The 115,343-nt window shown below is 71.5% G+C and carries 90 protein-coding genes and 9 pseudogenes (2 of these 99 running past the window's edge); 45 read left to right on the top strand and 54 right to left on the bottom strand.

Annotated features, from left to right (window positions below; all coding sequences use genetic code 11):
- The 3 genes from rutA to OG422_RS27660 form a co-directional block, all read right to left on the bottom strand.
- Nucleotides 1-636, bottom strand: partial view of a pyrimidine utilization protein A gene (rutA, locus tag OG422_RS27670; protein ID WP_405746798.1) — the 5' portion only. 450 nt of this gene lie to the left of the window's left edge; 636 of the gene's 1,086 nt are visible here — the first part of the coding sequence; the start codon lies at nt 634-636; its stop codon lies off the left edge, out of view.
- Between the two features lie 127 nt (nt 637-763).
- Complete coding sequence (locus OG422_RS27665) at nt 764-2,188, bottom strand: sensor histidine kinase (protein WP_405746796.1); 1,425 nt, start codon at nt 2,186-2,188, stop codon at nt 764-766.
- A complete protein-coding gene (locus OG422_RS27660) occupies nt 2,185-2,919 on the bottom strand; it encodes a response regulator transcription factor (protein ID WP_405746794.1) in 735 nt (244 codons plus the stop codon). Before OG422_RS27660 ends, OG422_RS27665 begins: the two co-directional genes overlap by 4 nt.
- Nucleotides 2,920-3,122: 203 nt before the next feature.
- Here OG422_RS27660 and OG422_RS27655 point away from each other — a divergent pair, with 203 nt between their 5' ends.
- Nucleotides 3,123-3,638: a DUF2231 domain-containing protein gene (locus OG422_RS27655; protein WP_405746792.1), complete on the top strand. Its 516-nt coding sequence runs from the start codon at nt 3,123-3,125 to the stop codon at nt 3,636-3,638.
- A gap of 43 nt (nt 3,639-3,681) precedes the next feature.
- Here the strand turns inward: OG422_RS27655 and OG422_RS27650 are convergent, their stop codons facing one another.
- Nucleotides 3,682-5,469, bottom strand: a complete 1,788-nt coding sequence (locus tag OG422_RS27650; protein WP_405746790.1) for a sensor histidine kinase — start codon at nt 5,467-5,469, stop codon at nt 3,682-3,684.
- Nucleotides 5,470-5,536: 67 nt separating this feature from the next.
- Nucleotides 5,537-6,319: a response regulator transcription factor gene (locus OG422_RS27645; RefSeq protein WP_405746788.1), complete on the bottom strand. Its 783-nt coding sequence runs from the start codon at nt 6,317-6,319 to the stop codon at nt 5,537-5,539.
- Nucleotides 6,320-6,430: 111 nt separating this feature from the next.
- On the opposite strand from OG422_RS27645, the gene OG422_RS27640 reads away from it, so the two are divergent.
- The 5 genes and pseudogenes from OG422_RS27640 to OG422_RS27620 form a co-directional block, all read left to right on the top strand.
- Nucleotides 6,431-7,072: a hypothetical protein gene (locus OG422_RS27640; protein ID WP_405746787.1), complete on the top strand. Its 642-nt coding sequence runs from the start codon at nt 6,431-6,433 to the stop codon at nt 7,070-7,072.
- Entirely contained in the window at nt 7,059-8,189 is a 1,131-nt protein-coding gene (locus OG422_RS27635; protein ID WP_405746786.1) for a hypothetical protein, read from the top strand. Before OG422_RS27640 ends, OG422_RS27635 begins: the two co-directional genes overlap by 14 nt.
- A gap of 59 nt (nt 8,190-8,248) precedes the next feature.
- Nucleotides 8,249-8,947: an ABC transporter ATP-binding protein gene (locus OG422_RS27630; protein ID WP_405746784.1), complete on the top strand. Its 699-nt coding sequence runs from the start codon at nt 8,249-8,251 to the stop codon at nt 8,945-8,947.
- Entirely contained in the window at nt 8,944-10,188 is a 1,245-nt protein-coding gene (locus OG422_RS27625) for an ABC transporter permease (RefSeq protein ID WP_251076378.1), read from the top strand. Before OG422_RS27630 ends, OG422_RS27625 begins: the two co-directional genes overlap by 4 nt.
- A 202-nt stretch (nt 10,189-10,390) precedes the next feature.
- Nucleotides 10,391-11,407 (top strand): annotated as a pseudogene (locus OG422_RS27620) (alpha/beta hydrolase family esterase); the annotation flags it as partial.
- Nucleotides 11,408-11,540: 133 nt separating this feature from the next.
- Here the strand turns inward: OG422_RS27620 and OG422_RS27615 are convergent.
- From OG422_RS27615 to OG422_RS27585, 7 genes are all read right to left on the bottom strand, one after another.
- Complete coding sequence (locus OG422_RS27615; protein WP_405746782.1) at nt 11,541-12,356, bottom strand: 3-hydroxybutyrate dehydrogenase; 816 nt, start codon at nt 12,354-12,356, stop codon at nt 11,541-11,543.
- Between the two features lie 216 nt (nt 12,357-12,572).
- On the bottom strand, nt 12,573-13,499 hold the full coding sequence (locus OG422_RS27610; RefSeq protein ID WP_143939658.1) for a LysR family transcriptional regulator: 927 nt from the start codon (nt 13,497-13,499) through the stop codon (nt 12,573-12,575).
- A gap of 38 nt (nt 13,500-13,537) precedes the next feature.
- Complete coding sequence (locus OG422_RS27605; protein ID WP_405746779.1) at nt 13,538-14,911, bottom strand: MFS transporter; 1,374 nt, start codon at nt 14,909-14,911, stop codon at nt 13,538-13,540.
- A 262-nt stretch (nt 14,912-15,173) separates the two neighbouring features.
- Nucleotides 15,174-16,322: a M20 family metallopeptidase gene (locus tag OG422_RS27600; protein ID WP_405746778.1), complete on the bottom strand. Its 1,149-nt coding sequence runs from the start codon at nt 16,320-16,322 to the stop codon at nt 15,174-15,176.
- Nucleotides 16,319-16,993 carry a DUF1028 domain-containing protein gene (locus OG422_RS27595; protein WP_405746776.1) on the bottom strand — a complete coding sequence of 225 codons (675 nt, stop codon included), beginning with the start codon at nt 16,991-16,993 and terminating at the stop codon, nt 16,319-16,321. The genes OG422_RS27600 and OG422_RS27595 overlap by 4 nt, the downstream gene beginning before the upstream one ends.
- Complete coding sequence (locus tag OG422_RS27590; protein WP_221938089.1) at nt 16,990-17,469, bottom strand: RidA family protein; 480 nt, start codon at nt 17,467-17,469, stop codon at nt 16,990-16,992. Before OG422_RS27590 ends, OG422_RS27595 begins: the two co-directional genes overlap by 4 nt.
- 10 nt (nt 17,470-17,479) lie before the next feature.
- Nucleotides 17,480-18,766 carry an NAD(P)/FAD-dependent oxidoreductase gene (locus OG422_RS27585; protein ID WP_143939660.1) on the bottom strand — a complete coding sequence of 429 codons (1,287 nt, stop codon included), beginning with the start codon at nt 18,764-18,766 and terminating at the stop codon, nt 17,480-17,482.
- Nucleotides 18,767-19,064: 298 nt separating this feature from the next.
- Between OG422_RS27585 and OG422_RS27580 the strand changes: the two genes are divergently transcribed.
- From OG422_RS27580 to OG422_RS27570, 3 genes and pseudogenes are all read left to right on the top strand, one after another.
- Nucleotides 19,065-20,681 carry a PucR family transcriptional regulator gene (locus tag OG422_RS27580; RefSeq protein ID WP_405746773.1) on the top strand — a complete coding sequence of 539 codons (1,617 nt, stop codon included), beginning with the start codon at nt 19,065-19,067 and terminating at the stop codon, nt 20,679-20,681.
- A gap of 175 nt (nt 20,682-20,856) precedes the next feature.
- Nucleotides 20,857-22,056 carry an alanine racemase gene (gene alr, locus OG422_RS27575; protein WP_405746771.1) on the top strand — a complete coding sequence of 400 codons (1,200 nt, stop codon included), beginning with the start codon at nt 20,857-20,859 and terminating at the stop codon, nt 22,054-22,056.
- 369 nt (nt 22,057-22,425) lie between these two features.
- Nucleotides 22,426-22,643 (top strand): annotated as a pseudogene (locus tag OG422_RS27570) (IS1380 family transposase); the annotation flags it as partial.
- A 179-nt stretch (nt 22,644-22,822) separates the two neighbouring features.
- Here the strand turns inward: OG422_RS27570 and OG422_RS27565 are convergent.
- The 7 genes from OG422_RS27565 to OG422_RS27535 all read right to left on the bottom strand — a co-directional run bounded on the left by OG422_RS27565 (nt 22,823) and on the right by OG422_RS27535 (nt 29,670).
- Complete coding sequence (locus OG422_RS27565; protein ID WP_405748021.1) at nt 22,823-23,296, bottom strand: DUF1348 family protein; 474 nt, start codon at nt 23,294-23,296, stop codon at nt 22,823-22,825.
- Between the two features lie 398 nt (nt 23,297-23,694).
- The gene (locus tag OG422_RS27560) at nt 23,695-24,264 is read right to left on the bottom strand and encodes a TetR/AcrR family transcriptional regulator (protein ID WP_405746769.1); all 570 of its coding nucleotides are present in this window, start codon (nt 24,262-24,264) and stop codon (nt 23,695-23,697) included.
- A gap of 443 nt (nt 24,265-24,707) precedes the next feature.
- The gene (locus OG422_RS27555; protein ID WP_143939664.1) at nt 24,708-25,568 is read right to left on the bottom strand and encodes a MurR/RpiR family transcriptional regulator; all 861 of its coding nucleotides are present in this window, start codon (nt 25,566-25,568) and stop codon (nt 24,708-24,710) included.
- 161 nt (nt 25,569-25,729) lie between these two features.
- Nucleotides 25,730-26,968 carry a M20 family metallopeptidase gene (locus OG422_RS27550; RefSeq protein ID WP_405746766.1) on the bottom strand — a complete coding sequence of 413 codons (1,239 nt, stop codon included), beginning with the start codon at nt 26,966-26,968 and terminating at the stop codon, nt 25,730-25,732.
- Nucleotides 26,965-27,717, bottom strand: a complete 753-nt coding sequence (locus tag OG422_RS27545) for an amino acid ABC transporter ATP-binding protein (RefSeq protein ID WP_143939690.1) — start codon at nt 27,715-27,717, stop codon at nt 26,965-26,967. Before OG422_RS27545 ends, OG422_RS27550 begins: the two co-directional genes overlap by 4 nt.
- Before the next feature lie 14 nt (nt 27,718-27,731).
- The gene (locus tag OG422_RS27540) at nt 27,732-28,715 is read right to left on the bottom strand and encodes an amino acid ABC transporter permease (RefSeq protein WP_405746763.1); all 984 of its coding nucleotides are present in this window, start codon (nt 28,713-28,715) and stop codon (nt 27,732-27,734) included.
- Nucleotide 28,716: 1 nt separating this feature from the next.
- Nucleotides 28,717-29,670, bottom strand: a complete 954-nt coding sequence (locus OG422_RS27535; protein WP_405746760.1) for an ABC transporter substrate-binding protein — start codon at nt 29,668-29,670, stop codon at nt 28,717-28,719.
- A gap of 724 nt (nt 29,671-30,394) precedes the next feature.
- Here OG422_RS27535 and OG422_RS27530 point away from each other — a divergent pair.
- Nucleotides 30,395-30,613, top strand: a pseudogene (locus OG422_RS27530) (SAM-dependent methyltransferase); the annotation flags it as partial.
- Between the two features lie 510 nt (nt 30,614-31,123).
- Here the strand turns inward: OG422_RS27530 and OG422_RS27525 are convergent.
- The 9 genes from OG422_RS27525 to OG422_RS27485 all read right to left on the bottom strand — a co-directional run bounded on the left by OG422_RS27525 (nt 31,124) and on the right by OG422_RS27485 (nt 40,964).
- Nucleotides 31,124-32,611, bottom strand: a complete 1,488-nt coding sequence (locus OG422_RS27525) for a HEPN domain-containing protein (RefSeq protein WP_405746757.1) — start codon at nt 32,609-32,611, stop codon at nt 31,124-31,126.
- Nucleotides 32,612-33,027: 416 nt separating this feature from the next.
- Nucleotides 33,028-33,165 carry a hypothetical protein gene (locus OG422_RS27520; protein WP_405746755.1) on the bottom strand — a complete coding sequence of 46 codons (138 nt, stop codon included), beginning with the start codon at nt 33,163-33,165 and terminating at the stop codon, nt 33,028-33,030.
- Nucleotides 33,166-33,587: 422 nt separating this feature from the next.
- The gene (locus OG422_RS27515) at nt 33,588-34,544 is read right to left on the bottom strand and encodes a M48 family metalloprotease (protein WP_405746753.1); all 957 of its coding nucleotides are present in this window, start codon (nt 34,542-34,544) and stop codon (nt 33,588-33,590) included.
- 306 nt (nt 34,545-34,850) lie between these two features.
- The gene (locus OG422_RS27510) at nt 34,851-35,327 is read right to left on the bottom strand and encodes a Pycsar system effector family protein (RefSeq protein ID WP_405746750.1); all 477 of its coding nucleotides are present in this window, start codon (nt 35,325-35,327) and stop codon (nt 34,851-34,853) included.
- Nucleotides 35,328-35,353: 26 nt separating this feature from the next.
- Nucleotides 35,354-36,475: a PE-PGRS family protein gene (locus OG422_RS27505; protein ID WP_405746748.1), complete on the bottom strand. Its 1,122-nt coding sequence runs from the start codon at nt 36,473-36,475 to the stop codon at nt 35,354-35,356.
- Nucleotides 36,476-36,545: 70 nt separating this feature from the next.
- The gene (locus OG422_RS27500; RefSeq protein ID WP_405746746.1) at nt 36,546-38,657 is read right to left on the bottom strand and encodes a hypothetical protein; all 2,112 of its coding nucleotides are present in this window, start codon (nt 38,655-38,657) and stop codon (nt 36,546-36,548) included.
- Nucleotides 38,654-39,511, bottom strand: coding sequence for a hypothetical protein (locus OG422_RS27495; RefSeq protein ID WP_405746743.1), 858 nt, complete (start codon nt 39,509-39,511; stop codon nt 38,654-38,656). Before OG422_RS27495 ends, OG422_RS27500 begins: the two co-directional genes overlap by 4 nt.
- Before the next feature lie 130 nt (nt 39,512-39,641).
- Complete coding sequence (locus OG422_RS27490; protein ID WP_405748020.1) at nt 39,642-40,337, bottom strand: Crp/Fnr family transcriptional regulator; 696 nt, start codon at nt 40,335-40,337, stop codon at nt 39,642-39,644.
- Nucleotides 40,338-40,541: 204 nt separating this feature from the next.
- Nucleotides 40,542-40,964: a secondary thiamine-phosphate synthase enzyme YjbQ gene (locus tag OG422_RS27485; RefSeq protein ID WP_405746740.1), complete on the bottom strand. Its 423-nt coding sequence runs from the start codon at nt 40,962-40,964 to the stop codon at nt 40,542-40,544.
- Nucleotides 40,965-41,683: 719 nt separating this feature from the next.
- Between OG422_RS27485 and OG422_RS27480 the strand changes: the two genes are divergently transcribed.
- The 5 genes from OG422_RS27480 to OG422_RS27460 all read left to right on the top strand — a co-directional run bounded on the left by OG422_RS27480 (nt 41,684) and on the right by OG422_RS27460 (nt 47,000).
- Nucleotides 41,684-42,577 carry an ABC transporter permease gene (locus tag OG422_RS27480; protein WP_405746737.1) on the top strand — a complete coding sequence of 298 codons (894 nt, stop codon included), beginning with the start codon at nt 41,684-41,686 and terminating at the stop codon, nt 42,575-42,577.
- Nucleotides 42,550-43,383 (top strand): ABC transporter ATP-binding protein, encoded by an 834-nt coding sequence (locus OG422_RS27475; protein WP_143940940.1) that lies wholly within the window; start codon nt 42,550-42,552, stop codon nt 43,381-43,383. The genes OG422_RS27480 and OG422_RS27475 overlap by 28 nt, the downstream gene beginning before the upstream one ends.
- 41 nt (nt 43,384-43,424) lie before the next feature.
- The gene (locus OG422_RS27470) at nt 43,425-44,465 is read left to right on the top strand and encodes an ABC transporter substrate-binding protein (RefSeq protein WP_405748019.1); all 1,041 of its coding nucleotides are present in this window, start codon (nt 43,425-43,427) and stop codon (nt 44,463-44,465) included.
- 1 nt (nt 44,466) lies between these two features.
- Nucleotides 44,467-45,672 carry an LLM class flavin-dependent oxidoreductase gene (locus tag OG422_RS27465; RefSeq protein WP_405746734.1) on the top strand — a complete coding sequence of 402 codons (1,206 nt, stop codon included), beginning with the start codon at nt 44,467-44,469 and terminating at the stop codon, nt 45,670-45,672.
- A gap of 89 nt (nt 45,673-45,761) precedes the next feature.
- Nucleotides 45,762-47,000: an NAD(P)-binding domain-containing protein gene (locus tag OG422_RS27460; RefSeq protein WP_405746731.1), complete on the top strand. Its 1,239-nt coding sequence runs from the start codon at nt 45,762-45,764 to the stop codon at nt 46,998-47,000.
- Between the two features lie 241 nt (nt 47,001-47,241).
- On the opposite strand, the pseudogene OG422_RS27455 reads toward OG422_RS27460, so the two are convergent.
- Nucleotides 47,242-48,459 (bottom strand): annotated as a pseudogene (locus OG422_RS27455) (MFS transporter); the annotation flags it as partial.
- A 94-nt stretch (nt 48,460-48,553) separates the two neighbouring features.
- Between OG422_RS27455 and OG422_RS27450 the strand changes: the two are divergent.
- Together OG422_RS27450 and OG422_RS27445 are read left to right on the top strand one after the other, a co-directional pair.
- Nucleotides 48,554-49,404, top strand: a protein-coding gene (locus OG422_RS27450; protein ID WP_405748017.1) for an IS5 family transposase whose coding sequence is annotated in 2 segments (ribosomal slippage) — nt 48,554-48,899 and nt 48,899-49,404 — 852 coding nt in all. Because the reading frame shifts where the segments join, the coding sequence is not laid out codon by codon here.
- Between the two features lie 105 nt (nt 49,405-49,509).
- Complete coding sequence (locus OG422_RS27445; protein WP_405746728.1) at nt 49,510-50,151, top strand: hypothetical protein; 642 nt, start codon at nt 49,510-49,512, stop codon at nt 50,149-50,151.
- Between the two features lie 17 nt (nt 50,152-50,168).
- Here the strand turns inward: OG422_RS27445 and OG422_RS27440 are convergent, their stop codons facing one another.
- The 4 genes and pseudogenes from OG422_RS27440 to OG422_RS27425 all read right to left on the bottom strand — a co-directional run.
- Nucleotides 50,169-50,948, bottom strand: a complete 780-nt coding sequence (locus OG422_RS27440) for an ISAs1 family transposase (protein WP_405748015.1) — start codon at nt 50,946-50,948, stop codon at nt 50,169-50,171.
- A gap of 608 nt (nt 50,949-51,556) precedes the next feature.
- Entirely contained in the window at nt 51,557-51,955 is a 399-nt protein-coding gene (locus OG422_RS27435) for a DUF4440 domain-containing protein (RefSeq protein ID WP_405746725.1), read from the bottom strand.
- 247 nt (nt 51,956-52,202) lie between these two features.
- Nucleotides 52,203-53,288 (bottom strand): annotated as a pseudogene (locus OG422_RS27430) (IS701 family transposase); the annotation flags it as partial.
- A pseudogene (locus OG422_RS27425) lies at nt 53,281-53,475 on the bottom strand (transposase); the annotation flags it as partial. The pseudogenes OG422_RS27430 and OG422_RS27425, both read right to left, overlap by 8 nt.
- Here OG422_RS27425 and OG422_RS27420 point away from each other — a divergent pair.
- The gene (locus OG422_RS27420) at nt 53,469-53,909 is read left to right on the top strand and encodes a transposase (protein WP_405746723.1); all 441 of its coding nucleotides are present in this window, start codon (nt 53,469-53,471) and stop codon (nt 53,907-53,909) included. The pseudogene OG422_RS27425 and the gene OG422_RS27420 overlap by 7 nt on opposite strands.
- Before the next feature lie 41 nt (nt 53,910-53,950).
- Here OG422_RS27420 and OG422_RS27415 read toward each other — a convergent pair whose 3' ends face one another.
- Nucleotides 53,951-54,718 (bottom strand): GNAT family N-acetyltransferase, encoded by a 768-nt coding sequence (locus OG422_RS27415; protein ID WP_405748014.1) that lies wholly within the window; start codon nt 54,716-54,718, stop codon nt 53,951-53,953.
- Between the two features lie 151 nt (nt 54,719-54,869).
- On the opposite strand from OG422_RS27415, the gene OG422_RS27410 reads away from it, so the two are divergent.
- From OG422_RS27410 to OG422_RS27400, 3 genes are all read left to right on the top strand, one after another.
- Complete coding sequence (locus OG422_RS27410; protein ID WP_405746720.1) at nt 54,870-56,390, top strand: PLP-dependent aminotransferase family protein; 1,521 nt, start codon at nt 54,870-54,872, stop codon at nt 56,388-56,390.
- Nucleotides 56,391-56,523: 133 nt separating this feature from the next.
- A complete protein-coding gene (locus OG422_RS27405) occupies nt 56,524-57,609 on the top strand; it encodes a sugar phosphate isomerase/epimerase family protein (RefSeq protein WP_405746718.1) in 1,086 nt (361 codons plus the stop codon).
- Nucleotides 57,606-58,904, top strand: coding sequence for a nitrate/nitrite transporter (locus OG422_RS27400; RefSeq protein WP_221938117.1), 1,299 nt, complete (start codon nt 57,606-57,608; stop codon nt 58,902-58,904). The genes OG422_RS27405 and OG422_RS27400 overlap by 4 nt, the downstream gene beginning before the upstream one ends.
- 1,001 nt (nt 58,905-59,905) lie before the next feature.
- Here OG422_RS27400 and OG422_RS27395 read toward each other — a convergent pair.
- From OG422_RS27395 to OG422_RS27380, 4 genes are all read right to left on the bottom strand, one after another.
- Nucleotides 59,906-60,448: a recombinase family protein gene (locus OG422_RS27395; RefSeq protein ID WP_405746716.1), complete on the bottom strand. Its 543-nt coding sequence runs from the start codon at nt 60,446-60,448 to the stop codon at nt 59,906-59,908.
- A gap of 126 nt (nt 60,449-60,574) precedes the next feature.
- Nucleotides 60,575-61,765 (bottom strand): radical SAM protein, encoded by a 1,191-nt coding sequence (locus OG422_RS27390; RefSeq protein ID WP_405746714.1) that lies wholly within the window; start codon nt 61,763-61,765, stop codon nt 60,575-60,577.
- A gap of 1,002 nt (nt 61,766-62,767) precedes the next feature.
- Nucleotides 62,768-64,105: an MFS transporter gene (locus OG422_RS27385; RefSeq protein WP_405746711.1), complete on the bottom strand. Its 1,338-nt coding sequence runs from the start codon at nt 64,103-64,105 to the stop codon at nt 62,768-62,770.
- A gap of 198 nt (nt 64,106-64,303) precedes the next feature.
- A complete protein-coding gene (locus OG422_RS27380; protein ID WP_405748093.1) occupies nt 64,304-64,489 on the bottom strand; it encodes a hypothetical protein in 186 nt (61 codons plus the stop codon).
- Nucleotides 64,490-64,792: 303 nt separating this feature from the next.
- On the opposite strand from OG422_RS27380, the gene OG422_RS27375 reads away from it, so the two are divergent.
- Nucleotides 64,793-67,984 (top strand): glycoside hydrolase family 2 TIM barrel-domain containing protein, encoded by a 3,192-nt coding sequence (locus OG422_RS27375; protein WP_405746708.1) that lies wholly within the window; start codon nt 64,793-64,795, stop codon nt 67,982-67,984.
- 77 nt (nt 67,985-68,061) lie between these two features.
- Here the strand turns inward: OG422_RS27375 and OG422_RS27370 are convergent, their stop codons facing one another.
- A complete protein-coding gene (locus tag OG422_RS27370) occupies nt 68,062-69,936 on the bottom strand; it encodes an ABC transporter ATP-binding protein (RefSeq protein WP_405746705.1) in 1,875 nt (624 codons plus the stop codon).
- 96 nt (nt 69,937-70,032) lie between these two features.
- Here OG422_RS27370 and OG422_RS27365 point away from each other — a divergent pair, with 96 nt between their 5' ends.
- From OG422_RS27365 to OG422_RS27355, 3 genes are all read left to right on the top strand, one after another.
- Nucleotides 70,033-70,527: a MarR family winged helix-turn-helix transcriptional regulator gene (locus tag OG422_RS27365; protein ID WP_405746702.1), complete on the top strand. Its 495-nt coding sequence runs from the start codon at nt 70,033-70,035 to the stop codon at nt 70,525-70,527.
- A gap of 43 nt (nt 70,528-70,570) precedes the next feature.
- Nucleotides 70,571-71,662: an IS630 family transposase gene (locus tag OG422_RS27360; RefSeq protein WP_405746698.1), complete on the top strand. Its 1,092-nt coding sequence runs from the start codon at nt 70,571-70,573 to the stop codon at nt 71,660-71,662.
- A gap of 63 nt (nt 71,663-71,725) precedes the next feature.
- Complete coding sequence (locus tag OG422_RS27355) at nt 71,726-74,662, top strand: FAD-binding and (Fe-S)-binding domain-containing protein (protein WP_405746695.1); 2,937 nt, start codon at nt 71,726-71,728, stop codon at nt 74,660-74,662.
- A gap of 43 nt (nt 74,663-74,705) precedes the next feature.
- Here the strand turns inward: OG422_RS27355 and OG422_RS27350 are convergent, their stop codons facing one another.
- Nucleotides 74,706-76,112, bottom strand: coding sequence for an alpha-amylase family protein (locus OG422_RS27350; protein ID WP_405746692.1), 1,407 nt, complete (start codon nt 76,110-76,112; stop codon nt 74,706-74,708).
- 349 nt (nt 76,113-76,461) lie between these two features.
- On the opposite strand from OG422_RS27350, the gene OG422_RS27345 reads away from it, so the two are divergent.
- Nucleotides 76,462-77,931, top strand: a complete 1,470-nt coding sequence (locus OG422_RS27345) for a Gfo/Idh/MocA family protein (protein ID WP_143940816.1) — start codon at nt 76,462-76,464, stop codon at nt 77,929-77,931.
- A gap of 39 nt (nt 77,932-77,970) precedes the next feature.
- On the opposite strand, the gene OG422_RS27340 is transcribed toward OG422_RS27345, so the two are convergent.
- Complete coding sequence (locus OG422_RS27340; RefSeq protein ID WP_405746690.1) at nt 77,971-78,729, bottom strand: L,D-transpeptidase family protein; 759 nt, start codon at nt 78,727-78,729, stop codon at nt 77,971-77,973.
- A 433-nt stretch (nt 78,730-79,162) separates the two neighbouring features.
- Between OG422_RS27340 and OG422_RS27335 the strand changes: the two genes are divergently transcribed.
- Genes OG422_RS27335 through OG422_RS27325 form a run of 3 tightly spaced genes read left to right on the top strand, consistent with a single transcriptional unit; the run spans nt 79,163 to nt 83,067 of the window.
- Complete coding sequence (locus OG422_RS27335; RefSeq protein WP_405746687.1) at nt 79,163-81,019, top strand: ABC transporter transmembrane domain-containing protein; 1,857 nt, start codon at nt 79,163-79,165, stop codon at nt 81,017-81,019.
- Nucleotides 81,016-82,797 (top strand): ABC transporter ATP-binding protein, encoded by a 1,782-nt coding sequence (locus OG422_RS27330; protein WP_143940819.1) that lies wholly within the window; start codon nt 81,016-81,018, stop codon nt 82,795-82,797. Before OG422_RS27335 ends, OG422_RS27330 begins: the two co-directional genes overlap by 4 nt.
- 45 nt (nt 82,798-82,842) lie before the next feature.
- Nucleotides 82,843-83,067, top strand: a complete 225-nt coding sequence (locus OG422_RS27325; RefSeq protein ID WP_405746684.1) for a hypothetical protein — start codon at nt 82,843-82,845, stop codon at nt 83,065-83,067.
- Here OG422_RS27325 and OG422_RS27320 read toward each other — a convergent pair.
- On the bottom strand, nt 83,058-83,849 hold the full coding sequence (locus OG422_RS27320) for a metal-dependent hydrolase (RefSeq protein WP_405746682.1): 792 nt from the start codon (nt 83,847-83,849) through the stop codon (nt 83,058-83,060). The genes OG422_RS27325 and OG422_RS27320 overlap by 10 nt on opposite strands.
- Before the next feature lie 133 nt (nt 83,850-83,982).
- On the opposite strand from OG422_RS27320, the gene OG422_RS27315 reads away from it, so the two are divergent.
- Nucleotides 83,983-86,490 carry a DEAD/DEAH box helicase gene (locus OG422_RS27315; protein ID WP_405746680.1) on the top strand — a complete coding sequence of 836 codons (2,508 nt, stop codon included), beginning with the start codon at nt 83,983-83,985 and terminating at the stop codon, nt 86,488-86,490.
- Nucleotides 86,491-86,527: 37 nt separating this feature from the next.
- Entirely contained in the window at nt 86,528-87,388 is an 861-nt protein-coding gene (locus OG422_RS27310; protein WP_143940823.1) for an acyl-CoA thioesterase II, read from the top strand.
- Here the strand turns inward: OG422_RS27310 and OG422_RS27305 are convergent.
- Complete coding sequence (locus OG422_RS27305) at nt 87,325-88,260, bottom strand: DUF6397 family protein (protein WP_143940824.1); 936 nt, start codon at nt 88,258-88,260, stop codon at nt 87,325-87,327. The two genes, OG422_RS27310 and OG422_RS27305, sit on opposite strands and share 64 nt — an antisense overlap.
- 67 nt (nt 88,261-88,327) lie before the next feature.
- Complete coding sequence (locus OG422_RS27300) at nt 88,328-88,747, bottom strand: roadblock/LC7 domain-containing protein (RefSeq protein WP_143940825.1); 420 nt, start codon at nt 88,745-88,747, stop codon at nt 88,328-88,330.
- 148 nt (nt 88,748-88,895) lie between these two features.
- Here OG422_RS27300 and OG422_RS27295 point away from each other — a divergent pair, with 148 nt between their 5' ends.
- Together OG422_RS27295 and OG422_RS27290 are read left to right on the top strand one after the other, a co-directional pair.
- Entirely contained in the window at nt 88,896-89,324 is a 429-nt protein-coding gene (locus OG422_RS27295; protein WP_405746677.1) for a PPOX class F420-dependent oxidoreductase, read from the top strand.
- A gap of 170 nt (nt 89,325-89,494) precedes the next feature.
- Complete coding sequence (locus OG422_RS27290) at nt 89,495-90,106, top strand: class I SAM-dependent methyltransferase (protein ID WP_405746675.1); 612 nt, start codon at nt 89,495-89,497, stop codon at nt 90,104-90,106.
- 4 nt (nt 90,107-90,110) lie between these two features.
- On the opposite strand, the pseudogene OG422_RS27285 reads toward OG422_RS27290, so the two are convergent.
- Nucleotides 90,111-90,704: pseudogene (locus OG422_RS27285) on the bottom strand (oxygenase MpaB family protein).
- Nucleotides 90,705-90,918: 214 nt separating this feature from the next.
- On the opposite strand from OG422_RS27285, the gene OG422_RS27280 reads away from it, so the two are divergent.
- Nucleotides 90,919-91,701, top strand: coding sequence for a hypothetical protein (locus OG422_RS27280; RefSeq protein ID WP_405746672.1), 783 nt, complete (start codon nt 90,919-90,921; stop codon nt 91,699-91,701).
- A gap of 593 nt (nt 91,702-92,294) precedes the next feature.
- Here OG422_RS27280 and OG422_RS27275 read toward each other — a convergent pair.
- Both OG422_RS27275 and OG422_RS27270 read right to left on the bottom strand, forming a co-directional pair.
- Nucleotides 92,295-92,699, bottom strand: a complete 405-nt coding sequence (locus OG422_RS27275) for a VOC family protein (RefSeq protein WP_405746670.1) — start codon at nt 92,697-92,699, stop codon at nt 92,295-92,297.
- Between the two features lie 500 nt (nt 92,700-93,199).
- Nucleotides 93,200-93,382: a hypothetical protein gene (locus tag OG422_RS27270; protein WP_143940830.1), complete on the bottom strand. Its 183-nt coding sequence runs from the start codon at nt 93,380-93,382 to the stop codon at nt 93,200-93,202.
- A 419-nt stretch (nt 93,383-93,801) separates the two neighbouring features.
- Between OG422_RS27270 and OG422_RS27265 the strand changes: the two genes are divergently transcribed.
- From OG422_RS27265 to OG422_RS27250, 4 genes and pseudogenes are all read left to right on the top strand, one after another.
- Nucleotides 93,802-96,810, top strand: coding sequence for a DEAD/DEAH box helicase (locus OG422_RS27265; RefSeq protein WP_405748012.1), 3,009 nt, complete (start codon nt 93,802-93,804; stop codon nt 96,808-96,810).
- 83 nt (nt 96,811-96,893) lie between these two features.
- Nucleotides 96,894-98,249 carry an SWF or SNF family helicase gene (locus tag OG422_RS27260; protein WP_405748011.1) on the top strand — a complete coding sequence of 452 codons (1,356 nt, stop codon included), beginning with the start codon at nt 96,894-96,896 and terminating at the stop codon, nt 98,247-98,249.
- A 232-nt stretch (nt 98,250-98,481) separates the two neighbouring features.
- A pseudogene (locus OG422_RS27255) lies at nt 98,482-98,532 on the top strand (hypothetical protein); the annotation flags it as partial.
- A 58-nt stretch (nt 98,533-98,590) separates the two neighbouring features.
- Nucleotides 98,591-99,040: pseudogene (locus OG422_RS27250) on the top strand (beta-galactosidase); the annotation flags it as partial.
- Between the two features lie 57 nt (nt 99,041-99,097).
- On the opposite strand, the gene OG422_RS27245 reads toward OG422_RS27250, so the two are convergent.
- Nucleotides 99,098-99,715 carry a maleylpyruvate isomerase family mycothiol-dependent enzyme gene (locus OG422_RS27245; protein ID WP_405746668.1) on the bottom strand — a complete coding sequence of 206 codons (618 nt, stop codon included), beginning with the start codon at nt 99,713-99,715 and terminating at the stop codon, nt 99,098-99,100.
- Between the two features lie 116 nt (nt 99,716-99,831).
- On the opposite strand from OG422_RS27245, the gene OG422_RS27240 reads away from it, so the two are divergent.
- Complete coding sequence (locus OG422_RS27240) at nt 99,832-100,764, top strand: LysR family transcriptional regulator (protein WP_405746665.1); 933 nt, start codon at nt 99,832-99,834, stop codon at nt 100,762-100,764.
- Between the two features lie 104 nt (nt 100,765-100,868).
- Complete coding sequence (gene mmuM, locus OG422_RS27235) at nt 100,869-101,789, top strand: homocysteine S-methyltransferase (RefSeq protein ID WP_405746663.1); 921 nt, start codon at nt 100,869-100,871, stop codon at nt 101,787-101,789.
- 218 nt (nt 101,790-102,007) lie between these two features.
- Here the strand turns inward: mmuM and OG422_RS27230 are convergent, their stop codons facing one another.
- Nucleotides 102,008-102,838: a hypothetical protein gene (locus OG422_RS27230; RefSeq protein ID WP_185994005.1), complete on the bottom strand. Its 831-nt coding sequence runs from the start codon at nt 102,836-102,838 to the stop codon at nt 102,008-102,010.
- A gap of 138 nt (nt 102,839-102,976) precedes the next feature.
- On the opposite strand from OG422_RS27230, the gene OG422_RS27225 reads away from it, so the two are divergent.
- The 3 genes from OG422_RS27225 to OG422_RS27215 all read left to right on the top strand — a co-directional run bounded on the left by OG422_RS27225 (nt 102,977) and on the right by OG422_RS27215 (nt 106,525).
- Entirely contained in the window at nt 102,977-103,942 is a 966-nt protein-coding gene (locus OG422_RS27225) for an acetylxylan esterase (RefSeq protein WP_405746659.1), read from the top strand.
- Nucleotides 103,943-104,096: 154 nt separating this feature from the next.
- Nucleotides 104,097-105,527: a xylulokinase gene (gene xylB, locus OG422_RS27220; protein ID WP_405746656.1), complete on the top strand. Its 1,431-nt coding sequence runs from the start codon at nt 104,097-104,099 to the stop codon at nt 105,525-105,527.
- A 380-nt stretch (nt 105,528-105,907) separates the two neighbouring features.
- Nucleotides 105,908-106,525, top strand: coding sequence for an N-acetylmuramoyl-L-alanine amidase (locus tag OG422_RS27215; RefSeq protein ID WP_405746653.1), 618 nt, complete (start codon nt 105,908-105,910; stop codon nt 106,523-106,525).
- A gap of 261 nt (nt 106,526-106,786) precedes the next feature.
- On the opposite strand, the gene OG422_RS27210 is transcribed toward OG422_RS27215, so the two are convergent.
- Entirely contained in the window at nt 106,787-106,981 is a 195-nt protein-coding gene (locus OG422_RS27210) for a hypothetical protein (RefSeq protein WP_143943268.1), read from the bottom strand.
- Between the two features lie 389 nt (nt 106,982-107,370).
- On the opposite strand from OG422_RS27210, the gene lysX reads away from it, so the two are divergent.
- On the top strand, nt 107,371-110,685 hold the full coding sequence (gene lysX / locus OG422_RS27205; RefSeq protein ID WP_405746650.1) for a bifunctional lysylphosphatidylglycerol synthetase/lysine--tRNA ligase LysX: 3,315 nt from the start codon (nt 107,371-107,373) through the stop codon (nt 110,683-110,685).
- A gap of 106 nt (nt 110,686-110,791) precedes the next feature.
- Nucleotides 110,792-111,592 (top strand): aminotransferase class IV, encoded by an 801-nt coding sequence (locus OG422_RS27200; RefSeq protein ID WP_405746648.1) that lies wholly within the window; start codon nt 110,792-110,794, stop codon nt 111,590-111,592.
- Nucleotides 111,593-111,866: 274 nt separating this feature from the next.
- On the opposite strand, the gene OG422_RS27195 is transcribed toward OG422_RS27200, so the two are convergent.
- The 4 genes in view from OG422_RS27195 to OG422_RS27180 are tightly spaced (each overlapping or abutting the next) and all read right to left on the bottom strand, a layout consistent with a single transcriptional unit that may run on beyond the window.
- Complete coding sequence (locus OG422_RS27195) at nt 111,867-112,562, bottom strand: ABC transporter ATP-binding protein (protein WP_405746645.1); 696 nt, start codon at nt 112,560-112,562, stop codon at nt 111,867-111,869.
- Entirely contained in the window at nt 112,546-113,670 is a 1,125-nt protein-coding gene (locus OG422_RS27190) for an ABC transporter ATP-binding protein (protein ID WP_405746642.1), read from the bottom strand. Before OG422_RS27190 ends, OG422_RS27195 begins: the two co-directional genes overlap by 17 nt.
- Complete coding sequence (locus tag OG422_RS27185) at nt 113,667-114,605, bottom strand: ABC transporter permease (RefSeq protein WP_405746639.1); 939 nt, start codon at nt 114,603-114,605, stop codon at nt 113,667-113,669. The genes OG422_RS27190 and OG422_RS27185 overlap by 4 nt, the downstream gene beginning before the upstream one ends.
- A protein-coding gene (locus OG422_RS27180; RefSeq protein ID WP_405746635.1) for an ABC transporter permease crosses the window boundary here: on the bottom strand, nt 114,598-115,343 show its 3' portion. Its footprint extends 250 nt past the window's final position; only the last 746 of its 996 coding nucleotides appear in the window; the start codon falls outside the window, past its right edge; it ends in the stop codon at nt 114,598-114,600. The genes OG422_RS27185 and OG422_RS27180 overlap by 8 nt, the downstream gene beginning before the upstream one ends.

The raw sequence follows: 115,343 nt of genomic DNA, 5'->3' as shown, positions 1-115,343 counted from the left end.
GACACCGCTCCCCAGGACGAAGTTGTCATCGGCGTGCTCGGCGGCGAACCGCCTGCCGCTGCTGCTCTGACCTGCTGCGACGATATCGATATGGCCGTCCGCCGGTCGCGGGGACAGCACGCAGCCGTCCATCTCGTAGAACTCCCCCTTGAAGTCGCTGGTGCCCTCGCTCCACAGCTCCTTCAGCACGGTGACGTACTCGACGGCCCGGTCGTAGCGGTTGCCGAAATGCTCGTCCCCGGGCCACAGGCCCATCTGTGTGTACTCACCGGGCGCCCAGCCGGTGACGATGTTGACCCCGAACCGCCCGGGAGCGATGGCGTCGACCGTGACCGCCATCCGGGCAACCATCGCCGGCGTCAGTACGAGGATCGGCGTGGAGGCGTACAGCTTGATCCGCTCCGTCACGGCCGCCAGGCCGGCCATCAGCGTGAACGACTCAAGGCAGTGGTCCCAGAACTCCGTCTCCCCGCCGAAACCCTTGAGCTTGATCATCGACAGGGCGAAGTCGAGGCCGTACTCCTCGGCCTTCTGCACCACCGCCTTGTTGAGCTCGAAGGTCGGCAGGTACTGCGGGGCGCTCTTCGAGATGAGCCAGCCGTTGTTGCCGATGGGGAGGAAGACGCCGATGTCCATACCGCTCCTGAAAGGGTTCGGGGGAATCGTGCGGGTTCCTTCCCCCTCACGGTCGGAAGGACACCCTGCCTGCGAGGCGACGTCACACGTAGGCCCTTCTTCCGGTGCGTGGGCAGGCCGGACGGTGTCAGCCGGGGAGCGTGAGGCGGAAGGTGGTGTGTCCGGGGCCGCTGGTGACGGTGGCGGTTCCGCCGTGGGCGGTGGCGACGGCGTGGACGATGGCGAGGCCCAGACCGGTGCTGCCGGTGGTGCGGGAGCGGGCGTGGTCGGCGCGGACGAAGCGGCCGAAGACTTCGGGCCGGACCTCGTCGGGAATGCCGGGACCGGTGTCGCTCACCTGCACGGAGACGCCGTTCGGCTCGGCGGTGAGGGCGATGGTCACGTCGGTGCCGGGCGGGGTGTGGGTGCGGGCGTTGGCGAGGAGGTTGCCGATGGCCTGCTGGAGGCGGTGGGCGTCGCCGGTCACGGTGACGGGTTCCTCGGGGAGGTCGAGGAACCAGTGGTGGCCGGGCCCTGCGGCGCGGGCGTCGTCCGTCGCGTTCAGGATCAGCAGGGTCAGGTCGACCGGTTCGTGTTCGAGGGGGCGCCCGGCGTCCAGGCGGGCGAGGAGCAGCAGGTCGTCGACGAGGCGGGTCATGCGCTGTGACTCGCCGTCGATGCGCTCCAGGGCGTGGCGGACGTCGGCGGGGACGGGGCCGCGGTGGCGTAGGGCGAGTTCGGCGTGGCCGCGGATGTTGGCGACGGGGGTGCGCAGTTCGTGGCTGGCGTCGGCGGCGAAGTGCCGCAGGCGTTCCTCGCCGGCCTGGCGGCGGGTGAGGGCGTCCTCGACATGACCGAGCATGTGGTTGAGGGCCGTGCTGACCTGGCCGACCTCGGTGCGGGGGTCGGTGTCGGGCAGCGGTCCGGGCATGGCGATCTCACCGCTGGCGAGCGGCAGTCCGGCCACTTCCGCCGCGCGGGTGGTGACGTTCCGGAGGGGGCGCAGGGAGATCCGTACCCACTGGGCCCCGGCGATGCCGGTGGCCACGATGGCGACGCCGAACAGGGTGGCTTCGACCGCTTCGAGGCGCTCCACGGTCTCTTCGACCGGGTGCAGGGGCAGGCCGGTGATCAGGATGTCCTGGTCGTCGCCTCGGACGGCGGTGACGCGGTAGGAGCCCAGGGCGGAGAGGCGGATGCTGTGTCCGCGTCCGTCGGCGTGGATGTCCGCCAGGGCGCGGCGGTCCCCTGGGGTGAGGGGCAGGGGACGGTCGGCGGCGTCGTGGACGACGGCTGCCTGGGTGAGGGTGCCGTTCAGGAGGCGGGCGCCGAAGGTGGCATCGGCCTGGCCCCGGGTGTCGGGGCGGTTGTCGGCGTCGGGCGCGGCCTCGTGTTCCAGGCTGGCGGCGAACCGGCCGCCGGAGGCGATGAGCTGCTCGTCCAGGCGCCCCATGAGGAAGTCGCGCAGCGCGAGGGCGGTGACGATGCCGACAACGAGGCAGGCGAGGGCGAGCAGCGTGACGAGCCCGGCCGTGAGCTGGCCGCGCAGGGTGCGGGGCAGCAGGCGCCTCACGATGCTTCCGGCTTGAGGACGTAGCCGACACCACGCACCGTGTGGATCATCGGGGTGCGTCCGGCGTCGATCTTCTTGCGGAGATAGCTGATGTACAGCTCGACGATGTGGGAGCGGCCGCCGAAGTCGTAGGCCCAGACGCGGTCGAGGATCTGGGCCTTGGACAGCACCCGGCGCGGATTGCGCATGAGGAAGCGCAGAAGTTCGAACTCGGTGCGGGACAGATCGATGGTGGACTCACCGCGCCTGACCTCTCTGGCCTCCTCGTCCATGGTGAGGTCCCCGACGGTGAGCCGGTTCGTTCCCGGCTCGGCGGTCATACCGGCCCGTCGAAGGAGTCCGCGGAGCCGGGCGAGGAGTTCTTCCAGGCTGTAGGGCTTGGTGACGTAGTCGTCACCGCCTGCGGTGATGCCGGCGATGCGGTCCTCGACCGCGTCGCGGGCGGTCAGGAAGAGCACGCACACGCGCGGTTCCTCGCGGCGCAGGGCCCGCAGGACCTCCAGCCCGTTCAGGTCGGGCAGCATCCGGTCCAGGACCACCGCGTCGGGGCGGAAATCACGGGCGGTCGCGAGCGCCGTCGCACCGTCTGCGGCAGTGCGGACCTGCCAGCCCTCGCCGGTCATCACTCCGGCCAGGACGTCGGTGACGTCGGGCTCGTCGTCGACGACGAGGATCCGTACGGGTTCTCCGTCAGGGCGGTGCAGAGGCGATGGGGTACGCGGCTCGTCCATGGTTCCTTCAGCATGCCCCGGCGCAGGCCACGGCGGGGCGAGGCATGCCTCTGAGTTTCCTCTGAATCGGCGCTGAGAACGGCCGCCCCGGTGCTGTTTCAGAAGGTTCACAGAGGTGGGGCTGTGAGGCTGGGCCACCCGTCGCCGCAGCAGCCCTGCTCGTCTCCTGCCCAGCCTCGAACACCAACCTCGAAGGAGCCCCCGTGGGACTCAACCTGATCAACGGCATCCCCGCACACATCCTGCTCGTGCATGTCGTCGTGGTCCTGGTACCCCTCACCGCCCTCGCGCTGATCCTCTGTGCCGCCCTCCCCTCGGTCATGCGCCGGTTCGGGCTCGCGCTGCCGGTCCTCGCGCTGGTGTCCCTGATCAGCGTGCCGCTGACGACGCACGCCGGCGAGTGGCTGGAGCGACACGTGGACAGCGACCCCCTGGTCCGCGCGCACACCGCACTCGGTGACGAACTGCTCCCCTGGGCCCTCGCGCTCTTCCTGGTGTCCACGGCGGTGTGGTGGTCCTACCGCCGCGCCGCCCACCACGCCCCCGACTCGGCGGGATCCACGAGCGCGGTGGCCCTCCCCCTGCGCCTCACCGCCGCGGTGCTGTCCGTCGTCATCGGAGTCGGCGCGGGCGTACAGGTCTACCGAATCGGCGACTCCGGCGCCAAAGCCGCCTGGCACGACGGCTACTCCGCCACCGCCCACTCCGATCGGGGCTGACGGGCACCGTGGTCCGTCCGGGCCACCGCCGGGCCCGTCGCCGTCAGCCGCCGCCGCCCGTCTCCGGCAGCAGCGGGAGGGTGAGCCGGAAGACGGCGCCCGCGCCCGGCGTGCTGTGTGCCGTGACGGTGCCGCCGTGGGCCTCCGCGAGCTTGCGCACGATCGACAGGCCGAGGCCGCTGCCGCCGGTCTGTCTGCTGCGGGACTTCTCGGCGCGCCAGAAACGCTCGAAGACGTGCGGGAGTTCGTCCGGTGCGATGCCCGCACCCGTGTCCGCCACGTCGATCCGTACGGAGCCCTCCGTCACCCGCGCACTCAGGGTCACCGTGCCGCCGTGTGGCGTGTGCCGGATCGCGTTGGAGAGCAGATTGCCGGCCATCTGCCGCAGCCGGACCGGGTCCGCGTCCACGAGCGCCGCCTCGTCGGCGGTGACGGTGAGCCGCACCCCGCTCGCGTCCGCGTCGGCACGGTGCGCGTGCGCGGTCTGTGCCAGCACGTCCGCGACCGGCACCGGCGCCTTCGACAGCCGCAGCTCGCCCGCGTCGGCCGCCGACAGATCGCGCAGGTCGTCGATGATGTGCTGGAGCAGCAGGGCCTCCTCCAGCACGGAGGCCAGCAGCTCCCCGTCGTTGTCGACGACGCCGTCCTCCGCCGCCTCCAGCCAGCCCCGGATGTTGCTCAGCGGCGTGCGCAGCTCGTGCGCCACGTCGCTGACCATCGCCTTGCGCAGCCGTTCGAGCTCCGCGCGCCGCCCGGCCATCGAGTTGAAGGCGACCGACAGCCGGCCGATCTCGTCACCGCCGACCACCCGCACCTGGGCGGACACGTCGCCCTCCGCCAGCCGTTGCACCGCGGCGGTCAGCGCGCGCAGCGGACGCACCAGCTGGATGCCCGCAAGGACGGTGGCCACGACGGTCACCAGCAGCACCAGCGCCGCGCCCCCGGCGATCCGCGCCTTGTTGGCCGGGGACAGGGCGAAGAAGGTGGTCGCGTGGGCCGGGGTGGAGACGTACAGCTGCGCGGCGGGCGCCACGTACGGAGCGAGTTGTTCCGCGCGGCCGGTGGTGAGGCAGGAGGAGACCAGAGGCCCGTCGGCCCAGCGGCTGGTGGCCACCGGCCGCCCTTCGCCATTGAGCGAGAGGGTCACGGCGGGCGCGCCGCGGTGGGCGAGGCAGGCGTTGACGAGGGTGCCGAGCGCGGCGAGCGCCTTCTTCTCGGTGGGGGTCGGCTCGCCGAGGGCCGTGGCGTTGCAGCCGGGGATGGTGCTCGCGCTCGGCGGCTCCAGCCGGGGCCGCCCGCCCGGCCCCCGCTCGATACGGGCGTCGGCCCCGGTCGTCCTCTGCGCGCATGACTGGAGGCGCGAGGCGAGGGCGTCCAGGTAGCCGCGTTCGTGCCGGGGCAGCAGGAACGGACCCACCGCACGCGCGTCGATCCGGTCGCTCGCCGAGCGGGGCAGCAGGTCGGGATCGACGGAGAGCGGGTCGATGACGGCGGTGGGCTTGGCGGGCGGCCGGAACGGCACGCCTGGCTCCGGGTCGGAGTCGGCGACCGGCCGGCCCCGGCTGGTCAGCACGATGCGGTGGCCGGTCCCGCGGGCGAGCGCAGCCACCGTGGCGCCGGCTTCCGACCAGTCCGGGTGCCGGGCCGCGTAGCCGAGCAGCGCGTCGTACGCCTTGGCGTCGTCGGCAAGCGCCTGGCCCTGTTCCTGACGGATGGCGACGGCCGTCATCTGGACGACGACGTACGCGGTGGCGGCGACCGAGCAGACGGACACGATCACGGAGACGGCCAGCAGTCGCAGCAGCAGACTGCGGCGCAGCGCCCTCGGCACGCGACGCCAACGGGCCGGTAGGCGACGGGAGGTGACCGCCGTGGTGCTGCCCCGGCGCCCGGGTGGCTCAGAGCCCACGGCGCCCGTCCCTCCGGTCGGCGGAGGGCCCGTGGCCCTCCCCGTCGGCGGGCGGCTCCTCGTCGACGAGCTTGTACCCGACGCCGTAGACCGTCAGCAGGCGGCGGGCGTTGCGCGGGTCCTCTTCGATCTTCTTGCGGAGGTTCATGACGTGCACGTCCACGGTCCGCGCGGTGATGTAGCGGTCGAAGCCGTGCAGCCGCTCCAGGATCTGCGCCCGGGTGAAGACCTGCCCCGGCCGCAATGCCAGCACCTCCAGCAGCCGGAACTCGCCCGGCGTGCAGTGGACACGGCGGCCGTGGGCCCACACCTCGTGGCGTCCGGGGTCCACGGTCAGCGGCCCGGACCGCAGGACGGGGTCCGGCGCGGGCCCGGCCGCCGCGCCGGACCCGCCCGTCCGGCCGCCGCGCCGCAGCAGGGACCGGGCGCGGGCCATCAGTTCACGCGGGCTGAACGGTTTGGACAGGTAGTCGTCCGCGCCCAGGTCCAGGCCGAGCAGCAGGTCGTCCTCGGTGGAACGGGCGGTCAGCATCAGCACCGGCAGGGCGGTGAGGTCCGCCTCCGCGCGCACGATCCGGCACACGTCGAGGCCGTCGACGTACGGCATCATCACGTCGAGGATCAGCAGGTCCGGTGGCCGGCGACGGAGTTCCGCGAGCGCCGCCGCCCCGTCGTGCACCACGACCACGTCGTGGCCTTCGCGTTCCAGATAGCGGCGGACCAGATCCGCCTGTTTCCCGTCGTCCTCGGCGACGACCACATGCGCACACATGCCGTGAGTCTAGGAACGCGGTACGCCGCGGCGGGCCACCGGACCCGGCCCCTATCGGCACGCCATGAGTTCCTGACAACTTCCTGACAAGTGATCGCGATGCTGGGCGGCATGCAGAAGACGAAACCCCTCTCCCCTGCGGTCCGTACCACCGCGTTCTCCGTCTGCGCGCTCCTCGCGGCGACCGTGCTGACAGCCTGCGGAGCGGGCGACGGTGACGGCGCCAAGGCCGCCAAGGACGGCGTCTCGACCCTGGAGACCGGAAGCCCCGCGCCGGGCGGTGAGTCCGGGGCGTCCGCCTCCTCGAAGACCGACTCCCGGCGGCCCCAACTGCGCATGGACTCCTCGGAGGAGGAGAGGGACAAGCTCCTCAACGCCTACAACGCCTGCCTCCAGGCCCACGGCGTCCCCATGAACACCAAGCGGGCCGAAATGGCGGGCGCCAAGCAGGCGTGGCCGATGCAGGGCGAGGAGATCACCAAGAAGTACAAGCCGGCCTTCGACGCGTGTCTGGTGAAGCTTCCTCTGCAGCCTCCTGAGCTGGACTCGGCGGTCAACCCGCACTACACGGACCAGTACCGCAACTTCGTGAAGTGCCTCAAGGGCAAGGGCGCGCACATCCACATGACCCTGAACGAGCACGGCGTCGCGAACGGCTACACGTACGACGACGGCGGCAAGGGCATCTCCGAGGACGAGGAGACCAAGGCCAGCAAGGTGTGCGAGAAGGAGGCCTTCAGTGTCAAGCACTGAGAGCGCACCGGCGCCCGGCCGCAGCCGGGGCAGGCGCGTCGCGGTCGTGGCGGTGGCCCTGACGGTGCTCGCCGGGGGCGCCGCCGGCGCGATGGCGCTGTCCGCGCACGGCCGTGACCAGCAGCCCAAGAAGGCCGGCGCCCCCTCCGCGGGGACGATCAAAATCGTGCGGGCGGACCTCGCCGACAGCCGGACGCTGCCCGGCGCCCTCGGCTTCGGCGGGCAGCGGACCGTCAAGGGCACCGGCAAGGGAGCGGTGACCAAGCTGCCGAAGACGGACACGACGGTGGCCCGCGGCAAGCCGCTGTACTGGGTCGACGACCGGCCCGTGATGGTGTTCTTCGGCGACACCCCCGTCTTCCGCACCCTCGGCACCGCGGGGACCAGCGGGCGCGACGTGACCGTGCTCGCCGAGAACCTGAGGGCGCTCGGCTACGACACCGGCCCCACCCCCCGCGCGACCGGCCCGGCCGACGGCGCGGAGCCCGGCACCGAGCTGACCCCCGCGCTGCTCGCCGCGCTCAAGCGCTGGCAGCACGACACCGGCCAGCAGGAGACCGGGAAGCTCGTCCCCGGGCAGGTCGTCGTGCTGCCCGGACCGTACCGGGTCAGCGGCATCAAGGCGCAGCTCGGGGATCCGGCGGCGGAGGAGATTCTGACCGTCACGTCCGTCCACAAGTCGGTCCGGGTGAAGGTGGAGGCGCAGGAATCCGGTCCGATCCACAAGGGCGACCCCGTCACCCTCACCCTGCCCGACACCAAGACCGTGCCGGGCAAGGTCACGTCGGTCGGGCAGACCGTGCAGGGCGGAGCCGATGACGACGCCTCGGGCTCGCCGTCCGACGCCACGCTCCAGGTCACGGTCGAGCCGACGGACAGCGCGGCGGTGAAGAACCTCAGCTCGGCATCGGTGCAGGTCACCTTCACGACGGAGAAGCGCAAGCAGGTGCTCACCGTCCCGGTCGGCTCGCTGCTCGCACTGCGCGAGGGCGGCTACGCGCTCCAGCGGCCCGGCGGCCAACTTGTCGCTGTCAAGACCGGGCTGTTCTCGAAGGGCATGGTCGAGGTCTCGGGCGCGGGCATCAAGGAGGGCGACCGGGTGGTGACCACGTCGTGAGCCTTCCGCACCCCCCGCCGACGGTCGGCGACGCGTCGCCGACCGTTACTCTCCCCCGCGTGTCCGGGCCGCCCGTCCTCACCGTCCGGAACGCGACGAAGGCGTACCACGGCGGCGTCAAGGCGCTCGACGACGTCTCGCTCACCATCGACGAGGGCGAACTGCTCGCCATCGTCGGCCCTTCCGGCTCCGGCAAGTCGACGCTGCTCAACATCATGGGCACCCTCGATCTGCCGACCGACGGCTCGGTCGAGATCGGCGGCAAGGACCCGTCCCAGCTGTCCGACCGCCGCCTGTCGGCGCTGCGCGGACGCTGGCTCGGCTTCGTCTTCCAGCAGTTCCACCTCACCGAGGGCCTCAGCGCCGCGGAGAACGTCGCCACCGGACTGCTGTACGCGGGCGTGCCGCGCCGGCAGCGCAGGCCGCTGGCGGTCGCCGCGCTGGAACGCGTCGGGCTCGGCCACCGCGTCGAGCACCTGCCGCACCAGCTCTCGGGCGGTGAACGCCAGCGCGTGGCCATCGCCCGCGCCCTGGTCAACCGGCCCGCGCTGGTCCTCGCGGACGAGCCGACCGGCGCCCTCGACACGGCCAACAGCCAGGCCGTCCTCGAACTGCTCATCCGGTTGAACGCCGAGGGCACCACCATCGCGGTCATCACCCACGAACGGGACCTCGCGGCCCGGCTCCCGCGCCGCATCGAGATCCGCGACGGCCGCATCGTCGCCGACACCGCCGCGCACACCGGGAGCCCGCAGTGAACCGCACCGACACCGTCCCCGACCCGACCGCCCCGGACGCCGACCCCAGCCGCCCGGTCCGGCTCGCCCCCTCCGACGTGCTGCGCCTGGGCCTGCTCGGGATCCGCACCCGCCGGATGCGCGCCGCGCTCTCCGCGCTCGGCATCTCCATCGGCATCGCCACCCTGATCCTGGTGACCAGCATCCCGGCCTCCAGCCAGCGCCACCTCGACCAGCAGCTGTCCGCGCTGGGCACGAACACGCTGCGCGCCGAACCCATGCCCAACCAGAAGCCGCCCATCCTCCTCCCCGAGGAGGCACCGGACATGGTCCGGCGGATCGGCCCGGTCACCCATGCCAGCGCGGTCGCCAACACCCATGCCCTGGTGCGCCGTTCGGACCGCACGGACCCCAACGACGGGCTGGGCCTCTCGGTGCTCGCGGCCCGCACCGACCTGCTGTCCGCGGTGAACGGCACGGTCCGCTCCGGTACGTTCCTGAAGTCCGCGACCGACAACTTCCCGACGGTCGTCCTCGGCTACGAAGCGGCGGCCCGGCTCGGCATCCCCCGCCTGATCCCCGGCCAGGAGCCGCCCCAGGTCCTCATCAACGAGACCTACTTCACCGTTGTCGGCGTCCTCGGCCCGATGCGTCTCGCCCCCGACCTGGAACGCTCCGTCCTGGTGGGCTGGGGCGCCGCCAAAAAGGCCCTGCACTTCGACGGGCACCCGACGGTCGTCTACACGACGGCACGCGAGGACTCCATCGAAGACGTCGCCTCGGTACTCGCGGCCACCGTCTACCCGCAGACCCCCGGCCTGATCCAGGTCAGCCGCCCCTCCGACGCCCTGGCCGCGAAACGCGCCACCGCCTCGACGTTCTCGGCCCTCTTCCTCGGCCTCGCGGGCGTCGCCCTGCTGGTCGGCGGCGTCGGCGTCGCCAACACGATGTACATCTCCGTACTGGAACGCCGCCGCGAAATCGGCCTCCGCCGCGCCCTGGGCGCCCACCGCGGCCAGATCCGCGGCCAGTTCCTCACCGAGTCGGTCGCCCTCTCCCTCCTGGGTGGCCTCCTGGGCACCGCCGTAGGCGTCCTGACCTCCCTCGCCTACGCCACCTACCAGGGCTGGCCCCCGGTCATCCCCCTGTCAGCGGTCGGCGCCGGTACCGCCGGGGCGGTCGCGATCGGGGTGGTGGCGGGCGTGTACCCGTCGATGCGGGCTGCGCGACTGGCGCCTACGGAGGCGTTGGCGACGGGGTGAGGGGGTGAGGGGCGCCTGGCGGGCCCGGAAGGCGAACAACGGCTTCGGAGAACATAGTTGGTGCCGTGGGTATGGGTTCCCTCTCCATGTTCCTCCCTGGCCGACTCGCCTGGATTCGACAGCCCCCAGGGGCCGGCCAGGTCGTAGGGCATGGGCGGTTCCCGGTCGGCGAAAGAATTCCCCCACACCAAGGGAGCCGGTCATGTTCTCCGCACGCCCTCGGCGCGTCGCGATGGGTGCCGCAATTGCCGCATCCTCGCTGGTGGCCCTCAGCGTCCCCGCTCAGTCCGCTGCGGCGCAGCCGGACGCGGCCCAGCCCGTCAGCGGCTCGCTCCAGCAGGTCACCGATTTCGGCTCCGATCCGGGCAACCTGCTGATGTACACCTACGCCCCGGCGTCGCTGCCGGAGGGCGCGCCGGTGGTGGTCGCCCTCCACGGGTGTCTGCAGAACGCCGACGACTACTACCGCCACTCCGGGTGGCCGCAGTTGGCTGACCGATACGGTTTCGCGGTCGTCTTTCCCCAGACCACCACCAGCAACAACATCCAGTCCTGCTTCCAGTGGTTCGATCCGGGCAAGAACTCGCGTGACAAGGGTGAGGCCGCCTCGATCAAGCAGATGGTGGACAAGGCCACCAGCGCCTACGGGTCCGACACCAAGAGGGTGTTCGCCACGGGGCTCTCGGCCGGCGGAGGCATGACGGCGAACCTGCTGGCCGACTACCCGGACGTCTTCGCCGGCGGCACCGTCAACTCCGGTCTGCCCGCCCAGTGCGCCACCAGCCACGCGGCCGCCAGCAGCTGCCAGAGGAACAACCAGAACCTGTCGCCGGCCCAGTGGGGCGACAAGGTCCGCGGTTCGGCTCCCGGCTACAAGGGAACCTGGCCGCGGGTTGCCCTCTGGCAGGGCAGCGCCGACTACACGGTCCGCCCCGTCAACGGCACCGAGCTCCGGGATCAGTGGACCAACGTCCGAGGGGTGAGCAACCAGCCCGCAGCCACCCGCCAGCTGCCCGGCAACACGACGGAGACCACGTACGGCACCGACGCGGACCGGCCCGACGTGGCGCTCTTCTCCGTCTCCGGGATGGGGCACGGTCTCGCCGTCGACCCCGGCTCCGGCTCCGGCTCCGGCGACACCCCATGCGGTTCCATCGGCGCCTATTTCTTCGACACCCTCTGTTCCTCCTCCTACACCGCCACGTTCTGGGGCATCGACAGCCGGTAGGCGGGGCCCGGAGCGGGGGCTCAGCTGTCGGGTGCAGCGACCGCGTGCAGGCGCAGGGCCAGGTGGAGTGCGGAAGGCGCCGGGGCGCCTCCGAAGGCGGAGCCGGGGCCGTCAGCGGGAGGGGTCAGCGGGCGGTCCAGCCGCCGTCCATGACCAGGTCGGTACCGGTGATGGACGCAGCGTGCGGTGCGCACAGCCACAGCACCGCCCGGGCGACCTCGTCGGGTTCGATCAGCCGTTTGACGGCGCTGCGTTCAAGGAGGACGTCGCTCATGACGTCCGCCTCCGAGATGCCGTGGGCAGCGGCCTGCTGACTGATCTGCCGCTCGACCAGCGGGGTACGCACGTAGCCCGGATTGACGCAGTTGCTGGTGACGCCGTGTCCGGCGCCCTCCAGGGCGATCACTTTGCTCAGCCCCTGCAGAGCGTGCTTGGCCGTGACGTAGGCGCTCTTGTACGGGCTGGCGCGCAGTCCGTGCACGGAAGAGATGTTGACCACCCGGCCCCACCCCCGCGCGTACATTCCCGGCAGCGTGCGGTGCAGAATCCGGAACGGTGCCTCGACCATGATCCGCTGCATCAGAGCGAAGCGATCGGGGTCGAACTCGGTGATCGGGGCCACGTGTTGCAGGCCCGCATTGTTGACCACGATGTCGGCGTCGGCGGGCAGCGCTGCCACCGCCTCCGGGTCGGCCAGGTCCGCCACGTGGAGGGTGCCGTCGATCTGCGCCGCGGTCCTCGCGGCGGCTTCCCCGTCGACATCGACGACCCGGACGCGGGCGCCCGACGCCGCAAGCGCGAGGGCGCACGCCCTGCCGATACCGCTTGCCGCGCCCGTGACCATGGCTGTCCTGCCGTGCAGAGAGCCGGGCACGGCAGACAGGCCGGGGCTGGTCGCGGGCGTGCCCCGAGCCCGTGTCGCTTCGTGTGGGTGAGCCATGCCGTTCACCGTAGGAGCGGCCGCGATACCGGCCCATGGCTGTCAAAACCACAAGCGGGCCCGGGAAGGTGGTGCCCCGACCCATAGAACACTCAGCGGGCCGGGAGTTTTACTTGACGCCTTTGGAAGCCATCGGCTGTACGCAGTCCGCGGGTGACGCTCGGCGCGCTCCCGCCGGGCGGTCCTCAGACCCTCGCGCGCCGAGCGGCCGCCTGTTCAGGCCTCGGTGCGCCGGGTGGTGATCTCCCGCAGTACGTCCATGACCGCTCGGGCGCGGGCGGTCTGGGTCACGCTCCCCACAGTGGCGATCTTGACTTCGAGCGGCGGTCCACTGTCCCGGAGCTGGAGTTCCGCGACCTCGCCGCCGCCGTAGGTCTGACTGGTCGCCGGCCGCTGGTTGAGCACGGAGTAGCCGAGTCCGCGTGCCACCAGGGAGCGCACGGTCTCGTAGCTCTGGGTGCGGTAGCGGACATCGGGCGCGGTGCCGGTGGCGGCCACCAGCGAGCGGAAGTAGTCGCGGCTGTGGGGAAGGTCGAGGAGGACGAGCGGTTCCGCGGACAGTTCGGCCAGCTCCACACTGCCCTGACCGGCCAGCGGGTGATCGGCCGACACGATGACATACGCCGGGGCGCGGGCGATCGTCTCGCCGCGCAGGTCCGGCTCGGCCGACAGACCGAGGTCGTAGGTGAGGGCGAAGTCGATGCGCCCCGCCGCCAGGGCTTGGACGAGCTGGTCCGTCTCCGCCTCCACGACGTCGATCTCGATGCCCGGATGGCGTCGGGTGCACTCGCTGAACAAGGGTGGCAGGTAGTAGGGGGCCAGGGTCACGAAACAGCCGACGGCCACCGGCCCGGAGAGGGACTCACCGCCTCCCCGGGCCTCCCGTTCGACCTCGCGGGCGCGGCCCAGCAGTTCCCGTGCCTGCTGCCGGAGCCTCTCCCCGGCGGGTGTGAGCGTCAGACCCCGGCCCCGTCGGCGGATGAACAGCTGCACCCGCAGGTCCCGCTCCAGGTTGTGGACGGCCGTGGAGACGGCGGACTGCGCGATGTGCAGCTCCGCCGACGCCTCCGTCATCGAACCGCGTTCGGCAGCGACAAGGAAATAGCGGAGCTGAACGAGCGTGAAACCCACTGGTGACGTCATACGTGGCCCTTGCGCCTGGTGATCCGGTCGGGCCGACCCTATTGCGGCGCCGGCTGAGGGGCCTCAAGGGGCACCGCCGCTTCGGACATGTCCTCGGGGTGCAGCAGGGCGGAACCGGCGGTCTCCCGCAGGGACAGGGCGGCGACGAGACCGCCGACGGCGAACACCATCAGGTACGGGCCGGGTGCCAGGGTGCTGCCGGTCGCGGAGATGAGCACGGTCATCAGGTACGGCACGGTCCCGGCGAACAGGGCGGCGGTGAGGTTGTAGGCGACGGACAGACCGCTCTGCCGCGTGCGGGTGGGGAAGATCTCCGCCGACCACACCGCGTACGTGCCGAGAATCGCCGCCAGAATCACACCGAGCAGCAGACCGGCGATCCACGTCCCGACAAGCCCGGTCCGCATCAGCAGAAAGGCCGGGGTGGAGACGACCAGCAGGGCGGCCGTCGCCCCGACGAACACCGGCTTGCGTCCCACCCGGTCGGACAGCAGCCCGAACAACGGCACGAGCACAAGGCCGAGCAGCGAGATCGCCGTGGCCAGCAGGGCGGCGTTGTCGGCCGAGTGCCCCAGGTGGTCGGTCTCGTAGGTGACGAGGTAGGTCAGCACCGCGTAGAAGGGCACGTGCATGGCCGCCATCAGACCCGCCGCCTGGAGCAACTGCCGCTTGTGGTGGCGCAGAAGCTCCCGCGCGGGGCTGCACGGGACGGAGTCGTTGGCTTCGAGCGTCCGGTACTCCGGGGTGTCCTCGATCTTGTTGCGGATGATGAAGCCGATGACGCCCAGCGGCGCGGAGACGAGGAAGGGGATGCGCCAGCCCCAGGAGGTCAGCTGGTCGGCGTCGAGTCCCGTCGACAGCAGCAGGAAGACGAACGAGCCGGCGAGGAAGCCGAGCAGGGAGCCGACCTCCAGCCAGCTCACGCCGAAGCCGCGGCGGCGCCGGGGCGCGCTCTCGGCGAGGAAGCTCGCCGCGCTGCCGAACTCACCGCCCGCGGCGAAGCCCTGGATCAGGCGCAGGACCACCAGGAACACGGGGGCGGCGATCCCGATCGATGCGTAGCCGGGCAGCAGACCGATCCCCAGGGTCGCGCCGGACATCAGGAAGATGACCAGCGACAGGGTGCGCTTGCGGCCGATCCGGTCGCCGAGCGGCCCGAACACCAGGGCGCCGACCGGCCGGATGCCGAACGACACGGCGAACACACCGAACACGGCGAGCAGTCCGGTCGTGCTGTCCTCGGCCGGGAAGAACACGGCCGCGACGGTACCGGCGAGATAGGCGTAGGCGGCCCAGTCGAACCAGTGCACGAACACGCCGATGGCTCCCGCGGCGACGCTCCTGCGCAGGTCGACCACGTCGGTGGGCACCGCGACTTCGGTCTCTGCGGTGCCGCTGTTACAGGTGCGCATGCGCGCCTCCTTGTGGGGACGGGGAAAAGGGGCCGGAGCTGTGCGGGTGCCGCCGGCGCGGTGTTCTCGGAGCGCGGGCAGGCCGGTGAGGGCGGCGGGGCCGGTAAGGGCGGCGGGGCTGGTGAGCTCGTGGAGTTCCGTCCCGGTCACCTGCTCGCGCTCGCGTATGAGGGCGAGCGCGGGCAGGCCGGTGTGGCAGCGCCGGGAGCGCCCCGGGTGCGGCCGTCGGGATCGTCTCCGGCCACGGCGGCGGCCGTCCCTGTCACGCCGTCGCTTCCCCGGCTGACGTGGCTCGGTCCACGCCGGTCCAGGCGAGCGCGACGGCCCCGTCGAGCAGGGCGCGTTGCGCCGTCCCGCCCACGCAGTACGCGGCGAACTCGTGCTGGTGGTTGGTGGCGGGCAGGGAGCCGATGCCGATGTAGGGGTGGATGGCCGGCACCGCCTGCGAGACGTTGCCCATGTCGGTGGAGGCGCGGTTCATCCGTGCGGCCTGGCCGGGCGGCGCGAACTCCCTGCCCAGGGAAAGGGCGTTCGCACGGTAGTGGCCGAGGGCGGTCTCGTCCGTGCGGAACTCCGCGTACGGCTTGCTCTCCGGCTCGATCTCCAGCTCGCAGCCTGTCGCGAGGGCACCGGCCTCGAAGGCCCGCATGATGCGTGGCTCAAGCTCGGCCAGTTCGGCGAGCGTCTCCGCCCGCACGTACCACCGGCCGGTGGACCGCTCCGGGATGGCGTTCGGGGCGTCCCCGGCGTGGGTCACCACACCGTGCACCCGGGCCGAGGCCGGCAGTTGCTGGCGGAGCAGACCGATCGCGACCTGGGCCACGGTGAAGGCGTCGGCCGCGTTGACCCCGGCCTCCGGATAGGCCGCGGCGTGCGCGGACTTCCCGGTGTAGGAGATCCGGGAGTGGCTGACCGCGAACGGCCGGGCCTCGGCGACATCGACCGGCGCCGGGTGCACCATCATCGCGAGGTCCACCCCGGCGAAGGCGCCGCGGTCGAGCATCTCGATCTTGCCGCCGCCGCCTTCCTCGGCCGGGGTGCCGTAGACCTCGACGGTGAGGCCGGCGTCATCGGCGACGGCGGCCAGGCCGAGCGCGGCCCCCACCGAACTCGCCGCGATGAGATTGTGCCCGCACGCGTGGCCGAGGCCGGGCAGCGCGTCGTACTCGGCACACAGAGCGAGCCGGACGGGCCCGCTGCCGATCCGGGCGTGGAACGCCGTCTCCAGGCCCACGTAGGACGAGGTGACGTCGAATCCGGCGCGGTCGAGCAGTTCCGGCACGGCTGCCGCGGCCCGGTGTTCCTCCCAGGCGGTCTCCGGGTCGGCGTGCAGCCGCTCGGAGAGGCCGATCAGCTCCTCCGCACGGCGGTCGACCGCCTGCCGGGCCGCCTCCTTCAGCGCGCCCCTCACAGGTCGCCCGGGACGCCGTACGAAGGGGAGGTGGCCGGGTCGAGGCCGCGCCGTACGTAGTCGTCCCGCTGCGGCAGCCAGACGTCAAGGAGTTCGCCGAGCCGGTCCACGGGATCATCGGCCCGGTCGACCCGCAGATCGGTCACGCGCCAGTCCACGTCCGCGACGACCGCCAGGCCCGCGGAGTACACCGGCCCCTCCTCGCCACCGGCCGCGACGGCGGCCTTCAGGGCAGTGATCAGACGCTCTTCGAGCTCCCCGGTGGCCTCGGCGTAGGCATCGAGGAGAACGCCGGGGATGTGCTCGCCGGACAGCATGTTGCCGGCCGCCACCGCGCCGTCCGCGGTGGCCGAACCGTGCGTGCCGAGCGTCCGCGAGCCGCTGTGGGCGAACCCGGCACCGGAGCGGCCGAGGACGGTCAGCTGCCGGTACTCGATGCTCTTCGCGTTACGGTTCGCGCCGGTGACGTCGGCCAGGGCACGTTCCGCGTCACCGTGGTCCGCCAACCCCTCCAGGAGGCTCGTGCCGAGCGTCGGGTCGGTGATGTTCTGCGAGGCCGCCGCGCCGACCCCGGGCCGCAGGTGAGCGACCCGGGCGAACACGGCCGGACTCGACGAGCTGGCCACGACGCCGAATCGCTCACCGTCGCGTACGACAAGGGAGAATGTCATACCAGTTCCTCCTCGGGGATCACGGCGATCGCGTCGATCTCGCACAGCCACTCCGGGCGGGCGAGGGCGGAGACCACCAGGCCGGTGGAGATGGGGTGCACGCCCTTGGTCCAGCGGCCCACGGTGCGGTACACCGCCTCGCGGTAGCGCGGGTCGATCAGGTAGATGGTCACCTTGACCAGGTGCTCCATGCGGCTGCCCGCTTCTTCGAGCAGCATCTTGATGTTGGCCATGGCCTGCTCGGCCTGGGCCTCGGCGTCGCCGATGCCCACGGACTCGCTGGTGTCGAGGTCCTGGCCGATCTGGCCCCGCACGTACACCGTGTTGCCGGCGACGACGGCCTGGCAGAGGTCGTTGTCGAGGTTCTGCTCCGGATAGGTGTCGCAGGTGTTGAACGGACGGATCCGGGTGTGCCCGCCGGCGACGATCGGGGCATTCGCCCGGCGGCCCTCACTGGTTGAGGTCGTGGAGGTCATCGTCTGCTCCTCAGTGCTTCCGGGCCGCCGTCGCGGCGTCGGTCCGGTCAGTGGGGTCGTACGTGAGGTAGCCCCGTTGGGTCGTGATGTGGTCGGCGACGTACCTGGCGTCGTGCCATACGCCCCAGATGAAGCTCGACCCGCGGCGGGACAGCCAGGGCAGGCCCAGGAAGTAGACGCCGGGTTCGGAGGACACTCCCCGTCGGTGCTTCGGCCGGCCGTCCTCGTCGAATGCGTCGACGCCGAGCCAGCTGTAGTCGGTGGCGAAACCCGTTGCCCAGACGATGGAGGTGACGCCGGCCCCGGCCAGGTCGAGCTCCAGGAGAGGGCTGGTCACGCAGTCCGGGTCGGCCCCGAGGACGTGGGCCTCCGGCTCCTCGGGGAAGTCCAGCCCGTTGCGCTCGACATACGCGTCGGCGGCTCGGAGGAATTCCAGGTACTTGGCGTCGCCGAAGGCGATGTTCGCGGCGAGATCCGGCGCGAAGCACAGCACGCCGTCGTCGTAGGACGCGGTGAGGCCGACGAGTTCGATGCCGGTGCCGGCCAGGGCGCGGAAGTCCACGGTATGACCGCCACGGGCACCGCTGACCGCGATGGTGACGTGCTCTGCACCTTGGGGAGGCGTCTCCGCGTCCCAGATCCCGAGCACACCGAGCCACCAGCAGAAGTCACGTCCGCGGTACTCGCGGGGCGGACGGTCGTGCGGGCCGACGGAGAGATGGACGCAACGGCCGGACCGGCGCAGTTCGTCGGCGATCTGGACCCCCGAGGAACCGGCCCCGACGACGAGGACCGCGCCCTCGGGAAGCTGCTGCGGGTTGCGGTATCCACTGGAGTGGATCTGCACGGGGACGGCGTCGTCAGGAACGATGGGCGGGATCACGGGCCGCTGGAACGGTCCGGTCGCGGCCACCACGAAGCGCGCGTCGATGGAGCCCTCCGACGTCTCGACGCGGAAGCCGGGCCGGTCGGCGCGCTTCCGCACCGAGGTCACTTCGACACCGCACCGGATCGGGGCGCCTATCTTCTCGGCGTACGCGGCGAAGTAGTCCGCGACCTGCTCCTTCGACGCGAAGGCGTCGGGGGCGACGTCGGGGAACTCCAGGCCAGGGAACCGGTCGTGCCACGCGGGCCCGTTCGCGACCAGGGAATCCCACCGCTCGGAGTGCCACCGCTCGGCGATCCGCTGCCGCTCCAGGACGATGTGCGGCACGCCGTGAGCGCCCAGGTGCTCGCTCATCGCCACGCCTGCCTGGCCCGCCCCGACGACGACTACTTCGGTCTCTTCACTCGCCATGTCTGCCTCCACTCAGGCGGTAGTCCATCCCGGTGTCGCATTGACTGTGCTACCGCATGAGGCATCCTTGGGCGCGCCCATGAAACTGTCCAACAGATGTTTTCGTTATGAGAGATCTACTTTTTAGATCTACCCTGACCTCCGCTTTCCGTGAGGGGCCCCTCACCGGGCGGGCCCGGCGTCCGGCATCCGCGGGGCACCTCATTCGCGGAAGACCGCACCTGCTTCACTCCTCCTCGGGGCTGGGGCCAGGTGTGGTGCAGGATGATGAGTCGGATGAGGCGAGCAGGTGGTGCCCATGATCAGTGTCCAGTGGCTTCTCGACGCCGTGGGACCGTCCGTGCTGTCAGAGGTGTGCGCTCCTGGCGGGGCTTCCGTCCCGGTGGGCGAGGTGGTGATCGCCGAACCCCACGGTGAGCTTGAACTGCGCCCGGGTGACGTCGTTCTTGGCGTGAACCTGACCGACAGGAGGGCGGCGCTTCGACTGCTGTCGCAGTGCGCCCTGCAGTCCGCGGGCGCGCTGTTGCTCAAGGCACCGGCGGCCGTTGACGCGGAGGTGACCGCAGCGGCGAGCGCCACGGGAGTGGCACTGGTGCAGGTCGCGCAGCAGGCAGGGTGGGCCCAGGTGGTGTCACTGTTGCGGGCGGCGCTGGACAGCGAGGGGTTGGCAGAGTCCGCCGCAGGCTTGGGGATGGCCGAATCCGGGGACCTGTTCGAGGTGGCCGACGCGATCGCCGGCATCATCGACGCCCCGGTGACCATCGAGGACCGCAGTTCGCGCGTACTTGCCTACTCCACGCGGCAGGAGTGCGGCGACGCGGCACGCGTGGCGACGATCGTGGGCCGGAACGTTCCCGACGAGGTGAATGCGCACTACCGGCGGCACGGCGTCTTTCGCAAGATAGCCCGGGACACGAGGCCCATCTTCGTCCCTGCTGTCGTCGAGGGCACCAAGCCACGACTCGTGGTGCCCATGCGCGCAGGAGGGGACATCCTCGGCTCGATATGGGCCATCGTTCCGGGCCCGGTCCCGGCCGAGCGAGGGGCGGCATTCGCGGCCGCCGCGAACGCTGCGGCCCTGCACCTGCTCCGTCGGCGTGCGGAGGCTGACAGGCAGCGCCTGGTCTTGACGGACCTGGTGGCGCGAGTGCTGCACGGGAAGGAGGGTGCCGCGGACGCAGCACGCCTCCTCGGGCTGACGGCTGGCCCCTGGCGGGTAATCGCCGTGGACGTGCGCTGCGACGGTGCTGACGAGGCCGAGGCCCAGCGCCTGACGGTCCGGGAACGGCTGTCCCGGTTCCCCGGCTCACGTCTGCACTCACCAGCGGCCGTGATCGGCGACGTGGTCTACGGCGTGGTGGATGCCGGGGCCGTGGCCCCTGCGTCCCGACGCCATTCCGACTGGCTGCGTGAGCTCGGCGAGGCCACCGGCCGGGCCACGCCCCTCGTCGCCGTGGGCGGACTCGCAGCCTCCGTTCCGGAGCTGGCCACTTCCCAGGAGCAGGCCGACGACACGCTCGGACTGCTCAGGACCGGGATACTCACGAGCTCCCAGGCCGTCCACGACGACGTGTGGGCCAAGGTGGTCCTCCGCCGGGCCGCCCTGGCCGCCTCAACCGCCCGGACCACGGAGATCGGACCTCTGCGACGCCTCGTGGACCACGACCGCGTGTGCCGCACCAGCTACGTGCCGACTCTGGAAGCCTGGCTGGAGGAGATGGGCGATCCCAAGGCCACCGCCGCGAGGCTGCACATCCACCCGAACACGCTCCGCCACCGGATGCGTCGCCTGCAGGACGTCGTGGAGCTGCACCTGGACAGCCCGGACGTCCGTTTCGCACTACTCCTTCAGCTCACAGCCCTCCGCTACGGCACGGAGACCGGCCCACGCGCCAAGGAGTACCACCACGCCTGACGGGAGTGTCCCCTGCGGTGCCCCGGCGCGTTCACGCCGTCGTTGTCCCAGCCGCACTCCGGATCGCCGCAACGCAGTGCGATGCGCACGATGACGGCACATCGCCCCCATCGCCATCATGGCTCCACCTGTAGCCCAACGGGGCATCGGGTGGATTCCATGGAAGGACGACGGCGTGACAATCGGCAGTCCCCACAAGGCCACCAACCACACGCACCCGGCGGAGGGGAAAACGCCGCTCACGGAGGCCCGGATCGATCTCGCGGCGATCCGCGACAACGCGGCCCGGCTGCGCGATGCGGCAGGTTCCGCCGAAGTAATGGCCGTGGTGAAGGCCGACGGCTATGGGCACGGCATGGTTCCCTGCGCCCGCGCGGCGCTGGCCGGTGGCGCGACGTGGATCGGCGTTGCCCGCATGCAGGAAGCGTTGATACTGCGCGCCTCGGGCATCAGCAGCCGGATCCTCGCCTGGCTGCTGGCCCCCGGTGACGACTGGACTTCCGCCCTGGCCGAAGGAATCGAACTGTCTGCCGGCGCCACCTGGGCGGTCGAGGCGGCGGCACAGGCGGCACAGGCGGCAGGCCGCCCCGGCCTGCTGCACCTGAAGATCGACACCGGGCTGGGGCGCGGCGGCGCCTCGTCCGCCCACTGGCCTGCACTGGTCGAGGCCGCCTCACGCGCGCAGGCATCCGGGCATGTCCGAGTCGTCGGGATCTGGTCTCATCTGGCCCACGCCGACTCTCCTGGCCATCCCGCATGCGATCGGCAGGTGGAGAACTTCCGGGACGCGGTTCAGCTGGCACACAAGGCAGGGCTGAGCCCTGAAGTCCTGCACCTGGCCAACTCGGCCGCCACACTCACCCTCCCGCACACCCACTTCGACCTTGTGCGCCCCGGGCTGGCGCTCTTCGGGCTGAGCCCGGTGCCGGAGTTGGCCGCCCCGGCCGCCCTGGGACTACGGCCGGCCATGACGCTCACCGCGCGGCTCGTCTCCGTCAAGCGCGTCCCCGCCGGACAAGGAGTCTCCTACGGCCACCGCCACCGCACCTCCTGTGAGACGACGCTCGGGCTGGTCCCGCTGGGGTACGCGGACGGCGTACCGCGGCACGCTTCCGGCACCGTCCCTGTCCTCGCCGCAGGCCGTTGGCGCACGGTGGCCGGCACGGTCTGCATGGACCAGTTCGTCGTCGACCTCGACGACGGCACGGCCGCAGTCGGCGACGAGGTCGTGCTCTTCGGCCCCGGAGACCACGGAGAGCCCGGCGCCGAGGACTGGGCGCGTGCCGCCGGCACCATCTCCCACGAGATCGTCACGCGCATCGGTGCCCGCGTACCGCGTTCGTACACCGATGGTTTCAGCCCGGACGAACGCTGACGTCGACCCGCTCACCGTCCCTGACCGTGGACGGTGTGGAACGGGCCCGCGACCTGCCGGACGATGCCCCGGGGACGAGGGGGCCCGTCCCGCGTGCCGGATGTCGTGGTACGGGTGGGCGTACGGCTCAGACGTGGGTGAGACCTCCGTGGTAGGTTCCCGTGCCGCTGTGCGCCACTGCGAGCTGAGGAGGTGAGACCAAAGACCTCCCGTGCCCCGGACTGCACCGCCAGGAAGGCCCGCGTCGAAGCTCTACGGCCACATCAAACCGATCAAGAAGCACACGCATGCCTGGAGTTCTGCCGTTACCTGGGCAGCCTCTACCGGCGAGAGGCGAGGATCGCGATCGTCTGTGACGACTGGGCGATGTCGCTGGTCGCCGGCATGCTCGCGGGTGCGGACAGCATCGACGACGTGGGCGTGCTGCGGCACGGCGCGATGGCGAAGGCGTTCGCCGGGGTGCGGGCGCCGTCCACGCTGGGCAGTTTTCTGCGCGCGTTCACCAGGGGCACGTGCGCCCACTGCAGTCCGCAGCACGGCTGTTCACGTGCAACCTGGCCGCGCACTGCACCCCGCTGCCCGCCTCGTCGCCCTGCCCGCCCACGATCAAGGTCTCGCAGACCCCGCCACCGGGACGGCCACCCGGTGATCACCCGCACCTACCAGCAGAAATCCACCCGGTGGAGTCAGGCCGAAATTCGACTTATGACAAACGCCCGCCGTAGGTCCAGGGTCGGGACTGGACCCACGGCGCGGCATCGGACGGTCAGAGGCCGAGGTCACTCAGGCCGGGGTGATCGTCAGGGCGGCGCCCCAGCGGCCAGTGGAACGTGCGCTCCGACTCCTTGATGGGAAGGTCATTGATGCAGGCGTAGCGGCGTCGCATCAGGCCGTCCTCGTCGAACTCCCAGTTCTCGTTGCCGTACGAGCGATACCAGTTACCGGAGTCGTCGCGGCATTCGTAGGCGAAGCGCACGGCGATCCGGTTCCCGTCGAAGGCCCACAGCTCCTTGATGAGCCGGTACTCCAGCTCTCGCTGCCACTTGCGGGTGAGGAGGGCCACGATCTCGTCGCGGCCGGTGGCGAACTCCGCGCGGTTCCTCCAGCGCGAATCCACCGTGTAGGCCAGGGCGACCTGCTCCGGGTCGCGAGTGTTCCACCCGTCCTCGGCCAGCCTGACCTTCTCGATGGCTGTTTCCCGGGTGAACGGCGGGAAGGGCGGACGCGATTCGTCAGCCATGTCGACTCCTTGCGCGTGCTGTTGATTCTCGGACGTACGTAGGGACACCAGCACCAGCACCAGCACCAGCACCAGCACCAGCACCAGCACCAGCACCAGCACCAGCACCAGCAGAGAACGATCGTTCCCCTGATGCGCCACCCTAGGAGAACGATCGTTCTCATGCAAGCGCAGAACGGGCCCCTTCACCAAAGGACGACGAACACGTACCACCGCGAGATCTCCGAACCGGGCATCGGTGCGCCGCGCCGCCGCATGCCCTGCAGGCGACGGCCACCAAGGGGCCGGACCGCTCACTGCCGGACAACGCAGTACGCCGACGGGGGCCGCGCACCACCGGAACCGACCCGACGTCACCACGCCCGCAAAGACATCCGGGCGAGAGACGTACCAGCAGGTCAGGCGGCGGTACGAGAGACTTCGATCAGGGCCTGGGCCGCGTCGCGGGCCGTGCGGGCGGGCTCGGGAGTGCGGGAGATGGCTGCGGTGGTGATGGCGCCCTCGGCGAGCAGGGAGAGCTGGTCGGCAAGGGAAGCCGGCAGCCCCGCGGCAGCCACCAGGTCAGCGACACGGCGCCGGAACGCCGCCTTATGCTTCCGGGCGGCTTCGGCCACCGCGGGCGAGGCGGCACCCAGCTCCCCGTAGGAGTTGATGAAGGCGCAGCCACGGTAGTCGGACTCGCTGAACCAGCTGTACAGCCAGTCGAAAACCGCCAGGACGCGGTCCTGTGGCGTACCGTCCACCGTGTCCACGTACCCGACCAGCCGCTGCAGCAGTTGGGCGTCGCGCCGACGCAGATACGCCTCCACCAGGTCACCCTTGGAGGGGTACAGCCGGTAGAGCCGCTTGAGGGAGACCCCCGAGGCGTTGCGGACCGCGTCCATGCCGACGGCCTGCACCCCGCGCTGGTAGTACAGCTCTTCGGCCGCATCCAGGACCCGCTCCCTGGCCGTCTCCTCTTCCAGCATCAGTGCATCCCTTGCGCGAGAACCATCGTTCTCGTAGGGTACAGCAGGGCCTGGAGAACGATCGCTCTCCGCCCTCCCCGGCAGGCCGTCGCTCCTGCGACCACTGCGGGCAGTCCGTCGTCATAGAGCTCGCGCCCCTTGGACCGTGCCCTACGCGACTCGGCCTCTCCTCACCCCGCGCCCTTCGCGTGCCATGGGGCCCTTCCGGCCTGCATCCATGGCGTACATGGCGCCCCGAGGATGCGAAACTCAGCGGCTCAGTCCCCTACCCCGAGATCCACTTCAAGTGGCTTGCCCACATATTCAGTGCGGGCAATCCGCGGCCCTGCGTGATCAGGTTCGCGTGCGCCCGGGGGCGGCGTAGCCGCACAGCCGACGGGTTGGCCCGGTACGGCCCGGGCCCTGCTGACCAACTCCGAGGGCGCGGCGGCCCCGGGCCCGGGTCAGCGGCGGTACAGCCCGGCCCTGTCGGCAGCTTCCTCGGCGGCCTGCAGGTGGCGGCGGGCGTTCTCACCAAGGGTGTTGAGGACGCCGGCAACGATCGTCTCGGTGACTGCCAGGGTCGGCACGAAGCTGTCGTAGGGGGAGGGGGCGGTGACCTGACTGGGCAGGACGACCTCGGCGTGCTGGGTGACCGGGGAGAGCCAGGTGTCGGTGAACAGGACGATGCGGCTGCCCTGTTCCTGCGCCATCTGCGCCATGACCAGTTTGTCGGCCTCGTAACGCCGGTAGTCGAACACGACCAGGACGTCGCGGCGGCTGAGCGTGGTGAGGACCGCGGTGCGCTCCACGTGGCGGTCGGGCAGGAAGCGCACGTCGTCGCGCAGCTGCATCAGATGCAGTCCGAGGTACTGGGCGAGCAGGTGGGTGAACCTGCCGCCGGCCAGCGTGATCCGGCGCTTGGAATCGGCCAGGAGCTGGATGGCCCGTTCCAGGTCGTGGGGCGGCAGTTCAGCGAGCGTGCGGGTGACCGCCGTGCCGAGTATCTGATCCGCCGTGAGCTCGCGCGCCTGCGGTTCGCGGCCATATCCGGGTGTGGCGTACAGCGACAGAGGGGAGGCGTGACGTTCGTCGAGCTCGGTGCGCAGCGCAGCCTGGAAGTCGGGGAAGCCCCGGTAGCCGAGGCGGTTGACGAAGCGGATGACGGTGGGAGCGCTGACCCCTGCGCGTTCGGCGAGCACCGCGACGGTCTCGAAGCCGGCGGACGGGTAGCCGGCCAGCAGCACGCGGGCGACCTTGCGTTCAGCCGGGCTGAGATCCCCCAGCTTCTGCCGGATCTCCTCGGCGAGGGCGCTGGAGTCCATCGTCGTGCCTTTCTGTCGTGAGCGAGATCGTTGTCCCGTCGAGCCTAGTGCCCGCCTCGCCACCGGCGGTGGCGAGGCGGGCACCAGGCAGGGATCACGGCGGCAGGCATGGGCTCCCGCACCGGCCGGCGGGCACACCGCCGGTGCGGGAGGCCGATGGGTCAGCCGGTGCGGGCATCGCCGAGGCGGGCGATGAGGGAGGCGAGCAGGGCGATCCGGGCGGGAACGGATGTCACGTCGAGCCATTCCTCCGGTGAGTGGTCGGCCCCACCGACCGGCCCGAGCCCGTCCAGCACCGGCACACCGCATCCGGCGATGAGGTTGGCGTCACCGACGCCGCCGGTCGCCGCGGCGCCCATCGACAGGCCCAGCTGCTGCCCGGCCCGCAGAGCGTGCGCGAAGATGCGACGGGAAGCGGGCGTGTCCGGCATGGGCGGGCATACCTCCAGCTCCTGGACCTGAACCGTTGTACCGGGAACGGTGGGGCGGGCCGCGGCGGCTTCGATCGCGGCGCGAGCACGGTCCAAACCCGCGGCGGTTGGCGACCGCACCTCGACGCGCAGTTCCGCCTCGGGGCAGACGATGTTGGCCCGGCTGCCCGCGCGCACGACGCCGACGTTGACAGTCACGTCTCCCCCGTCGTCGTTGAGTCCCTCAAGGGCGAGGACCAGGTGCGCCGCCGCGAGGGCGGCATTCGCTCCCCGCTCAGGTTCGATGCCGGCGTGCGCGGCGCGGCCGGTGACGCGGAGCAGGTAGTCCGCCACGCCCTTGCGGGCGACGACGAGATCCCCGTTCTCCCGTGCGCACTCCAGTGCCAGCGCATAGTGCATGCCGTGCGCGGTGCGTTCGGTGACGGGGCGGCTGGCCGGCGATCCGATCTCCTCGTCCGGGGTGGCGAGGAACACCACCTCGGCGTAGTCGTCCAGGCCGGCGGCGTGCAGGATCTCCAGGGCGGTCAGGCCGGCCAGCAGCCCTCCCTTGTCGTCGCTGGCGCCGGGGCCGTGGGCCAGCGAGCCGGCGATGCGGAACGGCCGTGCGGCGGCTGTACCGTCCTCGAAGACGGTGTCCATGTGGGCCGCCAGCAGGATCCGCCGGCCGCCGTCGGCCTGCGACAGGCGGCCGGCGTTGCGGGCCACCAGGACGTCACCGGACCGGTCGCCATGGGCCGGTGGGAGCGCGATCCGTTGCGTGGCGAAGCCGATCGCCTCCAGCCGGGCCGCGGTCCACTCGGCGACGAGGTTGACGCCGTCGGGGCTGTAGGAGCCGGAGTCGATCGACACCAGCTCGGCCAGATCCCGGAGGTAGCCGTCGAGCCGGGCTTCGGCCTGGGCCAGCAGCGCGGCCGTGACGGCCGGGTCGTCGGCGGGTGTGTCGCGGTGCTGCCGCGAGAGGGCGGTCACAGGACCTTGGACAGGAACGTGCGGGTGCGCTCCTGCTCCGGATCGGCCAGGACCTGGCGCGGCGGGCCGGATTCGACGACGACTCCTTCGTCCATGAAGACGGCGGTGTCGGCGACCTCGCGGGCGAAGGCGATCTCGTGGGTGACCACGACCATGGTCATGCCGTCCGCTGCGAGTTGCCGCATGACCTGAAGGACGTCCCCGACCAGTTCCGGGTCGAGGGCGGAGGTGGGCTCATCGAAGAGCATGAGCTTGGGTTTCATCGCCAGGGCGCGGGCGATGGCGACCCGCTGCTGCTGGCCGCCGGACAGCTGGGCCGGATAGTGGCCCGCCCGGTCGGCCAGGCCGACCCGGTCCAGCAGACGTTCGGCATCGAGCCGCGCCTGTGCGCTGTCGGCACCGGCTACCTTGACCGGGGCATCCATGACGTTCTGAAGGGCCGTCATGTGAGGGAAAAGGTTGAAGCGCTGGAAGACCATGCCGATGTCGCGGCGGCGCCGGGCGACTTCCCTCTCCCGCAGCTCGTGCAACTTGCTGCCCTGCTGCCGGTAGCCCACGAGGTCACCGTCGACGGTCAGTCGCCCGGCGTCGACCTTCTCCAGGTGATTGATGCAGCGCAGGAATGTGGACTTCCCAGAGCCCGACGGCCCGAGCAGACAGCAGACCTGACCGCGCTCCACGGTCAGATCGATGCCCTTGAGGACGTCGAGCCTTCCGAAGTGTTTGCGCACGCCCTCGGCGTGCACCATGGGGGTTGTCACGGTCATCCCTTCTGGTGGTTCGGGCCGGATCCGAGGACGCGCAGGCGACTTGCGGACCCGGTGAGCAGACGCCGTAGCGGGCTGGTGCGCCCGCTTCGGGCGGTGCCGCGTCCGTAACGGCGCTCCAGCCAGGACTGCGGGAAACTCAGCAGAGTGACGAGGATCAGATACCAGATGCTGGCCACCACCAGCAGGGGAATGACCTGGTAGTTCTGGGCGTACACGTCCTGGATGTTGGACATCAGGTCGTGCGCGGAGATCACCGACACCAAGGCGGTCATCTTCAGCATGTTGATCGATTCGTTGCCCATGGGCGGGATGATGACCCGCATCGCCTGCGGCAGCACGATGCGCCGCATGGTCAGCGCCGGCCGCATGCCGAGCGAGTACGCGGCCTCCGTCTGCCCTTCGTCGACGGACTGGATGCCGGCGCGGATGATCTCGCTGGCGTACGCGGCCTCATTGAGCCCCAGGGCCAGCAGCGCGGCCACCGCCGGCGTCAGCAGGCTGTTGGTGTCCGCCTGGAGGAAAGTGATGTGCGTGAACGGGACACCGATCATCACGTACTTGTACAGGGCCCCGGCATAGCCCCAGAAGATGATCTGGACAAGCAGCGGGGTGCCACGGAAGACCCATACGAACGCGGTGGCCAGGCTGTACAGGACGGGATTGGTCGAGCGCCGCATCACGGCGATGAGTGTGCCGAGCCCCAGGGCGAGGACCATGGCCGCGGCGGTCAGCCACAGTGTCGTGACGAGGCCGTCGAAGATCAGGCCGGCGAAGAGGTAGTGGCCGACGATGTCCCAGTGCAGATTGGCGTTGTTGGCCAGCGACCCGATGAGTCCGGTGAGCGCGGTCACCGCCGCCACGGCGGCGATCCACCGGCCCCAGTGCCGCACGGGAACCACCAGGAGGTCCTGCGGCGGCGCCTCGTCGGACCGGACGGCGTCGGTGCCGGCGGGCACGGGTGCGGTAGAGGCTGCCATGTCAGGACACCATCCCGTTCTTCGTGGCCTGCTTCACCGCGATCGACGCCGCGCCGTACTTGTCGCAGATCCTGGTGAGCGTGCCCTCGTCGATCAGCTGCTGAAGTGCCTTGCGGATGGCTTCGGTGAGCTGCGGAAGGTTCTTGCTGACGCCGATGCCGTTGGGCGTGGCTCCGTAGCCGGCGCTCGCCGAGGGGTCGTCGACCACCTCGAACGCGCCGCCGCCGTCGGCGGTCTTGGCCGTCCAACCGGCCGCGGGCTTGGTCAGCACATCGGCCACGACCTTGCCCGAGCGCAGCGCGAGCTGCGCGTCGGAGTCCTTGGGGAACGTCTGGATGCCGATCTGTGGCCTGCCTGCGGCTTTGCACGCGGCCTGGTGGGCCTGGAGCAGCTGAAGCTGGTGAGTGGCGGCCTCGACGCCCACGTTGCGGCCGCACAGGTCGTCCAGTTTCGCGATCCGGGCCGGATTGCCCTTGGCGACCAACACCCCCGAGCCGGAAACCGAGTAGTCCACGAAGTCCAGGACCTGCCTGCGCTCCTTGGTGTCGGTCAGCGCCGACATGGCGACGTCGAACTTCCCCGCCTGGACGGCCGGCACGATGCCGTCGAACTTCTGCGGCGTGAAGGCGAACCGCACGCCGAGCTTGGCGCCCAGCGCCTGCCCCAGGTCGTAGTCCAGACCGGTCAGGTCCGGCTTGCCCTCGGTGACGAACATCGCGAACGGCGCGTAGGGCGCATCGGTCGCCACCCGCACCGTGTCGCTGTCTTTGATGCCGGCCGGCAGCGCATCGTGGAGCGCCGCGTCTCGGGTGATCTGCGCCCCCGCGACGGTGACACGGGCGGGTGGCGCCGCCGTACTGGCGGCTTGACCGCCACACGCGGTGAGTGTGGCCACGGCCACGGCCGGCAGAACGGCTGCGGCGGTCACATGACGGGTCAGGCGGGTGTGCACCACGGTCGAATCCTTCCTCTGACGTACTGCCGGCGGGAAACGCCGACGACGAGCACGAAGAGGAAATTACATGGAGCCCATGAGATTGGATAGATGTAACGCACGTTACGGTCTGGTGAAGCGTTGCACCGGCCAGCCCTCCCCACTCACCATCCGGCGATTTACCAGCCCCTCTTGAGAGAGCGCGAAGGCAGCCCCCCCAGGGCGGCGTTACACAACCTTGCCTCTAAGAAGAGTCTGTAATGCCTGTTTCCGCACGACCTCCCCATCCCGACGCACCCGCGACACCCCGTCCGGTCTCGGATGCCGCCCATGTCCAGGACGCCACGACCGCCGGTGTGCGGTGAGCCCGCGGCATGACTTGTTCGAGCTGGTGAGCCAGCCCCGGCAGAGTCGGGTCCTGCGCCCTGAGCTGGGGCAGTGGTCAGGTGCCAACGGTCATGCGGTGGGCGGCAGTGCGTCGTGGGTGCGTTGGGCTTGGGGATCACCGCGAAGCCGTCACCGGATGAGGTCCGACGCTCACCTGCCGGAACGACCCGCTCGCCGCCTGCGGCATGCTGCGCCGGTGCACTGACGAGAACGACCGCACCGCTACCGTGAACCCCGTGTGCTCCCGAGCCATACCGGTGCCCTGAAGGTCTGCACCTGGCCCCAGGGGCCGTGTGCTCGGGGCCGATGTAAGCCAAGACGTGGATAGCCCCCCGCCGCGCTTGGCACAGTGGCCGCCGTGACGAGCAGTGAGCTGTGGACCCGTGCGAGCGCCGACCGCTACGACGCCGAGGAGACCGAGAGGTCCTCGGCCGCCGTCCTCGCACCGGCCCTCGCCTTCCTCGCCGAACTCGCCGGAGACGGCCGGGCACTGGAGTTCGCCATCGGAACCGGACGAGTGGGCGTCCCGCTCCGGGAACGCGGCGTGCCGGTGGTGGGCATCGAACCCGTACCCCACGGCGTCGTCGGTCCCGCCCCCTCTCACTCGGTGCGGCCGGAAATCGGCCCTGCAGTCGTGGCCGCGCCAGCGCCACCCGAGAAACGACAAGCGAATCCGGCGGTCGGGATTATCGATATTGGTGTCCACCAAACTCCGTTGATGCAACCCCAGGGTAGCGACACGCAGGCCGCTCTAGTCGGCGGGCGCCCGCCCAGGTAAGGCACCCTACGCTGCGGGCCGCCGAGGTGGCGTCGGGCTGTCTCGCGACGTTGCCGAACTGCGAGAAGTCGATGTCTACGCGGACTTTGCCGTGGGCTTGAACAACCTGGCCGTCCGGCCTGCCAGGCTCGGCCACTCTCTGGAGGCCAAGAGTGTGGCTGGCGAGGGCTACCTCCAAGACTGACTACGTACGTGAGGCAACTGCGACATTGGCTGAGGAGCTGATATCAACGGGATACGACCGGAACAAGTGGACCGAGTTACCAGCGGATTGGATATTTACTCCACCCGAGAGTCGAACGAGCCGACTTAGGAGTCCACCTCAGACGTGCTCAGCCAGTCCCGTGCACTCCTGGCCGTAGCGCGCAACTGCGGGTGGTCACGCACGACCTCTCGTTGACGTTCGGCTGGCAACCCGAGTTCGTTCAGCAGATTCAGAATAACCACCGCAGTGGTCACATCCACAATGGCGATCAGCTCCTCGAACTCGTGGTTGGGGGTTCGCCCCTCGTGGGCCAGGTCGTTTCGCGCTCGAGTCGTGCGCCTGGCCCACTGGTCCACGTCAGGCACGAGCGTGGACAGCGCCTCCTGGTCGGGGCGGGCCGCGAGTGCGTACAACCGATCCCTGAGCGTCGGGTCATTGCGGAGGGAGCCACGGATCCGCTTCCTATGCTCCTCGGGCACCTGAGCCAGCATCGCTTCCCGCATCGGCTTGAAATCCTCCGGTGGGATCGGCGGTTCATCCATGTCAAAGCCACGGTGCAGCACCTCAGCCGCTCCCACCGCCATCAGAAGATTGTTTTCGACGTACCGTGCTGGCGCGTATCGAAGCCCCAGAACCATGTTCGTCGCGGGCTGCAGCCGCTCGTGCATACCGCACCAGCGGGGAATGATCTCCTCAAAGGGTAGAGCCTCGCACGTGAAGAACACACGATGATGAGCGACTGCCTTCGCATCGTGCTTCCCGACCACAAAGGGCGAGTACAGCACGTCAGCATTCCGCTCCAGCCGCGGCCCGCCGGACTCCGACACAGCATCGTCCAGGGCCAGTTTCAGGCGTACCCAGATCATGCCTGCAGCACGGTGAGTGGCAAGGGAGATCAGGTCTTGTATCAACCGGGCATAGCCAATCGCATCATTCAATGAGGACGTCTCGCGCCGGGTGATCTGCATGTACGCGGTATCACTCATGCGACCAACGGTTCCGCCCCGACGCTGGTCGAAGAACGGCAGCGTGTGGCGGTGCGTGAGCACGAACTCAGTCCCGTCGACTTCGGCCGACTGCGCCTCCACGGGCTTAACGGAAATGGTGCCACTCCCATCAGGACGCCCGCCGGGCGCACCCAGGAACCCCTCGAGAACTGACGATGCCGCCCAACGCCCGAGGTCCTCCACCGACACCTCTGTTGTGGAGAACGCCGCCTCGTCTTCACCGCCGACATGCGCCCCGATGAGTGCCGTCGTTGCCAAGACCGTCTGTTTGTCGGGGGTCTTTACCCGCGCGCCGAAGGTCCGCTGGCTACCGCTGGGAAGACAGCCGAAGAGGCTGATCTCACGCTGATCGGCGGCGCCATGGATCACACCCCACGTTCGGCGGCCCTCATGAACCATCAGCACGCCGGGAGCGGGCGTCGTCGTGACTCGGTCCTCGAACGCGCCGATCAAAGAGAGTGTCAAGCCGCACTCGGGCTCGTAGCGGAGCACGCCTGGCACCTGGTACCCAGGGTCTTCCGGCAGCCACCACAAACCAGCCCACTCGCCTGACGCGTCGAGATTCAGCGGGTCGCTGCCCATCATGACCACCTTTCCTGTCGTACGGAAGCGTGCGTTCGCAAGTTCGCGCACAGTGCTCTACCGAATTATCCCTGGGTTGTGTCGCGCGGAAGAAAACAGCCGGGGCTGGCGACAAGGCGCGGCTCCGGGTGCTGATTGAACCGCTCCCGGTCCGATAAAGGCTTTGTTGTGCCCCGGCTTACTTGGAGTCGATTTGCTGGACGCTGGGCGATCCAGGGGATTGTCCTCAGCTCGAACTCGATAGGTGTGAGCATGCCGCCGGGTACGGGCTCGGGCCCGTACCCGGCGGCGTACTCATCGAGGGTCGCCTCACACCTCGCCAGCGCCCAGCCGTCGGACCACGTCGAGCACGTAGCCGCGGCAGCTTGGAGCGGGTGTCCAGCGCCTCAATGCCGATCAGGATGCCGTCCGCGTCGAAATCAAGGCTGATCATCCCGTTCACCGCGTCCGGGTCGCAGGGGTACACGCTGCGCCGACTGCGGATGCTCCCCCGCGTGGGTGAGATGGATGTAGGCCACGTTCGACACCGCGTCGTAGGTGATGTCGGCCTCCGCCATGCTCAACCTCCCCGGAGACGTGGGTGTAGGCCTTCGTCACACCGGCCATCACGGTGTTCATGTTCCGTCGATGGTCTGGCGACGAACACCTTGGGCTCGGGACCGTGGTCGCCCAGATTGTGCTGGCCGTCGCGGTAGTAGGAGAACGTTTCCCTGGCCAGAACCGCTTGACGTCCGCGTCCGAGACACCCGCTGCCGAAGGCGCTGGATCGCGCGAGAGGTGAGGCTGCCGGTGGCGTCCGCCCCGCACGTGGCCTCGTCGATGCCTTGGTAGGTGATCTCGCCGACGCCTTCGCATGTGCACGAGTCGGCGTATCCGGTGAGGTAGCTGCCGCGGTTGTGCACCAGGACCGGTGTCGATCTGGCCCGCACGTAGACGGCACCGGCGGCAGCGCAGCACCAAGATCCGACTTGGAGCAGATTCATCGCCGCTCCAGATACGGCGCCAGGTGGTGCAGGCGCGTGTAATAGTCGGGGTGCGAGGACAGGAGCTTGCCCGAAAGACTCCGCCTACCGCCGCGAGCAGCGGTTCCCAGGTCAACCCCAGCCGTCTTGCTGCACCCGGACAGAGCGGAAGCCGTCGCATGCCCGCCCTCCCGTTCCGTCGCCTGCATCAAGTGCAACACCTCGGCGAGCATCGGCCCGAAACCAGCCGCTACCGCATGGTGATCCGCCCTCAGTTCGGTCCGTCGGGTCACGGCGGCGAGCAGATACGGAGCGGCCACCAGCGTCAGGGTGAGGAACCAGTACTCCCACGCGGCCGCCAGCACGATGGCGCCCACCGCAAGAAACAATGCTGCCGCCCAGAAGCTCATGCGCCCACGGCCCACGACGGTGACGAGCCGGATCAGCCTCCGCACAGCGGTCCACGCAAACCGCCCCGGAACCGCATACCACTGCCCCAGGATCAACGACCACGCGTGACCACGGACGTGGTGCCCCAACTCATGAGCGAGGACGGCGGCCAGCTGACCATCAGACAGACGCTCCAGTGAAAACCGGGTGACGCCCACGATGTGACCCGCCGCGGCCAGGGCGTTGAGGTGATCGCTGTCCTCGATCCACAGCTCGTAGGCGCGGCCCTCTACACCCGTCCGCGCCGTCACTTCCCGCCACAGGGGTTCCAGCCGGTTCAATTCCCCGGGGGTGGGGTGACGGAGGTTCAGCAGATGACGGGCCAGGGCTCTCTCGGTGGGCCGGTGAAACGCCATGGCACCTGAAGCGAGCCAGAGCAGGATCCCCAACCAGCCCGTGCCGGGGAACAGGAGGTGGGAGAGTGTCGCCACGATCACCAGGCCGGCGAGGAACGAGGGCAACTGCAGCAGTAGTTGACCCACAGCCGTGGCGTCGATGCCCCGCTGCCGCTTGGCGAGGTGCACACGCCCACGACGGCCGAGACCCTCTTGCGGCGCGCGCTTCCCGGAACCGGACTGCGGTTCCGGCTTCCCGGCGGGGTGTGCGGCCTCGGACGGTGTCGCGCTGCCCGGGTACGGCGGTGGAGGCGGAATCGCCTCGTCCGGACCGTACGGGGACGGAAAGGGAACAGCGGCCGGATAAGGCGGAGCTCCGGGCAGGGAAATGCGACCGGGGTGGGTGGAGTCGAAGGGAGTGATCATAAAAGATTCCTGTCTCGGCATACGGCCGGATCGTGACGACGCGGTAAGAAGCAGGCCGGCGCGGCGCGTTCAGCCGACGAGCGGCGCGAGGGGCAGAAGCACCACGCCCGCGCAGTAGGCAGCCAGACCGGTGCGGATCCACCGGTGTTTGGCACCGACGATGCGGCTGTTCTGGGCCAGCGCCTCCAGTACTCCGTCGGCCTGGTGTGTCTCGGTGACAGCGAGGGCCTCGGCGAGCCGACCGCTCTCCGCGGCACGGCGGATGTCGTCGAAATACGTCAACGGCCGCCCCGGAGACCACCGATTGGTGCCATACCGGGGCAGGATGGCGAGGAGCAGGCATCCCAGTGCGCCGGCCAGAGCTGACATGGCCACCCACAACAGCACACTCCCGGGGGCGGAGAGCCCGGATAGAGACCATCCGCGGGCCGCGATCAGGCCACCGAGCAGGCTCACCGTCATGCTCATGGCCCCCAGAAGCAGCGACGCCTTGCTGTCCGCACGAGCTGTCTCGGAGCGCAGCTCCGTGAGCAGACGGGCTCCCACGGTCGGAGTTTGCACACCACCACTGCTCATCGCCCCTCCTCGGTGCTGTCGGCGGACGACCCGCCCCGCTGCTTGTGGAAATGCACCGGGGTGCCGGTGGGCCCGACCCAGGGCAGGTAGTCCGGTGCGGGAGGAGCAGAAGCGATACCGGGCACGTTGCGTGCGAGGAGCCCCTCCAGGATCTCCACGGCCTGCTTGTTCAGTCCCGCACGCTGGTAGTCCTCCGGATTCCCTTCTTTCAGTACCTGGAGGGCGGCCTGGGACTGGCTCCGAATCAGCTCCAGTTGGTCCCTCTGCAAGCTCTCCATGACCATCCGGGAATCCTCGGGGTGCTGTGCCAGGTGCAGGGCCCACATCGCCACGCCGCCGTGCTGGAGGTGGTACTCGTAGTAGTGGACCTTCTCCCGCTCCAGCTTCCTGGCTGCCTCATCCTGGCGGCCCTGCAGCAGGACGAGTTCGTGATCGTGCCGGGCCTGCTCCACATCCCGCTCCGCCCTGAGCCGGTCCTCCCGCATCACCACGTCATGCGCCAGTCCCAACTGTTCGTCGCTGTACCGGATCCGGCGGAGCTCCCGCTGGTGGCCGATCGCCGCGTCGTCCGGCCTGAGCCGCACGGCGTACGACGTGCGCAGCCCCGCCTCCTCCCCCAAATCGCCTGCTCTGGCGAGAACTTGGTACACGGCACGTTCGGCGTCCGCGCTCCGGTCGAGCGGGAAACCGCGGCTGACCGGGTACATCAGCTGTTCCAGCCGGCGCCTCAGGAAAGCGGGCACGTCCCGTTCTCCGCCGGCCACGAACTGTTGCGGCCTGGATACCTGCCAGGTCAGCTCCACCTCGGCGGTGAAGTCGAAGGCGTCGTTGTCGCTGGGCAGCAGCAGCGACACGGTACAGGCGTGCACCCCCATGTCGACCTCGTACACCGCGGTGTACCGCCTCGCGGCGAACAGGGAGCGCGTCGGCCGGTGGGGCGGCAGGTAGACCTCGAACTCCCCTTTGTCCGTGGTGAATACCAGCGCGTTGTCGATCCGGCTGTAACCCCTTCGGTGGTCGAACCGGGACAACTGACGCACGGTCAATACCGGGTCGACCAGCTCGCTGTGCCGGTTCGCGCCCTGGTCCCAGTCGGGTTCGCGACGGAGTTCCGCCATGGTTCCTCTCTCCTCACTCAGTGGTGTTCCGGAACTTCACGGCCCGTGGCCGCAGACGAGAGACGGCCCCTCACAGCACGCCCCGCAGACGGTCGGCCACCGCAGGTGGGGCATCCGCACCCCCGCGGCGACCACGCAGAGTCATGAGCATGTGATCGAGGCGCTTGCGGTCCTCGTCGGAGCCGACCAGCGTCGGAAGCAGCATCGCCAGTTCCTGCTCGGCCTGCGGATCGCCGTCCGCCTCCAGGGCCCAGCCGGCCAGCGCCTTCAACGCGTCGGCGGTGTACCCCAGATCGCCCAGGGCGGTCCGCCACAGCAGGGACAGCTGCTGCGCGTCCTCGGCCGGGCCCGCCGAGGCGGCCTCCGCGTACCACCGCAGCATCAGCCGGCTGTCGGCGCGCGTGCAGGCCAGGACGAACGCGTGCAGCGCCAGTCGGCGGCCGGAAGGGCCGTCCCGGATGATTTCGAACAGGCCCCGCAGCACCCGGCTGCGCACCAGCGCCGATTCGTCGCTCAGCAGCAGCGCGGCGGACTCGGCGATGTGCTGCGCCTCCTGCTCGTCGTCCCCGGTGCGAGCGGCTTCCGCCAACGCCTTCAGGGCTTCGTCGGGCATCCTGGCGCCCACCAGGGCGTAGGCCCGGATGGCTGTCCAGCGAAGCCGTGGTCCGGCTTCCTCGTCGCACCAGGAGCGCAGGATCTGCGGGATGTTCGGGGCACCGATGGCATGCGCCGCCGCGAGGGCGTTGGCGGCGACGAGGCAGTCGCGGTACACCTTCGACTTCGCCCAGCCCTCGATGAGCAGTGCCATCGCCGACGGCAGGTCGGTCTGGGCGAGCACCGCGGCCGTCACTGCCGCGCGGGTACGTACCAGCGGTCGGCCGTCCTGTGCGAGCTTCCGGAGCCACGCGAGCAGAGCAGGCCGCGCGGAGGGGTGACTCGTCCAGACCTCGCGGAGGACCTCTGCAGAGGTTCTGGGCTCCTGGAATCGGGCCATGCGCTGGAACACGGGGCCCCACTCGGTGTGCTCCTCCTTCCGGTACTCGACGGCTCGGGCCAGGCGCAGGCGTTTGGTGATGGACGTCCCGAAGATGCCGACCCGGGGCTCCATCCCGGCGTCCTCGGTTCTCTGGAACTCTGCGTACAGGGTGTCGCTGAGCTCTGCTGTCAGGGCGTAGGCGGCTTCGTCGAACGCCGACAGGGAGATGAGGAAAGCCCTGTCCCGGAGAAGGGTCTCGTCGTCCCCGAACCATTCCCTGACCTGCTCTCGGACCAGCTCCGGGCCGACGCCCGCCAGCTTTTCCCGGGTGATCGTGCCGTCCGCGTGCCCGGCCAGGGCCTTCGCGAACTGCGCCGCTTCCCGCAGCTGGTGGTCGTCCCGGTCGAGGAACTCCCGGGAGAGGTCCAGCGCCAGCAGCTCGCGCTCCCTCCGCGGATCATCCACCAAGGCGTGCAGATGTGACCGGAGCACGGCCTGAGGCGACGGCGGCTGCCACGGGACGGGGTCGACGCCCCGCAGGGTCGCGAACAGGTCGACGGTGATGACCAGATAGGCACCCTTCTCCCGGAGAACATCCCGCACGGCCCACAGGTCGATGTCGCGCAGCGGGTTCTCCCTGCCCGTCACCAGATCGCTGACGAGGTAGCCGTGCCGATCGCCGTTGACCTCGTCCATCAGCGCGGTCGGGCGGGTGTTGGGGTCGATGGCGCGTACGGGCACGGCGTCCAGGGAGCGCAGCAGCATCAGGGCGGCGCTGCGACGGCCGGTGAAGGGCGCGCCGTACAGGACGAGGACCCGCTCCTCCCGCAGCCGGTCGCACAGGGGGTGCACAAGTTCCTCGTATCCGGCGAACTCCAGGGCCAGCTGGTCGAGTTCGACAGGGGGAATGTTTCCGGAGGTGTGGGTGGTGGCGCCGAAGCGGTAGTGGTGCTCCACCTTCGTGCCGAGGACAACGTCGCCTCCTACGCTGCCCCCGCTGACCCCGGTCTGATCGCCGCCGACGAGGCTGCCGCCGACCGCGGCCGGGACGTGTTCGTACAGATCACGCCGGGCCGCCCAGGGGTCCTGCGGGCGGTCACCCTCCGTTTCGGTGTGCTCGTCGTTCGTCTGCTCCTGTTTGCCGTCCGCCGGGCCGGTGTCGCCCTGGGGACGGTCCGATGGCTTGCCACCGGGCTGCTCGCTCATGCCTGCTCGCTCCGGCCCTCGTGCCGGACCGTCCCCATGATCACGTCACCCGTGACGTGGCCGCCGCTGACCCCGGTCTGTCCGCCGTTGACCTGGCTTCCGCCGACCGACACCGTTCCGCCGTTGAAGGCGAATGCCGCCCCGCTGCTCGCAGGCGCCCCGGCAGGAGCCGCCGGAGACTGCCCGGCGGCACCCTCGTGCGCACCCCTGCCGCCGCGCCCGGCGGACGCCGGCTCCGGTACCGGGGTGGTGGTGCCGTCCGGCAGCGACCCGTGCAACCACAGGTCGAGCCGGTCCTTCTTCACGGACACCGCCGCGTGGTGAAACTCCTCCGGGCGCAGTCCGCGGTGTCCGTGGCGCACCACGCCTTCGTAGACGGGGGACGACACCCCCAGCACACAGTCCGCTTCCCGCTGCGCGAGCGCTTCGCGCAGGGCGTCGGCATCGAGCAGCCGGCAGGACTGGTTGAGGTCGTGACCGACGAGCCCGCCCACCGTGCCCTGCTTCGGGTCGAAAGCGACCTCTCCTGCGGCCAGTACCATCCGCAGCCGCATCTGCGCGCTGCTCGATGCCAGCCGGTTGTACTGGCACAACGCATCCGGAATGGTCGTCAACAGGGCCCGGAGCAGCACCGTTTTCGGGATGTCGGCACTGACCAGCACGATCAGACCGTCCCCGCGGTCCTCTCGGTACTGCATGTTCCGCTCGACACCCGCCGCGGCCAGAGTGTCCTCCACCACGTTGTGCAGTTCCCGGCGCAGGCAGGCCTGCACCACATCGTCCCGTCGGCTGAAGTCCTCGATGTCCAGCAGCAAAATGGTGCGGTTGACGGGTTCTGTCAGGACCAGGGTCATGGGTGCCTCTCGGACAGTCGGGCTCGGTCCGGAGCACTATCTCGTGGGGGTCTGACAATGGAGAAGGAACACCTGCACACAGCGTCTGTAACCGATGGCACACAACTCGCCCCGACTGCACGGCCGTCGGCTATTCGCCGCCCCCTATCCGGCGCAGCTGGTCCGGGCGGACGATGACCAGGCCCCTGCGACCGGTCCGGACGACGTTGCGTTCCCTCAGTTCCTTCAGAAGCCTGGCCACCGCCTCGCGAGAGGCTCCGACCGCGCCTGCCAGCTCGTGCTGGCTGAGGCCGCTGGTCAGGCGCACTCCGTCCGCGTCCTGCACCCCGTGTGTGCGCGACAGCTCCAGGAGCAGGAGCGACAACCGCTCACGGACTCCGAGTGCGCCTTGCTCCACGCGTCGCCGGTCGCTGGCCTGTGTCCGGTCTCCGATAAGGCTGAGCAGTTGGAGGGACGAGGCCGGGAATTCCGCGAGATGACCCAGGAACCGGCCGCGCTCGATCGTGACGGCCTCGACCTTCCCGAGCGCGGTGACCGTCGCCGAGCGCGGGCGGCCACTGACTGCGGAGGCCTCCCCGACGACGTCGCCCGGACCCCGCAGGGCAAGCAGCGCTTCGTAACCATTGACTGTGGAGCGGGTGACCTTGGTCCAGCCGGCGAGGATGACCACCACGTGGGTGGACGGTTCGTCCTGATGCACCAGTACGGACCGCGGGCTGTACTTCATGGGCCGGCCCAGCTCCAGCAGCGCGACACGTTCCTGGTGTTCCAACCGGGCCAGGAAGGGAACCTGGTCGTCGAGCCTGCCGGTGCGTGACGGCGCCATGGGTCTGCACGCCGCGGAAACGGCCGCTGGTCCCTGCTGTCCCGGCACAGCGCCGGCCACGCCGTCGGTTTCCACCCGCACTCCCCCCAAGGCCAGTTCGCTCCATGGTATTTCAGCGAAGCCTTCCCCTCACGCTGTGCATCCAGCCTATGACAGACGGATCAGAGCACCCCAGTTGCGCGCTTCCTCCCGACCGGCTCAAGGTCACCCCAGGAAGCTCAACCGGACCTCCCGCCGCGGGTTGTCGACGTTCGTATCCACCAAGCAGACCGACTGCCACGTCCCCAATGCCAGGCGGCCATCGAGGACCGGGAGGGTCGCGTGGGGTGGGACGAGGGCGGGGAGGACGTGGTCGCGGCCGTGGCCGGGGGTGCCGTGGCGGTGGTGCCAGCGGTCGTCGGGCGGGAGGAGGGTGCGGAGGGCGGCGAGGAGGTCGTGGTCGCTTGCGGCGCCGGTTTCCAGGATCGCGATGCCGGCGGTGGCGTGCGGCACGAAAACGTTGAGGAGGCCGTCGCGTTCCGGGGCGGCCTCCCGGAGGAAGGCGTCGCAGTCGGCGGTGAGGTCCGTGACGGTTTCGTGCGTGCCGGTGGTGATGCGCAGGGTGCGGGTGGTGAATGCGGTGCTCATGCGCCCATTGTGGGGGCGGGCGTGGGGGCCGTGCGGGGCGGCGCGGCCACCCGGCGGGGACCGGGGCGCGCCCCCTCGGACTCCCCGGGGACACACCCGACGGGCTCCTCCGGGGGCTCCCCGAGAAGACTCCCGGTGAGCTCCCCAGGAGCGCACCCAGCGGGCTCTCCCGCGGGCTCTCCGGCAACCCCCGGCAACTCCCGGCACCCCGCAATGTGTCCGCAATAAATATCCATCTGCCGAGACGACGATTGACCCGTTCGCGAGGGCGCGGATACGTTCGGCGGCATGTTGACGCCAGCCTTGCTCACGACGCGTGGTCACATCGACCTGCTGCGAGTGACCTCCGCCGCGTGTCGTCGCGGCGGTATGCGGGGCTGCGCGGTGAGGTATTGCCGCGGTTGCGGATTCGGTCCCGCTTACGGGTGCTGACGGCCCGTTGACGCTTTGCGTGAACTGACCGCCGAAAAGCGCCATATCCGCCCTCCCGCACTTCTCTCTTCTCCTCTCGCTTTCCCGTGCATTTGCGGCGCCGTGGGATTTCTCGCCCTGCGGTGATCAATTCATGCCCGCATCGCGGTGCATGCATGGCGTACGGCATTCCCTTGCCGAGTACGCATCGCCACTCTCCGCGGACAGCGATTCCCCCTTTTCAGGTGCGCCCTTTTCAGGTGCGCCCTTTTCACAGAGCTGCCGCCTCCCCTCCCCTGGAGTTCCCTATGAGCCTCGACCTCGATCAGACCGCCGCCGGACCGGCACCGCCCTGCGGAAAAGAGGCAGCCCCCGTCACGGGATCCACCGTGCAGGGCCCCGAGTGGGAACGGGTACTGCCGGTCTCCGCACGCCGGCGCGGCGTACCGCGATGGCTACGGCGGGCAGTGGGCCCCCTGGCACTGCTGGCCGCATGGCAGCTGCTCAGCGCCACAGGAGCACTCCACGACGACATCCTCGCCTCGCCCGGCACCATCGCGCACACCGCCGCGGGACTCGTCGCCGACGGGACGTTGCCGTCGGCAATGGCGGTGTCCCTGCAACGGGTCGCCGTCGGGCTTCTGCTGGGCGGAACGGTCGGCATCGTCCTTGCCTTGCTTTCCGGGCTTTCGCGGGCCGGGGAGGATTTGATCGATGCCACGGTGCAGATGCTGCGGTCCATTCCGTGGGTCGGGGTCATTCCGCTCTTCATCATCTGGCTGGGCATCGGTGAGGCGCCGAAGATCGCGCTGATCGCGTTGGGGGTCGCGTTCCATTTGTATCTGAATGTGTACGCCGGAATCCGGAGTGTGGACGCGCAGTTGGTCGAGGCGGGTTCGTCGCTGGGGCTCGGGCGGTGGGGGCTCGTGCGGCATGTGGTGCTGCCGGGGGCGTTGCCCGGTGCGATGACGGGGCTGCGGTATTCCCTGGCGACCGCCTGGCTGGCGCTGGTCTTCGGTGAGCAGGTGAATGCCGATGACGGTCTCGGTTTTCTGATGAATCAGGCCCGGGAATTCTTCCGTACCGATGTGATCGTGGTGTGCCTGGTGGTGTACGCACTGCTCGGCCTGTTCGCCGATTTCCTCGTCCGCACCCTGGAAAGGCTGTTGCTGCAATGGCGACCGACATTCACCGGAAAGTGAGCACCGGACCGGAAGGGGCCGGGCCGGACGAGAGCCGGGCGGTGGCCGTACGGGCCCGTGGGCTGGTGCGGGCGTTCGGCGGGCGGCGGGTCATCGACGATCTGGAACTGACGCTGGAGCCGGGCGAGTTCGTGGCGCTGCTGGGGCGCAGCGGATGCGGGAAGTCCACGCTGTTGCGGGTGCTGGCGGGGCTCGACCGGGAGATCGACGGCGAGGTGTGGGTGCCGCGACGCAAGGCGGTGGCGTTCCAGGCGCCGCGGCTGATGCCGTGGAAGAAGGTGTGGCGCAATGTGCTGCTGGGGCTGCCGGGGCGTACCGAACGTGCCGTGGCGGAACGGGCGTTGACGGAGGTCGGGCTCGGCCACCGGTCCGATGCCTGGCCGCGGACGCTCTCCGGTGGCGAGGCGCAGCGCGCCTCGCTGGCCCGGGCGCTGGTGCGGGAGCCGGATCTGCTGTTGCTCGATGAGCCGTTCGGTGCGCTGGACGCGCTGACCCGGATCACGGCGCAGCGGCTGGTCGCGGACGTGTGGCGGCAGCGGGGTTGCGCGGTGTTGCTGGTCACCCATGACGTGGACGAGGCGCTGCTGCTCGCGGACCGTGCGCTGGTGATGGAGGGCGGCCGGATCGCGTACGAGACGCCGGTGGCGCTGCCCCGGCCGCGTACGCCCGCCGATCCCGCGTTCGCCGCGTTGCGCGCCCGATTGCTGGACCGTCTCGGGGTGGCGGACGCGGGCGAGGGCGCCCCGTCGGAGGGCTCGGCGGATGCCGCGAAGGAGCCCGCCGCGGTGGGCGGGGCGAAGGGATGACGGTGGCGAGAGAACGGAACGGACGGCTGATGAGAGCACGTATGCGGTGGCTGGCCGCGCCCGCCCTGCTGCTGCCGCTCGCGGCGCTGCTGGCCGCCTGCGGTGGCGCGTCGCGGGCGGACGGCGCGGCGGGCGGGACCGGCGGCGACATCGACGGGAAGGGGGCGCTGACCCTCAACGTCGGTGACCAGAAGGGCGGTTCGGAGGCGGTGCTGCGGGCCGCCGGTGAGCTGGACGGCCTCACGTACCGGATCAAGTGGTCGACGTTCACGTCCGGGCCGCCGCTGCTGGAGGCGGTGAGCGCCGGCGCCGTGGACGTCGGCGGGGTGGGCAACACTCCCCCGGTGTTCGCCGCGGCGGCCGCGTCGAAGATCAAGGTCGTGGCCGGTGCGCACAGCCGTGCCGAGGGCGATGCGCTGCTGGTGCGGAAGGACTCGCCGCTGACGCGGACCGCACAGCTCAAGGGCAAGGCGATCGCGGTGGCGCAGGGCAGTTCGGCGCACTATCAACTCCTGGCGCAGCTGCGGAAGGCCGGGCTCTCGCCGAAGGACGTCACGCTGAACTACCTCCAGCCGGCCGATGCGCTGGCCGCGTTCACCCGCGGCAAGGTGGACGCCTGGGCGATCTGGGACCCGTACACCTCGCAGGCGCTGGATCAGGCCGGTGCGCGGGTGCTCGCCACCGGGCAGGGTGTGGTCAACGGTCTGAGCTTCCAGGTGGCCGCGCCCGCCGCGCTCGGCGATGCGAAGAAGGCGGCGGTGCTGAAGGACTACATCGAGCGGCTGCGCCGGGCGCAGGACTGGGTGTACGCGCACCCGGACGCCTGGGCGAAGGTGTGGGCGCGGGAGACCGGTATGCCGCGGAGGGTGGCGCTGGACGCGGTCAAGCGCACCCGGGGCACGGCCGTGCAGGTCGCCCTGGACAAGGCGGCCATCGCCTCCGAGCAGCGGATCGTCGACGCCTTCGCCCGTGACGGGCTGATCCCCCGCTCCTTCGACTTCGGGGAGTTCGTCGACCCCCGTTTCAACCGCGATCTGCCGCCTTCGGGTACGGCGCCGCGTTCCTACGGAAAGGCCCACTGATATGTCCGTACATCTGCACTGGTTCCTGCCGACCGGCGGTGACGGGCGCACCCTGGTCGACCGGCACGCTTACACCGACGGCGGCATCAAGCGTGACCGGATCACGCCGGTCAGCGGGGTGCGCGCGCCCGATATCGAGTACCTCGCGCAGATCGCCAAGGCGGCCGAGCAGCTGGGGTTCGAGGCGGTGCTCACCCCGACCGGCACCTGGTGCGAGGACGCCTGGCTGACGACGACGGCGTTGACGCAGGTCACCGAGCGGCTGAAGTTCCTGGTCGCGTTCCGGCCGGGGGTGATCTCGCCGGTGCTGGCCGCGCAGATGGCCGCGACGTACCAGCGGCTCTCGCGCGGGCGGCTGCTGCTGAATGTGGTGACGGGCGGCGACTCCACCGAGCAGAAGCGGTTCGGCGATCACCTCGATCACGACCGGCGCTATGCCCGCACCGATGAGTTCCTGCAGGTCGTACGGGGTGTGTGGAGCGGGCAGCCGTTCGACTTCCACGGTGAGCACTACCAGGTGGAGGGCGGGCTGACGGCGCTGCCGCCGGACCCGCTGCCGCAGATCTTCTTCGGCGGTTCGTCGGCGGCCGCGGGGCCGGTGGCCGCGCGGAACGTCGATGTGTATCTGACCTGGGGTGAGCCGCCGGAGCAGGTCCGGCAGAAGATCGGGTGGATCAGGGGGCTGGCCGAGAAGGAGGGCCGCGAGGTCCGCTTCGGCATCCGGCTGCACACCATCTCCCGCGACTCGTCGAAGGAGGCGTGGGCGACCGCCGACCGGCTGCTCGGGGATCTGGATCCGGACACCGTGGCCGCCGCCCAGCAGGCCCTGGGCAAGAGCGAATCGGTGGGCCAGCAGCGGATGCTGGCGCTGCACGGCGGTGAGCACGACAAACTGGAGATCGCGCCGAACCTGTGGGCCGGGGTCGGACTGGTACGCGGCGGCGCCGGGACCGCGCTGGTCGGCAGCCATGCGGAGGTCGCCGACCGGATCGAGGAGTACCACGCGCTGGGCATCGAGCACTTCGTGCTGTCCGGCTATCCGCATCTGGAGGAGGCGTACTGGTTCGGCGAGGGCGTACGCCCCGAGCTGGCGGCGCGCGGTCTGCTCGCCGGAGTCCCGTCGCCGCTGGAGGGCGTCCCGGCAGCCAACGGCCGTCCGGCGTCCGCGCCCGGCGGGGCGCCGCTGCTGATCGCCGGCGGGCGCTGAGCCGTCGCTCCCCCGGGGCGGCCGGGTCCGTTCCGTCACGTCGGTGGCGGTACGGGAAGATCCGGCCGCCCCCGGTCGTTGGTGCGGGCATGGACGACAGCGGTGGGCCGGGCGCGGTGCGCGAGGTCGAGGTGGCGGTGATCGGCGCAGGTCAGGCGGGGTTGTCGGCCGCTTTCCAGCTGCGGCGGGCGGGGTATGTGCCGGACCGCGACACCGTGCTGCTCGACCAGGCTCCGCACCCCGGCGGCGCCTGGCAGTTCCGCTGGCCCACGCTGACGTACGCGAAGGTGCACGGTATGCACGCGCTGCCGGGCATGGAGCTGACCGGCGCCGATCCGGCGCGCCCGTCGGCGGAGGTGATCGGCGGCTACTTCGCCCGCTACGAGGAACGCTTCGGGTTGCGTCCGCACCGGCCGGTGGAGGTGTCGGCGGTACGGCCGGGTCCCGGCGGGCGGCTGCTGGTGGAGACGTCGGAGGGGACGTATGCGGCGCGGGGGCTGATCAATGCGACGGGCACCTGGAACCGTCCGTTCCTGCCGCGCCTGCCCGGCCAGGAGGTTTTCCGCGGGCAGCAGCTGCACAGTGCGCGGTATCCGGGGCCGGAGGCGTTTCGCGGGAAGCGGGTCGTGGTGATCGGCGGCGGGACGTCGGCGGTGCAGCAGTTGCTGGAGATCGCACCGGTCGCGGCGGCCACGGTCTGGGTGACGCGGCGGCCGCCGGTCTTCCGGGACGGCCCGTTCGGCGAGGCGGAGGGCCGGGCGGCGGTCGCGTCGGTGGAGCGCCGGGTCCGCGAGGGGCTGCCGCCGCGCAGCGTGGTGAGTGTGACGGGGCTGCCGATGACGGAGGCGATGCGCCGGGCCCGTGAGGACGGGGTGCTGCGGCGGCTGCCGATGTTCGAGCGGATCACCGAGGACGGCGTGGTCTGGGCGGACGGGAGCGCCGTCGCCGCCGACACCCTGCTGTACGCGACGGGGTTCCGCGCGGTGATCGGCCATCTCGCACCGCTGCGGCTGCGGGAGGCGGGCGGCGGCATCCGCATGGCGGGTACGCGGGCGGTGCGGGATCCGCGGGTGCATCTGGTGGGGTACGGGCCGTCGGCGAGCACGATCGGGGCGAACCGTGCCGGGCGGGCGGCCGTCCACGACCTGACGCGGCTGCTGGGCGGTCCGCCGCACCCCGCCGGTGGGCGCGGGGCGGATGCCCGTGGTCCCCGCACGGAGGACGGCGCCCGCCTGGAAAGGGAACACGCGAACGCGGGATCGAGTGTTCACCGGAAGGCGTGGTCGATCCCGGAAAGCGGCACTCGTACCTCTCACACCGGGCAATGATTACGGGGCGCGAGTGAGGGGCTGCAGACCGTCACGGCGCCTTCGGTCGACATCCCTTGCTGGGCCGGAGAGTTGGTCCCACGTACATACGCACAAGGAGAAACACCGCGATGAACATCCTCACCAACCTGCTTGCCGGCATCGTCCACCTCGTGGGTTGGCTCGTCTGACGGAAATCACTCCACGGCGCCGCCCCTCCCCGTCCCAGGGAGGGGCGGCGCCTCCGTTGCGTGCGGAAGCGCTACGCCCGCTCCGGGGCCGCGTCCGTTCCCTCCAGCGGGCGCCGGGCCGTCTCCGGCAGCGTCAGATAGACGGCGAAGGACACCAGGCAGAGCGCGGCGACGCACCAGGGGAAGAGGTCGCCGTGGCCGGAGGAGGCGAACCAGGTGCCGACGTACGGGGCGGTGCCGCCGAAGAGGGCGACGGTCAGGGAGTACGGGAAACCGATCCCGGCGGCGCGCACCCGGGCGGGGAAGAACTCGGCGTTCACGGCGGCGACCGCGGTGTAGCCGGTCAGCAGGATCATCCCGGCGCACTGCACCAGCAGCAGCGACCAGAACGCGTCGGTGACCAGCCGCAGCAGCGGCACCACGAGCACCGCGAAGCCGAGGGAGAAGCCCAGCAGCAGCGGTTTGCGGCCGATGCGGTCGGAGACTATGCCGCCGAGCGGTTGCAGCAGCGCGAAGAAGGCCAGCGAGAGGGTGCCCACCGCCAGCGCCTCGCCCTTGTCGAAACCGGCGTTGACCTGCGCATAGGTCGGCAGATACGTGGTCCAGGTGTAGTACGCGAGGGTGCCGCCCGCGGTGATGCCGCAGATCAGCAGGGAGGCGCACGGATGGTGGCGCAGCGCCTCGAAGACGGCGGGGCGTTCGGCGGCGCGCTGCGGCGCGTGGTGGGTCTCCTGTGCGCCGCGCCGGATCCACAGACCGAGCAGGCTGAGCAGCGCGCCGCCGAGGAACGCCAGGCGCCAGCCCCAGCGGCCCATCTGATCGTCGCTGAGCAGGGTGGCGAGGAGGGCGGCGACGCCGGAGGCGAGGAGCTGGCCGATGGTGGTGGAGACGTACTGGAAGCTGGAGAAGAGGCCGCGTCTGCCCGGGCCCGCCGATTCGACGAGGAAGGTGGTGGACGCGGCGAACTCCCCGCCCACGGGCAGGCCCTGCACCAGGCGGGCGAGGACCAGGACGACGGGGGCGAGGACGCCGGTGGCGGCGTAGGTGGGGGTGAGCGCGACCAGCAGGCTGCCGCCGCCCATCAGCAGGAGGGTGAGGGCGGTGCGGCGGCCGTGGCGGTCGGCGACGGCGCCCATCAGCAGCCCGCCCACCGGGCGCATGAAGAAGCCGACGGCGAAGACCGCGAAGCTCGACAGCAGCGGGACGAGGGCGTTCCCGGCGTCCTTGGGGAAGACCTGCTCCGCGAAGTAGACGGCGAGGAAGGAGTAGGCGTACCAGTCGTACCACTCGCTATTTGGTGCGGCCGCCGGCCAGAACCATAATCACGGGCGCTGAGTCAGCAAATAGTCTAGGCAGTTTCGTTTGGATCAGTGGGTCGTTGGTCTGGGTGTGCCGTTGACTGATGCGCAGTGGGTGCGGATTGAGCCCTTACTCCCGGACCGGACGCCGAAGCGGGGTGGCCGCTGGCGGGACCATCGTGAGGTGATCGACGCGATCGCCCACAAGTTCCAGACCGGTACCCAGTGGGTCCATCTGCCGGAGAAGTACGGCAACTGGCGAGGGGTCTACAACCGGCTTCGGATGTGGGCCGTCGACGGGACCTGGGAGCGGGTATTCACCGCGCTGATGGCCCAGGCCGACGCGGAGGAAGACCTCAACTGGGCAGTCTCGGTGGACTCCACGATCGTGCGGGCTCACCAACACGCGGCCGGGGCCCGCAAAAAGGGGCCCCGGCCGGCGAACCGGATGACCATGCCATCGGCCGGTCCCGGGGCGGACTGACCACAAAGATCCACCTTGCTGCCGACGACCGCTGCCGGCCTCTGGCGTTCGTCCTGACCGCAGGCCAGGCCGGCGACGCACCTGCCTTCACCGATGTCATGGCCCGCCTGCGGGTTCCCCGCCACCGAGGACGGCCACGCACCAGACCGGACGTGGTCCTGGCGGACAAGGCGTACTCTTCCCACGCGATCCGCGAGCACCTGCGCAAGCGCGGCATCCGGGCAGTGATCCCCGTCCCCGCTGACCAGCGCGGACACCGGCTGCGACGGGGCAGCCAGGGCGGCCGGCCACCGACCTTCGACCGGGAGGCATACAGGCAGCGCAACACCGTCGAGCGGTGCACCAACCGCCTGAAGCAGTGGCGAGGCATCGCCACCCGCTACGAGAAGACCGCCACCATCTACCTGGCCGGACTCCACATCGCAGGCATCTTCCTCTGGTCCGCCCGATGATCCAAACGAGACCACCTAGCCCGGCCTCCGTGCGACCGCCCTCTCGCAGCCACGGATAGCCCCTTCTCCCCTGCCCATCGCTCGTCCTCTCCAAAGGGGTTCACCATGAACGACACCCGCGTCACCGACGCCCTGGCGCTGCGTGCCATGGCCTCAGCCTTCGATGCCCAGCGCGGCAAACTTCCGGTCGAGGGAGACCCTCACCGCTCACCTGATGGCGTCGCCATCGCCCGGCAGATTTCGGAACTCGGCAAGCTGATCAGCGATTTGGGCAACGACGTTCTCTTCCGTACTGCCGACCATGGCCGGGAGGCCCGCACGTTGCGGGTCATCGACGGCTTCGCCGGCGCTGTGCGCCTGCGGGCGAGGCAGCATCCGCTCTCGGGGCGGTGGCCCATCAGCTTTCCTTCCTGGGCCGGACCGAGCACCTCCGCGACCAGCCCGACGCTCGGGATGCTCGGGAGGCGGCCACGCAGGCGATCGGCGAGTCCCTCGAAACGGCAGACCGTGTTCTCCACGACGCTGCCAACTCCCTTCACATCGCAGCGGAAGCGGATTCACCTCCGTCCGCGCGTCTCCAGGCCGCCCGCCGCCGGTCCACCATCGCGGCGTCCGCTTCACCTCCCGCTCCCGCCCCCGCAGCAGCGGCTCCGGCAAGCCGGATCGCTCGGAGGCGGTGAAATGCAGATCTCCAGCGTCGAGGGTTCCTTCGTGACCTGTAGGCAGGACCGTTGCAAAGTCCGGTGATCTTGTGGTCGCGCTGATCAGGCGATGCCCAGTAGGTCGAGCGGGCGGGTGAAGGGCTCGTAGGAGACGTGCCGGATGCCAGCCGCGATGTTGCGGTGTCCGGCGGCGCGGAGCGCGTTGATCGCCAGGTTGCGCAGGGTCGACATGTTTTCGGGGCCATGGCCGGTGCGGATCTTCGAGGCGTCCTCGGCGAAGGTGGTGTCGCGGACGAAGTGGAGCCGGCTCTCGATGGTCCACTGCGACATGGCGAGTTGGCTCAGCCGCTGGGGCGATGCCTGATACGAGGTCAGGTCTGTGATCGCGTAGACGGTCTGGCGGCTGACGGTTCCGGTCGTGCGGTCGGTGCGGGGCCGCAGGATGCGTACAGCCTGGGCGGCGTGGGGGAAGTCGAGGCCGAGGTCGGTCACGGTGAGGGCCCTGGTCACCCGGGTTTCCCGGCGGCCGTGGCCGATCTCCCGGTCGTAGCGGCGGGCGGTGACGTCCTTCCACGGCAGCGATCGCAGCCTGTGGTGCAGTTCGGGCTGGTTGGCCTTGACCACCAATAGGTAGTGCGCCTTCTTCTCGTCCACCAGGAAGCGCGCATGCGCGCGCTGGGTGTGCAGGGCGTCGGCCGTGACCGTGACCCCCGTCAGGTCGAAGGGCGCCAGTAGCGCGGCGAAGCAGGTGATCTCGTTGGTCTTGTCGGGGACCCGCAGCCGGGTGACGGCTCGGCCGTCGCCGGTCATCGCGGCCAGCAGGTGGGCGGCGGGCGTCTGGCCGTATCGGGAGCCGCGGGCGGCCTTGCCATCGATCGCCACCGAGCCCAAGCCGGCAGGATCAGCGCCGGTCAGGCCGGCCAGGCCGCCAGGGCAGACCAGGCCCGACAACCCGCCGAATTGTGGCGGCACTTGGTGCCACGCGCACGCTCAACGCCCCCACGACCCAGGCACCCAGGCGGGCCAGGGCATGCTGCGGCGCGTTCGTGGACCACTGGCCCATGGCCCTATACGAGCGTGCGCTGGCGACAACCGCCGAGGCGGCAACCAGCAGCACCGCCACCAGGTGACGCAACCCGCGAGCCGACGCGGATCCGGCAACAGCGGCAACCGCTCCACCAGCGGCAACCCCGCAGCGTCCTCCAGAGCGGGCGACTTGACCAGGCAGACGGTGGCAGACTGACGACACATCGAAGCTCCTGTGGTACGAGGCGACTTGGGAAGGTCGCCCTGCTCAACCGGAGCTTCGTTGCGTTCGTGACGGCCCAGCCCGCCCTCCTTGGACCGCCGCGACCTGCGGACTCATGTGACCACCGGGGCTCTGAAACGCCCCCACTGTCCGGACAGCCGAGTCACTCGGCGGAGGCCGCCCGTCGACCGCGCTCCCGACCTCACCGGGCAGAATAGTGAGGCTCCGCGGGCTGCTGTACTCAGGGCTGGTCGTACCAGGAGAACGCCGCGATCCGCCAGCCCTCCGAGGTGCGGATGAACTGGAAGGTCTTGGTCCCGCCACCCTCGAACGGCTCGCCGTCCAGGACGCCGGCCTTGCGGTACTCGCCGAAGCGCGACGCGATGTCGCCCGCGATCTCGGTTCGCTCGGAGGTCTCCCACTCCGAGAACTCGACCAACCGGCCGTCGGCGAGCAGGAGTTCGCGCGGCTCGATGAACTCGTCCACGGTGTAGACCGTGCACTTCGGCCCGGTCAGCACGATCACGCCACCCGGAATGACCAGCCGGCGGATACGAGCCACGTCCGCCGCCTTGCCGCCGCGGTTGTCGAAAGCTCCGAAGAACTCGGCGGTTATCGCGTCAATCTCGATCTTGGACATGGCGCGACGGTAACACCGGCAGGGGGCAACGGACATGGCGTCGAGGCACCTTCGGCCCAGCACACCCACGAGATCACGTGACTTCGCAACAGCCCTGGACCTGTAGGCCCGACCGCCTCACACAACACCGGGCGTTGAGCAAATGCCGCCCTGATACTCCAGCTGTAGATCATGATCTTCATGTCTGGGATGCGGCTTGTCGCCGGTAATGGCTGACTCGTGCTCGTGCCTGGTGGCGACGTCGTCAGTCGGACCAGCCGAGCCGGTGGGCGGAGGCGTGATCGGGCCGGGCGACGAGTGTGGTGAACGGTCGCTGGATCTCGTTGCAAGTGAGCGGGATCAGTCCGTCCGGGGCGGGGTGCCGGGCGTGCTCATCGGCTCGGACCACGGCAAGGAAGGCGTGGGCGAGCATGGCGAGGGTGACCCAGCGGGACCAGGAGGTGAAGCGGCGGACCTGATGTTCGTCCAGCCCGGTCAGGCCCTTTCCCGCCTGGAAGGTCTCCTCGACCCGCCATCTCGATCCGGCGACCCGCACCAGTGTGGGCAGAGGCACGGAGGCGGGTGACCAGCAGTGGTAGTAGGCGAGTTCGCCGGTGGTGCGGCTGCGGCGGATCAGCAGCTGACGGTGGCCGGTCCCGGGGGCGGTGAGGTCCACGACGGCCCAGTCGTAGAAGCGGTGTCCCTTGGCGCCGGCCCCTGCCGACAGCCTCTGCCAGGCCCGTTTGGGGACCTTCGCGGCCAGCGCGTCCGCCCGGAACTTCCCACCGGTGGCAATGACTTCGGACGAGCAGGCAATGGCAAGCACGTAGCCGGCCCCGCGCTCCTCCAGCGTGGCCCGTAGCCTCGGATTGCCGCCGTAGACCTCATCGCCCGCGACCCAGCCCGCACGGTGCCCGGCGTCCAGGAACCGGCCGATCATGCGGGCAGCCAGCTCCGGCTTGGTGGCGAAGGCGATGTCCTCGTCCAGTCCGGCGGCCTGACAGCGGTCCGGATCAGCGGTCCACGAGCGCGGCACGTAGAGTTCCCGGTCCACCGCCGCGTGCCCTCGGTGGCCCGCGTAGACGAGGTAGACCGCGACCTGGGAATTCTCGATTCTGCCCGCAGTGCCGGTGTACTGGCGCTGAACGCCGACCGTGCAGGTTCCCTTCTTGAGGTCGCCCGTCTCGTCGACCACCAAGACCGCCTCGTCGTCGTGGAGGTGTTCGACGACGTAGTCGCGAACATCGTCCCGGACGGCGTCCGCGTCCCAGGAGGCACGGCACAGCAGATGCTGCATACCGTACGGGGTGGCCTCTCCGGCCCACTCGGCGATCGTCCAGCAGTTCTTATGTGGTGAGGCGGGCGAATCGCTTGTAGCAGCACAGGGCTGCGGCGAGGCCGAGAAAGGCCAGGTAGTTGCGGGGGTGGCGTTCGTAGCGGTGGTTGAGTCGGCGGTATCCGGTCAGCCAGGACATGGTGCGTTCGATGACCCATCTCCGGCGGCCGAGCCGTTCGCTGGATTCGACGCCCTTGCGTGCGATGGGCCGTCGAGCAGGGCCGGAAGCCCATGTCGATCGTGGTGACGGCGGGGCAGCGTGGAGACTCGCCGCAGTTCGAACCCGTGCTGGAGAAGGTCCGTGTGCCCCGCATCGGGCCGGGCCGGCCACGCGTCCGCCCCGATCGCGTGCGGGCGGACAAGGCGTACGCCTCCCGCAAGAACCGCGCCTACCTGCGCCGCCGTGGGATCCGCTGCACCATCCCGGACAAGGCCGACCAGGCGCGCAACCGCCAGAAGCTCGGCTCCCGCGGCGGCCGACCGCCGCGCTTCGACCCGGCCGACTACCGCGAGCGTCATGCGGTCGAGTGCGGGATCAACCGCCTCAAGAGGCATCGCGCTGTCGCCACGCGATACGACAAGCTCGCTGTCCGCTACGAGGCCACTGTCCTCGTAGCGGCCATCAACGAGTGGTTGTGACGTCAGGAAGGCGGGCGGAGTGCGAGTGGAATTGAGGTGGTTCAGGGGTTGATGGCGTGTTCGGTGAACTGGCCACAGGAGCGGAACCCCAGGCGGCGGTAGACGGGCTCGCCGTCGGCTGATGCCTGCAAGACCGCGATGCGGTGGTCTCGGTTGCGGGCCGTGCGGAGTGCCGCGAGCGTGATGGCACCGCCGTAGCCCCGGCAGCGGTGGGCGGCCAGGGTGGAGATGTTGTAGATGCCGGCGACTCCCGCGTGGTGAAACACCTCGGCGGAGCAGACCGGACGGCCCTCCACGTAGCCGACCAGATACCGGGCCGGGCAGTGCGCGGCCAGTGCCTGCGGGGCGGCCTGGGCGAAGAAACGGCGGACGGTGTCGGCGGGCGGATCCCAGTTCGCGGCCAGAACCGTGGCGTAGTCGGCGAGCTGTTCGGGCGTGGTCACCCTCTGGATGTCCAGGCTCTGGGCGGCAGGAGGAGGCAGGGTGGTGTCGTCCAGCTCGGCCCACATCGCCGTCTCGCGTTCGGACGCCGGCAGACCTGCCGCCGTCAGGCGGGTGGTGAGGTCCGCCGGTGTCGAGGCGGGCCCCACCCACCAGGAGAAGGGGTGGCCGGTGCGGGCCAGCGTCCGGGCGGTCTCGGTGATACGTGTCGTAGCCTCGGCGGCGGTGAAGCGGGCCGCGGCAACGATGTTGAACGTGTCGTCGTCCAGGCCGCTGTCCGCGACCAGCAGGTCACCAGCCTCTGTGACGGTCGCACCGGTCATGCTCCGGTGCAGGTGACAGGCATGTTCTGCCAGATTCCGTTCCATCCTGTCCATCAAGTCGGCTTCATTGAGGAAATGATCATTCATAGCGATTGATCCCAGCATGACTGGGCGAAGACCGCATGCGATTTTGGGTCGCCCTCGGCAGTGTCGCGCTGGCGACCAGCACATTCGATACACGCCCTAGGATGAGGGCATGCCAGACCCACCGGCGCGCCCGCGCATCATGAAAGGTGCCGGGGGCCGGATGCTGGCCGCGGTCGAGCTCGACCGCGATAGCGCCCTGCCGCTGCACCTGCAGCTGTATCGGCATCTGCGGGGACTCATCCTCGACGGCACCCTGCCGCCGGAAACCCGATTGCCCTCGACGCGGACGCTCGTCGCCGAGCTCGGCGTCTCGCGGCTGACCGTGGTCACCGCGTTCGAGCAGCTCACGGCCGAGGGGTTCCTGCGTGCACGCCAGGGGGACGGCACGTATGTGGACGCACTCTGGACGGCCGCGGTGGCACCGGCGCCTGTTGCGCGCCCGCAGCTGTCCGAGCGCGGCGCAGCGACGTCGGCACGCGGTGCCAGCCTGTTCAGCGAGGCGCCGCACTGGTGGGATCCGAAAGACGCCGAGTCGTTCCTCCCCAGCCAGGTCGCGTCATCCGCGTTCCCTGCCAGCGTGTGGCGGCGGCTGCTGGCGCGGCACGCAGCGCGCACCGACGCAGCCGCCATCGGGTACGGCGACCCGCACGGGTACGAGCCACTGCGCCAGGCGATCGCCGACTACCTCAACGACGTGCGGGGCCTCGGCTGCGGCGCCGAGCAGATCGTGGTGACCTCTGGTGCCCAACAGGCCTTCAATGTCCTCGCGGTGCTGCTGCTCGACCCCGCCGACACGGTGCTCGTCGAAGACCCCGGCCACATCTCCGGAAGGCTCGCGTTCCAATCGCAGGGATGCCGCGTCCAGGGCGTGCCGGTCGACGACGCGGGCGCGGTGGCGGCAGGGGGCGACCCATCGGCACGCCTCGCCTACCTCACGCCGTCCCGGCAGCATCCCCTGGGCACGGTCATGAGTCCGGCGCGGCGCGGGGAGTGGATCGCGTGGGCGCAGGCGCACGGGAGCTGGATCGTCGAGGACGACTGCGACAGCGAGCTTCGTTATCACGGCACGCTGCTGCCCCCGCTGTTCGGGCTCGACCAAGCGCGACACGTCATCTACGTCGGCACATTCAGCAAAGTGCTGGCGCCGTCGCTGCGACTGGGCTACGCCGTGCTGCCCCACGACCTCGTCGAGCCGTTCACGTCGGCCTGCTCTGTGATCGGTCGCACCCCCGCGACCGTGATGCAGGCGGCGCTCGCCGACTTCCTCGCCGAAGGGCACCTGCACACCCACCTCCGGCGCACGCGCCGACTGTATGCCGCCCGCCAGGACGCCCTGCTCGAACAGCTCGACACGCAGCTTGCGCACCGGCTGAGGGCGAGGCCGGTCGCCGCCGGGCTCCACGTGATGGGATGGCTCGAGGCATCCGTCAACGACATCGACTGCGCACGCGGCCTCGCCCGGCAGGGCGTCTTCACGTATCCCCTGGGGGAGTATCGCGTGCAGCGCCGGCTGCCGCCCGCACTGCTGATCGGGTTCGCGGGCACCGCAGCCGAGCACATGGCGCGTGCCGTAGCGCGGATGGCAGAGGCGTTCGAACGGCTCGCACCCGGCGGAGCTGCCGAGGCGTAGCCCGAGAGATGGGCCCGCCGAATTGGTCCGCAGAACTGGGCTGTCAATGGCTCTAACGCACCATCCATTGCGTTGTTAGGAAGAAGGGGTGGAGGCGACGCACGGTCGCGGCCCGCTTTCTGAGGAGACAACGATGCCCCACCTCGATGCGCAGTTCCGAGCGCTCCTGAGTCCGAACCTCACCGCAGCCGAGATCGGACAGATCCCCGACCTGACGGCCGAGCGCGCGCGGGTGCTGATCAACCGGATCGACCGGGTCCGGCTCTTCGGTCACGCGTACGCCCTGCTCACCAACCTCACCTACGGCGCCTACGGCCCCGACGACGTCCTCGACTTCGCCCGAGAGCACGATCTGGCCGGCATCTGCATCCACGTCCTCGACGGCGAGGAGCGCAGCCTGAGCCGAATGAACGACAACCAGCTTCGGACCTTCGCCGCTCGTACCCGCGGCTACGGCCTGGCCTTGCACCTCGAGATCAGCACGACCGAGCGTGAACCCGTGGACGAGGCCGTCCGGATCGCCGGAATCCTCGGCGTCCAGCACATTCGCGTCTACTCCCGTTACGAAGGGAAGATGTCGCAGGTGCTGTCGCGCATCGAGGACGACCTGCGCCGCCTCGGCGACCTCGCCGACACCCACGACCTGCACTTCTCGTTCGAGCAGCACGAAGAACTGCGCTCCGGCGAGATCGCTCAGCTGCTGCGCACCGTCGGCCACCCCCGCCTGCACGCGATGTTCGACTTCGGCAACATGATCAACGCGTGCGAACGGCCGATGGACGCCCTGGCCCAGCTGGCCCCGCATATCCTGCAAGCGCACCTGAAGGGCGTGCACGTCCTTCCTGAGGGCGACGGGTTCGGCCACCGCGGCGTGCTGCAGGGCAGCTCGGAGGACGACCTGCCGGGGGCGCGGATGTTGTTCGACCTGCTCATGCTCGGCGACGACGAGCCGCAGGTCATCACCTACGCGCTCGAACAGGAGAACCTGTACTACGCGCCCGCCTTCCGCCATCACAACGAAGGCGACGACCCCTTCATCCCCTACCGGGAGCTGAGCACCACGGGCCTTCCCGAAGGATGGACGCTGCGCGACCTGCTCGCTGCCGAGCCCGGCTGGGCCGTCGACCAGGTCGTCCACGTGCGCGGGCTGCTCGCCCGGATGCGCGAACTCGCCGCGGCTCGCCTGGCCGCCGCCGACGCCGTGGCAGGTGCGCGATGACGAACACCATGATGAAGGCCGCGCCTGCCAAGACCGGGTTCGACAAGGCCAAGTGGGCGCGCTTCGCGGTCCTCGTGACGGCGGGCGGCACCATCTACAAGCTCGCCAACATCAAGGACGTCTTCTACGTCCCGATGCAGCAGCAGATGGGGCTGAGCAACACCGAGATCGGTGCGCTACTGAGCGTGAACTCGATCGTCGCGACAGCACTGTTCGTGGTCGGGGGGTACCTGGCTGACCGGTTCTCGACCCGCATCCTGATTCCGCTCGGACTGATCGGCGCGGGCGGACTCGGGCTCTATATGAGCACGTTCCCCGGGTACGGGCAGCTGGTGCCGATCTTCGCGGTGCTGGCTGTCTGCTCCGACTGCCTGATCTGGCCGGCACTACTCAAGAGCGTCCGGCGCCTGGGTGGGCCGGAAGAACAGGGGCGGCTGTTCGGCTTCTTCGAGGGCGGTCGCGGCGTCGTCGACACACTGGTTGCCTTCTCGGCCCTCGGCGTCTTCGCCCTGCTCGGCTCGGGCGCCGCCGGCTTCCGTGCCGCGATCTCCTTCTACGCGCTGATTGACATCGCCGTCGGCGTGCTCCTGTTCTTCCTGCTGCGTGACCAGGGCCCCGAGTCCGCCGTGGATACGCCGAAGAAGGAGCGCGTCGGCCTCAGCGAGATCCTGCATGCCGCCCGGCTGCCGCAGCTGTGGTGGGTCAGTGCAACCGTGTTCATGGTGTATGTCGTGTACTGCGGTCTGACATACTTCATCCCCTACCTCACGTACGTGTACGGACTGCCGGCCGCACTCGCCGGCGCCTACGGCATCATCAACCAGTACGGCCTCAAGATCCTCGGCGGCCCTCTCGGCGGCGTACTCGTCGACAAGGTCTTCAAAGGGGCCAGCAGGTACCTCCGTCTCGCGTTCGTGTGCCTGATCCCCATCGCAGCGGTCATCCTGCTGCTGCCGACCGGTGAGCAGAACCAGATCCCCGCGATGGCCGCCTGTCTGCTGTTCTCACTCATCATCTTCACGATGCGCGGGGTGTTCTGGGCGCCCATGGACGAGGTCGGCATCCCCAACCAGGTCAGCGGCACCGCGTTCGGCATCGCCTGCCTCGTCGGTTACGCCCCCGGGATGTTCGCCTTCCTCGTGTACGGCGCGATCCTCGATGCCAACCCGGGTGCGGCGGGGTACCACCTGGTGTTCATCCTGATGGCCGCGCTCGCACTGGTGGGTGCGGGAGTCGCCACCGGCCTGGCACGTGTGGCTCGCGCGCATCGTACCGCCGCCGTGCGGGAGGGGTGAGCCCGCTCCGCAGGGGGGTGCCCCTATGTGTTTGGGTCCGGCCGCGCCTCACATCGGTCGTGATGTTGAAGCCCAGGTGTGCGCCGGGCGGCAGGATCCGCGGCACTTGTGCGGCGCAGCTTCGGAGGATCGCTTCCAGAGATGCCTCCAGCGTCAGCCAGCCCGTCGCCGCGGCGACGGACGCGGGCGGCGGCCACTGCGGTGGGCCGTGCGCCTGGACCTGCCACACGTACGGGAGGCGCGCAAAGTCGATTGCGTGCAGGTCAGCGTGGAACTGCTGTCGCTCGGCAGCTGCGAGTCCGCGCGCCGGCCATACCGACAGCTGCAGCTCGCCGGCGTTCCGCGACAGGAGGAGGACACGGTCCTCCAGGGTCCAGCGGACGTACGGTCCGCGAACGGCGGCCCCGTAGGAAGCCGGACCGCCGACGCACCGACGCACCGCCGCGATGGTGGCGCGGACTACGCCTGGGCTCTCCGGTATGGACTCGGGGAACGTTTCCGTGTCGCCTTGGGCAAGACGGCGGCAGGCGACTCCCACGGATTCCTCCAGGTCGCGCGTTCGCCCACTCATGTGAACATCGTGTCCGATTGAGTGGTTTTGCGCATATCGGGTTGTTGCTGGGGGAAGCGCCACGGTCCAGCTGTGGTGGAGGATGAGGCGCCAAGGCACACACAAGCAAGGCGGCGGCCGAGTCGCGGTGACGTCGGGCGTTACCGGCGTGCTGTTCCCTGTGAGGCCCGCCGGTGTGGTCGGGGCCTCACAGGGACCACTCAGATATTGAGGATCTTCAACGCACGGTCGCGGGCCTGGGCCGGGCGGAGGGGCAGTGCATCCCTTTGGACGAGGCCCCGGTGTCCTAGCCCAGACACCAGCCGCAAAGTAGCGGGGATCAGGCGCTCGCCACCGTGGCGGCCTGCTCGTCGTGGTCGCGCAGCATCCGCATGACGGTGGCGGGCGAGGGGTGTTGGCCCTTCTTCGTACCGGTGGTGATGACGAGCCGCTAGGCGATGTCGCGCAGGCTCATTTCCTGGTCGCGTAGGTGAAAGGCCATGGACAGCATGGACTCGTCGGTGACGCCCGCGCCGCCGATGGTCTTGCCGCGCCTGCGAGCGGACTCGTGGCCTTCGAGGGTGCGGTCGCGGATGTACTCCCGCTCCATCCCGGACATGGCCGCAAGCACGGTGAACACGATGCCGGACGGGTCGTGCGAGCCCTTCAGTTCCCCGGTGAGGAACTCCAGCTCAATATCGCTCGCCTTCAGTTCCTCCGCGAGCATGGCGAGTTCGATGCCGCGGCCGAGGCGCTTGTGCTCGTGGACGACGAGGGTGATGGCGACGCCGGAGGAGCGGATCTCCCCGGCGAGCTTCACGGCGGCCTCCAGCTCGGGCCGCTTCATGGCGCGGGTGGAGATCTTCTCTGAGAAGACGCGCTTCACCCCGGCCTCGGAGAGGGAGTCGAGCTGTGCGTCGAGGGACTGCAGGGCGGTCGATGCGCGGGCGTAGCCGAGGCGGACGTGCCCGACCGGTTCGGTGCCAGCGCTCAACGGCCGGGCTGTTTCATGAGGGTGGTTCAGATGTCCAGTCGATTGCAACAACTCGTGAAACCCGATTACCGCAGGTGGACCGCCGGGCGGGCGACGTTTCACGAGCGACCACTCATAAAACAGGCCTCACTGGACTGTCCGGCTTCCGGGCCCGGGGCGATGGAACGCCAGCCGGTGGAAGGCCTGCGCCGACATCACGGCCACCAGGAAGTCGACGTAGACGTCCAGCTCGTCCAAGGTGCCCGTGTCCAGGAGCATCGGCAGACTGCCACCGCCACGAGCGGCCCCGACCTCGTTCACGTGCTCGACCGCCCGCATGAGGATCTCGGGCGTGCAGGTCAGGGTGTTCCGCTCGATGACGACGGGGTCGAAGGATTCGATCCCCATGGGCGCGCAGTTGCCTTCGGTGCAGTAGTCGGCGACCAGCTTGGCGATGCGCCGCCCCACGGGTGAGGCAACGGCGAGGGGGTCCGCGTTGTCGATGTGCAGGACTTCCAGGTCGGGGCAGCGTTCGCGGACGCCGCTCAGCAGGGCGCGGATCGCGCCCTCGTCCCGGTTGCGGTAGGAGAAGAAGCAGGTCTGCTGACCAAGACGGAAGTTGCGCACCCCGGCCGCGTAGAGCTGCTCGGCCTCGGCGACGACGTCGTCCACCTCGCGGAAGGCGACCAGCGGTGACTTCGCCGGTTCGTTGCAGAAGTCGCAGAACTTCCGGCGCGTGCAGCCGCGGTACAGCTCCAACTCGGCAATCGGCTGCCAGGGCATCTGCTCGACCAGGCCCGTGAACGAGTCGCGGTCACGCTGTATCTGTCCGTAGTCCGCCGGGCGGCCACTGCCCAGCAGGAGGTCGCCCGATGTCACGGTGTGGGTGTGGACCGCGTCGAACAGCCCGGCGTATTCCGCCGGCGCCGTCACGGCGTACGTGGACAACGGGCCCAGCAAGAAGCGGCACCCCCGTGCACAGGCGAGTGCTCGGGCGATCTCCTGCAACGACCCGTTCACCGCGTGGAGATGGACCGACGGAACGGCGTCGCCCGCGACCACGACGACGATCTCGGCGTCGCGTAGAAGCTGAATGGCGTTGTCTCGGTTGACGGTTGTCGAGTAGGTGAGCGGATCGCTCTGTGGCGGCTCAACGGTCGGGTTGCCTCCGGCCAAGCACCACCTCACGTCATCGATCGTCAGGTACCGCGCCTCCGCCTCGGGGCGGGCCCGGCGCAACGCGGACCAGGCGTTTCGCACGTAGGTCGATAGGTAGGGCGGTACGCCGAGACCGCTGGGTTCGACGGTGAAGCAGTCCAGGACGACTACAGGCTGCATCTCTCTCCCTCCGGGGCCGAGGGCGACGGCACCCGGTGGCGTCCCCACCGGAAGGCCGACAGCCCGCAGCGCCCTCAGTCTCATCACTCGGCCGCCGCGGGAGGAGAGGGCAAGAGGGTTGTTCGGTTGTACGGGGGTTGGTCTTTCACACCTGAGTGTCCGAAGGCTGGGACACCGGGTGATCGACAGGGCATCATCTCGGCATGGGCGGTGGCGTGACAGGAGCTGGTGGGGGCAACGCAGCCCTTGCTGCTCTCATTGACGAAGCGGGATGTTCGAACTCGGCACTGGCGCGGCGGGTCAACGAGCTGAGTTCCCGGCAAGGCGAGATCACGCGCTACGACAAAGCGTCGATCACACGCTGGCGGCAAGGGATGGTCCCCAAGGGGAGGACTCCTCAGTTCACCGCCGAAGCCATCGGAGGCTTCCTTGGCCGGCCGGTCTCCCCCACCCACCTCGGATTTCCGCAGCAGGCCCCTCGGCCCGTGACAACCCGCGCACTGACGTACGGTGAAGACGTGGGTGAAACGCTGCACACGCTCGCGGAGCTGGGCTCCACGGACATCTCGCGACGCAGCCCGCTCAGGGCCGTCCCGTTCGTCGCGAGCGCACCCATGGATCCGCAAAGAAAGTGGCTCCTGTGGCTCCTCGAAGAGGAGCAGGCTCCTCACCTGGCCGCGGTGGCAGGAGGCAGCCCCGTCGATCAGATGGAAGCCATGATCGACATGTTCGATCTGATGGACAACCGCTTCGGCGGCGGGAACGTCCGGCCGAGCATCATCGGCTACCTCAGCACCCAGCTCGTACCCATGCTCCAGCAACGGAATCTGCCCTCGAACCAGCGCCGCACCCTCTACGTCTACGCCGCGAAGTTGACCGCCACGGCAGGCTGGTGCTCGTACGACACAGCCGACTACGGCCTCGCCGAGCGATACATGATCCAGGCACTCCGGCTGACCTTGATCCACTTTCGCAACAGCCCCTGGTCGGTATCCCGCCTCCTCACCTCTCCAGCCGGCGGTGAGCGGTCTCGGGCAGTCGGAGGTAGACGGCGGAGGAGACCAGGCACAGCACGGACACGTACACGGGGAAGAGGCCGGCCTGCCCCAGGTCCTTGAACAGCGTGCCGATATAGGGCGCCGTACCACCGAAGAGGGCGACGGTGAGGGAGTAGGGGAACCCGATGCCCGCGGCGCGCACCCGCGCCGGGAACGTCTCCGCGTTCACGGCTGCCGAGACTGCCGTGAAGCCGCTCAGCAGGATCATGCCCGCGCACTGCACGAGCAGCAGCGTGACGAAGGAGTCGTCAAGCGCGCGCAGCAGCGGCACGCACAGCACGGCGAAGCCGATCCCGAACATCAGCAGCAGCGGCTTGCGCCCGAAGCGGTCGGACACCATGCCCGCGACGGGCTGGAGCACGGCGAAGAACGTCAGCGAGAGGGTGCCCGCCAGCAGCGCGTCGGTTTTCTCCACCCCGGCGTTGAGCTCGGCGTACGTCGGCAGGTACGACGTCCACGTGTAGTACGCGAGCGTGCCGCCCGCCGTGATGCCGCAGATCAGCAGCGACTCGCGCGGATGGCGGCGCAGCGCCTCGAAGAGACCTGGCCGTGGCACCTCGGTCTGCTCCTCGCTGCGCGTCTCGTGCGCGCCGCGCCGCACCCAGAAACCCACGAGGCTCAGGAGTGCGCCCAGCACGAACGGGACCCGCCAGCCCCAGCTGTCCATGGTGGCGGGTGCGAGCTTCGCGACGAGCAGCGCCGCGACGCCGGACGCGACGAGCTGCCCGATGGTCGTCGACACGTACTGGAAGCTGGAGAAGAGTCCCCGCCGCCCGGGCCCGGCCGACTCCACGAGGAACGTGGTCGACGCGGCGAACTCACCGCCCACCGACAGCCCCTGCAGCAGCCGGGCCAGGACGAGGATGACCGGCGCGAGGACCCCGGCGGCGGCGTATGTCGGCGTCAGCCCCACCAGGAGGCTGCTGCCACCCATCAGCAGAATGGTCACCGTCAGCGCCGCGCGGCGCCCGCGCCGGTCGGCGACCGCGCCCATCAGCAGCCCGCCGACGGGCCGCATGAAGAACCCCACCGCGAAAACCGCGAACGTCGCGAGCAGCGGCACCAGCGAATTCGCCGCGTCCTCGGGGAAGATCTGGGCGGCGATGTACGTGGCAAGGAAGGTATATGTGTACCAATCAAACCATTCGACCGCATTGCCGACCGAGGCGGCGAGCAACTGCCGCACAGGACGCGCCGGAGGGGTCACGACGCCGACGCGAGGCCCCTCCGTAGGGGAATCCGGCCCACCCTCATGCGCGGGCCGTTCCCTGAAAGCTGTCATGATCACGCATCTCCCCGTCTTCAAGCACGGCAATTACGCCGCGCCGGCCTCTCCAGAAGTCGCACCTCGCGCGGGCCCGGCCCAGGCGCCCGCAGCAGCCCTGGCATCTCGTCAGATAAGTCAGCAAACAGTCAGCATCGACCCGGCCAGAGGCGGCGAAACCCAGCAGCACCCGCACATGGATGAACACTCATGTATTCACGCCGACCTGCAGCGCTGCAGGTACGGGGCGCTCAAGTAGACTGCCTGGGCGTCCGTGCAGGAGAACCAGTCGTACCACTCGACGGCGTTACCGACGGAGGCGGCGGCGAGTTGACGCACCGGGGAGGGCGACCGGCCGGGCGCACCCTTCGTCAGGGGTTCGGTGTGTTCCGCACTCGACATGATCCTCCGCTCGGTCCTGCGTCCGTTCCGTGGCGTTGCCGTCCCGCCACTTCCGGTGCGGGCCGGTCCGCTCCCGCGATCATGTACCGGCCGGACGGGCCTCCGCCAGGGTCTGCGGAGGCCGAAAGGAAACGGCAATGAACGCCTGGGGCGGCGGGCCGGTCCCCACGCTCGTCGCCGTGTCGCTCATGGAAGGAAACACCGGACGGGTCCGGGGAGTTGCGGCGGGGTGCGCACCCTTGTGCGGGCGGCGGAAGCGTTCGATCCTGATGCTTCCTGTTGCCTTGCGGTCGGAGTTGTCGTATGCATGGACGCCGTCTGTCCCGCCGCTCGTTCCTCGCCACCGGCACCGCGCTGGCGGGTCTGGCCGCTCTCACCGACCGGAAGCGGGCCTTCGCCGCGGCGCTGACCGGCGCGGACCTCACCGCGGCGGAGGGCCCGTGGAACGCGGGGCCGCGCATCTTCCAGATCAACCGGGAGGCGGCGCGCGCCCGGCTCGTTCCGCACCGCGACACCGCCGCCGCCCGCGCCGGGGAGCCCGACACGGCATCGCCCCACTTCCGTTCGCTCAACGGCCGTTGGCGCTTCCACTGGGCGAAGAACCCCGACGAGCGCCCGGCGGGCTTCCACGCCCCGGACTTCGACGACCGCGCCTGGGACCGGATCCCCGTCCCGTCCCACTGGGAGATCGAGGGCTACCCGGAGCCGGTCTACCTCAACGTGGCGTATCCGTGGACCGGTTACGAGCAGCCGGTGCCGCCGCACGTGCCCGAGGGGTTCAACCCGGTCGGTTCCTACCGGCGGACGTTCACGGTGCCCGGGGAGTGGGCGGGGCGGCGGGTGCTGCTGTCGTTCCAGGGGGTGAAGTCGGCGTTCTTCGTCTGGGTCAACGGGGAGCGGGTCGGGTACAGCGAGGACAGCTACACCCCGGCGGAGTTCGACGTCACCGGCCATCTGCGGCCCGGCGCCAATATGCTGGCCGTCGAGGTCTTCCGCTGGTCCGACGGCAGTTGGCTGGAGGACCAGGACATGATCGACCTCTCCGGCATCTTCCGGGACGTGTACCTCTACTCCGTCGCCCCCGTGCACGTCCAGGACCTCACCGTCCGCACCGACCTCGACGAGGCGCTGCACAGCGCGGAACTGACGGTGACCGCGACCGTCCGCCACCGCGGCACGCACCGCCCCGGTGACCACCGGCTGACCGCGACGCTGTACGACGCGGACGGCGCCGAAGTGCTGCCCCGGCCGCTCACCGCCGACATCCGCTTCGGCGAGGACACCGACACCACGGTCGCGCCGCACGCCACCGTGGAGGCTCCCGAGCTCTGGTCGGCCGAGGCGCCGTATCTGTACACCCTGGTGATCGCCCTCACCGGTCCCGACGGGCGCGCCGTCGACGTACAGCGCACCGCCGTCGGCTTCCGCAGCGTCTCGTGCGGCCCCGGGCACTTCACCGTCAACGGCGCGCCCCTCGTGCTCCGGGGCGTCAACCGCCACGAGACCGACCCGGACCGCGGTCAGGCCGTCACCGTGGCGCGGATGGAGCAGGACATCCGCCTGATGAAACAGCACAACATCAACGCGGTCCGCACCTCGCACTACCCCAACCACCCCGCCTGGCTGGACCTCTGCGACCGGTACGGGCTGTACGTCGTCGCCGAGGCCAACCTGGAGTCGCACGGCGCCCGCGAGCTGCTGCCGACCGGGCTGCCGGAGTGGACGGACGCCTGCCTGGACCGGATGCGTTCCCTCGTCGAACGGGACAAGAACCACCCCAGCGTGATCGTCTGGTCGCTGGGCAACGAGGCCGGACGGGGCGCCAACTTCCGTGCCATGGCCGACTGGACGCACCACCGCGACCCCTCCCGTCCGGTCCACTACGAGGGCATGAACGACGTCGCCGACCTGCACAGCGAGATGTACACACCACCGGACGGCGTCGAGGCGTACGGCCGCTCGGGCAATCCGACGCCGTATCTGCTGTGCGAGTACGCCCACTCCATGGGCAACAGCACCGGCAACTTCCAGGAGTACTGGGACGTGATCGAGCGGTACCCCAATCTCCACGGCGGCTTCGTCTGGGACTTCGTCGACCAGGCGATCCGGCTGCCGGTGCCGGGCGATCCACGGCGCACCTACCTCTCGTACGGCGGCGACTGGAAGCCGGGTTATCCGACCGACGGGAACTTCTGCTGCAACGGCCTCGTCTCCGCGGACCGCACCCCGCATCCGGCGCTGCTGGAGGTCAAGAAGGTCTACCAGCCGGTGCGGATGGCGCCCGTCGACCCGGCGCGGTTCCGGATCAAGGTCGGCAACCGGCAGCTGTTCACCGGCCTCGACGCCTACGAGCTGCGCTGGGAGGTCACCCGCGACGGCGAGCGGATCCAGCACGGCACGCTGCCCGCACCGCGGGTGGCGCCCGGTGCCGACGGGGTCGTCGACATGCCGATCAAGCGGCCGCTCCCTCCTGATCCGGGCGCCCGGTACCGGCTGAACCTGGCGTTCGTGCTGCGCGCGGAGTGCGCATGGGCGGCGGCCGGACACACCGTGGCCGCCGAACAGTTCACGCTGCCCTGGGTGACTCCGGCGCCCGCCGACCCCGATCCGTCGACGCTGCCACCGCTGACGGTGGACGAGGACGCGGCACGGGTGACGGTCACGGGCCGGGACACCGAGGTGGTCCTCGACAAGGCCACCGGCACCCTGGCGGGTCTCCGCCACCGGGGGCGGACGCTGCTCACCGAGGGGCCGGTGCCGAACTTCTGGCGCGCGCCCACCGACAACGACCTCGGCCGCGGGGCGCAGAACTCCCTGCGGACCTGGCGTGACGCGGGCGCGCGGCGCACCGTGACGGCCGTGCAGACCACTCAGCCATCGTCGTCGGAGGTGACGATCGAGGTCACCGCGGTGCTGCCGACCGCTCCCCTGCCGTCCCGCTGGGAGACCGTGTTCACGGTGCGCGGCGACGGCGAGGTGCGGGTGGCGCACACCCTGCGGCCGGGCGCCGGGCTGCCCGACATCCCGGTGGTCGGCGCGCTGCTGACCGTCCCGGCGGGCCTGGAGACCTTCAGCTGGTACGGGCGCGGGCCGCAGGAGAACTATCAGGATCGCTGCACCGCCGCGTTCGTCGGCCGCCACCGCACCACCGTCGACGCGCAGTTCGGCCCGTACGTCCGCCCGCAGCAGACCGGGAACGTCACCGGGGTGCGCACCGCCTCGCTCACCGGCAGGGACGGCTCCGGGCTGCGGGTGAGCGCCGAGCCGGGCGACGACGCGGCGCTGGAGTTGAGCGCGCTGCACCATACGCCCGGCGACCTGGACGGGCCGCGCCATCCGTACGAGCTGACGCGGCGCGCGGCGACGTGTCTGGCGGTCAACCACCGGCAGATGGGCGTGGGCGGCAACGACTCGTGGGGCGCGGCGCCGCTGGAGAAGTATCTGCTGCACGCGGACCGGACGTACCGCTACGGGTACCGGCTCGGGCCGGTGTGAGACGCGGGCCGGGCGCCCTGGCAGGGAGGGGAGCGACGGCCGCCCCGACCGTTGAACCGGCCGCCGTGCGCCCGGCCCTACCCGCGAGTCACTTCCTGTGGCACCGGGGGCTCACCACCGGTGGTGAGGCATGGAGCACCCGGGCCGTCGCCGGGTGTGCGGTGGGCGTCGCGGCGCAGCAGCGCGGCGTAGCGGCCGTCGGCGGCGAGGAGTTCGGCGTGGGTGCCGCGTTCGGCGATCCGGCCGCGGTCGAGGACGACGATCTGGTCGGCGTCGCGGACGGTGGAGAGCCGGTGGGCGATGGTGACCGTGGTGCGGCCCGCGCTGAGCGCGTCGATGGCCTGCTGCACGGCGTGCTCGGTACGGGTGTCGAGCGCGCTGGTCGCCTCGTCGAGGACGAGGACCGGCGGATCGCGCAGGATGGTGCGGGCCAGCGCCAGGCGCTGCTTCTCGCCGCCGGAGAAGCGGTAGCCACGCTCGCCGACGAGGGTGTCGTAGCCGTCGGGCAGGGCGGCGATGTGGTCGTGGATCTGGGCGGCGCGCGCGGCGCGTTCGATCTCCTCGTCGCTCGCGTCGGGCTTGGCGAACCGCAGGTTCTCGGCGACCGAGGCGTGGAAGAGGTACGTCTCCTGGGAGACGACGCCGACCGCGCGGGCGAGGGTGTCGAAGCCGAGGTCGCGGACGTCGGCGCCGTCGAGGGTGACCCGGCCCGCACTCACGTCGTACAGCCGTGGGACGAGGTAGCTCAGGGTGCTCTTGCCGCTGCCGGTGGCGCCGACGACGGCGAGGCTGCTGCCCGCCGGGACGGTCAGGTCGATACCCCTCAAGGTGGGTGCGGCGGCGGTGTCGTAGGCGAAGGAGACGTTCTCGAAGCGGAGGTCGCCGCGGGGCTCGGCGAGGTGGACGGGGCGCTCCGGTTCGGCCAGCGGGACCGGCAGGTCGAGGTATTCGAAGATCCGCTGGAAGAGCGCGAGGGAGGTCTGCATCTGCACGCCGGTGGAGAGCAGCGAAACCGTGGGGCGCAGCAGACCCTGCTGGAGGGTGACGAAGGCGACGAGGGTGCCGAGCGAGAAGGCGGGTCCGCCGAACTGCAGGACGAGTCCGGCCGCCCAGTAGACGAGCGCGGGCATGGCGGCCATGACGATGCCGATGGTGGCCATCCGCCAGCGTCCGGCCATGCTGGCGCGGACCTCCAGGCCGACCAGGCGCTCGGACTCGTCGGCGAAGCCGCGGGTCAGGGAGTCGGCGCGGCCCATGGTGCGGCCCAGGAGGATGCCGCTGACCGAGAGGGATTCGGTGACCATGGCGGACATCGCGGCCATCTGCTTCTGGCGCTGCGAGGTGATCCGCTTGCGCTCGTTGCCGACCCGGCGGCTGATCCAGACGAAGAGCGGGAGCAGCAGCAGCGAGACACAGGTCAGCCGCCAGTCGAGGGCGAGCATCGCGACGACGGTGGCGGTGACCGAGGTGAGGTTGGAGACCAGCGAGGTGGCGGTGGAGGTGACCGTGGCCTGCATGCCGCCGATGTCGTTGGCGATCCGTGACTGCACCTCGCCGGTGCGGGTGCGGGTGAAGAACGCCAGCGGCATCCGCTGGAGCTTGGCGTAGACGGCGGTGCGCAGATCGTGCATGACGCGCTGGCCGACGGTGGTGGAGAGCAGGGTCTGCAGGACGCCGAAGACGCTGGTGGTCACGGCGGTGAGGATCAGGCCGAGGGCGAGCAGGGTGAGCAGGCCCGTGCGGCGCTCGGGGATCGCCACATCGAGGATCTCGCGCAGCAGGAACGGTCCGGCCACGGAGACCAGCGAGGAGGCGGCGACCAGCAGGCCGACGGTGGTCAGCCGGGCGCGGTAGGGGCGGAAGAGGGCGAGGATCCGCCGGATGGGGACCGGCTGGTCCGGGGCGTCCGGATCCTTGGGCGGCGGGGACCACTCGGGTTCGTCGCGGCGCATGGGCTCCTTCGGGAAGTCGGATTCGGTGGATTTTCACGGAGCCTAGCTCATTGTTACCTAAGCTCACAATGAACATCGTCCTGATAGCCTCTGAGCATGCCCTCTCCCGACCCGACGCCCGAGCCGGAAACGGCCCCGGCGACCGAGCCCGCGCCCGGTGGCGCGAACGTCGCCGAGCAGCTGGTCCGGCTGACCCGCCGGATGCAGCGCGCCCAGAAGCGCCGCATGGCGCAGCTCGATCTCGCCTTCACCCCCGCCCAGTCGCGGCTGCTGCGGGTGGTGGCCCATTACGGCGACGCCCCGCCCCGGATGGCCGACCTCGCCGCGCGCCTGGAGGTGGTGCCCCGCGCGGTGACCACACTGGTCGACGCCCTGGAGGCACAGGGCGCGGTGTGTCGGGTCCCCGATCCCGCCAACCGCCGGGTGGTCCGGGTCGAGCTGACCGGCACGGGGCGCGCCACGCTCGACGCGCTGCGCAGCGCGCGCCGCAGCGCCGCGGAGGACATCCTGGCCCCGTTGAGCGCGCAGCAGCGCGACACGCTCGGCGGGCTGCTGGCCACCCTGGTCGACCGGGAGGGCCCGCACCGCTAGTGTTCTGAGTCGGGAATTCTGTTCAGATGTATAGGTTTGGTCTGTGGTGCGTACTGGGCGGCCGAAGGCCGAGTTGATCCTGTCGGATGAGGAACGGGCTGCGCTGGAGGGGTGGGTGCGGCGCCGTTCCACGCCGCAGGCGTGGGCTCTGCGGTGCCGCATCATCCTGGCTTGCGCGGAGGGGTTTTCGAATAAGGGTGTGGCGGTTCGGCTCGGCTCGACTGCGCATGCGGTGGGCCGCTGGCGGGCGAGGTTCGTCGAGCACCGGATCGTCGGTCTGGGAGATATGCCCCGCTCGGGTGGTCCCCGGTCGGTCACCGACGAGCAGGTAGCCGCACTGGTCGCAAAGACTCTGGAGTCCGCCCCGAAGGATGCGACGCACTGGTCGACGCGGTCGATGGCGAAGCAGACGGGACTGTCGCAGTCGACGGTGTCACGGGTGTGGCGGGCGTTCGGTCTGCAGCCGCACCGCTCGGAGACGTTCAAGCTGTCGAGGGATCCGTACTTCGTCGACAAGGTCCACGACGTCGCCGGACTCTATCTGGACCCGCCCGAGCGGGCTCTGGTGTTCTGTGTGGACGAGAAGTCGCAGATCCAGGCCCTGGACCGTTCCCAGCCGGTGCTACCGATGATGCCCGGCGTCCCTCAGCGGATGGGGCACGACTACGTCCGCGCCGGCACCACCCCCCTCTTCGCCGCCCTGGAGGTCGCCACCGGCAAGGTCATCGGTTCCCTGCACCGCCGCCACCGAGCCGAGGAGTTCAAGAAGTTCCTCGTCAAGCTCGATCGCGAAGTACCGGACGGCCTCGAAGTCCACCTTGTGCTGGACAACTACGCCACCCACAAGACCCCGGCGATCAAGACGTGGCTGCTGGCGCACCCCCGGTTCCACCTGCACTTCACGCCGACGGGATCGTCCTGGCCCAACCTCGTGGAGCGGTGGTTCGCCGAGCTGACGAACAAACAGATACGGCGAGGCGTCCACAAGACCGTCCAAGCCCTGGAGAACGACATCCGGACCTGGATCGCCGCTTGGAACACCGACCCCAAGCCCTACGTCTGGACCAAGACCGCGGACGAGATCCTCGAACACCTCGCCTCATATCTGAACAGAATTCCCGACTCAGAACACTAGGACGGGTCCGGAAAGTCCCGTCGTTCGCCCGGAGGGCGGGCCCGAGCCGACCGGAGGAGTCCCATGCCCCTGCTGGAGCCGAAACCGGAGGCCCTGCGGCCCGCCCCGACCGGCGGGGCCGCCCCGGACCGGGTTCCTCCGGAGCGCGCGGGCGGCACCCCCGAACCGCTGCGCGGCGACCTGATCGCGCTCCTCGGCGCGGACAAGGTGCTGCACACCGTCTCCGACCTCGTCCGCTACGCCTCCGACGCCAGCCCCTACCACTTCGTCCCGCAGGTCGTCGTCCTCGCCGAGGACATCGACGACGTCTCCGCGGTCTTCTCCTACGCCCACGGCAAGGGCCGCCATGTCGTCCTCCGGGCGGCCGGTACGTCTCTCAACGGGCAGGCGCAGGGCGAGGACATTCTCGTCGACGTACGGCGGCACTGGCGGGGCGTCGAGGTGCTGGACGGCGGGGCCCGCGCCCGGATCCGGCCCGGGACGACGGTGCTGCGGGCCAACGCGGCACTCGCCCGCCACGGCCGGGTGCTCGGGCCCGACCCGGCCAGCGCCGTCGCCTGCACGCTCGGCGGGGTGGTCGCCAACAACGCGTCGGGGATGACCGCCGGGACCACCCGCAACTCCTACCGGACGCTCGCGTCGGTGACGCTCGTGCTGCCATCCGGCACGCTCGTCGACACCGCCGAACCGGACGCCGACGACCGGCTGGCGCACGCCGAGCCGGAGCTGTGCGCCGGGCTGCTGCGGATCAAGGCGACGATCGAGGCGGACGCGGAGCTGGTGGCCCGGATCCGCGCCAAGTACACGCTGAAGAACACCAACGGCTACCGCCTCGACGCGTTCCTGGACGGAGCGACGCCGGTCGAGATCCTGCGGGGCCTGGCGGTCGGCTCGGAGGGCACGCTCGCCTTCGTCGCGGAGACCGTCTTCGACACACTGCCACTGGAGCGGTACCCGGTGACCGCGCTGCTGTTCTTCCCCACGCTGCGCGCCGCGGCCGCCGCCGTCCCCGGCTTCAACGACGCGGGCGCGCGGGCGGTGGAGCTGATGGACGGCAACACGCTGCGGGCGTCGGTGAGTGTGGCCGGGGTCCCGGCCGACTGGGCTCAGCTGCCGAAGGCGACCACCGCGCTGCTGGTGGAGTTCCGGGAGTCCGACGAGCCCGGGGCCGCCGCGCGGCTGGAGGCGGCCGGACGGCTGCTGGAGGGTCTGGAGCTGGTCGCGCCGGTCGCCTCCGTCACCAACGCCTTCACCCGCGACCCGGCGGTGGTCGGCGGCTACTGGAAGGCCCGTAAGGCGTTCGTGACGGCGGTCGGCGGCTCCCGGCCGTCCGGCACCACGCTGATCACCGAGGACTTCGCGGTGCCGCCGCAGCGGCTGGCCGACGCCTGCGCCGCGCTGCTGGAACTCCAGGCCCGGCACGGTTTCGATGCGGCGGTCGCCGGGCACGCCGCCCACGGCAACCTCCACTTCCTGCTCGCCTTCGACGCCGCCCGGCCCGACGACGTGGCCCGCTACGCCGCGTTCATGGACGAGTTCTGCGCGCTGGTCACCGGCCGGTTCGACGGCTCCCTCAAGGCGGAGCACGCCACCGGGCGGAACATCGCGCCGTTCCTGGAGCGCGAATGGGGGCCGCGGGCCACGGAGTTGATGTGGCGGATCAAGCGGACCCTCGACCCGCACGGCATCCTCGCCCCGCGCGTCCTCCTCGACCGCGACCCGAAGGCGCATCTGCGCGGCCTGAAGACCCTCCCCACCGTCGAGGCGATCGCCGACCCCTGTATCGAGTGCGGCTTCTGCGAACCGACCTGCCCCAGCGAGGACCTGACGACCACGCCCCGGCAACGCATCGTGCTGCGCCGCGAGATGCTGCGGCAGCCGCCCGTCTCCCGGGTCACCGACGCGCTGCTCGACGCGTACGGCTACGACGCCGTCGATACCTGCGCGGGCGATTCGACCTGCAAGCTGGCCTGTCCGGTGGGCATCGACACCGGCGCGCTGATGAAGGACTTCCGGCACCGGCGGCACTCGCCGCGCGAGGAGCGGGCGGCGGCGCTGGCGGCCCGGCACTTCGGGCGGGTCGAACGGGCCGCGCGGCTGGCCGTCGCGGCCGCCGGACACCTCGACGACCGGTGGCTTACGCGGGTCACCGACGCCGCCCGCAAGGCCGTCCGCCCCGATCTCGTCCCGCGCTGGCTGCCGCAGATCCCCGGTGCGGCGGCCCGGAAGCTGCCCGCCACCGAGCGGACGGCGGCCACCGCCGTCTACTACCCGGCGTGCGTCAACCGCATCTTCGGCGGCCCGGCGGGCGATACGGGCCCGTCGCTGCCGGAGGCGGTGGTGACGCTGGCGCGGCGGGCCGGTACGCCGGTGTGGATCCCGCCGGACGTCACCGGTACGTGCTGCGCCACGATCTGGCACTCCAAGGGCTACGACCGGGGCACTGTGGTGATGGCCAACCGCACCGTCGAGGTGGCCTGGGGCTGGACGGCGGGCGGGCGGCTGCCGCTGGTCGTCGACGCGTCGTCCTGCACGCTCGGCATCGCCCGGGAGGTGGTGCCGTATCTGACGCCCGCCCACCGCGCGCTGCACGCGGAGCTGACCGTCGTCGACTCGGTGGTGTGGGCCGCCCGCGAGCTGCTGCCGCGCCTGGAGGTCCACCGCCGTACCGGCTCCGCGGTGCTCCACCCCACCTGCTCCATGCAGCACCTCGGCGACGAGGCGGAGCTGCGGCGGGTGGCCGAGGCGTGCGCCGAGGAGGTGGTGGTGCCGGACGACGCGGGGTGCTGTGCGTTCGCCGGGGACCGCGGCATGCTGCACCGGGAGCTGACGGAGTCGGCCACCGCCCTGGAGGCCGCCGAGGTCGCCGCCCGTGAGTGGGACGCGTATCTGTCGGCGAACCGGATGTGCGAGGTCGGCATGGACCATGCGCTCGGCGCGCCGCGCTACCGCTCGGTGCTGACGGAGCTGGAGCGGGCGACGCGGCCGGACGGCGGCTGAGGCGGGGTGCGCCCCCGGCGGGCGGGCGCGCACCCCGCGCGGGTCACTCCTTGGCGCCTATGTGCAGCGCCACCGCGCTCCGCGCCGGGACCGTCAACTGCGCCGTGCCGTCATCGCCGACGGTGACGGTGTTGCCCGCGCAGTCACCGGGCGCCGCCTTGACCACGTTGCAGTAGGTGCCCGCGGGCAGGGCGGTGGTGAAGGTGCGGGAGACGTCGCCGTCGCCGTCGTTGAGGGCCACGAAGCCGGATTCGCCGCGACTGAAGGAGATCGCGACGCCGCCGTTGTCCCACCAGTTGGCGAGTTCGGCCGAGCCGACGGTGTTGCGAAAGCCGACCATCCCGGTGACGGCGGTGGCGGCGTGCACACCGGTCCAGCCGTCGGCGCCGGAGGGCGGGCCCGCGTCCTTGTCGTCCCAGGTGTAGCCGGAGTAGACGTTGGGCGACCCGTAGGGCGAGGCGAGCAGGAAGACGTTAGCGAGGGTGTAGCGGTCGCCGTCCTTGTAGGTGAGCGTGGAGCCGTTGCGCTCGGTGTCCCAGTTGTCGACGAAGGTACGGGCCTTGTCGCCGGGGAGCTTGCCGTCCGCGACGGACTTCAGCTGGGCGAGGGTTCCGGCCTGGAAGGCGCTCTTGAGGTGGGTGCCGTAGCGGAACTCGTCGACGTCCCCGATGCCGGTGTACTCCTCGGGTTTGACGGCTTCGCCGTCACCGGCGATGACCTCGCTGACCCAGTAGCCGGGATCCTGGCTCATCCTGCCCTTGATGGCGGCGATGTCGTCGGCGGCCATGTGCTTGGCGGCGTCGATCCGGAAGCCGTCGGCGCCGAGTTGGCGCAGGTCGTCGAGGTAGCCGGCGATCGTGCCGCGGACCGCGTCGCTGCCGGTGTCGAGGTCGGCGAGGCCCACCAGTTCGCAGTTCTGTACGTCGTCGCGGTTGCCGTAGTCGGAGATGTCCTTGCGGCAGCCGTGGAAGTCCTGGTCCTGGTAGACGCCCGGGTAGTCGTACTTGGTGTACTGCGAGCCGCCGGTGCCGGTGCCGGAGCCCGCGGACATGTGGTTGATGACGGCGTCCGCGATGACCTCGACCCCGGCCGCGTGGCACGCCTTGGTCATCGCCGCGAAGGCGTCACGGTCACCGAGCCGCCCGGCGATCTTGTAGCTGACGGGCTGGTAGGAGGTCCACCACTGGTCGCCCTGGATGTGTTCGGAGGCGGGTGACACCTCGACGTAGCCGTAGCCCGCCGGGCCGAGTTGGTCGGTGCACACCTTGGCGACCTCCACGAACGGGCGCTCGAAGAGGGTGGCGGTGACCGTCTTCTCCCCGGCCGGGGCGGCGGCCGCGCGCTCTCCGCCCGGGGTGGCCTGGGACGGCCAGGGCACGAACGCGGCGAGACCGGCGGCGGCCAGCACTCCGGCCAGCGTCCCGCCCAGCACTCGGGAACGTTGCTGCATCTTGCGGCTCCTTCGACGAACGGGCGCGGACGTACCGCGCCCGGGAACAAGCAGCCACGCGCCAGGCCGCCATGGGGGGATTCCGCGTCGGAGCCTGCCGCCCTTCCGTGAACACGTCAAGGCTCGTCGTAAGTTTTTTCAGGTATTTACGCAAGAGATTGCGAGGTGGAGGAGGCGGATGAGGTGGCGGACCGGGCGCGCCCGTCGGGCCGTCCCGGGGCGGCCGACGAAAAGTCCACGTGCCCGAACGCTCCGTCCAACCGGCCCTCTTGTGCCGTCGGCCGCCCAACCGCCAGGGTCCTGGGCGAGGTTCACATAGGCACCCGCCATCCGCTCTCCTGGAGGACCGATGAACGAGGCCCATTCGCAGAACCAGACATCCCCGTCCGACGGCCGCCCGGCCTCGGACTCCCCCGCCGACGAGCCCGGTCCCAGCCGCCGTTCGGTCCTGTGGACCGCGGGCGCCGCGGGCGCCGGTCTCGGCCTCGGCGGGCTCACGGCGGGCCACGCCGCGGCCGCCTCCCCCACGCGCGGCCCGGCCTCCGCTCCCGGCGCGGCGGCCCCGGCGGCCCAGGGGAAGACCATGATCGGGGTGCCGTTCGAGCCGCGCGGCACCGTACGCGTCGGCATCATCGGTCTGGGCAACCGCGGCGGCAGCATGATCGACCTCTTCCTGGCGGTCCCCGGCGTCCGCGTCGTCGCCCTGTGCGACCCGGTGAAGGAGAAGACGGCCGTCGCGGCGAAGAAGGTCACCGACGCCGGACAGCCGGCGCCCGCCGTCTACGCCAACGGCGAGGAGGACTTCGTCCATCTCTGCGCCCGCGGCGACATCGATTTCGTCTACGCGGCGACCCCGTGGGACCGGCACTTCGACATGGCCGCGACCGCGCTGCGCCACGGCAAGCACGTCGGCGTGGAGTGCCCGCTCGCCCTCCGCCTCGACCAGCTGTGGGAGCTGGTCGACCTCTCCGAACGCACCCGCAGACACTGCTTCCAGATGGAGAACTGCTGTTACGGCAGGAACGAAATGCGGGTGCTGCGCATGGCACACGCCGGGCTCTTCGGCGATCTGCTGCACGGCGCCGGTGCCTACAACCACGATCTGCGCGGCCTGATGTTCGATCCGGAGTACTACGAGGGGCCCTGGCGCCGCCTGTGGCACACCCGGCTCCGCGGCGACCTCTACCCCAACCACGGCTTCGGGCCCGTCGCCAACTACATGGACGTCAACCGCGGCGACCGCGCGGTGCGCATCGCCAGCTTCGGCACGCCCGCGCTGGGCCTGGCCGCCTACCGTAAGGAACACATGCCGCCCGGCGATCCGAGCTGGAAGGAGTCGTACATCGAGAGCGACCGGACGATCAGCCTCGTCCAGACCGCCAAGGGCCGCGTCATCCGCCTCGAACACGACGTCTCCACGCCGCACCCCTACAGCCGCATCAACAGCCTCGGCGGCACCAAGGGCGTCTTCGAGGACTACCCGGAGCGCATCTACCTCGAGCCCGACCAGAGCAACGACGAGTGGGGCGACTTCGGGAAGTACGCGGAGTGGGACCACTGGCTGTGGAAGGAGCACGCCAACCCGCCGGGCGGCCACGGCGGCATGGACTACATGCTGGTCTTCCGCCTGATGCAGTGCATGCGGCTCGGCCTCGTACCGGACTTCGACGTGTACGACGCGGCGACCTGGACCGCGCCCGTCCCGCTGAGCGACGCCTCCATCAAGGCCGGCGGCGCACCCCAGGAAATCCCCGACTTCACCCGCGGCCACTGGAAGAAGGCCCGTCCGGGCATGGACTCGGAGAGGCCCGCGAAGTAGCGGCCGACCCGGGTCCGGGCCGCGGCGCCCGGGCCCGGGTCACCCCGCGAGGTGGGCCCGGTCCCCCATCACCACGACCGGACGGCGGGCCGGATCGAGGGCGCGCAGCAGATCGGCCATGCCCTCCTTGGCGATGCTGACGCAGCCCGAGGTGCCGCTGCCGTGGTCGAGATGCAGCCAGATCCCGCCGCCCTTGGACTGCCCCTCGGGCCGCTCCGGGTCCAGCGGCGACCGGCCCGGGACGCGGTTGTAGTTCACGGCGACGACGTAGTCGAAGTCGTGCCGGGTGTTCTTCGACCAGTACGCGGGTGGGGTGAACGCCGCCGTGTGCGTGTACGGCAGCCGGGCCCCGGGGTCGGCGAGCACCCCGCCCGCGTCGGTCAGCGTGAACACCCCGACGGGGCTGCGCTTGTCGCCCTCGCGATGGTCCGTCGTCCAGCCGTGCCGCCCGTTGTGCGCCGCCCAACTCCCCTTCTTCTCCCACCCTTTGGGGCCCTTGTCGTAGAGGGCGAGCGTGGCGTCCGGGGAGTCGGCGCCACGGCCGTGGACGGCGACGACCTGACGCGAGGCGGCGGGTATCCGCGCGCGCAGCGCCGGTCCGATGCCGGGGACGTGGGTGAGCGGGGTGGCGCGGGCGCCGCCATCGCTCCCGCCCCTGCCGTGTCCGCCGTGGGCCCGGGCACCGGCGTGGTCGTCGCCCTGCCCGCCGCTCCGACCGGTGGAGCCGCAGCCCACCAGCAGCACCAGCCCCGCCGCGGCCGACGCCACGGCCCGAATCGCACCACCCGCATGTCGCATGGCCCCATGCTCCCACCCCCCACCGACAACGCCTCAGCCGCCGTCCGGCCGCGTGCCCGTCACGGACCGTCGCCCATCCCGGAGCTGTCCGGGATGGCCCGCACCGCGGAAAAACCGTTTGAAATCAACCGGTCACCGCGCCAGCCTGCCTGAACGTGTCCGCGACGCCGCGTCATCCGCCCTGCCCGGCGGGGCCGTGGCATCCGGTGCGCGCACTCGCACGGTGACGGCCCGGCCCGGGCCCGGGCGGCGAGGGCAAGCACCGGGCACCGCAGGCGCACCGCACCCGCGTACCTCCCAGACCTTCCCCGCCCCCGACACCGACCGCCACGGGCCCGCAGACCGCGCCCGCCGCACCGCCCCGCCAGGGCCACATCCGGCCCGCCGCCCCGTGCGCCGCACCCGGCGCCCGACCTCAACGCCTCTGGACACCATGCAGATTCGCGACCTTCCCCATGCCGACCCCGGCGAACCCGATGCCCGCAACGGCGGCACACTCCTCCTCTGGCTCTACCGCACCCAACTGGGCGGCCAGGTCAAGGCCCTCTTCTGGGGGCTGGTGCACACCGGTGCGCAGGCCACGTTCCCGGTGCCCGTCGGCCTTGCCGTCCAGGCGGTTGTCGACCGGTCCGGCTCCCGACTGGCCCTCGCCGGCGGGCTGCTGGCGGTCCTGGGCGTGCTCGTCGCGCTCGGCGACACGATGCTGCACCGCGCGTCCGTGACCAACTGGATCACCGCGGTCGCCCGGATGCAGCAACTCCTCGCCCGCAAGGCCACCGACATGGGCTCCGCCCTCACCCGCCGCGTCGCCTCCGGTGAGATCACGGCCGTGGGTACCGGCGACCTGGAGAAGATCGGCTGGCTCGTCGAGGGCGTCTCCCGGTTCGGTGCCGCGGCCGTCACCTCGGTCGGCGTCTGCGTCGCCCTGATGCTCTACCAACCGGCCCTCGGCCTCGTCGTCGCCGCCGGCGCCCCCGTCCTGGCGCTGGCGGTGCTGCCGCTCCTGCCGCACGCGACCCGACGCGCCGACGCACAGCGCGAGAAGGCCGGACGCGCCACCGAACTCGCCTCGGACACCGTCGCCGGGCTGCGTGTGCTGCGCGGCATCGGCGGCGAGGACCTCTTCCTCGACCGCTACCGCACCGCCTCCCAGGAACAGCGCCGCGCCGCGATCCGCAGCGCCCGTATGTGGTCGCTGATCTCCGCCGTCCAGGTCGCCCTGCCGGGACTGCTGCTCGTCGCGGTGGTCTGGTACGGCGTCCACCTCGCCCTCCAGGGCCGGATCGCGGTCGGCGAACTGGTCACCGTCTACAGCGCGGTCACGTTCCTCCTCTTCCCGCTGCGCCACTTCGAGGAGACGGCCATGGCGTACTCCTTCGCCCGCCCCTCGGCCGACCGCGCCGCCCGGGTGCTGGCCCTGGCCCGCCCCACCGGCAGACGCATCACCCCGGACGGCCCGCTCACCGGCGATCTGCACGACCCGGTGACCGGACTGACCGCCGCCACGGGCCGGTTGACCGCCGTGGTCTGCGGCGACCCGGACGCCGCCGGACGGCTCGCCGACCGCCTCGGCGGCCACGCACCGGACGCCGAACCACCGGCCGACGGGCCCGACGAGCCCGGCGCCGCTCGCCCGGACTCGCCGTCGGTGCTCCTCGGCGGCACCCCGCTCGACGATGTCCCCCGCGATACGGCGCGCGCCGCCGTCCTCGTCCAGGACAAGGACCCGACGCTCCTCTCCGGCACCCTCGGCGAGCTCCTCGACATCCCCGCCTCGGGCCGCGTCGAGGCCGCCGACGCGCTTGCCGCGGCCCAGTGCGGCGATGTGCTGGCCGCGCTGGCCCAGGCGTCGGACGACGCGTCCGGCGACCCGGGCACGACCCGTATCACCGAACGCGGCCGGTCCCTCTCCGGCGGCCAGCGCCAGCGCCTGGCCCTCGCCCGATCCCTGGTGGCCGACCCCGAGGTCCTCGTCCTCGACGAGCCGACCAGCGCCGTCGACGCACATACCGAGGCGCGGATCGCCGACGGGCTGCGGGCGCTGCGCACCGGCCGCACCACCGTCGTCCTCACCTCCAGCCCGCTGCTGCTCGACCGGGCGGACCAAGTGGTGTTCCTCCGCGACGGCGTACTCGTCGCCGCTGCCCCGCACCGCGAACTGCTCCGCACCTGCCCGGCGTACCGCTCCGTCGTCACCCGCGACACCGAGCCGCCCGCCCTCACCGGCGACGACCGTCCGCGGCCCGCGGGCACCGCCGCCCGTACCGCCCCGATCGAGGAGACCGCATGATCGGCCTGGCCCCACCGGAACACGATCCGGACACCCCGCAGACCGCCACCACCCTGCCGGTCGGCTCCCCGGCGACGGTGCGGTCCTACGTGGCCGGGCTGCTGCGGCGGCACCGACGCGCGTTCGCGCTGCTCATCGGCGTGAACGCCGCGGCGGTCGGCGCGTCGATGACCGGCCCCTACCTCCTCGGCGGACTCGTGGAGGACCTCTCCCGCGGCACCACCTCCCTCCCGCTGGGCGCCACCGTCGCGCTCTTCCTCACCGCGCTGCTGGTGCAGACGGTCTTCGTCCGCATCGTGCGGCTGCGCGGGGCCGTGCTCGGCGAGGAGATGCTGGCGGATCTGCGGGAGGACTTCCTCGTCCGGTCGGTGGCGCTGCCGCCGGGCGTCCTGGAGAAGGCGGGCACCGGCGATCTGCTGTCCCGGATCACCACGGACATCGACCGGCTCTCCGAGGCCATGCGGGAAGCCGTACCGCAGCTCGCCATCGGGGTGGTCTGGATCGCCCTGCTGCTGGGCGGGCTGGTGGTCACCGCGCCGCCGCTCGCCGTGTCCGTCGTCATCGCGCTCCCGCTGCTGATCATCGGCTGCCGCTGGTACTACGCCCGTGCGCCACGCGCCTACCGTTCCGAGGCCGCCGGGTACGCCGCGGTGGCCGCGGCCCTCACCGAGACCGTCGACGCGGGCCGCACCGTCGAGGCGCACCGCCTGGGCCGACGGCGGGTGGCCTTCTCCGAACAGCGGGTGCGCGAGTGGACCCGCTGGGAGCGGTACACGCTCTATCTGCGGTCGGTGTTCTTCCCCGTCATCAATGTGACGTATGTGCTGCTCCACGGCACGGTGCTGATCCTCGGCGGCGTCTTCGTCCTGCAGGGCTGGATCACTCCCGGGCAGCTGACGACCGGTGCGCTGCTGGCGCAGATGATGACCGAGCCGGTCGACATGGTGCTGCGCTGGTACGACGAACTGCAGGTGGCCCAGGTGTCCATCGCCCGGCTCGTCGGCGTACGGGAGATCGAGCCGGACGCCACCGATGCGGCGCTCACCCCCGACGGGCGGGACGTCCACGCCGACGGGGTGCGCTTCGGCTACCGGCCGGGTGTGGACGTGCTGCACGAGGTGTCGCTGCGGGTGCGGCCCGGCAGCAGGCTCGCGCTGGTGGGTCCGTCCGGGGCCGGGAAGTCGACGCTCGGCCGGCTGCTGGCGGGGATCTACGGGCCCCGGACCGGCTCGGTGACGCTGGGCGGCGCGGAGCTGTCCGCCATGCCCGCCGAGCGGGTCCGCTCCCATGTGGCGCTGGTCAACCAGGAGCACCATGTCTTCGTGGGTTCGCTCCGCGACAATCTGCGGCTGGCCCGCGCCGGGGCCGCCGAGGACGAACTGTGGGCGTCGCTGACCGCGGTCGACGCCGACGGCTGGGCGCGGGCGCTGCCGGACGCACTGGACACCGAGGTCGGCTCCGGCGGCCACACGCTGACCCCGGCGCAGGCGCAGCAGATCGCGCTGGCCCGGCTGGTGCTGGCCGATCCGCACACGCTCGTCCTCGACGAGGCGACGTCGCTGCTCGACCCGCGCGCGGCCCGCAGTCTGGAGCGGTCCCTGGGCCAGGTCCTGGACGGCCGCACGGTCGTGGCCATCGCCCACCGACTGCACACCGCCCACGACGCGGATCTCATCGTGGTGGTCGAGGGTGGCCGGATCAGCGAACTGGGCAGCCACCAGGAACTGGTCGCCGCCGACGGCGCGTACGCGGCACTGTGGCGTTCCTGGCACGGCTGAGGTGCGGGGCGGACCGGCGGCCACCCCGACGGGCGGACCGGCAGGGTGGCCGCCGGTCCACCCGTCGGGCGCGGCGGCTGCGCGGCGGTGGCGAACGGGGCGATCCGGTGCGCGGACACCCTCGGGGTCACCTCCGGCGCCTCGGCACCGGAACTCCTCGTCAATCAGGTCCTGGACCGGCCGGTCCAGCGCGGCCTCACGGCCCGGGCGATCGTCGTCGCGGCCGAGGAACCGCGCCGCCTGTACGGGACGGCGGCCGGTCAGACGTAACCGAGTGCGCCCAAGGCGCCGATGCCACCAAGGAGCATGAACGCGGGCATGAGGATCTTCAGCTCGACCCAGCTTCCGGCGCGGAACCGCATGGCCTGCGGCGGGCCGACCGGGTACCAGCGCTTGCGGCCTATCGGGATGGGCCACAGGACCGGGCAGCCCGACACCGTCAGGGCGTCGCCGATGTCGTGCACCAGCGCGCCCAGAACGATCGGCAGGCCCAGCCAGAGGTACTCCTGGCCGGGTTCGTTGAACAGCCACCCGGCGCCGTTGCCCGGCTGGTCGAGGATGCCCGCCAGGATCCACGCCATGGTGGCGCCCAGGAGCCACACCAGAATGTCGCTGGAGACCCGGGCCGCGCGCCACAGCAGCCCCTCGATGGCCAGCACCATGTGGACGAAGAGGATGCCCAGCACCGCCCACCGGCCGCCCTGGACGGCGAGGAGCGACATGCCACCGCCGACGAGGACCGCCCAGAGCCAGGTGTGGGTGAGCGTGCGGTGCCCACCGGAACGGTTCGAGTCGCCGCGCATCTTCGTCGCCTTGTACACGGCGTGCGAGAGCGTGTCGACCACGTCGCAGACCATCCGCGACAGCGGCCCGAAGGCGCGCGAGATGGTGGCGGACTTGTGGTCCAGGTCGGGGGCGAGCGCCGCCCCGGCGCAGATCAGGGCGCCGCAGACGAGCACGGGCCAGGGCATCGGATACCCGGCGGCTCCGGCCGCCGCCCCCACCCCCAGCCAGGCCGCGGCCCCGGACAGCGAATGCGCCGGTCCCATCATGGTCGTTCCCCACCCTTTGAATTCCGGTGTCCGGTCTCTGTGACGCCTGGTCGGCGACACAGCGTAGCGTCAGATGATCTCCATATGAGCGGCCGGTTCCCGGATACGGGTCGGGGCCAGGCAGTATGGGGACGTGACCCTCATCGATCATTTGCCGAAAGACGCCGACCCCGATGCCCTCTTCGAAGCCTTTTCGAGCTGGGCCGAGCAGCAGGGCATCGCGCTCTACCCTGCCCAGGAGGAGGCGCTGATCGAAGTGGTCTCGGGCGCGAACCTCATCCTGTCGACCCCGACCGGCTCCGGTAAGAGCCTGGTGGCGGCCGGCGCCCACTTCACCGCGCTCGCCCACGACCAGGTCACCTTCTACACCGCGCCGATCAAGGCGCTGGTGTCGGAGAAGTTCTTCGATCTGTGCAAGCTGTTCGGCACCGAGAACGTCGGCATGCTCACGGGCGACGCGTCCGTGAACGCGGACGCCCCGGTGATCTGCTGCACCGCCGAGGTGCTCGCCTCCATCGCCCTGCGGGACGGCAAGGACGCCGACATCGGCCAGGTCGTGATGGACGAGTTCCACTTCTACGCGGAGCCGGACCGCGGCTGGGCCTGGCAGATTCCGCTGCTGGAGCTGCCGCAGGCGCAGTTCATCCTGATGTCCGCGACGCTCGGCGACATGTCGCGGTTCGAGGAGGACTTGACGCGGCGCACCGGCAAGCCGACGTCGGTGGTGCGGTCGGCGACCCGGCCCGTTCCGCTGTCGTACGAGTACCGGGCGACGCCGATGACGGAAACGCTGACCGAGCTGCTGGAGACCCACCAGTCGCCGGTCTACATCGTCCACTTCACCCAGGCGGCCGCTGTGGAGCGGGCGCAGGCGCTGATGAGCATCAACATGTGCACGCGCGCCGAGAAGGACGAAATCGCGAAGCTCATCGGGAACTTCCGGTTCACCACGAAGTTCGGACGGAACCTGTCGCGTTACGTCCGGCACGGCATCGGCGTGCACCACGCGGGGATGCTGCCCAAGTACCGGCGGCTCGTCGAGAAGCTGGCGCAGGCCGGTCTGCTGAAGGTGATCTGCGGGACCGACACCCTCGGCGTGGGCGTCAACGTCCCCATCCGTACGGTGCTGTTCACGGCGCTGACCAAGTACGACGGCACCCGGGTACGGACGCTGCGGGCCCGGGAGTTCCACCAGATCGCGGGGCGGGCCGGCCGGGCCGGATTCGACACCGCGGGCTTCGTCGTGGCGCAGGCTCCCGATCACGTCGTCGAGAACGAGAAGGCGCTGGCGAAGGCGGGCGACGATCCGAAGAAGCGCCGCAAGGTCGTGCGGAAGAAGGCGCCCGAGGGGTTCGTCAACTGGGGCGAGAACACCTTCGAGAAGCTGATCGCCTCCGACCCCGAGCCGCTGACCTCGCGGTTCCGGGTGACGCACACGATGCTGCTGTCCGTGATCGCCCGGCCGGGCAACGCGTTCGCGGCGATGCGCCGCCTGCTGGAGGACAACCACGAGCCGCGCCGCAATCAGCTGCGGCACATCCGGCGGGCCATCGCGATCTACCGGTCGCTGCTGGACGGCGGCGTCGTCGAGCAGCTGGACGAGCCGGACGCGGAGGGCCGCATCGTCCGGCTGACCGTCGACCTCCAGCAGAACTTCGCGCTCAACCAGCCGTTGTCGACGTTCGCGCTCGCGGCGTTCGACCTGCTGGACCCGGAGTCGCCGTCGTACGCGCTGGACATGGTGTCGGTCGTGGAGTCCACGCTGGACGATCCGCGGCAGATCCTCGCGGCCCAGCAGAACAAGGCGCGCGGCGAGGCGGTCGCGCAGATGAAGGCCGACGGCGTCGAGTACGAGGACCGTATGGAGCGGCTCATGGACGTCGAGTACCCCAAGCCGCTGGCGGATCTGCTGTTCCACGCGTACGGGTTGTACCGCCGCAGCCATCCGTGGGTCGGCGACCATCCGCTCTCGCCGAAGTCGGTCATCCGCGACATGTACGAACGCGCCATGACCTTCACGGAGTTCACGTCGTTCTACGAGCTGGCGCGTACCGAGGGCATCGTGCTGCGGTACCTGGCGAGCGCGTACAAGACGCTGGACCACACGGTCCCCGACGACCTCAAGTCCGAGGACTTCGAGGACATCATCGCCTGGCTGGGCGAGATGGTGCGTCAGGTCGACTCCAGTCTGCTGGACGAGTGGGAGCAGCTGGCCAATCCGGAGACGGCGGAGGAGGCCGCGGAGCGCGCCGATCAGGTCCGGCCGGTCACGTCGAACGCGCGGGCGTTCCGGGTGCTGGTCCGCAACGCGATGTTCCGTCGGGTGGAGCTCGCGGCGCTGGACAAGGTCGAGGAGCTGGGCGAGCTGGACGCGGACTCCGGCTGGGACGTCGACGCCTGGGGCGACGCGATGGACACCTACTGGGACGAGTACGAGGAGCTGGGCACCGGCCCGGACGCGCGCGGCCCGAAGCTGCTGCGGATCGAGGAGGACGCGGAGCACGGGCTGTGGCGGGTGCGGCAGACCTTCGCCGACCCGAACGACGATCACGACTGGGGCATCTCCGCCGAGGTCGATCTGGCCGCCTCCGACGAGGAGGGGCGCGCGGTGGTGCGTGTCACGAAGGTGGGGCAACTGTGAGCGGGACGTGGCGGGCCGCGGCTGAGGGCCACCGGCCATGACGAATCCGGCGGAGAAGCTGGTCGATCTGCTCGACCTGGAGCAGATCGAGGTGAACATCTTCCGGGGCCGCAGCCCGCAGGAGTCCCTCCAGCGGGTCTTCGGCGGGCAGGTCGCGGGGCAGGCGTTGGTGGCGGCCGGGCGAACCACGGAGGGCGACCGGCCGGTCCATTCCCTCCATGCGTACTTTCTGCGCCCGGGCCGCCCCGGGGTGCCGATCGTGTACCAGGTCGAGCGGGTGCGTGACGGACGTTCCTTCACCACGCGCCGGGTCGTCGCCATCCAGCAGGGACGCACGATCTTCAATCTGACCGCCTCCTTTCACAAGCCGGAACCCGGCTTCACCCATCAGTTGCCGCTCCGTCAGGTGCCCGGACCGGAGGACCTGCCGACGATCGTGGAGGAGGCCCGCGCGCATCTGGGCGCGGTGCCCGAGGCCCTGGAGCGCATGGCCCGGCGGCAGCCGTTCGACATCCGGTACGTCGACCGGCTGCGGTGGACGCCTGAAGAGGTCGAGGGGGCCGAGCCACGCAGCGCGGTGTGGATGCGCGCGGTCGGGCCGCTCGGCGACGATCCGCTGGTGCACACCTGCGCCCTGACCTACGCCAGCGACATGACGCTGCTGGACGCGGTCCGCCTCCCCGTCGAGCCGCTGTGGGGGCCACGCGGTTTCGACATGGCTTCCCTCGACCACGCCATGTGGTTCCACCGGCCGTTCCGCGCCGACGAGTGGTTCCTGTACGACCAGGAGTCCCCCATCGCGACGGGCGGCCGGGGCCTGGCCCGCGGCTCGATCTACGACCGGGAGGGCAGGCTGCTGGTCTCCGTCGTCCAGGAGGGCCTGTTCCGCCCGGTGTGAGGGTCGGATGGTCCGCGTCGACCGGGCCCGGTCGGCGCCGCGGGCCGTCGTCGGCGGGGCATCCTGGACAGCCCGTGGGTGACGCTCCGCGTGCGGTCCGGTGCCTCGTCGCGGGCCCGTTCGACGGCGCGGTGGAGGTTGACGCGGTACCACAGCACCTCGTCGAACGCCTCGGCGACCAGGACGCTTTCGAAGGATTCGCGGGCGGCCGCGGTGGCCGTGATCACGGAGGCGAAGTGGGGCTTGAGGCCGCGGAGCACGGCCCGTTCCGCCGGGTCCTGGACGACGGAGGCGAACTCCTCCGGGGGCAGCACCGCGGCGATGACGGCGGCCGCTTCCCAGGCGTCGGCCGCCTGACCCATGAGCTGGGCGACGCGCCGGCCACGCCACTGGCGGGCGCGCCAGTCCTGCCCCTCGTCCAGCATCGTCCGCATGGCCGCCGGGGTGTTGGCGTGCAGCAGGTCGGGCGCGCGGTCGGCGAAGGCGGCGACCTCCGAGGCGAGGTAGAGCCAGACGAGGGCGCCGTAGCGGTTGACGTAGAACCTGACGGGGCTGAAGCAGCCCGATTTGGTCAGGCGCAGGAAGCGGCCGGGGCCGATGCCCATCAGGGTGGCGGCTTCCGTGGTGCCGACGGTGCGGATCCGCTCCCGGAAGGCGTCCGGGTAGTCCGGCTCGGACCGCAGCCGGGCGATTTCTCCGGCGGGGACGCGGCGTCGGTGGTGCGCCGCGCCGGGCCCGCGCGCATTCCCCGCCGGGATCGTGTGCACCGCGCCGAGCTGCACGGCCAGCTCCAACTCCCCCGTTCGCAGCTCCAGTTCGCGGGCCGCCTGGCCCATCGTGAGTGTCTGCTGTCCGTCGTGCATGACTGTCATGGCAATTCCCCCGCAGTCCGGCCGGTCACTGACAGTCACGACTTTAGCGGAGGTGTGTGACAGTCGGTCAACCCTGCTCTCGGGTCTGTGGATAACTCTGCGGTTTGCGTGCTGCGACGCCGAGATGTTCGCCGACGCGATTGACGAGCAGCGTCATCTCGTAGGCGATCTGCCCCATGTCGGCGTTGTGGCCCGCCAGTACGCACAGGCAACTGCCGTCACCCGCGGCGGTCACGAAGAGGACCACATCGTCGAATTCGACCATCGTCTGCCGCACCCGACCGGCGCGGAAGTGGTGTCCGGAGCCCTTCGCGAGGCTGTGCAGGCCCGAGGCGACCGCGGCCAGGTGTTCCGCGTCCTGTCGTGCGAGGCCCTGGCTCACGCCGGTGACCAGGCCGTCGTTGGAGAGAACCAGCGCGTGCCGCACCTTCTCCACACGCTGTGTCAGATCGTCCAGCAGCCAGTCGAGCCCGCTGGTCAGTGCCATGCCGCTTCCTCCCCGTGTCTCCGTCCCCACGCGGACGGCAGCCGGTACAAGACTGTTGTGCCAGCGTGGCCCACCTCCGGCGTCTCGGCAAGCGGCCCTGCGGCGTGCCCTGCGCGGCGCGATCGCTGCGGATGGGGAGTATGTGCGCATGGCACGAAAAATGGTGAAAGAAGAGTGGCTGAAGTTCCTCTCCGAGGGAACCCGCACCGGCAAATTGTCGACTGTCCGGGGCGACGGCCTCCCCCATGTGGCTCCGGTCTGGTTCGTCATGGACGGCGACGAGCTGGTGTTCAACACGGGCAAGGAGACTGTCAAGGGCCGCAACCTGCTGCGGGACGGCAAGGTGGCGCTGTGCGTGGACGACGAGCGGCCGCCGTTCGCGTTCGTCGTCCTCCAGGGCACCGCCGAGATCGGTGAGGACGTGGCGGACGTGCGGCACTGGGCCACCCGTATCGCGGCGCGCTACATGGGCGAGGAGCGGGCCGAGGAGTTCGGCGCGCGTAACGGGGTCCCCGGCGAACTGGTGGTCCGGGTCCGCGTCAACAAGGTGATCGCCATGGCTGATCTCGCGGCGTGACCCCGGGGCGGCGCGGCGTCCCGTCACGGGCCGCGCCGCCCCGGGGAGCGCCGCTCGCGGCACACTGGGGCCACGAGTACCGGCACGGTGGCGGCCCGCCCGTCCGCCGCGCCCCTTCCCCCCGGAGCCGCCCTCCCGGGCGGACACCGCCTCGCCCCCGGAGAAGCCCGATGACCGACGAAGACACCCAACACCCGCAGGGCGTAAGGGCGTTCTTCGGCCCGCGCGCGGCCCACTGGGACGCCCGCTTCCCGGGCGATGGCCCGGCCTACGCCGCCGGGGTCGCCGCACTGGGCCTACGGCCCGGGGAACGGGCCCTGGACGCGGGCTGTGGCACGGGCCGGGCACTGCCCGCGCTCCGGGCAGCGGTGGGGGCGCGCGGACTCGTCCTGGGCGCCGACCTCACCCCGGAGATGCTGAACGCCGCCGTACGGGCCGGGAGGGACGCGTCGGCGTTCCTGCTGCTGGCGGACGCGTCCCGCCTCCCCGTCGGCGACGCGGCGCTCGACGCCGTCTTCGCCGCGGGGCTGATCTCCCACGTTCCGGACCCCGCGGACAGCCTCGCCGAATGGGCCAGGGTGGTCCGCCCCGGGGGACGGCTGGCGTTGTTCCACCCGGTGGGCCGGGCCGCGCTCGCCGCCCGTAAGGGCCGGGCGCTCACCCCGGACGACCTGCGGGCGGAGCCGAACCTGCGGCCCCTGCTGGCCGGTGCGGGCTGGGAGTTGGTGCGGTACGCCGATGAGGACGACCGCTACCTGGCCCTCGCCGTGCGCAGGGGCTGAGCGCTCAGGCGGGCTCCCCGGTACCGGTCGCGGGGCCGACTCCCCCGGGGGCCGTCGCCGGATCCGGGCTCTCCAGGTGCGGCACCGGGCAGGTACCGGCGCGACGCCCCGGGAAGGTGCCCAGGTCGGCGACGCGGAAGCCGCTGGGGAACGACCGGACGGGGCGGCTCATACCGGAAGGCGGCGATCAGGGAGTCGTCCAGGAGGGCCGTGCTCACGCCCCGCACCACCGGTGCGAGCGGGCCGCACCAGCCCGCCATGAGGTCCAAGGTGGCGTCCGACACCCGCCTGGCACCCTCGTCCCAGCCGAAGTGGGCATCCTCATAGCTGTCGAGGCAGTGCGCGAACTCCTCTTAGGTACGCGGGATTCCGGTGATGTCCATGTGACGGCCGAGGGTGGCGAAGTACGTGGCCATGGCGCGGGTCTCGTGGTCGCTGAGTCGCCGCCCGCCGTATCGGTCGATCCAGCGTGGGCCAGTCCCCGGGCCCGGGTCATGTCCCAGGGGAATTCGTGGATCGCGGTGATGCGGTGGATACGCAGGTAGTCGCATTCCGGGTCGAGTCGCCGGATTTCCTTCAGCCAGTCGTGGAGCCGCACCTGGTATGCCCCGTCCGTTCGGTTGGAAGGGCTTCGACCTTAGGTGTCGAGGACGCGTCCTGTAGGTGTGCCGGGGAGCGTGGCCGGAAGACGTCGTGGCGCGTTCCGGCCCTCGGACGGCGGGCGGCGGAGGGTGTCCGCGGCTGGTGACAAGGCCGTACCGAGCCATTTAAGGTGCGCCGACGATGTCGGACGGCCGGATGGGGTGGCGCGCGTGTCGACGAGTGAGGGCGCTGGCGACGACCAGTTGTTCGTGCTGACGGCGGTGCTGTTGACGCCCGCGCAGTTCCCGAGCTTACTGGGCGACGACTACCCGGAGGAGTGCGCGGGGCTCGGCCTCGAACCGTACGCCGAGGGATACGGGCTGGTCCTCGGGCAGGACGGCCGGGGCTCCCGGTGGACCGTGTCCACCGAGGACGTGTCGCTGGTGGCGTGCGCCGTCGCCGCGTGGGACTGCGGCATGGAGTACGACCTCTCCCCCGGGGAGGACAGCGTCGTCGCCGCGCTGCCCGGCTGGCCGCTGGCGCTGGCCGTGGCCGCGCCCGGGGTGCCCGAGCCGCATGATCCGGACCCCGAGGAAGGCGGCCGGCCGCCGCTGACCCCGCCGGATGCCTCCGTATGGGGGCCCGCGCAGCGGCGGCTGGGTGCCGATGAGATCGCGATGCAGTGGGCGGCGTGGCGCGAACAGACCGACGGCGAGGTGACGTTCGTGGCGCCCGGTGCGCGGCCGCACGACGGTGTCCGGCGGGTCCTGGCCGAGGCGCGCGGCTATGTGACACAGCCTCCGCCGCCGGGGCGGATCCGGTCGTCGTTCGCCGCGGGCGAGGCACGCACGCTACGCGTGGACGGCCCGGGGTGGAGCATGGTGGCCCGCACCGACGACATCGCGTTCGTGCTGCTCGACGAGGAGCCGGGCGAGGTGCACCCCGTGGGCCGGGGCCCGGAACTTCCCGCGCTGCTGGAGTCGTTGGACGCCCTCGCAGCCCGCCCCGCCTGAGGGCGGCCCGGGCGTCGCCGCGTGCGTCGACGTCGATTGTCAGACCCTCGTGATGGACTTGTCCTGCATCGGTCGACGAAGCTCACGGGGAGGCATTGATGCAGGTGATGAGTGGTGCGCGCACCCAGATGACGGTGGCGGGACAGGGCCGCGCACAGACCTTTGACACGACGGAGCGGACGGACGGCACGGCGGCCGCCGGAGCGTTCGCAGGGGCGGCATTCGCGGGGGCGGCGACAGCCCGGGGGAAGGGGCACGGCTGCGGCTCGGAGGCGTCCTGCGGCGGGGTGTTTCGGGGCGGCCACACCACCGGGGCCCGCAGGCGCCCTTCGGACAACCACCGGCCGGTGGCGCCGCGCCCCGCGTACCGGGGCCCTGACACCGGCACGGAGGCCGTACGACGGGGGTGAGCGCGAACTGAACGGCACGACGTGCCGACCGGCGTGACACGGACAGGAGAGGAGGGCGAGCGCCGTCCGGCCTGGGGCCCTTACCCGGGCCGGGCGGCCTGCCGGGAGCGGGCGCCCGCACGGAGCGCCAAGAGCGGGGGTGGCAGTTCTGACCATGGCAGGCCCCGGGCCGGGCGGGTCCCGTCAGGGGTTCGGCCAACCGCGTGTGGACAGGACGAGGCGGTAGCCGTCGGGGTCCTCGAAGGTGACGCCCCATGCGTTCCAGTACGGGTTCGGCGAGCTGACGCGCTTGCCGCCGTGCGAAACGAGCCGGGACACCAGTTCGTCGGGGACGGGCCCGTCCAGGTAGACGACCAGCAGGTCCTCTTCGGTGGGGCGGGGCTCCTCCGGGTGCCCGGCGTCATGGACCAGTTCGAGGTGCCAGGAGGCGTCCGGGTGCCCCACCATGAGCAGGTCGTGCAGTCCGGGCTCGCCCGTCACGCGGTAGAGCACCGTGAGGTCCAGCCCCTGCACCCAGAACCGTTCGGCCTTGGCGAGATCGCGGGACGGTCGGGCGATGCGGATGTGGCTGGCGCCGGTGAACGGCACGGCGGGCCCCCATTCCCCTGTGGACGGATCACCTCGGGTTGTGTCCGGAGCGTAGGCAAGGGAGGGCCGTACGGGCATCGGGCCACGGTCGCGGTCCCTTTGGGCCGGGGCTGGGTCCGAAGACCGAGGGCGCGCCCGTGCCGTTGCGTCGGGGGCCCGGGCGGAGGGCGGCCTCGCGGCGACCAGTGCGTGCGCAAGGTGACGGGTCGGCCCGGTACCGGGCCCGTACCGGCGCGAGCCCGCGGGTGAGCCCCACGGAGGTGAGGGGCTCCTGCGTCGGACGGACACCGGCGATCCGGCGGCCGAACTTCCGGCATCGCGAACAGCCTCAGGCGTCGCAACGCCTTCCGGCATCGCAAGCAGCTTCCGGCATCACGAGCGACCCCGGGCACGGCAAGCAGCTCCGGCATCGCCAGCAACTTCGGGTACACCGAGGCCGCCCCCGTCGCCAGACAGCATTCGCTCCCTGGCGACGGAAGGCACCTCGGCACCCAACCGCCTCAGCGGCCCAGCTGCTTGCGGCTCACGTGCCGCAGGCGGCGACGCTGGGAAGGGTCCAGCGTCAGATAGGCAACGGCTGGTACACCGACCATCACCAGGAGCGCCGCCCAGAGCGGCAGCAGCCACAGCAGGACCACTCCCACCGCGACGCCACCCACTGCGACCTTCGCCCGTGTGGACATGGATTCACTCCCCTTCCGCGGCACGTACCGCGCTCTGTCACTTCTTGAACGCCGTGCGGGCTCCGCAGGTTCCATGAACAGCTTGCGCGTCCTGTACTCTCGGGCGCCACATCGGCAGTAGTCAAACTTGAGGAGTCCGTTCCGCCGTGACCCACCTCCCGCTGTCACCCTCCGCCCGGCAGCCGAGCCTGACGGCCGCCCTCACCGACTGCGCGGCCACCTTCCTGCCCTCGGACCCGCCGCGTAGCGGGCGGGTCGCCTTCTGGCGCCCGGACGGCGCGCCCCTGGATCCCGTCGTGGGCGCCCTGAGCGCCCTGATCACCACACCGCCCGATGCCGATCGCCCCGGTGAGCCCGCCGATGCCCACCTCGCCCCCGTGCCGGGCCGGGACGGACAGCTCCCGGCGCCCACCGGCAGCATGACGGTCGCGCTCGCCCAGGAACACGACCGTCCGTCCGGGGGCGCGGAAACCGGTGACGCGCGCCCCGGGGACGACGGCATCGTGCTGCGCGAGGTACCGGCCGTCCTCCTTCCCGTCGCAGAGGCGCTGCCGCTGCTGACGCGCGCCCGGAGCGGCAGCAATGCGGACCCCTCCGTCGCCCTCTGGGGCACGGCAGCGGTGGTCGCGCTGCAACTCGTCGCCCGGGGGCGGCTGTTGCCCGGCCTGAGCCCCCAGGGGTACGACGCCTGGCGGCTGGGCCCGTTCGACGCGGCGGACGGGGAGCGGGTGCGTGCCCTGGCCGCCGCCATGCCGCCGTACGCGCGCGCCGCGCCGCTTCCCGCCCCGGACGACCAGGCCCCGGACGGCCCCGTCCTGCTGCCCGAACCGGAGCGGCATCTACGGGCCTTCCTCGACGCGGTGGCCGACGGGCTGCCCCGTTCCCCCGCCGCCGACCTCGTCACCGACGCCCCGGCCTTCGCCGCGACCGCCCCGCAGCACATCCCGGAGCAGCGCGCCTGGGCGGCGGACATCGCCGCCGGGCACGACGCGGGCGTACGGCTCTCGCTCCGGATGGAGGTCCGCGGGCCGGGCGGCCTGCCCGCGGCCTCCGGGGAGGGCGGCCCCACTCTCCTCGCCGCCCCGGGGAGCCTCGCCTTCGCGGCCGTCCTCCAGGTGCACAGCGTGACGGATCCGGGCGTGGTGGCGGATGCGGCAGAGGTGTGGGCCGGGGGCGCGGCCGCCGGTGAGGCGTTCGGTGCGCGGGCCCGGATGGACACACTGGTCACGCTGCGCCGGGCGGCCGCCGCGTGGGCGCCGCTCGCCCCGCTGCTCTCGGCGGCCGTACCGGACACGCTGGAACTCGACGACGAGGAGGTCGTGGCCCTGCTGGGTCCCGCGGGGCGGTCGCTGGCCGCCGCCGGGGTGCAGGTGCACTGGCCGAAGGAGCTGGCCACCGGCCTGACCAGCCACGCGGTGGTGGAGTACGCCGCACCCGGGGGCGGCTCGGGACCGGCGCACGCCAAAGACGGTGCCGCCCCTGGGGAGGAGGTCCGCTCCCCTGGGGACAGCGGTGCGGCGTGGGGCGGGCGGCCCGGTGGCCCGGCGGCGTTGTTGTCGGCCGATGCGCTGCTCTCGTTCAGCTGGCGGTTCTCGGTGGGCGGCCAGGATCTCGACCGGGTTGAGCTGGACCGGCTCGCCGCGGCGGGCCGACCGCTGGTGCGGTTGCGGGACCGGTGGGCGCTGGTCGACACGGAGGCGCTACGGGCCGCCCGGGGGCGCGCGGACCGTACGCTCACGCCCTTGGACGCGTTGGGCGCCGCGCTGACCGGCAGCGCCGAGACCGACGACGGCGACCGGGTCGCGGTCGAGGTGGCGGGCCCACTGGCCGCGCTGCGGGACGGGCTCGCCGATCCTGAACGCCCGGACCGGGCGCCCGTGGAGCAGCCCGCGGCGCTCGCCGCCACCCTCCGCGACTACCAGCTGCGCGGACTGGGGTGGCTGCACCGGATGACCTCGCTCGGCCTGGGCTGCTGCCTCGCCGACGACATGGGCCTGGGCAAGACGATCACGCTCATCGCACTGCATCTGCACCGCACGGCCAACCGGGAGACCGCCGGTCCCACGCTCGTCGTGTGCCCCACCTCCCTGTTGGGCAACTGGCAGCGGGAGATCGAGAAGTTCGCCCCGGGCACCGCGGTCCGCCGCTACCACGGTGCGCGGCGCAGCCTGGTGGAGATCGCGCCGGACGAGTTCGTCCTCACCACGTACGGAACCCTGCGGATGGACGCCACGCGGCTGGCGGAAGCGGGGTGGGGGCTGGTCGTCGCGGACGAGGCGCAGCATGTGAAGAACCCCGCGTCGGCGACCGCGCGGGCGCTACGGTCGGTGCCCTCCGGGGCGCGGGTGGCGCTGACCGGTACGCCCGTGGAGAACAACCTCTCCGAGCTATGGGCCGTCCTCGACTGGACGACACCGGGGCTCCTCGGGCCGCTCGGCCGGTTCCGTACGCGCTACGCCCAGGTCATCGAGGGCGGCTCCGCCTCCCCCGGGGCGGTGGCCGCGGCCGAGCGGCTGGCGCGGCTGGTGCGGCCGTTCCTGCTGCGCCGCCGTAAGTCGGACCCCGGTATCGTCCCCGAGCTGCCGCCGAAGACGGAGACCGACCGCGCGGTGACCCTCACCGCCGAACAGGCCGGACTGTACGAGGCGGTGGTGCGGGAAGGGCTCACGGAGATCGCCGGGACGGACGGCTTCGCGCGACGCGGGCTGGTGGTCAAGCTGCTCACCTCGCTCAAGCAGATCTGCAACCACCCGGCGCAGTACCTCAAGGAGCTGGACGGCGGCGCCGGAGCGGCCTCCCCCAGACGGCCGGAAGTACTGGTTCCGGCGCGGGAAACCGGGGCTCCTACGGGTGCGACGGTTTCGGAGGGTTTGGGGAACTCGCCGCGTATCGCCGGGCGTTCGGGAAAAGTGGAACTGCTCGACGAACTGCTGGAGACCCTGCTGGCCGAGGAGGCGAGTGTGCTGGTGTTCACGCAATACGTACAGATGGCGCGCCTGCTGGAGCGGCATCTGACGGGGCGCGGCATTCCCGTGCAGCTGCTGCACGGTCAGACGCCGGTGGCGCGGCGGGAGGAGATGGTGCGGCGCTTCCAGGAGGGCGCGGTGCCGGTGTTCCTGCTGTCGTTGAAGGCGGCGGGCACCGGGCTGAACCTCACCCGTGCCTCCCATGTCGTGCACTTCGACCGCTGGTGGAATCCGGCGGTCGAGGCCCAGGCCACCGACCGTGCGTACCGCATCGGGCAGACCCAGCCGGTCCAGGTGCACCGCATGATCACGGAGGGCACGGTCGAGGACCGCATCGCCGACATGCTCGCCCGTAAGCAGCGGCTGGCCGACGCGGTGCTCGGCTCCGGCGACGCGGCACTGACCGAGCTGACCGACGCCGAGCTGGCGGAGCTGGTCACCCTGCGGGGAGAGCACGGATGACGGGACGGCCGCGGTATCGGGGGAACGACGGACATGACGTACGGGAAAGGGAGTGGGACGGGGTGACGGGGGCCGTGGAAGAGATGCGGGCGGAGTACGAGGATCCTGAGGCCGGGCGGGGGTCCGGCGGGCGCGAGGCGGTGCCGGAGCGAACCTTCGCGGCGCTGCCCGCGGTGCGCGGCGGGGCGTTCGCGCAGACCTGGTGGGGCCGGGCCTGGCTGAAGGCGCTGGAGGACACCGCGCTCGACGGGCAGCAGGTCAAGCAGGGGCGGCGGCATGCCCGGGCCGGTGCCGTCGGGGCCGTGTCGGTGCGCCCGGGCCGGATCACGGCCATGGTGCAGGACCGCGATCACACCCGGCACCGCGCCGATGTCCTGCTGCAGCAGCTCGGCCCGCGGGAGTGGGACCAGCTGCTGGATGTGATGGCGGACCGCGCCGGGCACATCGCCGCCCTGCTGGACCGGGACATGCCGCCGGTGCTCGCCGAGGACGCGTCGGCCGTGGGCATCGAACTGCTGCCGGGCATCGGCGATCTGGAATCGGAGTGCAGCTGCGAGGAGTGGGACCACTGCGCGCACTCCGCCGCGCTCTGCTACCAACTGGCCCGGCTGCTCGACGAGGACCCGTTCCTGCTGTTGCTGGTGCGCGGCCGCGGGGAGCGGGAGTTGCTGGACGAACTGCAGGCCCGGAGCGCGGCGCGGGCCACCGAGGCCTCCGGGGAGCGGCCGTCCGCGGCCGTCGGCACCCCCGCGGCGCAGGCGTACGCGACGCGGGAGGCGCTGCCGCCGCTGCCCGCCCTGCCGCCACCGGTGGAAGCCTGGGACGACCCGGCTCCCCTCGGGGGCGGCACCCCACCCGAGCCCGGGGTGGAGGACGCCGCGTTGGAGCTGCTGCGGGCGGACGCGGCGGCGCGGGCCCGGCAGTTGCTGGCCGGGGCCCTCGCCGACCGGCCCGGTCAGGCGCCGCCCGCGCTCACCCGCGTGCAGGACGCCGTGCGGTTGGCGGCCACCGATCCGGGGCCCGCGGTGACGGCGCGTCTGGCGGCGGGTTCGGGGCGCGATGCGCGGACCATGACGCTGGCGGTCCGGGCCTGGCGGCTGGGCGGCGTGGAGGCGCTCGACGTCCTGGAGAAGGACCGGGTGCCGGATCCAGCCGATCTGGTGCGTGCCCGGGCGCAGCTGGCCGCCGCTTGGCCGCAGGACGCCGACCGGCCCGAGCTGCGGATGTCGCACGGCCGTTGGACGGTGCGGGGCGCCGACGCGCAGTTGCGCCACGGGCGGGACGGACGCTGGTGGCCGTACCGCAAGGAGCAGGGCCGTTGGGCGCCCGTCGGCCCGGCAACGGAGGATCCGGCGACGGCGCTCGCCACCGCGATATCCGGTTCGGACGCCGCGAGCGCCCCGGATTCGCGGACCGGTACGGGCCCGGACGGCATATAACGCCGGACGGTCCCCGGTGCGTCCGGGTGTCCCGTCGGCCGATCCCCGTCGCCCTCCTGCGGGCGGGCGGCGGGACGTGCTTCGCTGAACCGATCCCCTACGCACCGATCCCGACCGCCCCGGTCCCCGTCGCACCACAGTCCGCCGAGGCCGGTGCCCCGCAGCGAGGAGGAGCCATGACCGGTACCCCACCGGCGCCCGGCCGGGCAGTCGGCTGGCGCACGAGTTCGCGGTGGGCCCGCTGCTGCGCCGCCGCGGCAACGTCCTGGCCGTCCGGGTGCACCGGTGGTCGTCCGGCAGCTATCTGGAGGACCAGGACCAGTGGTGGCTGCCCGGCATCTTGGCACGTTCCGCTGCCCCGGCTGGGGATGCGGATGGCGGTTCCGGGCGGTCTGGGCCACGCGCGGTGGTTCGGCGGCGGGCCCGGCGAGGGTTACCCCGGCAGCTGGGCGGCCGCGTGCCTCGGACGCGGGGAGTCGCCCGTTGACGCGCTCCAGACGCCGTATGTCCGCCCGCAGGAGAACGGCGCCCGGCCCGGTGTGCGGTGGGCGGAGCTGACCCGGTCCGACGGCACGGGCCTCCGGATCGGCGGTGTACCGGAGTTCTTCTTCACGGCCCGGCGCTGGACCACCGAGGAGCTGGACGCCGCCCGGCACACCACCGGCCTGACGCCCGGTGAGCGGGTGTGGCTCCACCTCGACCACGTGCAACACGGCCTCGGCAGCCGCTCCTGCGGCCCCGGCATCCTCCCCCGGCATCGTCTGACGGCCGGGCCCGCCCGGTTCGCGTTCTCGCGGTGCGGTGAGGCGGCCGTGACGTGCGTATGGGGGCGCCTCGCCGAGGGCGCCTCAGTTCAGGGCGAAGCGCTCGCACGGCGCGCCCCGGAGGCGGCCCGGCGGGAGCCTGCGGCCGTAGGCGACGAGCAGCAGGTCCTGGGCGGAGCCGGTGAGGGCGGCGCCGGTGCCGTAGGTCCATTCCCGGTCGTCGGCGTGCAGCGCGACACCGTCCAGCGCGGCGCCGAAGAACCGTACGGTCCGGGGCGTGACGCTCTCCAGGAGGACGCTCAGCCGGTCCTCGGGCACACGCCGGTCCAGGCCCAGCGCGACGGTGATGTCCAGACCGTGGATCACGTCGTGCCCCAGGGCACCCACGAACCCGCCGACCGGCGGCTTCCAGGGATGGTGCGCATGCGTGCGGAGCGCCGCGGCCAGCTCCCGCGGGGTGAGGGCGGCGGCGTCCCGGCGGGCGCACCGGTCGGTCATCCGGTGCAGGCTCCCGCAAGCCGCCAGGAGCTCCCGTACGACCCGGGAGAGCGGATAGCGGAAGCCGAACGACATATGGGCGACGACCTCCCGTACCCGCCACCCCGCGCACAGCGTCGGCGCGTCCCAGGAAGCGTCCGGCAGGCCGTCCCAGACGTCCGCCAGCTCCCGGCGTTCCGCCGCGATCAGGGCCCTGATGTCCATCGTTGTTCTCCCATGTGCGCGTGGGGTGAGCGGAGCCGTGCACCGTGCCTCCAGGGTGTACGGGACCGCTCCCCGCGTCCAAGAACGGGTTGTTGTGGTCGCTAGAATCCGTGGTTATGGAGCTTCGGCAGCTGCGGTACCTCGTCGCCGTGGCGGAGGAGGCCAACTTCACCCGCGCCGCCGCCAGGCTGCACGTCGCCCAGCCCGGGGTGAGCGCGCAGATCCGGCAGCTGGAGCGGGAGTTGGGGCAGCCGCTGCTGGACCGCTCGGGGCGACGGGTGACGCTGACAGAGACCGGCGAGGCCGTACTTCCCCACGCGCGGGCCGCGTTGGCGGCCGTCGATGGCGTCCGGCAGACGGCCGACGAGTTCGCCGGGCTGCTGCGCGGACGGGTGCGGCTGGGGCTGATCTCCGGTGCCGCCGGCCACGCCTTCGATGTGGTGTCGGTGCTGGCCGGCTTCCACGAGCGGCATCCGTGCGTCGAGATCGCGCTCACCGAGGACACTTCGGAGCGGATGCTCGGCGCGCTGCGCCGCGGCGAACTGGACATCGTCGCAGTCGGGTTGACCGACGAGGCGCCGCCGCCCGGGGTGTCGTTCCGGCTCGTGGTGGACGAACCGCTGGTGGCGGCCGCCGCGCCCGGCGATCCGGTGTTCGACCGTGCCGTCGGCGGAGCGCTGCCGCTCACCGCGCTGGAGGGGCGGCGGCTGATCGGTCTGCCGCGCGGCACCGGCCTGCGCGCGGTGCTCGAACGCGCCTGTACGCGGGCCGGGTTCCGGCCGGACATCGCCTTCGAGGCGGCGTCCCCGGGGCTGGTCACCCAGCTCGCCGCGCGGGGCCTCGGGGTGGCCGTGGTGCCCGCGCTGCCGGACGCGGTCGCGGCGGAGGCCGGGCTGTGGACCCGCGAGCTGACCGAGCCGCCGCTGCGTGGCCGGGTCGCGTTGGCCTGGCGGGCGGACGGCTCTCCGGGACCGGCCGTCCGGATCCTGCTGGAGCGGCTGCACACCGCGCTGACCAGGGTCGCACCGGACCCGTCGCGCTCCCCGTAACCATTCGCCGCGCCCGGGTGGCGTGATGATCCGGGCAGGCGGGGCCCGGGTGATGCCCGTGGCGCGTCCGTCCCCGCTTCGCCGTTCCCCTGGAGAGGTTCCCGATGGTCCGCACGTCCCCGCAGTTCGCCAATGCCCTCGCCGCGGGCCCGGTGGTCCTCGACGGCGGGCTGTCCAACCAACTGGAGGCCGCGGGGCACGATCTCGGGGACGCACTCTGGTCGGCGCGGTTGCTCGCCGAGGATCCGGAGGCGGTGATCGAGGCGCACCGCGCGTACTACGCGGCGGGGGCTCAGGTCGCCATCACCGCCAGCTATCAGGCGACGTTCGAGGGGTTCGCACGGCGCGGGATCGACGCCGACGAGGCCAGGGTGCTGCTCGGCCGCTCCGTGGCGCTGGCCCGCGAGGCGGCCGACCGGGCGCGGGCGGGCGGGGTCACCGGTCCGCTGTACGTCGCCGCGTCCGCCGGACCGTACGGCGCGATGCTGGCGGACGGTTCGGAGTACCGGGGCCGGTACGGGCTGACCGTGGCCGAGCTGGAGCGTTTCCACCGGCCCCGGCTGGAGGTCCTGGCATCGGCCGGGCCGGATGTGCTGGCCCTAGAGACGGTGCCGGACGCCGACGAGGCGCGAGCCCTGGTGCGGGCGGTGCGCGGGCTGGACATCCCGGCGTGGCTCTCGTACAGCGTGGCGGGGGCGCGCACCCGGGCGGGGCAGTCGCTGGAGGAGGCGTTCGCGGTGGCGGCGGACGCGGACGAGATCGTCGCGGTGGGCGTCAACTGCTGCGCGCCCGCCGACGCGGACCGCGCCGTCGAGGTGGCGGCGCGGGTGACCGGCAAGCCGGTGGTGGTCTATCCGAACAGCGGGGAGAGCTGGGACGCCGGGGCCCGTACGTGGTGTGGTGCGCCGGAGTTCCGCGCGGACCAGGTGGCCACTTGGGCGGCGGCCGGGGCGCGGCTGATCGGCGGCTGCTGCCGGGTGGGGCCCGAGCAGATCCGTGCGTTGGCTGAGCAGTTGCGGGGGTGAGGGGCGGGCGTTCGCGGGGCCATCGGGCGGGGAGGCCGTCAGCTCGCCCGGGGAGCGCCCCGCTCCACGCCCGCCCGGGAGCCCCGGCCCGGGAAGCGCCCTGCCTGGGAGCGCCCGCCGGAAGCCTCCGGCCGACGGCCCGTTCGCCTGGGGACAGCCGTGCGGCAACGCGCGCCCCGGACGCGCCGTCCTCGGCGGAGCGGCGCGCCCCACACCCGTCAGGACAACGGCGCGTGCAGCTTCTTCGTGCCGGAGCGGTTGCCCATCAGGCTGCAGCTGACGTTCTTGATGCCGAGGTCGTAGCCCTTGAGGTTGGGGAACTGCACATAGGTCCCCTCGGCGGTCCCGGCGGGCTGGCGGGCGGCCTTGCTCTCCAGGTCGCTCTTGCAGATCTTGGCGGCCTCGTCCTTGATCTCGGAGCTGGACGTGAAGCCGGAGCGCAGCTGGTGGACGGTGACGACCTCGGCGTCGTGCGCATCGTCGCAGGACGCCGCCTCGTTGTTGCCGCTGCCGTCCGCCGGGAGGTCGTAGCAGTCGCCGACCTCCAGCTTGTAGAACGGGATGGTGCTCTCCGACGGCGAGGCGCTCGCGGGGTCGGACGGGAAGCCCGTGGGCGTGGTGGGCCCGTCGTCGGGCGTGGCGCTCGGCGAGGCGTCGGTGCTCTCGGACGGCGTGGCGCGGTTCTTCTTGTCGTCGTCGCCGTCGCCGCTCATCGCGAAGATGCCGAAGACCACGGCGAGCACCAGGACACCGCCACCGATGATCGCCGCGATGATCTTGCCGTTGCCGCCGCCGGACGGCGGCGGGGGCGGCGGCTGCCAGCCCCCGGGACCGCCGGGACCCGCCGGGCCGAAGCCGGGGCCGACCGGACCGAAGCCGCCGGGCGGCGGACCGGCCGGCTGTCCTCCGGGCGGCGGGAACCCGCCCTGGCCGTACCCGCCCTGGGCCGGGCCTCCGGCACCGTAGCCGCCGGGAGGCGGGCCGAAACCGCCCTGGCCGTCGTTCGGGGGCTGGTTCGGCGGGGGCGGCGGAGGCGGCGGAAAGCTCATGACGGAGATAATCGCTTCTTTACAGGGTCTTGGGAAACTCGGTGACAGAGCTGATACAGGCGACGGCTGAAATGTCCGGCGACTGGGCACGGGTCGGTCCACAGCCACCCGCACCACCCTACGGCCCGGAGGTTTGACGTGTTCATCGACCTGCCCCTGGACGAACTGCGCCGCTACCGCCCGCCGCTGCCCGAACCCCCAGGCTTCGACGCCTTCTGGCACCGGACGCTGACGGAGACCCACGCCCATGACCTCGACGCCCGCTTCACCGCCGTCGACGCCGGGATGGCGCTCCTGGACACGTACGACGTGGAGTTCGCCGGATTCGGCGGGCACCGTATCCGCGGCTGGTTCCTCGCACCGCGCGGCGCCGAAGGCCCGCTGCCGTGCGTGGTGCAGTACCTCGGCTACGGCGGCGGGCGCGCGCATCCCCATGACTGGCCGTTGTGGCCGTGCGCCGGGCTGGCGACGCTGGTGATGGACGCCCGCGGGCAGAGCGGCCCCGACCGGCCGGGCGACACCCCGGATCCGGTCGGGGCGGCCCACCCCGGTGTGCCGGGGAAGATGACGCAGGGTCTGCTCGCCCCGGACACGTACTACTACCGGCGCCTGTACACGGACGCGGTCCGCGCGGTGGAGGCGGCGGGCGCCCATCCGATGGTGGATCCGGCGCGGATCGTGGTGTCCGGGCGCAGTCAGGGCGGGGCGTGCGCGCTGGCGGTGGCGGGCCTGGTGCCGGAGGTCGCCGCGGCGCTGATCGACGTCCCGTTCCTGACGGACATCCGGCGGGCGCTGGAGGTCACCGAGGACGGGCCCTACGGCGAACTGGCCCGCTACTTCGCGGGCGAGCGGCTGGACATCGACCGGGCGCTGGCCACCCTCGACCACGTCGACGGGCTGAACTTCGCGGCCCGCGCGCAGACGCCCGCGCTCTTCAGCACCGGGCTGCGCGACGCGGTGACCCCGCCGTCCACCGGCTTCGCCGCGTACCACCACTACGCGGGTCCCAAGGAGCAGCAGGTGTGGCGGTTCAACGGGCACGAAGGCGGCGGCGGGCATCAGCGGACGGAGCAGATCCGGTTCGTCCGCGAGCTGTTCGGCTGAGCCGACGGGGCGTCCCGGGTCTGAGGTCGGGGCGCCCCGGGTCGTGAGGTCGGGGCGCCCCGGGCCCATTACCATGCGGCACGCACCGGGGAGTGCCCCGGGCACACAGTGGCCGAACGGCCCGGTCCGCGGCCGGGCGGAGGGAGAGAGCGCGATGGGCGCACAGGCAGCGGGACCGCTCGTCGTCGGCGTGGACAGCTCGACGCAGTCCACCAAGGTGCTGGTGGTGGACGCGGCATCCGGCACGGTCGTCGCCCGCGGCCGGGCCCCGCACGCCGTCGGCGGCGAGGTGGGCAAGGAGAGCGATCCGGGGCACTGGTGGGCGTCGCTCGCCGAGGCGTTGAGACAGTGCGGGGACGCGGCGCGGCAGGCGGGCGCGGTGTCCGTGGCCGGGCAGCAGCACGGTCTGGTCACGCTGGACGCGGCGGGCGCGCCGGTGCGGCCCGCGCTGCTGTGGAACGACGTACGGTCCGCGCCGCAGGCGGAGCGGCTGGTGGCGGAGCGGGGCGGGCCCGCCGCGTGGGCCGAGCGGGTCGGCAGCGTGCCGGGCGCGGCGTTCACCGTGTCCAAGTGGGCGTGGCTGCGCACGCACGAACCGGCCGCGGCCGCCGCCACCGCCGCGGTCCGGCTGCCGCACGACTACCTCACCGAGCGGCTGACCGACGAGGCGGTCACCGACCGGGGCGACGCGTCCGGCACCGGCTGGTGGGCATCGGCCACCGAGGCGTACGACACCGCGGTCCTCGACCACATCGGGCTGGACCCGGCGGCGCTGCCCCGCGTCGCCGGCCCCGGGGAGGTGGTGGGCACCGTACGGACCGATGAGCTGCCGCTGCCGCACGGCGCGTTGGTGGCGGCGGGCACCGGCGACAACATGGCCGCGGCGCTGGGGCTCGGGCTGCGGCCCGGTCGGCCGGTGCTGAGCCTGGGGACGTCCGGCACGGTCTACGCGGTCTCCCGGCGGCGTCCGGCCGATCCGTCCGGTACGGTCGCCGGTTTCGCGGACGCGCGCGGCGACTGGCTGCCGTTGGCCTGCACGCTCAACTGCACCCTGGCCGTGGACCGGATCGCCACGTTGCTGGGCCGTGACCGGGAGGCGGTCGAGGCGGGCGGCGAGGTGGTGGTGCTGCCGTTCCTCGACGGGGAGCGCACCCCGAACCTGCCGGGCGCGTCGGGCCTGCTGCACGGGCTGCGGCACGACACGACGCCGGGTCAGGTGCTGCAGGCGGCCTACGACGGCGCGGTGTTCGCGCTGCTGAAGGCGGTGGACCAGGTGCTGGACGCCGACTCGGCGGCCGATGCGCCGCTGCTGCTGATCGGCGGCGGCGCGCGGGGCCGGGCCTGGCGGGAGACGGTGCGGCGGCTGTCGGGGCGCCCGGTGGAGGTGCCCGAGGCCCGCGAACTGGTCGCGTTGGGCGCGGCGGCGCAGGCCGCGGGGCTGCTGCTGGGCGAGGACCCGGCGGCGGTGGCGCAGCGCTGGGGCACCGCCCGCGGCACCGCGTACGCAGCGCGCGAACGCGACACCGCAGCATGGGAGCGGCTGACCGCCACGCTGGCCGACGGGGACGCGCTGCTGCGGAGGTGAAGCCGGGCGACGGGCGCGTCCGGGCCGTTCCCCCGCGTGGGGCCGGGCGCCTCCGCCCCGCTCCGTGCCGGGCGCCGCGGCACCGGCCGAGCGCTCCCCCTCCCTTCCCGGGCCGGGCTCCGCGGCACCGGCCGGGCGCATCCCCTCCGCTCGCCGCCCCGGGCCGCGCGGCGCGCCCGGCCGTCACAGGGATCGCTACGACATTCGAGTGACGGCGTGTCACCTCCAACTCGCTTGCATGACCTGCGAGTTCCGTCTTTGGTTCGCCCATTGGCACTCATTGAAGGGCCTTGGCGTCCGAGGGACGGCTGCGCATCATGAACACACCGGCCACACGTGTCATGTACGCGTCCCCCCCCTCGGCCTCGTCAGGAGTTCGCATGGAGTACGACCACACCTCCCTGCCCCGCCGCCGCCTGCTCACCGGCGCCGCCGCGCTCGCCGCGGCCGCCGCGCTGGTCCCGTCCGGCAGCGCCGCCGCCCGCACCCGCACCGCGCGGCCCCGGGCGACCGCCTATCCGCCCGTGCACTGGAACCCCGCCAACGCCGCCAACTTCACGGAGGCCAACCGCCCGACGGAGTATCCGGTCGAGATGGTCGTGATCCATGTGACGCAGGAGACTTTCGCCGACACCCTCAAGGTCTTCCAGGACCCGGCCCACAAGGCGGCCGCCCACTACGTCGTCCGCTCCTCCGACGGCTACCTCGCACAGTGCGTCAGCGAGAAGAACGTCGCCTGGCACGCGGGCAACTGGGACTACAACACCCGCAGCATCGGCATCGAGCACGAGGGCTGGATCGACGACCCGAAGTGGTTCACCGACGCCCTGTACCGGCAGTCCGCCGTGCTGACCGCGGCGATCTGTGACCGCTACGGCATCCCCAAGGACCGCGAGCACATCATCGGCCACGTCGAGGTCCCCGGCGCCAACCACACCGACCCGGGCCAGTACTGGGACTGGGCCCGCTACATGGAGCTGGTCAAGGGCCGGGCCTGACGGTCCGCCACCCCGGGCGCGACGGCCGTTCCCGAGACGGCCGCCGCGCCGACATCCGCACGCGGGCTCGGTGCGCGGGACGGCGCGATCTGGACGGCGGCGGCTTCACGACGCTCGCGCCCCGGGAGCCGCACGGCGGGCCGGTCGTGGTGCACAACCATCCGTCGGGCGGCATGGAGCGCCCGGCGCCGAACGCGCTCGGGGTGTTCGCGGGCGGCTGACGCCGCGCCCGGACGGCATGCGGCCCGCCGTCGGGTCCGGCTACGGGCGGACGCTGCCGATCACATCGGCCGCGCCGGAGAGACTGTGCCGGAGGTCCGGGGCGATGTTGCTGCTCGCCAGGTAGAAGCCGAGCAGCGCGCAGACGATCGCGTGCGAGAGCTTGAGTTTGCCGCTGCGCAGGAAGATCGCTGTCAGAATGAGCAGCAACAGGACGACCGAGATCGTCAGAGCCATGGGTGCACCTCCGCGACGGCCGCCCGACAGGACGGCTAGGAGTGGCAAGTTTGGCGCATTTCAGGCACAATCCGGCCCGCGATCCGGTGCCCCATCCGGGTGATCACTGCGGGTCACGCTTCTTTTCACCCCGAGGCGCCCCAGAGTTCCCAACCCCCATGTGTCACGGATCACTTTCCCCGTGGGCAACGGGCCCTCCCGATCAGCCGTCTTAGCGACGGATACATCCGGCGCCTTCCGCGTCGACGCACACCCCCGGCCGACGGAAGTACCGCCATGACCCGACAGCGCGCCCCGCGACGACCCGCGGGGCATGCGGACCGCCGTACGCGGTGGCCGTGCGCCCTCGCGTCGACCGAATATCCCCTTTCAAAGCTTAATGTGACGGAATGAGCACCGTGCAGGACCAGGATCAACTCACGGGGTGGCGGCGGTTCCGGCGCCGCGTCCCCAACGGCTTCGCCATCGCCTTCGGTGTGCTGGGCCTCTTCTGCGCCGTCACGGCGCTCTTCGGACCGCTGCGGCGCGGACTGCACCCGGTGATCTACTGGCTGGACACCCTCACCATCCCCGTGGCGCCGAACTTCGCGTACGCCGCCTTCCTGTTCCTGCTCGGCGCGGCGATGGCCGCCCGCAAACGGGTGGCGCTGTGGTTCGTCGTCGCCTACATGCTGCTGGTCGCCCTCGCCGACGCGCTGTTCCTCGCCGCCGGGTACTGGGAGTTCGCCGTCTCGCTGGCGGTGTGCACCGCCATCCTCGTGCTGCTCGTCGTCTCGCACCGCGAGTTCTACGCCATCACCCGGCGCGGCGCCTTCGTCCGCGCCGCGGGCGTCCTGGCGGCCGGGCTGGTCGCCGCGGTACTGCTCGGCTGGGGCCTGGTGACGCTGTTCCCCGGCTCACTGGAGCACGGCGCCGCCAACCGGCTGCTGTGGGCCGCCAACCGCGTCTGCGGCGGGCTGGTCGGCGGCCGGATCGTCGAGGGTCATCCGCCGCACTGGATCATCATCCTGCTCGGCCTCTTCGGCGCGCTCGCGCTGCTCAACGCCGCCGCCACACTCTTCCGCTCGCAGCGCATGGAGGCGGCGCTGCACGGCGACGAGGAACCCCGTATCCGGGCGCTGCTGGCCCGCTACGGCGGCGACGACTCGCTGGGCTACTTCGCCACCCGCCGCGACAAGGCCGTCGTCTTCTCCCCCAGCGGCAAGGCGGCCGTCACCTACCGCGTCGAGGCGGGCGTCTGCCTGGCCAGCGGTGACCCGGTCGGCGACCGCGAGGCGTGGACCCAGGCCATCGAGGCGTGGCTGGAGGTCGCCGGGCGCTACGGCTGGCAGCCGGCCGTGATGGGCGCCAGCGAGGAGGGCGCGAAGGCGTTCGCCCGCTGCGGTCTGGGCGCCCTGCAGCTCGGTGACGAGGCGATCCTGCACGTCAAGGACTTCGAGCTGGACGGCCGCGACATGCGGGTCACCCGGCAGGCCGTCAACCGCGTCCAGCGCACCGGCGCCACCTGCCGGATAAGGCGTCACTCGGCACTCAGCGATGCCGAGATGCGCGAGGTCATCGACCGCGCCGACGCCTGGCGCGACACCGAGACCGAGCGCGGCTTCTCCATGGCGCTGGACCGCCTCGGCGACCCCGAGGACAGCGACTGTCTGCTGGCCGAGGCGTTCGACGGCGAGGGCCGGATGATGGCGCTGCTGTCGTTCGTGCCCTGGGGCGACGACGGCATCTCGCTGGACGTGATGCGGCGCGACCGCAGCGCGCCCAACGGCGTCATGGAGTTCATGGTCGCGCAGCTGTGCGCGCAGGCCGGGCAGTTCGGGGTGCACCGCATCTCGCTGAACTTCGCGGTGTTCCGCTCCGCCTTCGAGGAGGGCGCGCGGATCGGCGCGGGCCCGGTGCTGAAGTTCTGGCGCCGCCTGCTGCTCTTCTTCTCCAAGTGGTGGCAGCTGGAGGCCCTCTACCGTTCCAACGCCAAGTACAACCCCGAGTGGTACCCGCGGTTCCTGTGCTACGCGGACACCGGTGCGCTCGCCCGGATCGGCCTCGCCTCCGGCATCGCCGAGGGCTTCGTCGCCGTACCGAGCCTCGGCAAGCTGTGGGGCAAGGGCCACAAGAAGAAGCTGATCGCCCCGGCGAGCACCGCCGGACTGCCCTCCCTGGAGGAGCTGGGGCTGGTCAGCGAGGCGCCGACCGCCGAGGAGCAGCGGAAGCGGGAGCTGGCCGCGCTGCCCGAGCAGGTGCGCACCCGCCACCTCAAGCTGGAGCGGCTGCGCGCCGAGGGCACCGACCCGTATCCGGTCGGTGTACGGCGTACGCACACGCTCGGTGAGGTCCGCGCCGCGCATCCGGGGCTGGAAGCCGGTGCACACACCGGTGAGACGGTGCGTATCGCCGGGCGGGTGCTGCTCACCCGCGATCACGGCGGGGTGCTCTTCGCCGTGCTGCGGGACTGGTCCGGTGACCTCCAGATCGCGCTGACCCGCGACACCACCGGCAAGGAGCTGCTGGAGCGCTTCGGCTCCGACATCGACCTCGGCGACCATGTCGAGGCGGAGGGCGAGGTCGGCGCCAGTGACCGCGGCGAGCTGACCGTCTTCGTCACCGAGTGGCGGCTGACGGCGAAGTGCCTGCGGCCGCTGCCGGACAAGCGGCGCGGTCTGACCGACCCGGAGGCAAAGGTCCGCCACCGCTATGTCGACCTGGTGGTCTCGCCGGACGCCCGGGAGACCGTACGGGCCCGCAGCACGGCCGTGCAGGCGCTGCGGCAGGGGCTGATCGACCGGGGCTACCTGGAGGTCGAGACGCCGATGCTCCAGCAGATCCACGGCGGCGCCAACGCCCGGCCGTTCCACACCCACATCAACGCCTACAACCTCGACCTGTATCTGCGTATCGCGCCCGAGCTGTATCTCAAGCGGCTGTGCGTGGGCGGTATGGAGAAGGTCTTCGAGATGGGGCGGACCTTCCGCAACGAAGGCATCTCCTACAAGCACAACCCCGAGTTCACGATGTTGGAGGCGTACCAGGCGTTCGCCGACTACGACGTGATGCTCGACCTGACCCGGGAGCTGATCCAGGGCGCCGCGGTCGCCGCGTTCGGGACCGCGACCGCCCGTAAGGCGGATGCGAACGGGCGGCTGGTCGAGCACGACATCTCCGGAGCCTGGCCGGTCAAGACGGTCTACGGCGCGCTGTCGGAGGCGCTGGGCGAGGGGGTCGACGCGGACACCGACGCGCGGGTGCTGCGGCGGCTGTGCGATGCCGCGTCGGTGCCGGTGAAGCCGGAGACGGGCCGCGGCGACATCGTGCTGGAGATGTACGAGCGGCTGGTGGAGGAGCGCACGACGCTGCCGACGTTCTACAAGGACTTCCCGACGGACGTCTCGCCGCTGACCCGCCAGCACCGCAAGGACCCGCGGCTGGCCGAGCGCTGGGATCTCGTCGCGTTCGGCACGGAGCTGGGCACCGCCTACTCCGAGCTGACCGACCCGGTGGAGCAGCGGCGACGGCTGACGGCCCAGTCGCTGCTGGCGGCGGGCGGCGACGTGGAGGCGATGGAGCTGGACGAGGACTTCCTCCAGGCTCTGGAGTACGCGATGCCGCCCACCGGTGGTCTGGGCATCGGCGTGGACCGGCTGGTCATGTTCCTCACCGGTCTGTCGATCCGCGAGACGCTGCCGTTCCCGCTGGTCCGGCGCCGCTGAGCGGTCCGCCCCCGTACGCCGCGCGCCTCTCCTGCGGGAGGGGCGCGCGGTGCGTTTCCGGCCGTCCGTACGGGAATCACGGCCCCGGGTGAAGCGTTGGCCGCACATGACGACTTATGTGGTGCACCACAACGGCCGGGCCGCGACCGCGGAGGAGCTGGCGGCGGTCGCGTTCGGCAGCCCGGCCCATTTCACCGCCATGCAGGTACGCGGCGGCCTGATCCGGGGGCTCGACCTCCATCTGGCCCGGCTGCGTACGGCTTCGCTGGAGCTGTTCGGGCGGGCGGTCCCCGACGAGGAGGTCCGCTCCCAGCTGCGGGCGGCGCTGGCGGCGAGCCCCGCCGATGTGTCGCTGCGGGTCCTGGTCCACGCGCCGGGCGATCCGTTCGCGGCCGAACCGGGCGAGCCCGCGATGCTGGTCCGTACGGCGTCCGCCGGGGCCCCGCCGACGGGTCCGCTGGCGCTGGCGGCGGTGGCGCACGAACGGTTCCAACCGGCCGTGAAGCATGTCGGGGAGCCCGCGAAGCGGTTCTTCCTACGGCAGGCGGCGGCGGAGGGGTTCGACGACGCCGCATTCGTCGACCGGGACGGGCGGCTGAGCGAGGGCACGATCTGGAACCTCGCGTTCTGGGACGGCACGGCGGTGGTGTGGCCGGTCGCCGGGATCCTGGACGGCATCATGCAGGGCATGATCAAACGGCAGTTGACGAAGCTCGGCGTCCCCCAGCGCGACGCCGAGGTACGGGCCGACGGCCTCGCCCGGTGGGCCCGCGGGGCGGTGGTCCTCAACTCCCGGACGCCTGCGGTCGCCGTCCACCGCATCGGCGACGAAGCCCTGCCCGAGGCCCCGGACTTCGTGGCGCTGCTGCACCGGGCGCATGAGGCGGAGCCGTTGGTGGCGCCGTGAGGGGCTGAGGTTACGGGGCGCCGCGACGGGGCTGCGGGGCGGGCCGGGGTGCCGCGACGGCCGGGGCGGGGCCGCGCCGGGCGGCGGGCCAGGCCGGTTTGGGGCCCCGTTTCGGGCGGGTGCAGGGCCCTCGTCGGGCGGGCGTTGTCAGACCCCTCGGTTACGTTGCGTGTATGACGGAATACGACATCGTGACGGTGGTGGGGGCCTGGCTCGGGGCCTGGGTGTGGGGCGATGTGGCGCGGCTGCTGCGCGCGGTCGGGCCCCGGCGTCCTTACGCCGCCTCGGGCCCCTCCCCCGGAACCGTGCCCCGTTCCGCCCCCAGGTCGGCCCACCGCACCGTCCGGTCGCACCAGCGCTCCAGCAGCGTGCGGTCGTGGCCGACGGCGAGGAGACCGGCGCCGGTGCGGGCGCGGTACCCCTCGACGACGGCGACCAGCGCCGCGGTGGTGGACGCGTCGAGCATGGCGGTCATCTCGTCGCAGATCAGCCAGCGCGGCTCCAGCACCAGCGCGCGGGCGAGGCAGGCGCGTTGCAGCTGTCCGTCGCTGACCTCGTGCGGGCGGCGGGTCAGCAGATCGGCGGTGAGGCCGACGGCGGGGGCCAGCTCCGCGACGGCGGAGGCAGCCTCCGTGCGGCGGCCGGTGGCGCGCAGCGGTTCGGCGATGAGATCGGCGAGCCGCAGCCGGGGGTCGGCGGAGAGCCGGGGCTGCTGGAAGACCACACCGAAGGAGGTGCGCAGGGCGCGGGGCGCGCGGTGGCGCCAGCCCGGGGCCGTCACACCGTCCACGGTCACCGTCCCGGCGTCCGGCCGGTGCAGCAGCGCCGCGACCCGCGCCAGCGTCGACTTGCCGCAGCCGCTCGGTCCGAGCAGCCCGACCGACTCGCCGGGCCCGACGGTCAGGGAGACGCCGGAGACGACCGGCCGCCGCCGCTCGTATCCGGCGGTGATGTCACGCAGTTCGAGCACGGCGGTCGCCCTTCTCCTCGGACTTCTCGGGGGCGTCGGCCGGGGGCGGGCCGGGGTGCGGATGGTGGCAGGCGACGCCGCCGGACGGTTCGGGGCGGACGGCGCACCGGGCGTCCGCGCGGGCGCAGCGGGCGGCGAAGGCGCAGCCGTCCGGCAGGGCACCCAGCTCGGGCGGCAGTCCGGGGATCGGGGTGAAGGCGCGGCCGGGCAGCGCGTCGAGCAGCCCGCGGGCGTACGGGTGGCGGGGGCCGGGCGTGCCGAAGAAGGTGGCGGCGTCGGCGTGTTCGACGATCCGTCCCGCGTACATGACGGCGACGTGGTCGGCGATCCGCTCGGCGGCCGCCAGATCGTGGGTGATCATCAGCAACGCCCGGCCGTTGTCGGCGTGGGCCCGCAGCGCGTCGACGGTGCGGTCGACGAGGTCCCGGTCGAGGCCGGTGGTGGGTTCGTCGGCGAGCAGCAGCCGGGCGTCGCCGACCAGCGCGAGGGCGCTCGCCGCGCGCTGGGCGAGACCGCCGGAGAGCTGGTGCGGGTAGCGGTCCAGGTGGTCAAGGGGGAACGCGGCGCGGGTCGCGGCCCGCTCCACCGCCGCGTGCAGCGCCTCCCGCGCCGCGCGACGCCCGGGCCGCCGTCCGGTCGGCGGGTCGGCCGTCGCTCCGGCCGTCGCTCCGGCCGTCGCCGGTTCGGCTCGCCCGCCGGTCAGCTCCCGTACGGTCTCCTCCAGTTGGGCGCGGATGGTGCGGACGGGCGTGAGGTGGGCGGCGGGGCTCTGCGGGACGAGGCCGATGCGGCGGCCGCGGACGATGCGGGCCAGCTGCCGTTCGTCGGCGGTGAGCAGTTCCACGGCGGGCGCGCCGTCGGCGGCCGTCAGGTGGGCCGCGCCGGACGTCTCGGCGTTGCCCGGCAGCAGGCCGAGCAGCGCGGAGGCGAGGACCGACTTGCCGCAGCCGCTCTCGCCGACCAGGGCGAGGCAGCTGCCCGGCGCCAGGTCGAAGGAGGCGCCGGAGACGGCGTGGACGTGCCGGCCGCCGCGCAATCGGAAGCGGACCGACAGATCGCGCACCGACAGGACGGGGGCCGGGGGCGGGGCGGTGCGGGGCGCGGTCACAGCATCAGCTCCGATCGGCGGCGGGGGTTGATCCGTTCCCGCCAGGCACCGGCCAGACCGGCGAGGGCGAGGGTCGGCACGATGAGGAAGAGGCCGGGGAAGAGCGTCGGCCACCAGGCGCCGGCCAGCAGCGAGCCGCGGGCGGCGCTGACCATGATGCCGAGGCTCGCCTCGTGGGCCGGGAGCCCCAGGCCCAGGAAGGACAGCGCGGACTCGTGCCAGATGGCGTGCGGCACCATCAGCACGGCGGCGAGTCCCGCCTGCGGCAGCACCCCGGGCAGCAGATGCCGCACGGTCACCCGCCACCGGGAGGCGCCGCCGGAGACCGCCGCGTCGATATGGGGGCGGGAGCGCAGCGACAGCACCTCCGCGCGGACGATGCGCGCCGTGGACAGCCAGTGGGTCAGCGCCACGGAGAGGATCACCGGCCAGACGCCGGGCCGGAACATCGCCACGATGAAGATGCCCAGCAGCAGATGGGGGACGGACGAGAAGAGATCGACGAGCCGCATCACGGCGCGGTCGGCCCAGCCGCCGAGCGCCCCGGCCAGCGCGCCGACGGCGGTGCCGAGCCCGACGGCGACCAGCGCGGCGACCACGCCCACCAGCAGCGAGACCCGAAGACCGTAGACGCAGCGCAGCATCAGGTCGCGGCCGACCTCGTCGGTGCCGAAGGGATGGGCCACGGACGGCGCGTGGAGTTTCTGGGCCAGGTCGACGGACTGGCTGTCCAGCGGGGACAGCAGCGGGACGACGAGGACGGCGAGGACCACCGCGGCGACGAGGACGGCGCTGACCCACACCCGCACAGTGCGGGTGCGTCGCTGACGGCCCGCGCCGGGGCGCCGGTGCCAGGTCGCCTCCGGTGCGGCCTTCGTGGCGGCGTCCGGTCCGGCCGTGGTGTGCCGCTCGGTGGTGGTGTGCGAGTCAGCCATCGAAGCCCACCCTCGGATCGGCGAGACCGTACAGCAGGTCGGAGAGGAGGTTGCCGGCGAGGACGGCGGCGGTGGCGAGGACGGTGAGGGCGGCGAGCAGCGGGAAATCGACGGCGGTTGCCGCCTCGACGGTGGCGGCGGCGATGCCGGGCCAGCTGAAGACCGTCTCGACCAGCAGCGCGCCGGTGATCAGTTCCGGGACCCGGGAGCCGACGAGGGTGAGGACCGGCAGCAGTCCGGAGCGGAGCGCGTGGTGGAGCAGGACGGTGCGTTCGCGCAGGCCGCGGGCGCGGGCGCCGCGCACCGGGTCCTCCTCCAGCGCGTCGCCGACGCCCTGCCGTACGTACAGCACGAACCACGGGAGCTGGGAGACGGCGAGGACCAGGGCGGGCAGCGTCACATGGCGGGCGATCTGGCCGGGGGTGGCGAGGTCGGTGCCGGTGTCGGTGAGGCCACCAGCCGGGAGGACGCCCAGTTTCAGGGCGAACAGCCAGACGGCGAGGAGGCCGAGCCAGAACGGCGGCGCGGCTTCCAGGGTGTAGGCGACGGAGGTGACGGCGCGGTCGAGGAGACCGCCGCGGCGGCGGGCGGCCGCCACGCCGAGAGCGGTGCCGACGACGACGGCGAGGACGAAGGCGAGCGCGCACAGCAGGACGGACCAGCCGAGGCGTTCGCCGATGACCTGGGTGACGGGGGCGCGCAGCGTGGCGGAGTCGCCGAGGTCGCCGGTGAGCGCGG

It is taken from the genome of Streptomyces sp. NBC_01525 (assembly GCF_045040405.1).
Taxonomy (GTDB): domain Bacteria; phylum Actinomycetota; class Actinomycetes; order Streptomycetales; family Streptomycetaceae; genus Streptomyces; species Streptomyces benahoarensis.
This window is presented reverse-complemented; position numbering and strand designations above follow the sequence as displayed.

Coding starts and splice junctions, on each gene's coding strand:
- OG422_RS27660 (WP_405746794.1), bottom strand. CDS start 2,919: ATGGACGAGCCGCGTACCCCATCGCCTCTGCACCGCCCTGACGGAGAA.
- OG422_RS27645 (WP_405746788.1), bottom strand. CDS start 6,319: ATGTGTGCGCATGTGGTCGTCGCCGAGGACGACGGGAAACAGGCGGAT.
- OG422_RS27640 (WP_405746787.1), top strand. CDS start 6,431: ATGCAGAAGACGAAACCCCTCTCCCCTGCGGTCCGTACCACCGCGTTC.
- OG422_RS27615 (WP_405746782.1), bottom strand. CDS start 12,356: ATGGCTCACCCACACGAAGCGACACGGGCTCGGGGCACGCCCGCGACC.
- OG422_RS27610 (WP_143939658.1), bottom strand. CDS start 13,499: ATGACGTCACCAGTGGGTTTCACGCTCGTTCAGCTCCGCTATTTCCTT.
- OG422_RS27605 (WP_405746779.1), bottom strand. CDS start 14,911: ATGCGCACCTGTAACAGCGGCACCGCAGAGACCGAAGTCGCGGTGCCC.
- OG422_RS27595 (WP_405746776.1), bottom strand. CDS start 16,993: ATGACATTCTCCCTTGTCGTACGCGACGGTGAGCGATTCGGCGTCGTG.
- OG422_RS27590 (WP_221938089.1), bottom strand. CDS start 17,469: ATGACCTCCACGACCTCAACCAGTGAGGGCCGCCGGGCGAATGCCCCG.
- OG422_RS27585 (WP_143939660.1), bottom strand. CDS start 18,766: ATGGCGAGTGAAGAGACCGAAGTAGTCGTCGTCGGGGCGGGCCAGGCA.
- OG422_RS27580 (WP_405746773.1), top strand. CDS start 19,065: ATGATCAGTGTCCAGTGGCTTCTCGACGCCGTGGGACCGTCCGTGCTG.
- OG422_RS27565 (WP_405748021.1), bottom strand. CDS start 23,296: ATGGCTGACGAATCGCGTCCGCCCTTCCCGCCGTTCACCCGGGAAACA.
- OG422_RS27560 (WP_405746769.1), bottom strand. CDS start 24,264: ATGCTGGAAGAGGAGACGGCCAGGGAGCGGGTCCTGGATGCGGCCGAA.
- OG422_RS27555 (WP_143939664.1), bottom strand. CDS start 25,568: ATGGACTCCAGCGCCCTCGCCGAGGAGATCCGGCAGAAGCTGGGGGAT.
- OG422_RS27545 (WP_143939690.1), bottom strand. CDS start 27,717: ATGGTGCACGCCGAGGGCGTGCGCAAACACTTCGGAAGGCTCGACGTC.
- OG422_RS27540 (WP_405746763.1), bottom strand. CDS start 28,715: ATGGCAGCCTCTACCGCACCCGTGCCCGCCGGCACCGACGCCGTCCGG.
- OG422_RS27525 (WP_405746757.1), bottom strand. CDS start 32,611: ATGATGGGCAGCGACCCGCTGAATCTCGACGCGTCAGGCGAGTGGGCT.
- OG422_RS27520 (WP_405746755.1), bottom strand. CDS start 33,165: ATGGCGGAGGCCGACATCACCTACGACGCGGTGTCGAACGTGGCCTAC.
- OG422_RS27505 (WP_405746748.1), bottom strand. CDS start 36,475: ATGGCGGAACTCCGTCGCGAACCCGACTGGGACCAGGGCGCGAACCGG.
- OG422_RS27500 (WP_405746746.1), bottom strand. CDS start 38,657: ATGAGCGAGCAGCCCGGTGGCAAGCCATCGGACCGTCCCCAGGGCGAC.
- OG422_RS27495 (WP_405746743.1), bottom strand. CDS start 39,511: ATGACCCTGGTCCTGACAGAACCCGTCAACCGCACCATTTTGCTGCTG.
- OG422_RS27490 (WP_405748020.1), bottom strand. CDS start 40,337: ATGGCGCCGTCACGCACCGGCAGGCTCGACGACCAGGTTCCCTTCCTG.
- OG422_RS27485 (WP_405746740.1), bottom strand. CDS start 40,964: ATGAGCACCGCATTCACCACCCGCACCCTGCGCATCACCACCGGCACG.
- OG422_RS27480 (WP_405746737.1), top strand. CDS start 41,684: ATGAGCCTCGACCTCGATCAGACCGCCGCCGGACCGGCACCGCCCTGC.
- OG422_RS27475 (WP_143940940.1), top strand. CDS start 42,550: ATGGCGACCGACATTCACCGGAAAGTGAGCACCGGACCGGAAGGGGCC.
- OG422_RS27470 (WP_405748019.1), top strand. CDS start 43,425: ATGCGGTGGCTGGCCGCGCCCGCCCTGCTGCTGCCGCTCGCGGCGCTG.
- OG422_RS27465 (WP_405746734.1), top strand. CDS start 44,467: ATGTCCGTACATCTGCACTGGTTCCTGCCGACCGGCGGTGACGGGCGC.
- OG422_RS27460 (WP_405746731.1), top strand. CDS start 45,762: ATGGACGACAGCGGTGGGCCGGGCGCGGTGCGCGAGGTCGAGGTGGCG.
- OG422_RS27445 (WP_405746728.1), top strand. CDS start 49,510: ATGAACGACACCCGCGTCACCGACGCCCTGGCGCTGCGTGCCATGGCC.
- OG422_RS27435 (WP_405746725.1), bottom strand. CDS start 51,955: ATGTCCAAGATCGAGATTGACGCGATAACCGCCGAGTTCTTCGGAGCT.
- OG422_RS27415 (WP_405748014.1), bottom strand. CDS start 54,718: ATGGAACGGAATCTGGCAGAACATGCCTGTCACCTGCACCGGAGCATG.
- OG422_RS27410 (WP_405746720.1), top strand. CDS start 54,870: ATGCCAGACCCACCGGCGCGCCCGCGCATCATGAAAGGTGCCGGGGGC.
- OG422_RS27405 (WP_405746718.1), top strand. CDS start 56,524: ATGCCCCACCTCGATGCGCAGTTCCGAGCGCTCCTGAGTCCGAACCTC.
- OG422_RS27400 (WP_221938117.1), top strand. CDS start 57,606: ATGACGAACACCATGATGAAGGCCGCGCCTGCCAAGACCGGGTTCGAC.
- OG422_RS27390 (WP_405746714.1), bottom strand. CDS start 61,765: ATGCAGCCTGTAGTCGTCCTGGACTGCTTCACCGTCGAACCCAGCGGT.
- OG422_RS27385 (WP_405746711.1), bottom strand. CDS start 64,105: ATGACAGCTTTCAGGGAACGGCCCGCGCATGAGGGTGGGCCGGATTCC.
- OG422_RS27380 (WP_405748093.1), bottom strand. CDS start 64,489: ATGTCGAGTGCGGAACACACCGAACCCCTGACGAAGGGTGCGCCCGGC.
- OG422_RS27375 (WP_405746708.1), top strand. CDS start 64,793: ATGCATGGACGCCGTCTGTCCCGCCGCTCGTTCCTCGCCACCGGCACC.
- OG422_RS27370 (WP_405746705.1), bottom strand. CDS start 69,936: ATGCGCCGCGACGAACCCGAGTGGTCCCCGCCGCCCAAGGATCCGGAC.
- OG422_RS27365 (WP_405746702.1), top strand. CDS start 70,033: ATGCCCTCTCCCGACCCGACGCCCGAGCCGGAAACGGCCCCGGCGACC.
- OG422_RS27355 (WP_405746695.1), top strand. CDS start 71,726: ATGCCCCTGCTGGAGCCGAAACCGGAGGCCCTGCGGCCCGCCCCGACC.
- OG422_RS27350 (WP_405746692.1), bottom strand. CDS start 76,112: ATGCAGCAACGTTCCCGAGTGCTGGGCGGGACGCTGGCCGGAGTGCTG.
- OG422_RS27345 (WP_143940816.1), top strand. CDS start 76,462: ATGAACGAGGCCCATTCGCAGAACCAGACATCCCCGTCCGACGGCCGC.
- OG422_RS27340 (WP_405746690.1), bottom strand. CDS start 78,729: ATGCGACATGCGGGTGGTGCGATTCGGGCCGTGGCGTCGGCCGCGGCG.
- OG422_RS27335 (WP_405746687.1), top strand. CDS start 79,163: ATGCAGATTCGCGACCTTCCCCATGCCGACCCCGGCGAACCCGATGCC.
- OG422_RS27330 (WP_143940819.1), top strand. CDS start 81,016: ATGATCGGCCTGGCCCCACCGGAACACGATCCGGACACCCCGCAGACC.
- OG422_RS27320 (WP_405746682.1), bottom strand. CDS start 83,849: ATGATGGGACCGGCGCATTCGCTGTCCGGGGCCGCGGCCTGGCTGGGG.
- OG422_RS27310 (WP_143940823.1), top strand. CDS start 86,528: ATGACGAATCCGGCGGAGAAGCTGGTCGATCTGCTCGACCTGGAGCAG.
- OG422_RS27305 (WP_143940824.1), bottom strand. CDS start 88,260: ATGACAGTCATGCACGACGGACAGCAGACACTCACGATGGGCCAGGCG.
- OG422_RS27300 (WP_143940825.1), bottom strand. CDS start 88,747: ATGGCACTGACCAGCGGGCTCGACTGGCTGCTGGACGATCTGACACAG.
- OG422_RS27295 (WP_405746677.1), top strand. CDS start 88,896: ATGGCACGAAAAATGGTGAAAGAAGAGTGGCTGAAGTTCCTCTCCGAG.
- OG422_RS27290 (WP_405746675.1), top strand. CDS start 89,495: ATGACCGACGAAGACACCCAACACCCGCAGGGCGTAAGGGCGTTCTTC.
- OG422_RS27270 (WP_143940830.1), bottom strand. CDS start 93,382: ATGTCCACACGGGCGAAGGTCGCAGTGGGTGGCGTCGCGGTGGGAGTG.
- OG422_RS27265 (WP_405748012.1), top strand. CDS start 93,802: ATGACGGTCGCGCTCGCCCAGGAACACGACCGTCCGTCCGGGGGCGCG.
- OG422_RS27260 (WP_405748011.1), top strand. CDS start 96,894: ATGCGGGCGGAGTACGAGGATCCTGAGGCCGGGCGGGGGTCCGGCGGG.
- OG422_RS27245 (WP_405746668.1), bottom strand. CDS start 99,715: ATGGACATCAGGGCCCTGATCGCGGCGGAACGCCGGGAGCTGGCGGAC.
- OG422_RS27240 (WP_405746665.1), top strand. CDS start 99,832: ATGGAGCTTCGGCAGCTGCGGTACCTCGTCGCCGTGGCGGAGGAGGCC.
- mmuM (WP_405746663.1), top strand. CDS start 100,869: ATGGTCCGCACGTCCCCGCAGTTCGCCAATGCCCTCGCCGCGGGCCCG.
- OG422_RS27230 (WP_185994005.1), bottom strand. CDS start 102,838: ATGAGCTTTCCGCCGCCTCCGCCGCCCCCGCCGAACCAGCCCCCGAAC.
- xylB (WP_405746656.1), top strand. CDS start 104,097: ATGGGCGCACAGGCAGCGGGACCGCTCGTCGTCGGCGTGGACAGCTCG.
- OG422_RS27215 (WP_405746653.1), top strand. CDS start 105,908: ATGGAGTACGACCACACCTCCCTGCCCCGCCGCCGCCTGCTCACCGGC.
- OG422_RS27210 (WP_143943268.1), bottom strand. CDS start 106,981: ATGGCTCTGACGATCTCGGTCGTCCTGTTGCTGCTCATTCTGACAGCG.
- lysX (WP_405746650.1), top strand. CDS start 107,371: ATGAGCACCGTGCAGGACCAGGATCAACTCACGGGGTGGCGGCGGTTC.
- OG422_RS27200 (WP_405746648.1), top strand. CDS start 110,792: ATGACGACTTATGTGGTGCACCACAACGGCCGGGCCGCGACCGCGGAG.
- OG422_RS27185 (WP_405746639.1), bottom strand. CDS start 114,605: ATGGCTGACTCGCACACCACCACCGAGCGGCACACCACGGCCGGACCG.